Genomic DNA, 114,896 nt, shown 5'->3' on the forward strand with positions numbered 1-114,896 from the left:
TGTCGGCAGCAGTCATGAACTGCTGGCGCTGGCGGGGACACAAACGGAAGTGATCGACCTTGAAAAAAGGGTCGTGCTGCCAGGACTTATCGATAGTCATATGCATCCATTCTGGGGGGGCAAGCAGCTTCGCGGCTGTAATCTGAACTATGCGGCGTTGACTGTAGAAGAGACGCTGGCGCTTCTCCAGCAGCACCTGGATGAGGATCCGCTGAAGGAAGAAGACGACTGGCTATCCGTGCGTGCGTGGCAGCGTCAGGCGATGATCCCGGCGGGTGCCGATATGTGTCGTCAATCGCTGGATACGCTGAACACGCGCCGCCCGGTGGTGCTTTTTTCCAATGACTGCCATACGCTGGCAGCCAACAGCCGTGCGCTGGAGATGCTGGGCATCACCGAAGAGACCCCGGTTCCGGCGGATGGCAAAATCGGCCGGGATGAAGAAGGGCGTTTAAACGGTATTCTGGAAGATGCGCCAGCCATGCGCGCTTTCGACAGCATTCCAACCGGTACGCCGGAACAGTGCGTTCTGATTGCCCGGCACGTTCAAAGGGTACTGAATCAGCAGGGCGTGACCACGGTCATGGATACCCGGGTTTACGAAGAGCAGTTGAAGGCGTTCGCCGTGTTGCGTGATAGCGGCGAGTTGACCCTTCGGATGTGCGGCGCACGTGAAATTACGCCGGACAGCGTTGCCGGTCCGCAGGATGCCGCCCGCGCGCTGGATGAACTGGTTGACTTTAACCAACGCTGGAATGATCCGGTGTGGCAGCCCGCGCCTGGCTTTGGCGTCAGCCATGTGAAGTTCTTTGTTGATGGCGTGCTCCAGCCCCCGACCATGACCGCATCGCTGCTTCAGCCCTACCGTAAAAACAGAGGGACGCACGCACAACCTGACTGGCAGCCGACAGAAGACTACGGCGATCTCTACTTCACCCCCGAGGTATTTAATGCGCTGGTTAAAGAGTGCGGACGTACCGGTGTTCACCCGCATATGCATACGGTGGCGGAAGGGGCGATAGAAATGGCGCTTGATGCGTTGCAGGAGATGCGTCAGGCCTGGCCGCAGAAAGATGTCCGTCCGGGTCTTGCGCACAATGAACTTGCGGCGGCGCATCAGTATGCCCGTTTTGCTGAACTGGATGTCACGGCGGTACTCTCTTATCAGTGGGCGGGATTACCGGCGGTGTTGATTGATGAAGAGCGCGCCATGCTGGGTGAAGAGCGATTCCCGCATCTTGAACCGCAAGGGCGATTCCTTGATGCTGGTGCGCGTCTGGCGTATGGCAGTGACTGGCCAATCGACCGCCTTGATGAGTGGTATAACCTGCAAATTGCCATGACGCGCCGGGCGTGGGATGCCGAAGGTAACCCTGCGGGGCCACGTCTTGATAATGACCGCAATTTAACACTGACCGAAGTGTTGCGCTCCGCCACGATCGATGCGGCCTACATGATTGCCCGTGACGGTGAGGTCGGCTCTCTCGAACCGGGCAAGCTGGCCGATCTGATCGTCCTGAAAGACGATATCTTCAGCAATCCTCCCGAAACCTTATTTAAAACGCGCGTACTGCGTACGGTTGTCGGTGGCAAAGTGGTTTGGCAGGACGCCTGATAGTGTGAAATAAACAGCCTGTTTCTGTTACGGAAACAGGCTTATCTATTTATAGAATTGTATTTAAAAAGAATAAATACCGTCGAATCCATTTTGTTTTCGACGTTCTACAGCTTTACATATGAAATAAATTAATAAAATTAATGTAAATAATTTTATATGAATAGAACGCTTATTATGCTTTTCAAAATCCTACTCATATGTAAAAATTCGCGGTCTTTTTTTTATTATAAATAAACCTTTCAACGGTGCCTTTTAACAGCGCCAGGAGATGATACGGGAATGCCACAAAAACATCAGCTACGAAGAGTGCTTAAAACACCGGCCCTGGTCGCATTTGGTCTGGCGTATATGGTTCCGCTGGGAGTATTTACCACCTACGGACAGGTGACTGTCCTCAGTGAAGGGCATTTGCCTGTCGCTTATCTCGTGACCATTGCGACGATTCTGTTTACTGCGTTGAGTTACTGTCGTATGACCAGCGCGCTGCCGCTGGCAGGTTCTGCTTATTCCTATGTTCAGCGCAGTTTTGGCGGCAGAATGGGATTCTTAGTGGGATGGGCGCAGATTCTGGATTATTTATTCCTGCCAATTCTGAATTATCTTGTTTTAGGCATCTTCCTGCACGAAGCATTCCCGGCGATCCCGGCTCCTGTCTTTGTTCTGGCATCTATTATATCGGTCAGTCTGCTGAATATTCTTGGCGTACGACTGATGACATCCGTTAATTTTACATTAATCGCGGCACAGTTAATTTTTATCGTACTGTTTATCGCGCTTTCTTTTAGCCAGGCTGATTTGAGTCCGGATGCGCTGTTGCGTCCTCTGTTAGTCGACAGCGGGCATCTGGGCGGATTACTGGCCGGTGCGGCGGTGCTTTGCCTGGCATTTTTGGGGTTTGACGCTATCGCAACAATGGCGGAAGAGGCCGATGATGCGAAACGGACGTTACCTCGCGCCATTATCATTACCGTCCTCCTGGCGGGCGTCATCTTTATTGCCGTGTCGTATGCCGCGCATTTGATCTACCCGGACTGGCAATCGCTGATCCCGGTTCAGGATACCGCAAGCCTGGTGGTGTCGGAAAAAGTGGGTGGCAAATGGATGTACAACTTCTTTATGGCGGCCTACCTGACCGGCGTTTATGCCTCTGCCATGACGGCGCAGACCGGCGTATCGCGTATCTTCTATGCCATGGGACGTGAAGGCGTTTTGCCGAGAAAAATCTTTTTCCATCTGCATAAGCGTTTCCATACGCCGTATCGGGCGATTATTTTTGTGGCGCTGGTATCCCTGACGGCGCTGGAGTTGAGTCTGGATCTTGTCGTCTCGATGATCAGTTTCGGGGCGCTCGTCGCGTTTACATTTGTGAATCTCAGCGTCATCAAGCACTTCCTGATCAACGAACAACGCCGTGGCGTCGCCGCGCTGTTTCACTATGGTCTGCTGCCGTTACTGGGCGTAGGGATGTCGGTGTGGCTGTGGACGAACCTGGCGCCGGATGCGTTAAAAGTGGGCCTTGTGTGGCTGGCGGTTGGGTTTGCCTGGCTGCTGTACATGACGCGTGGTTTGCGCCAGTCGCCGCCGTCAGTCGATTATGATGAAATCGCTCACCTGATTGAGTAATTCTCTCTCCCGCGCACGCCGGTGCGCGGGTTGTCATTCACTTTTTTATCACCTGATATGCTGACCTGTAAAAAAGTAACATCAACAGAATCGACGCTCTTTCAGCGTCTGGACGCGCTGTACTCTACGGCTTTCCCCTGGCACGAACAGCGGGAGATGCACGCCAAACAACAGGCGATTGCCAGCCCGCATTACGCCCTGGAAGGGTGGTTTGAAGAAGAGTTGTTTGTTGGTCTGAGCGGATGCTGGACCTTTGACGACTACGTTTACGTTGAACATCTGGCGATTGACGGAACATTGCGCTCGCAGGGGTATGGCAAAGTCATACTCGGGCACATTCTTGCGCGCTCGCCAATGACGATTCTGGAGATTGATCCCCTGACGACGGACATCGCCGAAAAACGGCTGCGGTTTTACGAATCGATGGGATTTTTTGCGAATCCATGGCCGCACACGCATCCGGCGTATCATCCAGGCGTGGCCGGACATGCGTTAATTGTGCTGAGTTATCCGAAGCCGATAGATGCAGTGCACTATGAACGCTTCAATGCGGATTTATGTCACCGCGTCATGGCACCATAAGTAATAATGCCCCAGCGTTGCTGAGGCATCCAGGACGGAATTACGCTTCGTTTTCCGCCAGTTCACGCAGATACTGGAAGATCAAACGGGCCGACTTCGGCGGCTTGTTGCCTTCTTTCTCTTTTTGGGCATTGCGAACCAGAGAGCGAAGTTGCTGACGGTCGGCGTTTGGCCACAGGTTCAGCACTTCCGCTACTGCCTCATCCCCTTCAACGATCAGACGATCGCGCAGTTGCTCAAGCTTGTGAAACAGCACGACCTGTTGGTTGTGGCGATTCTTCAGCTTATCCAGTGCCTGGCGGATCGGATCTACATCGCGCTGACGCAACATTTTACCAATCAACTGCAACTGACGGCGGCGGCCTTCCATTTTAATACGCTGGGCCAGTTCAATGGCTGCACGCAGGTCCGCATCGAGCGGGATTTTATCCAGCGCGTTTTTCCCTAATTCCACCAGTTCCACACCCAGGCGTTTTAACTCCTCGGCGTCACGTTTAATTTCACTTTTACTGACCCAGATAATTTCATCGTCTTCGTCTTCGATGTCATCACCGGGAACGTCGTCGAGCCAGTCTTCGGGCTGCTTAGTCATGTCAGGCTCCTTTAAAAAAAGAGGCTAATGTTACCAGTTAAGATGCGCACTGAAAAACGGTTCTCTGTTAGACTTCAGAGAAACTCTCTCTACATTATGGCATTTGCGATGAAAGTAATCTCTCAAGTTGAAGCGCAGCGTAAGATTCTGGAAGAAGCGGTATCGACAGCGCTGGAGTTAGCGTCAGGCAAATCGGATGGTGCGGAAGTCGCCGTCAGTAAGACTACCGGTATCAGCGTGAGCACCCGTTATGGTGAAGTGGAGAACGTAGAATTCAATAGTGATGGCGCTCTGGGCATCACCGTGTATCACCAGAACCGTAAAGGCAGCGCGTCATCCACCGATTTAAGCCCGCAGGCAATTGCGCGTACCGTTCAGGCGGCGCTGGATATTGCCCGCTATACGTCGCCGGATCCGTGTGCAGGCGTGGCAGACAAAGAACTGCTGGCCTTTGACGCGCCGGACCTCGATCTGTTCCATCCCGCTGACGTCTCCCCGGATGAAGCCATTGAGCTGGCGGCGCGCGCCGAACAGGCTTCCCTGCAGGCGGATAAACGCATCACCAATACCGAAGGCGGCAGCTTTAACAGCCACTACGGCATTAAAGTGTTCGGCAACAGCCACGGTATGTTGCAGGGCTATTGCTCCACCCGTCATTCGCTTTCAAGCTGTGTTATCGCGGAAGAGAATGGCGAAATGGAGCGCGATTATGCCTACACCATTGGCCGCGCGATGAGCGATCTGCAAACGCCGGAATGGGTCGGTGCAGACTGTGCTCGCCGCACCCTGTCTCGCCTGTCGCCGCGCAAACTGTCCACCATGAAAGCGCCAGTGATTTTTGCCAATGAAGTGGCGACCGGGCTGTTTGGCCATCTGGTTGGCGCCATTGCGGGTGGCTCGGTGTATCGCAAGTCCACTTTCCTGCTCGACTCGCTGGGCAAACAGATCCTGCCAGAGTGGTTGACCATCGAAGAGCATCCGCATCTGCTGAAAGGGCTGGCCTCTTCACCGTTCGACGGTGAAGGCGTGCGTACGGAGCGTCGCGATATCGTTAAAGATGGCGTACTGACCCAGTGGCTGCTGACCAACTATTCTGCGCGTAAATTAGGGCTGAAAAGCACCGGGCATGCGGGCGGCATTCACAACTGGCGTATTGCCGGACAGGGCCTGAGTTTTGAGCAGATGCTTAAACAGATGGGTACGGGTCTGGTGGTTACTGAGCTGATGGGGCAAGGCGTGAGCGGCATTACCGGCGACTATTCCCGCGGTGCGGCGGGCTTCTGGGTCGAAAACGGTGAAATCCAGTACCCGGTGAGCGAGATAACCATTGCCGGTAACTTAAAAGAGATGTGGCGCAATATTGTGACCGTCGGTGATGATATTGAAATGCGTAGCAATATACAGTGTGGTTCAGTGCTGTTACCGGAGATGAAAATCGCCGGGCAGTAGTCTCAAATGGCGCGACCTGCCGCGCCATAAACTTCAATAATAAAAAGGAAGTGAGCAATGCGTAAAAACCTGTTAGCGATGCTGGCTGTGTCATCTCTCGTGCTGAGCTCGGCCAATGTGTTTGCGGCCGATCTTGAAGATGACATGGGGATCCTCAACGATAATTTGAAAGTGGTCGAGAAAACGGATAACGCAACGGAATTGAAAGATGCGTTAACTAAAATGCGTGCCGCCGCAGTGGACGCCCAAAAGGCCACTCCACCGAAACTGGAAAACAAATCCCCTGACAGCCCGGAAATGAAAGATTTCCGTCAAGGCTTAGAGACGCTGGTCGGTCAGATCGACGGTGCGCTTAAGCTGGCGAATGAAGGCAAAGTTACAGAGGCGAAAGCGGCGGCAGAAGCGTTAAAAACCACGCGCAACGAGAACCATAAGAAGTTTCGTTAATCGCTTTATCTCGGGCGGGGGATATCTGTTCTCCCGCTGAACGATTATTCCGTTACCTTTTTCTCAAATAACGGTACGAATAGTCGCGATGGGTAAGAGAAAAATCCGCCGTTTACCACGATGTGGATAAACGGCTTTCAGGATTAACGCAGGTGATGCACAACCTGATTACTGCTACCGCGCCAGATCAGCGCCGGGTCTTTTAAATCCTGCACAAACTTACCGTCGACCAACACGTTGATAAGGTCTACAACCTCCCTTTGTGCGGCGTCGAGTTCATCGAGTTTATAGCCGGTCCACACCCAGATATCTTTACCCGGGCACTCCGCGTGGATACGTTTCACCAGCTTGAGAATTTCCGGTACGTTTTGTGGATGCAACGGGTCACCGCCGGAGAGCGAAATACCCTGGCGTTTGACGCGCGTGTCGTTGAGATCGGCGATAATGCGGTCGGCCATTTCTTGGGTGAACGGCATCCCTGAGTTCACGCGCCAGGTACTTTTGTTGTAGCAGCCAGGGCATTCATGGACGCAGCCTGAAACAAACAGGGTGCAGCGGGTGCCGGGGCCATTGACGATATCGACAGGATAATATTGGTGATAATGCATTTTCGCTTCTCAATTGACGCCATTACTGCGGTGGCTGCTCTCACTCACCCGGGTCACTTACTTAATGTAAGCTCCCCGGGATTCATTCGTTTGCCGCCTTGTCCTGGCGCCAATTGATTTGCGAAAAACGTATTAATATGTGAAAGCGTTAAGCCGGGTCGTTGTAGGCCGGATAAGGTGCTTGCACCGCCATCCGGCATCTACGTATTGCAAACGGAAGATTAACCGATCTGCCCGTTACCCAAATGTTTAATGCGGCGCTTCACTTCTTCCTGCTTACCGGCGTTAAACGGACGTGCATCCGGGCTACCTAAATATCCGCATACGCGACGCGTAACCGAGACGCGCGCGGCATCGTGGTTGCCGCATTTCGGGCAGGTAAAGCCTTTGCTGGTGCACTCAAACTCACCGGTAAAGCCGCACTCGTAGCATTCGTCGATTGGCGTGTTGGTTCCGTAATACGGCACGTGCTGATAGCTGTAATCCCAGACGTCTTCCAGCGCCTTCAGGTTGTGCTGAATGTTCGGGTATTCGCCATAGCAAATGAAACCACCGTTCGCCAGCGGCGGGTAAGGCGCTTCAAAATCGATCTTGTCGTACGGGTTGACCTTTTTCTCGACGTCGAGGTGGAAGCTGTTGGTGTAGTAGCCTTTGTCCGTTACGCCAGCAATCACGCCAAACTCGGCGGTATCCAGACGGCAGAAGCGGTCACACAGGTTTTCACTCGGTGTGCTGTACAGACTGAAGCCGTAACCTGTTTCTTCTTTCCACTGATCGACAGCCTGACGCAGGCGTTCCACGATGGCGATACCTTTGGCACGAAGCGCTTCGCTGTCGTACAGATGCTCGTTGCCAAACAGGGCATTGATGGTTTCATGGATACCGATATAGCCCAGTGAAATGGACGCACGGCCATTTTTAAAGATTTCAGAAACGTCATCGTCCGCTTTCAGGCGCACACCGCAGGCACCTTCCATATAGAGGATTGGTGCAACACGTGCTTTAACCCCTTCAAGACGGGCGATGCGGGTCATCAGCGCTTTGCGCGCCAGCGCCAGACGGCTCTCCAGCAGTTTCCAGAAGGTCGCTTCATCACCGTGGGCTTCCAGCGCGATACGCGGCAGGTTCAGGCTAATGACGCCCAGATTGTTACGACCATCGTGGATCTGCTCGCCGTTTTCGTTTTCCCAGACGCCGAGGAAACTGCGGCAACCCATCGGAGTTTTGAACGAGCCGGTGACTTTCACCACCTGATCGTAGTTCAGGATGTCCGGATACATGCGCTTGCTTGCGCACTCTAGTGCCAGCTGTTTGATGTCGTAATTAGGATCGCCAAATTTGTGGTTCAGGCCATCGCGAATCGCGAACACCAGTTTCGGGAATACAGCGGTTTTACGGTTTTTACCCAGACCCGCAATACGATTACGCAGAATAGACTGCTGAATCAGACGAGATTCCCAGCTGGTGCCAAGGCCAAAACCAAAGGTCACGAACGGCGTCTGTCCATTGGCGGTGTGCAGCGTGTTCACTTCGTATTCCAGAGACTGGAATGCGTCATAGCACTCTTTCTCGGTACGGGAATGCGCATAGCCGTCTGCATCCGGGATTTGCCACTCTTCAGCGGTTTTACGGTGCTTATTGAAGCTGGCGGTAACAAACGGGGCCAGTACTTCATCAATACGGTTAATGGTGGTGCCACCATAAATATGGCTGGCAACCTGGGCGATGATCTGCGCGGTGACCGCTGTGGCGGTGGAGATGGATTTTGGCGGTTCGATCTCCGCGTTACCCATCTTAAAGCCCTGTGTCAGCATGCCTTTCAGATCGATCAGCATACAGTTGAACATCGGGAAGAACGGGGAGTAGTCGAGATCGTGATAGTGAATATCACCACGCTCATGTGCCTGCACTACATCGCGCGGCAGCAGATGCTGACGCGCATAGTGTTTAGCCACGATACCGGCCAGCAGATCGCGCTGGGTCGGGATCACTTTACTGTCTTTGTTGGCGTTTTCGTTGAGCAGTGCGGAGTTGGTTTGCTCGACCAGACCGCGGATCTCCTGGTTCAGGCGACCACGCTTCTCGCGCTGAATATCGCGATCGTGGCGATACTCGATATAGGCGCGGGCGAGTTGTTTGTACGGACCCGACATCAGTTGGTTTTCAACCGCGGTCTGGATGTCGTTGATATCGACCTGACTGCGCTCATTCATTTGGTTGCTAACGACTTCTGCGACGGTGGCGCAGTAATCTGCGTCATCGACTCCCGCTGCTTTAGCTGCACGCAGAATGGCTTCCTTGATGCGCTCTGATTTAAACGGCACTTTACAGCCATCACGTTTCATCACATGCGGTGTCATGATCACTCCATATTTATAAGAACAGGTTATCCACAGAGGCTGGGGAAGCATTCCTTGGTTTATTCATCTCTCTATCCAAAGACTTCCCGCAATCCTGACCCATTTTATCCACAACAGCTGCGCTATACGGTCAGTTGTGGTTGATGCAATTGTAGACGACAAATACAACATATTGGGTCGGTGTGTATTTTAAGTTCTATATGTAGTGATTTGCATCAAGGATGTTTACGGTTTTATTGATGTAGGACAAAGTAAAAATCAGAGCGTACAGATGACGGGCACTACAGCCTTTGTAAATTATTTCCAGAAAATTCTGATTAATTATTCAACAAAAACAGTAGGGTAAATCCAGGAAAACACAGCGCTGCCCGGAAAGGTTCCCCCGCAGCGTTAGCCGGATTATTCCCGTTACCGAGGGAGTGTCGGATATTCCTTCCCTCTTGCCACTGTCGCTACGGCCATGTTGTAAGGAAACCGTGATTTTGTCAGTGTGGCGGTTTTACGTTCCAGTGAAATTACGTTTCATCTGTCACTCCATCGCTCGCAGATTCATTTTCAGAGAGGGGGAAAATGGTCCTGGCACTAAGGGGCATAACCCAAAGTAATTAAGTTATGTGTGGCAGATGACATTGTTGATTGTCAGGCAGTCAGTGCCATTTCGATAACGCTGCGCGATATTTTAAGTGGGTTTAAAACATTACAACTGCTTACATAATACCGACTAAAAACAAAATGGGTAGTTGCAGAATTTAATTCTAAGTTTTAGTGTCTGACTTGATTAATATTCTATTGAAAAAACAAAATACAAATATATTAAATTGCCTTTACCTTGGTTTTCCATTTGTTTTGTTCGTTAAACTATTTATTAATACTCAACATTGCATTATTTGCAAGAATGACTGTTTGTTCTATCATGAAAATAGTTTGGTAAATTCAATGATAAAAATAAATTTATTCTTATCATTGAATTATCTTTCATCTCTTTAAATGTAATACCCGCTATCTGTTGGCCTGCTTTTAATTTTGCAAGGTCGGGATAACTGCGTGGTTACAATCAATTGGAATAACGCCATCATGGAAAATAACGAACTATCCACAGTCATTGAAAAAAGACTTGTTGCCAGATTTCTGGATATGTTCATCAAGCTTGGGCTGATCCTGGCGCTGGGCTCCTTCTGCTTTACTGTCATGTCCCCTTTCATGAATATGCTGCTGTGGGCGCTTATTTTGGCGGTCACACTGTATCCATTGCATCAGCGTTTTGCTGCCCGAATGGGTAAGAAGCAGGGCAGGGCGTCAACTGTCATGGTATTACTGGGGGTGCTATTGATCGTCGCGCCGACCGTTGCCATGCTCAGTTCTCTGGGTGATAGCGTAAGCAGACTTGTGGAAAATGTGGGCAACGATAGCCTGGTTATCTCACCTCCGTCTGAGAAGATCGCGTCTATTCCTCTTGTTGGTGAAAAAGTGCACGCCTTGTGGCTCAAGGCGTCGACAGATTTACCCAGCCTTATCAGCAGTTATCGCCCGCAGTTGGGAGATATTGCTAAGCAGGTTGTGGGTGTTCTGGCGAGCATGGGCGGCGGATTAATTGGCTTCGTCTTCTCCTTCATCGTTGCGGGCATCATGATGGCCTGGGGGGCACCCGGCGCGCGCAGCGCCGAGAGTATCGCCATCCGTATTACCGACACACAACGTGGCCTTGCGCTGACCAAACTGTGTACCAGCACCATTCGTGCCGTAGCGATGGGCGTTATCGGGGTTGCCTTCATTCAGGCGCTGCTGGCCGGTATTGTCATGGCGATTGCCGGTATTCCTGCGGTTGGCATCTTCTTCGTCCTGGCGTTGATTCTGGGGATTGCTCAGGTGCCCGTTATCCTGGTGACCGCACCTGCGATTGCCATCATGTGGATGTCTGGCGATCACGGTACGGTTCTCAATATTGTCTACACCGTTCTGCTGCTGGTTGCGGGTATGGCGGATAACGTGCTTAAACCCTTGTTGCTGGGACGTGGTGTTGATGCGCCTATGCCTGTGGTGCTGTTGGGGGCGCTGGGGGGTATGGCGGCCAATGGTATTCTCGGCATGTTCGTTGGGGCGACGTTGCTTTCCATCGGCTATCGCATCTTCATGGCCTGGGTTAACCAGGGGCCAGATGGTGTCGCGGCGAGTGGAAAAGATGTTCAATGACCGTCGCGTTGGGCGTCTCCTGTTGACAGGAGGCGCCTGCCTGCTGTTGAGCGCGTGTACCACCCTGGGGCCAGACTATAAATCGCCGCAAGTCCCGGAACTGGACCAGTGGCAGGCGAAGACCAAAAGTACGGCCGCCAACGCCTCCACACAAAATTATGACCAGTGGTGGACGCAACTCAATGACCCCACGCTAACCGCACTTATCAATGAAGCGCTGCGCAAAAACCCGGACGTTAAGATTGCCGGTCTGCGCTTACTTGAGTCACGCGCACAACTGGGCATTGCCGAAAGTCTGTTAGGGCCGCAGGCGACGGTGGGTACGGGTGAGGTGATAACGGGCGGCACGCGTCGTGATGGCCGTTACAATGACACCACCAGCTATAGCGCCGATTTTAATCTGGGTTGGGAGATCGATTTTTGGGGTAAGTTCCAGCGCGGCGTGGAATCTGCCGATGCGAGTTACTTCGCCACTCTCGCGCAGTATGACGATATTCAGGTGCTGATGGCTGCGCAAGTGGCGCAACTGTATGTGAATATCCGCACCTTAGAAGCGCGACTGCAAATTACCCGCAGCAACGCCGAAATTCAGCAACGCAGCCTGCAAATCACCGAGCGTCTGTTCCTCAGCGGCAACAGTGCTGAGCTTGACGTGCAGCAAGCGAAAACCCAATACCTCTCAACACTCTCCAGTATCCCGCAACTGGAAACCAGCCTGCGTCAGAGTCAAAACGCGCTCAGTGTGTTGCTTGCGCGCAAGCCAGGCCCGTTGCCTGAAATGGCGAGCAATACCGGCGTGCTTCCACAGGGCAATCTGGCATTGGTGTCTGAGTTACCAGCAGATCTGTTGCGCCGTCGACCTGATGTGCGGGTTGCGGAACGGCAACTGGCTGCCCAGTCGGCCCTTATCGGGGTGGCAGAAAGTGAGCTCTATCCTTCTATTTCACTGATTGGCAGTGTGGGAATCAGTGCGCGTAGTGGGACGAGCAGCACACTGTCCTGGGTGGCTGGCCCTACGTTTAGCTGGAATTTGCTCGATCAAGGGCGGCTTGGCAACCAGGTTCTGGTGCAGGATTCCCGCTTCTTGCAACTGCATGAACGCTATCGTGACGTCGTGTTTCAGGCCGCACGTGAAGTCGATGATGCCGCGATCGCCTACGCCAATGGCAAAGACGAGATTGAGCTCCTGACCCAAACAGGAGAAGCGGCTACTCGTTCACTGGAGATTGCGAATACGCAATACCGGGAAGGGATGGCCGATTTCCAGCGGGTACTGGATTCGCAACGCGCCTTGTTCAATCAACAGGAGCGCCTGGTGAACAGCCGTGGTGCCCTGATGCGCGACCTGGTAACGCTGTACAAAGCGCTGGGCGGCGGTTGGGAAAGCGGGCGGCAACGTCCGTTGGTTGATCCACAAACCGATGCGCATTTACGTCAGCGGGAGGACTGGATCCCTCTGTTAGACGCGTCTCTGCCAGCAGCAACTGATCTCAAAGAAGGTAAAAAGCAATGACCGAACCCTCATCCCCGGCGGGACAAGCGAGTCGTCGTGGCGTGATAAGTCTCCTCGCCGTGATCGTGGTGCTGCTGTGCTGGTATTTAGCGGCTGACCGACTCACACCCTATACCTCGCAGGCCAGAATTCAGGCGTTTGTTATTCCTATCTCTTCTGAGGTCGCCGGGCAAATTCAAAAAGTCTATGTGCGCGACAATCAGCAGGTGGCGCCAGGAGATCGGTTATTTGAACTTGATCCCGAGCCTTACGACATCGCCTTGTCACGCGCGCGTTCAGATTATGAAACGGTATTAAGTTCGGTCAAGGCAAACAATGAAGCCATTGCCGCTGCCAAAGCAGGCCTGCAGGCCGCGACCGCCGCTTACCAGAATGCCGCGAAAGACGCGGAACGCCAGGAGCGTTTGTACCGCGAAGATCCCGGCACTATTTCAGTCCGCCGTCTTGAAGTGGCGCAAGCCACGCGTGAAACCGCGCGTAGCCAGATGGCGGCTGCGGCGGCTGATGTACGGCGTGTAACCGAAATGGCGGGGGCGGAGGGCGACAATAATTCACAACTGCTCAGCGCGCGTTCGGCGGTTCGTAAAGCCGAACTTGACCGGAGAAATACCGTGATTGTGGCGACAAACCGTGGCCTGGTGACTGATTTGCGCACCGATGTGGGGCAGTTTCTTGGCGCGGGAGCACCGGTAATGACCCTGGTTGCCATCAACGATGTCTGGATCAGTGCGGACATGACAGAGAACAACCTCGGCAATGTGAATCCTGGCGATGAAGTCGCCATTCTGCTCGATAGCCAACCGGGACATATTTACAAAGGGCAGGTGCGCAGCATTGGCTATGGCGTCAGTGCAACGCAAAGCCAGCCGGCGGGGGTATTGCCGACTATCGACAATAACCGTGACTGGTTACGTCAGGCTCAGCGATTCCCGGTCAAGGTGGCGTTTTCTAAAGATGATTTTCCCCCGGTCGACAGTTTACGGGCGGGCGGACAAGCAGATGTGCTGGTGTACGCGAATGGCAGTGGCTTGATGAGCATTTTAGGTAGCGTCTACATACGGTTGATGAGCGTGTTCTCGTATATCTACTAAGGTGCTGCGCTATGCATAACGGAGATCGTGCGGTACTGAGGATCAGCTGCGGAACCGCGATTGCCGCGCTGGCCTGTTATAGCCTCGCGCTGCCGATGCCCCATCTGGGGTGCATCATGGCCTGGATTGTACTCTGTCAGGGCAAGCCGTTACCCCTCAAGAAAGGGGTAGTGGCGGGCCTTGGGCTGATGGCAACCATGATGGGTGGGGTATTGATAGTGCCTTTGTTAACGCACTATCCGTTGCCCGCACTCCTGCTGACCGCGTTGTTGCTTTACCTGTTGATGCTGATGTGGCTTGCAGGGAAGGGCACGCAGGCGATGTTGCTTACCACGGCGGTCACCATCATTCCCATCGCCGGGCTGATTGAGCAATCCCTTGCCGTCGGCATCGCCCAGATGATGGGACTTGGCATCATCATTGGCACGGTGGTTAACCGGATTGCTCTGGTCGTCTTTCCACCGCAGGCAACACCCGCCTCGGCGGGAAAAGCCTATGTTGCGCCGCAGTCCCCCCATCAACTGGCCCTACGTGCGGTGCTTATTGTGCTGCCAGTCTGGCTGTTGGCGTTGAGTAATCCCGCTTTCTATATTCCGGCGGTGATGAAAACAGTGATGCTTGCACAACAAACCAACACGCTTGCGGCAAAACAGGTGGGGCGTGAGCTGGTGTTGTCGACCCTGATGGGTGCGCTGTTAGCCGTGGTGTTGTGGTTTGGCTTAAGTCTTTGGCCCTCGCTTTTGATGCTGGGGCTGTGGCTTGCGCTGGTCGGCCTTTGGGTGGCACGACGAATGGTACGCCTGGTGGCTAACCGGTTTACTCCCTCCTTTTGGAGCAACGCCTGGGTCACCTGCCTCATCTTGTTTGGCCCAGCCATTCAGGATAGTGCTGCCGGCAAAGATGTCTGGTTGGCGTCTGCGATGCGTTGCTCTTTGTATGTTGCCGTTGCCCTCTATGGTTGGGCATGTGTTGTGATTCTTGAACGCTGGCGCCCGAGTGGTCGGCCTGCGGTAGAAGCCACTCCAGGAGATTAATATGTTGCTGGTTTTAGTCACAGGGATGCCCGTCATCCTGCTGAATATGTTGTTACAGTCGTGGGTTTCGATTGGCTGTATTCGTTTTTACATCAAACGTTTTCACCATCGAGAAGGGATGATAGCCGGGGTGCTGGCGCTGTTTGGCATCATTACCATTGTGCTGATGGGCAATCTGCTGCAAATCATGCTATGGGGAATTTTATTCTTGTGGCTGGGGGAGTTTTCAACGCTCAAAGAGGCGGTTTACCATTCAGGCGTTAACTTTGCCACTCTCGGTTATGGCGATATCGTGATGAGTGCAAAGTGGAAGTTGTTTGGCGTACTCGAGGCCGTGAATGGGGCGATGATGATTGGCCTGTCTGGTGCCAGCATGCTGGCGGTCTTGCAGCATCATATTCGCAAACTGCTCGGGCAAACTAAATAGCGCACCCTCGTCGCGGAACAGGCACCGGTAGCGAGCATTCCCCTTTCTCTGAGGGATGCAGATAACATCAGCTTATCTGCATCCCCTATTTTTATTTCAACAACCACCAGACCGCTTCAAAAGGTCGCAGCGTCATGGGGCCTGGAAGGTGGGCGACCTCATCGTAGTTATGCAGCAAAACCTGCCAGTTTCCGCAAAGTTGCGCAGGTTGCCACTCCTGACATTCAGAGCTCAGATTGGCGATAACCAACAGTTGCTGCCCCTGCCATTCACGACGATAACACCACAAATGTGGGCTGTTCGGTAACAGATCCTGGTAATCGCCCCAGGTCAGAATCGGCTCTTTTTTGCGCAGTGCAATCAGCTGTTGGTAGGTATAAAAGACGGAGTCTTTATCCTCCAGCGCTGCCGCGACGTTAATCTCCGCAGCGTTGTCGCACAGGTTTATCCACGGCGTGCCGTGCGTGAAACCGGCATTTTCACTGCTATCCCACTGCATTGGCGTGCGGCTGTTGTCGCGCGATTTACTGGCGAGAATGGCCAGTAGTTCATCAGCATCCTGATGTTGGGCAAGCCGCTCGGCAAACATGTTGTGGCTTTCTACGTCACGGTAGTCGGTGATGCGGGTGAAATGCGGATTGGTCATCCCGATCTCTTCGCCCTGGTAAATGTAGGGCGTGCCCTGCATGCCGTGTAGCACCATAGCCAGCATTTTCGCGGCCGGAACCCGATATTCGTTTTCATCGCCAAATCGCGAGACGATGCGCGGCTGGTCATGATTACACCAGAACAGCGCATTCCAGGCGACGTTGTGCATCCCCTGTTGCCAGTGGCGGAACAGCGCTTTTAATGCCACAAAATCGGGTTTCGCCAGCGTCCATTTTTCACCGCCGGGGTAATCGACCTTCAAATGATGAAAATTAAAGGTCATCGACAGTTCGCTGCCCTCCAGCGCGGCATAGCGTTGGCAGTGTTCCAGGGTGGTGGAAGACATTTCGCCAACGGTCATTAATCCACGAGGGGTAAACACATCGCGATTCATCTCGTGCAAGAATTCATGCGCACGCGGGCCATCGGTATAAAAACGGCGGCCATCGCCGTCGGGATCGTGCGGGAAATCCTGATTTTTTGAAATCAGGTTCACCACGTCCAGGCGCAGGCCATCGACGCCGCGATCGGCCCAGAATTCGCAAACTTTTTTCAGTTCGGCGCGGACCGCAGGATTCTCCCAGTTCAGGTCGGCCTGCTCTGGTGCAAAGAGGTGCAGATAATATTGCTCACTGTCGGCGTGCCAGTCCCAGGCGTAACCGCCAAACTTTGAGCGCCAGTTGTTGGGCCGCTCATCCGGCGTTCCGTCGCGCCAAATATAGAACTGGCGATACGGACTCTCTTTATTGAGCGCCTCTCGAAACCAGGCGTGCTGCGTCGACGAATGGTTAAACACCATATCCAGAATAATGCGGATGCCGCGTGTTTTTGCCTGCGCGACCAGTTCATCGAAGTCATCCAGCGTACCGTAGGCGGGATCAATCGCCATATAGTCGGCCACGTCGTAGCCGTTATCAATCTGCGGAGAAACGTAAAACGGCGTCAGCCAGATGGCGTCTACCCCCAGTTTTTGCAGATAGTCGAGGCGCTGCATGACGCCGCGTAAATCGCCCGTGCCGCTTCCAGTAGTGTCCTGAAAACTCCGGGGATAGATCTGGTAAATAACGCCGTTTTGCCACCAGTGGGGAAGGGTGTTCATTATTTTTTCCTGGAACAAATGCGATGGGGCGCAACGGCGCCCCACAAAAAATTAGACGATTTGCAACGTGCCCTGACGGTACTTGCGCTGATAGACGACAGAGGTCAGCACCATCGGCATGACGATCGCGACCACCATCGCCATGCCAAACACCTGCCAGTAGCTCGGTTGAATGGAGAGGATTCCCGGCAAGCCGCCGACGCCGATACCGTTCGCCATGACGCCATTCAGGCCACACAGCAATCCGGCGAGACCGGAACCGATCATCGCGCACAGCATCGGGAAACGGTATTTCAGGTTAATGCCGTACATTGCCGGTTCGGTTACCCCAAGATAGGCGGAGATCGCGGCAGGAACGGAGATCTCACGTTCGTTGTGTTTACGGCTGGAAATAATGATGCCGACAACGGCGGACGCCTGAGCGATATTCGACAGCGCAATCAGCGGCCAGACGGGTGTACCGCCCATGCTCTGGATCATCTGCATGTCGATAGCCAGCGTGGTTTGATGGACGCCGGTGATGACCAGTGGGGCATAAAGGAAGCCGAACAGCGCCGCGCCAATCGGTGCAAAACTGCCGGTCATCAGGTGACGCACAGCGAACGCAACGCCGTCGCCAATCATGCGGCCAAACGGACCGATAAATGCATGCGCGAGGAAGACCGCCAGAATCAGCGAACACACAGGCACCACCACCAGATAGAGGTAGTCCGGCACGATGCGCTTCAGGCGCGTTTCAATCAATCCGAGCGCCAGACCTGCCAGTAACGCCGGGATCACCTGCGCCTGATAACCCACTTTCGCAATGCTGAACATGCCAAAGTCCCATACCTCCGGAACCTGTTGTCCCAGCAGATAGGCATTCATCAATTGGGGAGAAACCAGCGTTACGCCGAGGACGATCCCAAGGATTGGCGTTCCGCCCATTTTCTTCACCGCAGACCAGCAGATCCCCACTGGCAGATAGAAGAAGATCGCTTCCCCGATAAGCCACAGGAAGTCGTAAAGGGTTTTCAGCGACGGATGCATTTGCGCCAGCGTCTGACCGTTGCTCATCGGCAGATCGCCAATCACGTTACGGAAACCGAGGATCAAACCCCCGCTGATTAATGCAGGCAGCAGCGGGAAGAAGATCTCGGCGAAGTGGGAGATCAACTGCTCGTGCCATTTCATGTTCTGACGGGCGGCTTTTTTCGCCTGCTCTTTGTCGGCGCTGGCCTGCCCGGTGGTCGCCAGCAGGGCTTTGTAGTAGTCGCCGACGTCGGTGCCAATCACCACCTGGAACTGACCCGCATTGGTGAAGCAGCCTTTAACCATCGGTAATTGTTCAATTTCTTTCGGTTTAGCATTTGCTGGCTGATTGAGGACAAAGCGCAGGCGGGTAATGCAGTGGCTTACGGTGGCGATGTTATCGCGCCCGCCCACCAGCGCTATCAGCTGGTCGATATCAGCTTGTTTAACTTTACTCATCATTTAGCCCCGTGGCAGATGAAGTGATGTTGTGTCGTAACCTGCCGCAAGAGTATATCTTCGTTACATTTTCTAAAATGGGAACGTTCCCGAAACGCAGCGAAGATCACAAATTACCGTGCAAAAAGTGCTCGTGTTGTCTTCAGGAGAGGGCGGAAGGGATCACGATCTGACGGGGATCGCTGCGTCCGTTGATCTGCTCGATCAGCTGCAATGCCGCTTGGCGTCCCGCTTCGGCATAGCCTGGATCGACGGTGACGATCTCCGGGTGGAGAAATTTCATCAGAGGCGTATTGCCGACGCTGGCCAGTTGCAGCGCCTCAATGCGTTGTTCCTGCAAATATTTACTGGCGCCCAACGCCAGCGTATCCGTCGCGCACACCAGCGCGGTGGTGTCCGGGGTAATGACATCCACCGCGTGATCGTAGCCTTGCTTCATGGCAAGACCCGGTAGCGCTGCAACGGGATGCAGTTGATGTTTTTTACAGAAGGCCAGGTAGGCGTCGTGGCGACGTTTACCGGTGGTGATGTCGCTATGCGGAACCCCCAGAAAACTGATATGCCGGTGACCCTGATCGTACAGGCGCTGCATCAGGGTTTTGATGGCTCCGTCATCGTCATAACAGACGGAGGCAAACCCTTTGGCATCACGAGCCAACAGTACCAGCGAAGGCTGCCAGGGGTGGAGCGTCTCTTCATTAATACCGGTAAAACCAAACAGCACGACGCCATCAATGTTCCGCCGTCTGAGCATGCCCAGATGTTCTTCTACCAATGCCGGTGAAAACTGGCTCTCCATCATAATGGGGTCGTAGCCTTGTTCATAAAAGGCGGGGAGCATGGTTTGTACCGCGAGGTTTTCAGACAACGAGTCCAGACGCGTGACGATAATGGCGACCACTTTGTCGCTCTGACCACGCATGGCGCGCGCAGAACGAGAAGGGGAAAATCCGTGCTGATTCATCACTGCTTCGACACGTTCGCGGGTCCGTTCGCTGACGCCGCTTTCGTTGTTGAGCACGCGGGAAACGGTCGATTTCCCGACGCCGCTTAAGCGGGCGATGTCTTTAATGGTCAGCCGATTTTGCATCCTGTTTTCCCGTGGTACGTCTGGTCTTTGAAAAGGAATCACTTTACTCAAGTGAGCGGCAATGGGCAAAGTCTGGTTTACGTCTGGTTTAGTCACCTTCAGTTATCATACCGCCATAATAGACACAAACCTTATGGTTTTCTGCGCATTGCGCATCATTCACTTACCGGAGGCTGTATGGATCCCGATCCCACCCCTCTCTCGCGAGGGCGAAATATTCCTTTCCGGTAAGCCTGCTTTTCACTGTCTTACCGGTGACGTAAGACAGTGACGCTCTGACGTCCCTGTTAGCACATTACATTACCCTCAGGTAAGGCATTGCCGCGCCTGACGGATTTTCTGCGCCTGTGTTATTGGGCGCGGAGGGACTGCCCATGTTTAAAAATATCACCCGTTTACTTTTTGTCCGGCTGAGCCGTCATTTACCTTATCGTCTGGTGCATCGCGATCCGTTGCCCAACGCGCAGACCGTAGCCAGTGCGCCCGTTCCTCCTTCATTAAGCGATCGCTGTCTGAAGGTCGCCGTGATGGAAGAAGAGGCGCTCTGGCAGACGTTTGACGCGCACCCGGAAGGGCTGAACCATGCTGAGGTTGAGCGCGCCCGTGAAAAATATGGCGAGAACCAGCTTCCGGCTCAGCAGCCCGCGCCATGGTGGCGGCATTTATGGATGTGTTATCGCAACCCGTTCAATATTTTGCTCACCATTCTGGGCGGGATCTCCTATGCCACCGAAGATCTGTTCGCTGCTGGCGTAATTGCCCTGATGGTCGTCATTTCCACGCTGTTGAATTTTGTGCAGGAAGCGCGCTCGACGAAAGCGGCGGATGCGCTGAAGGCGATGGTCAGTAATACGGCGACGGTGCTGCGCGTGATAAACGACACCGGAGAGAACGGCTGGATTGAGTTGCCCATCGACCAACTGGTGCCGGGCGATATCATCAAACTGGCGGCGGGCGATATGATCCCGGCCGACCTGCGCGTCTTTCAGGCACGTGATCTGTTTGTTGCACAGGCCTCTCTGACGGGCGAGTCGCTGCCTGTCGAGAAAGTGGCGATGACGCGTGACCCGCAGCAAAGCAATCCGCTTGAGTGCGACACGCTGTGTTTTATGGGCACCAATGTGGTGAGCGGCACGGCGCAGGCGATGGTCATGGCGACGGGTGCCAATACCTGGTTTGGTCAACTGGCGGGAAGCGTCACCGAACAGGAAAGCGAGCAGAACGCTTTTCAAAAAGGCATTAGTCGCGTCAGTATGCTGTTGATTCGCTTCATGTTGGTGATGGCGCCTGTGGTGCTGATCATTAACGGTTATACCAAAGGCGACTGGTGGGAGGCGGCGCTCTTTGCGCTGTCGGTGGCCGTTGGCTTAACGCCGGAAATGCTGCCGATGATTGTCACCTCCACCCTGGCGCGTGGCGCGGTGAAGCTTTCAAAACAGAAGGTGATTGTCAAACATCTCGACGCCATCCAGAACTTTGGTGCGATGGACATTCTCTGCACCGATAAAACCGGCACGCTGACGCAGGATAAAATTGCGCTGGAGAATCACACCGATATTTCAGGAAAACCCAGCGAACGCGTGTTGCATTGCGCCTGGTTGAACAGCCATTACCAGACCGGGCTGAAGAATTTACTCGATACCGCCGTGCTGGAAGGGGTCGATGAAGCGGCTGCGCGCCAGCTTTCCGGTCGCTGGCAGAAAATTGACGAAATCCCGTTTGATTTTGAACGCCGCCGGATGTCGGTGGTGGTGGCAGAAGAGGCCAGTGTGCATCAACTGGTGTGCAAAGGGGCGTTGCAGGAGATCCTCAGTGTCTGCACCCAGGTGCGGCACAACGGCGATATTGTGCCGCTGGATGACAATATGTTGCGGCGGGTTAAGCGTGTGACTGACACCCTGAACCGACAGGGACTGCGCGTGGTGGCGGTGGCGACAAAATACCTGCCCGCGCGGGAAGGGGACTATCAGCGTATTGATGAGTCTGATCTGATCCTTGAGGGCTATATCGCGTTTCTTGATCCCCCGAAAGAGAGCACTGCACCGGCGCTGAACGCGTTGAAAGCCAGCGGGATAGGCGTAAAAATCCTCACCGGAGACAGTGAGCTGGTGGCGGCAAAAGTCTGCCACGACGTCGGGCTGGATGTGGGAGAGGTGGTTGTTGGTAGCGACATCGAACGACTCAGCGATGATGAACTGGCGAATCTGGCGCTGCGCACCACGCTGTTTGCGCGCCTGACGCCGATGCACAAAGAGCGCATCGTCACGTTGCTGAAACGCGAAGGGCATGTGGTCGGGTTTATGGGCGACGGTATCAATGACGCGCCCGCATTGCGTGCTGCCGACATTGGTATTTCCGTTGATGGTGCGGTGGACATTGCCCGTGAAGCCGCTGATATCATTCTGCTGGAAAAAAGCCTGATGGTACTGGAAGAAGGGGTAATAGAGGGGCGGCGTACCTTCTCTAATATGCTGAAGTACATCAAGATGACCGCCAGCTCTAACTTCGGTAATGTCTTCAGCGTGCTGGTGGCGAGCGCCTTCCTGCCGTTCCTGCCCATGTTGCCGCTACACTTACTGATTCAAAACCTGCTGTACGATGTATCCCAGGTGGCGATCCCGTTTGATAACGTTGATGAGGAGCAGATCCAAAAGCCACAGCGCTGGAATCCCGCCGATCTTGGGCGCTTTATGCTGTTCTTTGGGCCGATCAGTTCGATCTTTGACATTCTGACGTTTTGTTTAATGTGGTGGGTATTTCACGCCAATGTGCCGGAAGCGCAAACCTTGTTCCAGTCAGGCTGGTTTGTGGTGGGGTTGCTGTCGCAAACATTGATTGTGCATATGATCCGTACTCGCCGCGTGCCGTTTATTCAGAGCCGCGCCGCATGGCCATTAATGCTGATGACATTGCTGGTGATGGTCGTGGGAATTGCGTTGCCGTTCTCACCGCTGGCAAGTTATCTGCAATTGCAGGCGTTACCGCTGAGCTATTTCCCATGGCTGGTGGCTATTCTGGTGGGGTATATGACGCTGACGCAGTGGGTGAAGGGGTTTTATAGTCGGCGTTACGGTTGGCAGTGATCTGTTTTGCCGGACTGTTAGCGCCATCCGGCAATCGTAATCCGGGCATTAGCGCCCGGATTTTATCGCTTAGCGACGAACGGCAATCGCTTCGATTTCAATTTTCACGTCTTTCGGCAGACGTGCCACTTCGACGCAAGAACGCGCAGGGAAGGTGGCATTGTGCTCAGTGAAGAAAGCTTCGTACGTGGCGTTCACGGTGGCAAAGTCGTTCAGATCTTTGACGAACACGGTGGTTTTAACGATGTCGCCTGCTTTCAGGCCTGCGGCTTCGACGATAGCTTTTACGTTATCCAGCGACTGACGCGCCTGAGCGGACACGTCTTCCGGTACGCTGCCGGTTTTTGGATCAACCGGGATCTGACCGGAAGTGATGATCATGCTGCCCAGGTCTACGCCCTGAACATATGGGCCGATTGCTGCTGGTGCATTTTCCGTCGCGATAGTTTTGCTCATGATATCTCCTGAATTACAGCGGTAATTGAGGCTGCATCAATCCACTTGAGGGATGCAGCCTCATGTCCCGGTCATTATAGGGAGCCGGGAATCCATAACCAACCCCAATTAGTTGGCGAGCACCACATAATGAGAAAACTCTTTTTCACAGTATTTGCATTTGAGTGCAATGTCGTCTACGCGTTTTTTCACTGAAAAACTGGAAGAAACCGGTTCTGCATGGCTGATACAGTTGCTGTTCGGGCAGACCAGCACGCTTTCGATACGCTCCGGCAGGCTGGGGCGGGATTTGCCCACAACGTCGTAATCATCAATGCGATTCACGGTGGCTTGCGGTGCGTACAGAGAGAGTTGGTTTACCTGCTCATCGGTCAGAAACGTGTTCTCAATTTTGATAAGGTCTTTGCGGCCCATTTCGCCCGACGGCAGATTAAGACCGATGGTGATGCGCTGGTCTGTTTCGGTCAGCTTGAACAGGGTCAGTAGCTTAAAACCGACCTGAGCGGGAATGTGGTCAATCACGGTGCCGCGTTTGATTGCTTCAACCTGAAGTTTGTTATCGTGTGTCATCTCTTTTCCCCTTACAGTGCCAGATCGCGATTCAGAACCAGTGCCAGTAACGCCTGGCGAGCGAAAATGCCGTTTCCAGCTTGCTGGAAGTACCAGGCGTGCGGTGTTTTGTCGACGTCGGTGGTGATCTCATCAATACGCGGCAGCGGGTGCAGAACCTTCATGTTTTCACGTGCGCCGTTCAGGTCGCTGGCGCGCAGGACAAACTGCGCTTTGACGTTGGCGTATTCAGAGGGGTCCAGGCGCTCTTTCTGCACGCGGGTCATATACAGAATGTCCACCTCAGCCATCACCTCTTCGAAGTTGCCGTGCAGACTCCAGGCAATGCCTTTCTCATCGAGCATATCAAGAATGTACTGCGGCATGGCCAGCGCATCCGGGGCGATGAAGTAGAAGCGATTACCTTCGAACTTTGCCAGCGCCTGCGTCAGAGAGTGCACGGTACGACCATATTTCAGGTCGCCGACCATCGCGATGTTCAGGTTATCCAGACGGCCTTGTGTCTCCTGAATGGTGAACAAATCCAGCAGCGTTTGGGTCGGATGCTGGTTAGAGCCGTCACCCGCATTCAAGACCGGTACGGTGCCGGAAAACTCGGTGGCCAGACGCGCTGCGCCTTCCTGTGGGTGGCGCATGACGATAGCGTCAACATAGGTGCTGATGACGGAAATGGTGTCCGCCAGCGTCTCGCCCTTTTTACCCAGAGAGGTGTTGCTGCTGTCGGAGAATCCGACCACGCTGGCACCCAGGCGGTGCATTGAGGTTTCGAATGATAAGCGGGTACGGGTTGAAGCCTCAAAGAAACAGCTGGCGATTACTTTGTGTTTAAGCAGCTCCGGCTGCGGGTTGGTTTTTAATTTCGCCGCGGTCGCCAGGACCAGATTGAGGTCATCGCGACTAAGGTCGTTTATGGAAATGATGTGTTTTTGATATAGCGGGTTAGCCATGTTTATCTCCTGACGCCTGGGCAAAAAAAAGCCCCTCAATTGAGGGGCTGGGAATAGGTGATCAACGGAAAGAAAAACGGCAGTCCGGCGTCTGTTTTCAGACGCGGTAAGACAGAATGTCGAACACACTGGACCATACTTCCTCCCGGCAAATTGTCCGCGATTATACTCAGCTCCGTTATGGGATCAAGCGATTAATGCACAAATTCCATAAGGAAAACGATTGAGGTGAGTGGAGTGGCGTTTTTACTGCATTTTTATTCGCTGCCAGAGCGACTGCCAAACGTGGCGAAAAACATGCGCTGTCGCAAAACATGATGAAATAGCGATGGTATGGCCGCTGTTTTTTTCGTATAACCTTTAAAATGAAACGATGTTTTAATTAAGGGGTGTAGGATGATCACAGGCAATATCCACAATCTGCAATCCTGGCTGCCGGAAGAGCTGCGCCAGGCTATTGAATATATCAAAGCAAACGTGACGGATGCGACTGAAAAGGGTAAGCATGATATCGACGGTAACCGCCTGTTCTATCTGATCTCAGAAGATATGACGGAACCGTTTGAGAAGCGCCGTGCCGAATTCCACGCCCGCTACCTCGATATTCAGATTGTCTTAAAAGGTCAGGAAGGGATGACATTCAGTACACAACCTGCGGGTGTGCCGGAGACGGACTGGCTGGCGGACAAAGACATTGCGTTTTTGCCTGAAGGCATTGAGGAAAAAACCGTCGTGCTGAGCGAAGGCGATTTCGTGGTGTTTTATCCAGGCGAAGTGCATAAGCCGCTGTGCGCGGTGGGCGCACCAGCGACAGTGCGTAAGGCTGTCGTGAAGATGCTGGTGCAGTAGAGGCATCTGAGTAAGCTTTTCCACTCACCCTCTCCCCATTGGGGATAGGGTGAGGATCCCAGACCATACCTTCCCCCGTTACATCCCGTTGCTTCCCATTTTGTGATCAAGTCTAAAAAACGCACAGACACCCCATTCCTCTGATTTACCTCTACGCACCGCCTGGATTACAGTGAAGTTAATTTAATGAACGCTGTTCTATAATATAGAACAAAGCCCTGATAAGGAGTTCCCATGGAACCAGCAGTGCAGTTCTCAGGCATTATTCCCCCGGTTTCGACGCTCTTTACGCCTGAAGGGCAATTCGACCCTCAACGCACCAGCGTACTGATTGACGACCTCATCACGGCGGGCGTGGATGGCCTTTTCTTCCTGGGTAGCGGGGGCGAATTCTCCCAGCTCTCGGTTGATGAACGTAAAGCCATCGCTGAGTTTGTTACGGAGCATGTGAATAAACGCGTGCCTGTGCTGATTGGTACCGGTGGCACCAACGCACGCGAGACCATCGCCCTGAGCCAGCATGCAGAACGTTGTGGCGCGGACGGCGTGGTGGTGATTAACCCGTATTACTGGAAAGTCTCGGAAGAGAATGTGATCCACTACTACCAGCAGGTGGCAGACAGCATTGCGCTGCCGATCATTCTCTATAACTTCCCGGCATTGACCGGGCAGGATCTCACTCCTGCCATCGTCAAGCGCCTGGTGGCGTCGCGCAACAATATCGTCGGCATTAAAGACACTATTGATTCTGTCGCCCATATCCGCAGCATGATCAACACCGTTAAGGCCGACTATCCCCACTTCTGCGTACTGTGCGGCTACGACGACCATCTCTTTAATACCTTATTGATGGGCGGCGATGGCGCGATTTCAGCCAGCGTGAATTTTGCGCCGCACTTGTCGGTAAACCTGCATCGCGCTTTCCTTGGCGGCGACCTCGGCACGGCGGCGAAAATTCATCAGAAGTTGGTGCAGGTACCGCAAATTTATCAACTCGATACACCGTTCGTGAATGTGATCAAAGAAGCGATGGTGCTGTGCGGGCGTGAGATGTCGACCTGGACGATGCCGCCTGCTGGCGTGCTGGATGACGGGCGTCGTGAGCAGCTAAAAGCGCTGCTTAAACGCCTTGAACTCTGCTGATCGGGAGCGCGCGAATCATGAGTATTAACGCTATTTTCACGCCGCAGGATGAACCGTTCTATGCGGTAAAAACGCACGCAGCGGGGCCACAGGGCGCGCTGCCGCTGACGCCGCAAATGCTGCTGGAGTCACCCAGCGGCAATCTTTTTGGCATGACACAAAACGCCGGGATGGGTTGGGATGCCAATAAACTCACCGGCAGAGAAGTGCTGTTGATTGGCACACAGGGCGGCATTCGCCACTCTGACGGTCGCCCTATCGCGCTGGGTTACCACACCGGGCATTGGGAGATTGGCCTGCAAATGTCAGCCGCGGCGAAAGAGATTACGCGTCTGAACGGTATCCCGTTTGCCGCGTTTGTCAGCGACCCGTGTGACGGGCGATCGCAGGGCACCCACGGTATGTTCGATTCACTGCCTTATCGCAATGATGCGGCAATTGTCTTTCGTCGCCTGATTCGCTCATTACCGACGCGACGGGCGGTGATCGGCGTCGCCACCTGCGATAAAGGGCTGCCAGCAACCATGATTGCGCTGGCATCAATGCACGATCTGCCGGTGATCCTTGTACCGGGCGGAGCGACGCTGCCGCCAACCTTTGGCGAAGATGCCGGGAAAATTCAGACCATCGGCGCGCGCTACGCGAATGATGAAATCAGCCTGAAAGAGGCCTCCGAGCTGGGTTGTCGCGCCTGCGCATCGCCCGGCGGCGGCTGTCAGTTCCTGGGTACGGCGGGGACGTCTCAGGTGGTCGCGGAGGCATTAGGGCTGGCGCTGCCGCACTCGGCGTTGGCACCATCGGGCCAGGATGTCTGGCTGGAGATCGCCCGCCAGTCGGCACGTGCTGTGATGGCGCTCGATGAAAAAGGCATTACTGCGCGCGACATTCTGACCGACAAAGCGATCGAGAATGCGATGGTGGTGCATGCGGCCTTTGGCGGCTCGACCAACCTGTTGTTGCATATCCCGGCCATCGCTCATGCAGCGAAATGTCGCCTGCCGGATGTAGCGCAGTGGAGTACCATCAATCGCAAGGTGCCACGGTTGGTGAGTGTGCTGCCCAACGGGCCGGATTATCACCCGACGGTGCGGGCGTTCCTTGCGGGGGGCGTACCGGAGGTGATGCTGCATTTGCGCCGACTGGGGCTGCTGCATGAAGATGTGATGACGGTGACTGGGCAGACGCTTGGTGAAAACCTTGACTGGTGGGAACACTCGGAGCGGCGCGAAAGATTCCGCCACTGCCTGCGCGAGCAGGACGGTGTTGAACCGGATGAGGTGATTCTGTCGCCGGAAGGGGCGAAGGCCAAAGGGATGACCTCAACGGTTGCATTCCCGGTAGGCAACATCGCGCCGGAGGGTTCGGTTATTAAAGCGACGGCAATTGATCCTTCTGTCGTGGATGACGACGGTATTTATCGCCACACGGGTGAGGCGCGGGTCTTTGTCTCGGAAGAGGCGGCGATCAAAGCCATCAAGCAGGGGCAGATACGCCAGGGCGATATTATGGTGATTATCGGCGGCGGCCCTTCCGGTACAGGAATGGAGGAGACCTACCAGCTGACTTCGGCACTGAAACATATCTCTTGGGGGAAAACTGTTTCGCTGATTACCGATGCACGCTTCTCGGGTGTGTCGACCGGGGCGTGTCTGGGGCATGTTGCGCCGGAAGCGCTGGCGGGTGGGCCGATCGGTAAATTGCGCGATGGTGATCACATTGAGATCGTGGTTGATCGCTTGTCGCTAAAAGGCAGTGTGAACTTCATTGGTAGCGCGGAGGCACAATTGACGCCGGAGGAAGGTGAAGCGGTGCTGGCAGCACGCGAGCTGCATCCAGGTCTGAAGGCTCACGACTACCTGCCTGATGACACGCGCCTGTGGGCCGCGCTGCAGGCGGTCAGCGGCGGTACCTGGAAAGGATGCATCTACGATACGGATAAAATTATTGAGGTTATTAATGCCGGGAAAAAAGCACTTGGTATTTAAATAATATTAATTTTTTTAATTAACCACCGGGTAAATATATCCGGTGGTTAATCACGTCTGATATAAAATTAATATCTCACAAATTCTTTTTGTTGAATAAAGTGAACCGTTATCACAGAAGTTAAAATACATAATCACTAAATCAAAAATGATAATTGCTGATACTAAAAATAAATTTCTACAATGGCACTCTGCAAGAATCATCTAATAAACATACGAATAAAGGGTGTATTCCTTACAAAGTGCGCGTTATGCATTTTATTTTGTAGGTCCCGACCATTCGGAATGTATTCCTCTCTTATGACCTGGAGGTAGACATGCATTTAACCATGAAAGATAAAATCGGTTACGGACTGGGAGACACTGCTTGTGGTTTTGTCTGGCAAGCCACGATGTTTTTACTGGCCTATTTTTATACCGATGTTTTTGGACTTTCTGCGGGCGTTATGGGAACACTGTTCCTGGTGTCCCGAGTACTGGATGCCGTGACCGATCCCTTGATGGGCCTGGTGGTGGATCGTACCCGCACGCGTTACGGGCAGTTCCGTCCTTACCTGTTATGGGGGGCGATCCCATTTGGTATTGTTTGTGTATTAACGTTCTATACGCCCGATTTTTCCGCCAACGGGAAAATTATCTACGCGAGCGTCACCTATATTTTGCTGACCCTGGTTTATACCTTCGTGAATGTGCCTTATTGCGCGATGCCGGGGGTGATTACCGCAGACCCTAAAGAACGTCATGCATTGCAGTCGTGGCGTTTTTTCCTTGCGGCGGCGGGTTCATTAGCCATTAGCGGCATAGCGCTTCCATTGGTGAATATCATTGGCAAAGGAAATGAACAGGCGGGTTATTTTGGCGCGATGTGCGTGCTTGGTGTTTGTGGTGTCGTGCTGCTGTTTATCTGTTTCTCGCTGACGAAAGAGCGTTACACTTTTGATATTCAACCAAGCGCTTCAGTTAAGAAAGACCTTAAGTTATTAATGGGTAATAGCCAGTGGCGAATTATGTGCGCCTTTAAGATGATGGCAACGGGCTCAAACGTAGTACGCGGTGGGGCGACGCTCTATTTCGTGAAATACGTCATGGATCACCCGGAGCTGGCGACGCAATTTCTGCTCTATGGCAGCCTCGCAACCATGTTCGGCTCGCTCTGTTCCTCACGCCTGTTGGGGCGTTTTGATCGTGTTACCTCGTTTAAGTGGATCATCGTGATCTACTCGCTGATTAGCCTGAGTATTTTCCTTGTCCCGGCCAACAATATCGCCCTTATCTTTGCGCTTAATATCCTGTTCCTGTTTGTCTTTAATACCACCACGCCGCTGCAATGGTTGATGGCGTCTGATGTGGTGGACTACGAAGAGAGCCGCAGCGGGCGTCGTCTTGATGGCCTGGTCTTCTCGACCTATCTCTTCAGCCTGAAAATCGGACTGGCGATTGGTGGGGCACTGGTGGGGTGGCTCCTCGCATTCTCCAGCTACTCTGCGGGAAGCGCGGTACAGTCGGATAACGTGCTGACCATGATAAAAGTCTTGTTCTGCATAGTGCCGGTTGTGCTCTATGTCGGCATGTTTACGCTGCTGTCGTTCTACAAACTGACCAGCCAGCGCGTCGAAGAGATTAGCCAGCAACTGCAACGCCAGCGCACCGCGCAGCCTGAAACGCAACCCGCTGATGCCGCCGCTGCGGTGAACTGAGGAGAGAATAATGTATCAGATTGAAAACCCTATCCTGACCGGTTTTAACCCAGACCCCTCCCTGTGCCGCGTGGGGGAGGATTACTACATCGCCACCTCCACCTTCGAGTGGTTCCCCGGCGTGCGTATTTATCACTCCCGCGATCTGAAAAACTGGTCGCTGGTCAGTACGCCGCTGGACAGCGTTACTCTGCTGGATATGAAAGGTAACCCGGATTCCGGTGGTATCTGGGCTCCTTGCCTGAGCTATGCCGACGGGCGCTTCTGGCTGCTGTACACCGATGTCAAAATTGTTGATTCGCCTTGGAAAAATGGCCGCAACTTTCTGGTGACTGCGCCATCAATTGAAGGGCCGTGGAGTGCACCCGTGCCGATGGGTAACGGGGGCTTTGACCCTTCACTGTTCCATGATACGGATGGCCGCAAATATTATATTTATCGCCCTTGGGGGCCGCGCCACCACAGTAACCCGCATAACACCATCGTGATGCAGGAATTCTTCGCCGATACGCAAACTCTCTCGCCGCTGCGTAAAACCCTGTTTACTGGCACGCCGTTGGGTTACACCGAAGGGGCGCATATTTATCGCCGCGAGGGCTATTACTATCTGCTGGTGGCGGAGGGGGGAACCAGCTACGAACATGCTGTGGTGGTGTTGCGCTCAACAAATATTGATGGGCCGTATGAGCTGCACCCGGACGTGACCATGATGACTAGCTGGCATCTGCCGGAAAATCCGCTGCAAAAGAGCGGCCACGGTTCGCTGCTGGAGACGCACACCGGCGAGTGGTATATGGCTTACCTGACAAGTCGCCCGCTGCATTTGCCGGGTATCCCGCGTCTGGCGGCCGGGGGGCGAGGATACTGCCCATTAGGACGCGAGACAGGCATTACGCGTATTGAGTGGCGCGATAGCTGGCCGTATGTCGAAGGTGGAAAACATGCCGCGTTGTCGGTGCCGGGGCCGCGTATGAGGGAGCAATCTGCCGTTAGTGCGGGAGTGTGGCATGCGAATTTCGACAGCGCGCGTCTCGACCCGGAACTGCAAACTCTGCGTATTCCCTTTGATGAACAGCTTGGGTCGCTAACTGCCCGACCCGGCTTTTTGCGTCTGTTTGGTAATGACTCGTTGAATTCCACCTTTACCCAATCGACTGTCGCCCGCCGCTGGCAGCATTTCCGCTTCCGTGCTGAGACGCAGATGGCCTTCTCACCTCGCCACTTTCAGCAGAGCGCCGGGTTAACCTGTTATTACAACAGCAAAAACTGGACGTACTGTTTTATGGATTGGGAAGAGGAGCGCGGACGAACGCTGAAAATTATTCAGCTCGACCATAACGTAGCGCACTGGCATCTTTACGATAACCCCATTTTGGTACCGGAAGCGGCGGAGAATGTTTGGCTGCGCGTGGATGTTGATACGCTTGAATATCGCTACAGTTATTCATTCGATGGGCAACACTGGCAGACGATCCCGCTCACGTTTGAAGCCTGGAAACTCTCTGATGACTATATCGGTGGAAGAGGTTTCTTTACCGGCGCGTTTGTTGGCCTGCACTGTGAAGATATCAGCGGCGACGGTTGCTACGCTGATTTTGCTTCGTTCTCGTATCAGCCTGAAGCATAACGGCGAGCTGGGTTATCGCGCGCGATAGCCCAGCGTTTTTGATAGCCCCAGCCCGGCGTCCATCAACATCTGGCGATAGGTCGCCAGCTCGCTATCGCTTACGCGTGAGGTGAGGGTGGAAAGGCTGAGTGCGGCAATGACGCGCGATTCATGATTCCATACCGGTACCGCTATGCAACGCACACCTTGTTCGTTTTCTTCGTTATCACTTGCGTAGAGGTTTTGGCGGGTTTGCGCCAGCGCCGCCAGCATTGCGGCGCGGTCAGTGATGGTGGAGGGTGTAAAGCGTGTGAATGGGTACCCTTCCAGCAACGCGGCGAGTTCTTCGTTGTCCAGCCAGGCCAGTAATACTTTGCCGATAGCGGTGGCATGTACGGGCAGTCGGCGGCCAATTCGTGAATAGGCAATCGCGGCCTGTTTGCCTTCGATTTTCTCGATGTAGATACCTTCGTTACCGTCCAGAATACCCAGATGGGTGGTTTGCCCGGTCTCCTGCGAAAGTACCGTCAGCCAACTTTTCGCCTTCTGACGAATATCCATCGTGCTAACCACAAAATGCCCGCGTTCGACCAGTTTCATCCCGAGGCAGTATTTACCGTTTTCCGGGTTCTGATCGATATAGCCGTGGAGTTGCAGGGTTTTGAGAAGAGAATGGAGGGTGCTTTTGCTCAATCCCATCTGTTTACTGATTTCGGTGATTTTGAGTTCCGTTGACTGCTCATTAAACAAGTCGAGGATCTGCAAAGCACGTTCAACAGACTGAATTATTGGCATAATTTATTACCGTCCACGAAGGGTTCTCCTCGTGTGACCGTACTATTTTCGGGGGGGAAAAGCAATGCCGAATGGCGGCCTTAAACACTGCGCCATCCGGTAACGCAACTTACTGGCTTAACGTCGCCACCATTACCGCTTTGATGGTGTGCATACGGTTTTCTGCCTGATCAAAGACAATGCTTGCCGCAGACTCAAATACCTCATCGGTGACTTCCATACCGCCATGCAAACCATACTCCTGTGCCATTTTCTTACCGAGGGTGGTCTGGTCATCGTGGAACGCGGGCAGACAGTGGAGGAATTTCACCTGCGGGTTACCGGTTAGCGCCATCATCGCGCTATTCACCTGATATTCACGTAGCAGCGCGATACGCTCAGCCCACTTCTCTTTGGCTTCCCCCATCGACACCCACACATCGGTATAGATAAAGTCAGCGCCTTTCACGCCTGCCGAAATCTCTTCGGTCAGTGTGATATTACCGCCGTTTTTCTGCGCCATCGCCTTGCATTCCGCCACAAGGGACGCGTCCGGCCAGCAGGAGGTTGGCGCAACCAAACGTAAATTCAGCCCCGTTAATGCCGCCGCTTCCAGCATCGAATTGCCCATGTTGTTACGCGCATCGCCTGCATACACCAGCGTCATTTCATTGAACGCTTTGCCCGGCAGATGCTCCTGCATGGTCAGCAGATCAGCCAGTAATTGCGTCGGGTGAAATTCATTGGTCAGGCCGTTCCACACCGGCACACCGGCATACGCCGCCAGCGTTTCGACAATCTCCTGGCCGTAGCCGCGATACTGTATGCCGTCGTAGATGCGGCCCAGCACGCGCGCGGTATCTTTGATAGATTCTTTATGGCCAATCTGGCTGCCGCTGGGGCCGAGGTATGTCACGCGGGCGCCTTGATCGTATGCGGCAACTTCGAAAGAGCATCGGGTACGGGTCGAGTCTTTTTCGAAGATGAGCGCGATATTTTTACCGGTCAGTTTTGGTGTTTCGTTACCGTTTTTCTTATCGGTTTTCAGCTGCGCGGCGAGTTGCAGCAGAGTGGTAAGTTCAGCAGAGGTGAAATCAAGCAATTTCAAGAAATGCTTCTGATAAAACGCAGACATGGTTCCCTCACATGGTTAAGACCACTTGTTGAATTAAAATTCAATTTATATGGATGATTATTCATTTGCAACCCTGTTTAACAAATCTTTGCTGGAAAGGTGGAGGCAATGTCAGCGGTATGTGACAATAAGAGTATCGGCAGGACATTATGAGGAATCAGCCATGGCAAACCCGGAACTACTGGAAGAGCAGCGTGAAGAGACGCGCTTGATTATTGAAGAATTACTCGAGGATGGCAGCGATCCCGACGCGCTGTACACCATTGAGCATCACCTTTCCGCAGATGACTTCGAAACGCTGGAGAAAGCTGCAGTAGAAGCGTTCAAACTCGGCTATGAAGTGACCGAGCCGGAAGAGCTGGAAGTGGAAGAGGGCGACACGGTCATTTGCTGCGACATCCTCAGCGAATGCGCGCTGAACGCTGAGATCATCGACGCTCAGGTTGAACAATTGATGAATCTGGCAGAGAAGTTTGAAGTGGAATACGACGGCTGGGGAACGTACTTTGAAGACCCTAACGGCGAAGACGGCGACGATGAAGATTTCGTCGACGAAGACGACGACGGTGTGCGCCACTAAGTTCCAGATGCTATACGGTACGACAGCGCCTGCTGTCGTACCTTAATGACAGGTTACCAATGGATTACCCGCAAATACTCTCTCCGGTTCTCTCTTTTCTGCAATGCCCAACGCCAAAGGCGTGGCTCGATAAAGCCCGCGATCCGGCGAATCTCCCGCTGCTGTTAACTGACCACCTGGTGTGTGAGCTGAAAGCCGCGCAAACGGCGATGCTGCTGGTGCGTAAATATGTTGCGGATAAACAGGGGGCTGATGCGTTGCTCGCCTGGCTACAACCCTACGAAGCGTTTGCCTTCCGTGAAGGGCCGGAGCCTGATTTCGTCGCCCTGCATAAGCAGATCGGCAAAAGCGCGATGCCGCAGACCGACGACCCGTGGGGGCAGGCGTTGATCGACAGCATGGTGCTGCTGATCAAAGAGGAGTTGCATCACTTCTGGCAGGTGCGCGAGGCCATGACCGCGCGCCAGATCCCGTATGTGAAGATCACTGCCAGCCGCTATGCCAAAGGGATGCTGAAAGAGGTGCGTACCCACGAGCCGCTGACGCTGATTGATAAGCTGATTTGCGGGGCGTATATCGAGGCGCGTTCCTGCGAGCGTTTTGCCGCGCTGGCACCGTATCTTGATGAGCCGTTGCAGAAGTTTTATCTCTCGTTGCTGCGTTCAGAAGCGCGTCACTATCAGGATTACCTGGCGCTGGCGCAGCAGGTGTCGAAAGTGGATATCACGCCGCGCGTTCGCTTCTTTGGTGAAGTGGAGGCGGCGTTAATCACCTCGCCGGACGATGAGTTTCGTTTTCACAGCGGTGTGCCGATGTGATTGTCTGCCCGATAGGCGTACTGCGTCGGGCAAACTTACAGACCTTTCAGCATCCGCACTTCGCAATCCACATGTCCGGTGCAGCCCAGCGGTTCGCTGATGTGCTCAAAGCCTAAATGTTCATACAGGCCGATGGCTTCACGCAGAAACGCGGTGGTTTCCAGATAGCAGCGTTTGAAGCCCTGTTCGCGGGCGTGATCGAGCGCCATTAGCGCCAGTTTCTTCGCCAGCCCCTGGCCGCGTACCGTCGACAGAAAATACATCTTCTGCAATTCACAAATATCCGGTTCGCTACAGGAAAGTGGCGCAATACCGCCGCCGCCCACCACGCGACCATTTTGCTCTACCACCCAATACGCGTGGCCAGGCTGGCTGTAAAGCTGGTACAGCTCATCCAGATTCGGATCGGCAACGGTATAGCCTTTGTCGGCGGTCAGGCCGTATTCGGCAGAGACCTGACGGATGACGCTGGCCACCGCGGGATTATCGTCAGCGGTGATCAGGCGCAGGGTCGCCGCGACCGGAGATATAACACTCATAGCGAAACTCGAAATAAATAGTGACAGATATACGCAGTTAATAACACCGCAGGGCAGGGGAGTGCAAGAGAGGATAATTCAGGAACGAATGTATTGTGCGCCTGATAAAGCGCACAATACATTGATATTGCAACGGACTGTAGGCCGGGTAAGCGTAGCGCCACCCGGCATTTGATTACAGCGCGGCGATAACCGCCTGCTGCTCAACCAGTTTCGCTTTCGCTTCCGCGTAACCGTCCAGCTTCTCACGCTCTTTGGCGATCACCGCTTCCGGTGCGCGCGCCACAAAGCCTTCGTTAGACAGTTTGTTTTCGATGCGGCTGATTTCGCCTTCGATTTTCGCCACTTCTTTCGCCAGGCGCGCCAGCTCATCTTCTTTGTTGATGAGGCCAGCCATCGGGATCAGCAGCTCAGCGCCGTCGATGATTTTGGTCACGGATACCGGACCTTTGTCATCGGCTGGCAGCACGGTGATGCTCTCCAGACGCGCCAGGTTCAGCAGGAAGCTACGGTTGTCGTTCACACGACGCTCCGCGTCCTGGCTGCAACCGCGCAGCAGCAGTTCCAGCGGTTTACCCGGTGCGATGTTCATTTCCGCACGGACGTTACGTACCGCAATGATCGCCTGTTTCAGCCACTCGGTGTCAGACGCCGCCGCTTCATCAACCTGAGACGCATCGTACTGTGGGAACGGCTGCAGCATGATGGTGTCGGCGGTGATGCCGCAAATCACTTTCACGCGCTGCCAGATGGTTTCCGTGATGAACGGGATGATCGGGTGCGCGAGGCGCAGCAGACCTTCCAGCACGGTCACCAGAGTATGGCGAGTGCCGCGCAGTTCAGACTCAGAACCACCGTTCATCACCGGCTTGGTCAACTCCAGATACCAGTCGCAGAACTGGTTCCAGGTGAACTCGTACAGGATGCCTGCAGCGATATCGAAGCGGTAGTTATCCAGCGCTTCGCGGTAGGCTTTGATGGTCTGGTTGAATTCCGCCAGGATCCAGCGATCTGCCAGCGACAGGGTCATTTCGCCGCCGTTGAAGCCGCAATCCTGCTCTTCGGTGTTCATCAGCACAAAGCGGCTGGCGTTCCACAGTTTGTTACAGAAGTTACGGTAACCCTCCAGGCGCTTCATATCCCAGTTGATATCGCGACCGGTAGAGGCAAGTGCGGCCAGGGTGAAGCGCAGGGCGTCGGTGCCGTGTGGCTCAATGCCGTCCGGGAACTGCTTCTCGGTGCGCTTACGGATTTTCTCCGCCAGCTGCGGCTGCATCATGTTGCCGGTACGTTTCTCCAGCAGGTCTGCCAGGGAAATGCCGTCGACCATATCCAGCGGGTCAATAACGTTGCCCTTGGATTTGGACATCTTCTGGCCTTCGTCGTCACGAATCAGACCGGTCATGTAGACGGTATGGAACGGAACCTGCGGCTTGCCGTTTTCATCTTTGATGAAGTGCATGGTCATCATGATCATGCGGGCAATCCAGAAGAAGATGATGTCGAAGCCGGAGACCATTACGCTGGATGGGTGGAACTGACGCAAGGCGTCGGTGTTTTCCGGCCAGCCGAGAGTGGAGAAGGTCCACAGCGCGGAGGAGAACCAGGTATCGAGAACGTCTTCGTCCTGACGAAGCGCAATGTCGGCACTCAGGTTGTTTTCCTTCCGCACTTCGTCTTCGGTGCGACCCACGTAGACGTTGCCTTCGTTGTCGTACCATGCAGGGATACGGTGACCCCACCACAGCTGACGGGAGATACACCAGTCCTGAATATCACGCATCCAGGAGAAATACATGTTTTCGTACTGCTTCGGCACGAACTGAATGTCGCCGTTCTCAACCGCTTCAACCGCCGGTTTCGCCAGCACGTCAGCACGCACGTACCACTGGTCGGTCAGCATCGGTTCGATAACCACGCCGCCACGGTCGCCGTAAGGAACGGTCAGGTCGTGCGGTTTAATCTCTTCCAGCAGGCCGAGCGCGTCAACGGCAGCCACCACCGCTTTACGGGCGGCAAAGCGCTCCAGATTCTGGAACTCCGCCGGGATGTCGCTGGCGTAGACGTCAGATTCTTCACCTTTGGTATCAAAGACCTGGGCGCTTTCACGGATGTCACCGTCAAACGTCAGGATGTTGATCATTGGCAGGGCGTGACGTTTACCGACTTCATAGTCGTTAAAGTCGTGCGCCGGGGTGATTTTCACGCAGCCGGTGCCTTTTTCCATATCGGCGTGGTCATCGCCCACAATCGGAATGCAGCGGTTTACCAGCGGCAGCACCACGAATTTGCCAATCAGATCTTTATAACGCGGATCTTCCGGGTTTACGGCCACGCCGGTATCGCCCAGCAGGGTTTCCGGACGCGTGGTAGCGACAACCAGGTAATCTTTACCGTCTGCGGTTTTCGCGCCGTCGGCCAGCGGATAGCGGATGTGCCACATCGAGCCTTTAGACTCGCGGTTTTCCACTTCCAGGTCAGAGATGGCGGTGCGCAGTTTCGGGTCCCAGTTGACCAGGCGTTTGCCACGGTAAATCAGGTCTTCTTTGTAGAGGCGTACGAAGACTTCTTTCACGGCATTGGAAAGACCTTCGTCCATGGTGAAGCGCTCGCGCTCCCAGTCCACGGAGTTACCGAGACGGCGCATCTGACGGGTAATGGTGCCGCCGGATTCCGCTTTCCACTGCCAGATTTTGTCGATGAACGCGTCGCGTCCGTAATCGTGACGGGTTTTACCTTCTTCAGCGGCAATCTTGCGCTCAACCACCATCTGGGTGGCGATACCGGCATGGTCGGTCCCCGCCTGCCAGAGGGTGTTTTTACCCTGCATGCGCTGGTAGCGGATCATGGTATCCATGATGGTTTGCTGGAAGGCGTGACCCATATGCAAACTGCCGGTGACGTTCGGCGGCGGGATCATGATGCAGAAGGATTCTTTACTTTCATCACCGTTTGGCTTGAAGTAGCCCTGCTGTTCCCAGTGCTCGTAAAGCGGCTGTTCGATATCTTGTGGGTTGTATGTCTTTTCCATTATTTCCAGGTTGCCGTATTCAGGTTAAAACCAGCCACGCGGTAGGCTTTGTAGCGTTCACGCGCCAGTTGTTTCAGAGAATCTTCGTAAGGAACGAAGTCTATCACTTCTGTGAAAGCGGTGGCAAAATCTGCAAAGTTTGTTCGCAGGCTGATCAAGATATCCCGCGGGCTGCTGTTGCGTTTTTGCGGCCAGGCAATTTCAACCGGCGCGCCGCCTCTTGGGCCTTCACCCGCCAGATTATGTGGAACAAAACGGTCAGCCGGTCTTGCCCACAGCGCTTCATCCAGACGAATGGCCTGCTGCTCATCTTCACAGGCAATCAGCACGCGCTTGCCACTGCGCCAACGTTCTGCGGCAACGTCGCACACCAGTTGTTCGACAGCGCTTAAGCCATCGACGGTGGTGTCGTTGTCCAGAATGTAGAACGTTGCATTCTTCATATATGGGGTTTCTTGTTGTGGATTTAAACGTATTGCCCGGTGGCGCTGCGCTTACCGGGCCTACGGTATCGTCACGTTGTAGGCCGGGTAAGGCGAAGCCGCCACCCGGCATTTAACATCACTCTTCGCCGTTAAACCCGGCGCGGTTGAGCAGGAACTGCGACAGCAACGCGACCGGACGACCGGTTGCACCTTTCGCTTTGCCGGAACGCCATGCGGTACCGGCGATATCCAGGTGCGCCCAGTTGTATTTACGGGTAAAGCGCGACAGGAAGCAGCCTGCGGTGATTGCCCCGCCAGGACGCCCGCCGATGTTGGCCATATCCGCAAAGTTAGACTCCAGTTGCTCCTGGAACTCATCGCCCAGCGGCAGACGCCATGCGCGGTCACCCGCTTGCTCGGACGCGCTAATGAGCTCGTGCGCCAGCGGATTATGGTTCGACATCAAACCGGTGATGTGATGGCCCAGCGCAATCACGCAAGCCCCGGTCAGGGTCGCCACGTCAATCACCGCTTCTGGCTCAAAACGCTCAACGTAGGTTAATACGTCGCACAGCACCAGACGGCCTTCGGCATCGGTGTTCAGCACTTCAACGGTCTGACCGGACATGGTGGTCAACACGTCGCCCGGACGATAAGCTCGCCCGCCCGGCATGTTTTCACAGCCCGCCAGCACACCGATGACGTTAATCGGCAACTGCAGTTCCGCCACCATGCGCATCACGCCGTACACTGCCGCCGCGCCGCACATGTCGTACTTCATCTCGTCCATACCTTCGGCAGGCTTGATGGAGATACCACCGGAGTCAAAGGTCAGCCCTTTACCAACCAGTACGATCGGGCGTACGTCTTCGGACGGATTGCCTTTGTATTCGATAACCGACATCAGCGATTCGTTTTGCGAACCGTTGCCCACCGCAAGGTAGGAGTGCATGCCCAGCTCTTTCATCTGCTGTTCGCCGATGACGCGGGTAATGACGTTTTTGCTGTAGGAATCTGCCAGCTGACGCGCCTGCGAAGCCAGATAACCGGCGTTGCAGATGTTTGGCGGCATATTGCCAAGATCTTTTGCTGCCTTGATACCGGCGGCAATCGCCAGACCGTGCTGGATCGCGCGTTCGCCGCTGGTTAGCTCACGGCGGGTTGGCACGTTGAAGACCATTTTACGCAGCGGACGACGCGGTTCGCTTTTGTTGGTTTTCAGTTGATCAAAACTGTACAGCGTCTCTTTGGCTGTCTCGACCGCCTGGCGCACTTTCCAGTAGTTATTACGGCCTTTGACGTGCAGTTCGGTCAGGAAGCAAACGGCTTCCATTGAGCCAGTATCATTCAGTGTATTGATGGTTTTCTGAATGACCTGCTTGTACTGACGCTCATCAAGTTCGCGCTCTTTGCCACAACCAATAAGGAGAATTCGCTCGGACAAAACGTTCGGCACATGGTGCAACAATAGCGTCTGCCCCGGTTTTCCTTCCAGTTCGCCACGGCGCAGCAGTGCGCTAATGTACCCGTCGCTGATCTTATCGAGCTGTTCTGCAATCGGAGAGAGGCGACGCGGTTCAAAGACGCCCACGACGATGCAGGCACTCCGCTGTTTCTCCGGGCTACCGCTTTTTACACTGAACTCCATGCACTACACTCCTGATTCTTAAAGACAACGGCGGTGGCTACGGATAGAATTGCAAGCTTTCGTAACTCATGTCCGCTGTTGCGGTGACTTCGTGTTAATCTTAACGTTATTACGGTATTGGCACGTCAGAACAATTTTCTGAGAGGTGAATCCGTTGAGTATAATAGTCTTAGCGACGATTTCGACGACTCAAGAGAATAAATGACGTTTAAGCCATGAAACAAGCTAAAATCCTGCAAAAGACGAGTTTTTACGGGCGTATTTAAAGTGATAATCATAAGATATCTGGTACGGGAGACGCTCAAAAGCCAACTTGCGATCCTTTTCATCTTGCTTTTGATCTTCTTTTGTCAAAAGTTAGTGAGGATCCTCGGTGCGGCGGTTGACGGTGATATTCCGGCAAATCTGGTGTTCTCTCTACTGGGGCTGGGCGTGCCTGAAATGGCGCAGCTCATTCTGCCTCTCAGCCTGTTCCTCGGGCTGCTGATGACGCTGGGCAAACTGTATACTGAAAGTGAAATTACGGTCATGCACGCCTGCGGGTTGAGCAAAGCCGTCCTGGTAAAAGCCGCCATGGTACTGGCGTTGTTTACTGGTATTGTCGCTGCGGTCAACGTCATGTGGGCGGGACCTTTATCATCTAAACATCAGGATGAAGTGCTGGCGGAGGCGAAAGCTAACCCCGGTATGGCTGCGCTTGCGCAGGGGCAATTCCAGCAGGCAACCAATGGCAGCTCGGTCCTGTTTATCGAAAGTGTCGATGGCAGCGACTTCAAAGACGTGTTTCTCGCGCAAATACGTCCGAAAGGCAACGCCCGTCCTTCCGTGGTGGTGGCTGATTCCGGACATTTGACGCAGCTTCGCGACGGCTCTCAGGTGGTCACCCTGAATCAGGGGACACGCTTTGAAGGGACCGCGTTGTTACGTGATTTCCGCATTACCGATTTCCAGAACTATCAGGCGATTATCGGGCATCAGGCGGTTGCGCTGGATCCCAATGATTCCGAGCAGATGGATATGCGCTCGCTGTTGTCGGCCAAAACCGATCGTGCCCGGGCGGAACTACACTGGCGCCTGACGCTGGTGTTTACCGTATTTATGATGGCGCTGATGGTCGTGCCGCTGAGCGTGGTGAACCCACGTCAGGGGCGCATCCTGTCAATGCTCCCGGCGATGTTGCTGTATCTGCTGTTCTTCCTTGTGCAGACCTCCCTGAAATCCAATGGCGGCAAAGGCAAACTGGACCCGGCTCTCTGGATGTGGGCGGTGAACCTGGCGTATCTGGCGTTGGCGATTGGCCTGAACTTGTGGGATACGGTGCCGGTACGCCGTCTGCGTGCCCGTTTTCTGCGTAGAGGAGCGGTGTAATGCAGCCATTTGGTGTACTTGACCGCTATATCGGTAAAACCATTTTCACCACCATCATGATGACGCTGTTCATGCTGGTGTCGCTCTCCGGCATCATCAAGTTCGTCGACCAGCTGAAAAAAGCCGGGCAGGGGAGCTACGATGCGCTGGGTGCTGGGATGTATACCCTGCTCAGCGCGCCAAAAGATGTGCAGATCTTCTTCCCGATGGCGGCTTTGTTGGGCGCGTTGCTGGGGCTGGGGATGCTGGCGCAGCGCAGCGAACTGGTGGTGATGCAGGCTTCTGGCTTCACCCGCATGCAGGTGGCGCTGTCGGTCATGAAAACGGCCATTCCACTGGTGCTGTTGACGATGGCAATTGGCGAGTGGGTTGCGCCGCAGGGCGAGCAGATGGCGCGTAACTATCGTGCTCAGCAAATGTATGGCGGCTCGTTGCTCTCTACCCAGCAAGGGTTGTGGGCAAAAGACGGCAACAACTTTGTGTATATCGAACGGGTTAAAGGCGATACGGAGCTGGGCGGGATCAGTATCTACGGTTTCAACGAGCAGCGCCGTTTGCAGTCGGTGCGTTACGCCGCTTCTGCGAAATTCGATGCTGAGCACAAAGTATGGCGTCTGTCGCAGGTCGATGAGTCCAACCTGACCAATCCGAAGCAAATCACCGGTTCGCAGACGGTGAGCGGTACCTGGAAAACCAACCTGACGCCGGACAAACTCGGTGTGGTCGCGTTAGATCCAGATGCGCTCTCCATCAGCGGCCTGCACAGCTACGTGAAGTATCTGAAGTCGAGTGGTCAGGACGCCGGACGCTACCAGCTCAATATGTGGAGTAAAGTGTTCCAGCCGCTCTCTGTGGCCGTCATGATGCTGATGGCGCTGTCGTTCATTTTCGGCCCGCTGCGTAGCGTTCCGATGGGGGCGCGTGTTGTCACCGGTATCAGCTTTGGTTTTGTCTTCTACGTGCTTGACCAGATCTTTGGTCCACTGACGCTGGTTTATGGCATTCCGCCGATTATTGGCGCGCTGTTGCCGAGCGCCTCGTTCTTCCTGATTAGCCTCTGGTTGATGCTGCGGAGATCGTAATCCTGCTACCCTCCCGTGTTACGGGAGGGTGCATGTCTCACCTTAGCGTTTTCTCCCGCCCAGTAAGCTGCCCAACATCCCGCGTATAATTTGATTGGTGACCTGACGGGCTGCGCTTTTGGCAACACTCTGTACGACACCATCACGTTTACCGCCGCGTGGCCCGGTACTGCCAAACAGAATGTCTTTCAACCCACCGAGAATACCATCGTCAACCGCGACCTCTTTGCCTTTCACCGTCGGGTTGTTCTGCTGTTCTGTGCTGGCCTGCACACCCTTTTGCAGCCTCTCGTAAGCGGATTCGCTATCCACCTCTTCCTCATACTTACCGTACAGGGCTGAGTGATTAATTAACCCATTGCGTTCATCGTCGGTGAGTGGTCCCATCCGCGAGCAGGGCGCAATGACCATTGCGCGCTCCACCACCGACGGACTGCCTTTAGCATCAAGAAACGAGATTAGTGCTTCACCAGTGCCTAACTCCTGAATGGCTTTTTCGGTATCAAATGCCGGATTCGCTCGCATTGTCTGCGCTGCGGTTTTCACCGCTTTCTGATCTTTCGGTGTGAAGGCGCGCAGGGCATGCTGTACACGGTTACCCAACTGCCCGAGCACGTTGTCGGGTATGTCGGACGGGTTCTGTGAGACGAACCAGACGCCAACGCCTTTTGAACGGATCAGGCGAATAACCTGCTCGATTTTATCCAACAACACCTGTGGCGCGTCGTTGAACAACAGATGCGCCTCGTCGAAGAAGAAAACCAGCTTCGGCTTCTCCAGATCACCCGCTTCCGGCAGTTGCTCGTAAAGTTCGGAGAGCATCCAGAGCAGGCTGGCGGCATACAGTTTTGGCATCTGGTAAAGTTTTTCTGCGCTGAGGATGTTGATAATCCCTTTACCGTTTGCGTCGACGCGCATCCAGTCGGTGATCTCCAGCATCGGCTCGCCAAAGAAGTGGGTCGCGCCCTGTTGCTCGAGGGTCAGCAGGCCACGCTGTATCGCCCCCACCGATGCGCTACTGATATTGCCGTACTGATTCTGGAAGGATTTGGCATTATCGCCAATGTATTGCGTAATGGCCCGCAGGTCTTTGAAATCCAGCAGCAACAGCCCCTGGTCATCGGCAATACGAAAGATAATATCAAGGACGCCGGACTGGACCTCGTTCAGGTTCAGCAGACGCGCGAGCAGTAGCGGCCCGAGATCGGAGATGGTCGCCCGCACCGGATGGCCTTTTTCGCCGAAAATATCCCACACCACCACTGGATTGGCGTGGGGCTGCCAGTCGGCGATACCGATGTTTTTTAGCCGGGTAAGCAGTTTTTCCGAGGCTACGCCCTCTTCAGCCACGCCCGTCAGATCGCCTTTCACATCCGCCATAAACACCGGAATGCCGATTTCCGACAGCGATTCGGCCAGCTTTTGCAACGTGACTGTTTTACCCGTCCCCGTCGCGCCGGTAATCAGCCCGTGACGGTTCGCCATGCCTGGCAGTAAGAACAGCTCGGTTTCTGGCGTGCGGGCAATTAACAAGGGTGCGCTCATGAGATTTCCTCCATTTATCCTGCCTGGAGTATAGGCAATGTGAATGAAAGAGAATATGCGAAGGGGAGAGAAAATAACTTATAGCGTATTGCCGTGGTAAATCTGATACCCCAAATCCACGGTATTGTGGTTATGGTCGTTGTTCTTGATTTTGCTCAGCAACATTTGCGCCGCCGTACGGCCAATGTCAAATCGTGGGGTGATCACGCTGGCGAGGCTTGGGATCATCTGCCTGCCCATTTCCAGCCCGTGGAACCCGGCAATGGAGATCTGTTCCGGGACGACAAGTTCACGTTCGCGGCACAGCAGCAGTGCGCCCATCGCAATATCGTCGTTGGTGCAGAATACGCCGTCTAAATCCGGGTGTGCAGCGAGCGCGTCACGCATCATTTGTGTGCCCAGATGAATGGATGAGATAGCGCGAGGGTTAACACGCAGTGGCTCCAGACCACGGCGCGTCATGGCGTCGCAGTAACCGCGATAGCGCTGCTCATCACGGACATCATCTTTCGAACCCAGGTAGAGAATTTTGTGCCGCTGGCGTTTATCTAACATGGTGCTGACCATATCAAACGCCGCCTGGCGGTTATCGAATCCCACCTCCATGTCCAGACGATCGCCCTGAATATCCATCAGCTCCACCACCGGAATGTTGGCAGAACGCATAAATTTAACAGTGCGCAGGGTGTGGTATTTCTCGGAAAGAATAATGCCGTCGATATTATACGAGAGCAGGTTGATCACCGACTCTTCCTCGGATTCCCGATCGTAATTGTAGTTGGCGATCAGCGTCTGATAGTTATGGTCTGAGGTCACCGACTCTATACCGGCGAGAATATCGGCGAACAACTGGTTTTGAAAAGAGGGGATCAGCACGCCAAGCGTATAGCTTTGCGCATTCAGCAGCATCGCGGGTGCCCGGTTGGGGATGTAATTGATCTCCTCCATAATCTGCGCGATACGTTCACCGGTTTCCTTTGCGACCTTTTTCGGCGAGCGGATGTAGCGGCTCACCGTCATTTTAGTCACGCCCGCCAGGGTGGCGATATCTTGCAAAGAAATTCTGTGGTTCCTCATCTTTTCTCCTGAGCCGGGGAACGCAGACTTTCGTTCCCCGGTGATGCCGAATTAATGCAGGACGGCGTTCAGCGTCAGAACCCCGAGGAGTCCCATAATGGAAATCAGCGTTTCCATTACCGTCCAGGTACGCAACGTTTCTCCAACGCTGAGATTAAAATAACCTTTAAACAGCCAGAAGCCAGGATCGTTAACGTGTGAAGCAATCACGCTGCCCGCACCGGTTGCCAGCACCATCAGTGCCGGGTCGGCATGAGTGACGTTAATTATCGGCAATACCACGCCTGCGGTGGTAATGGCTGCGACGGTCGCTGAACCGAGCGCGATGCGTAGCAACGCCGCTACTGTCCAGCACATCAGCAGCGGAGAGAGCGAAGTGCCGGTCATCAAGTGCGAGATATATTGACCCACGCCGCTGTCCACCAGAACCTGCTTAAACGCACCGCCGCCGGCGATGATAAACACAATCATCGCAATCGCGCCGATAGAGTTGCCAATGATATCCATAATTTGCTCTATCGTACGTCCGTTACGTCGACCGAGAGTAAAAATGGCGAGCACGATGGCGATAAACAACGCGACCGCAGGGTTACCAATAAACTCAAAGAACACCCGCACGCTGTTGGTCTTAGGCAGCGTAATTTCGCACACCGCCGCTACCGCCATCAGTATTACCGGGATAACGGCCGCAAAGATACTGTTCCAGAACGACGGCATCTCTGCTTCGGTGAATAAATGCGGGTTGAATAAACCTTCAGGCGGCGCTTTTTCAAAGCGGGTCAATAGTTTGGAAAACAGCGGCCCGGCGACAATCACCGTCGGGATAGTAATGATAAAGCCGTACAGCAGGGTGGTGCCGAGATTAGCCTCGAAGATGGTGGCAATCGCGGTTGGCCCCGGATGCGGCGGCAAAAAACAGTGGGTAACGGATAGTGCCGCAACCATCGGCACGCCGACATACAGCAGCGGCAGACCGGAGGAGGCCACCACCGTAAACACCAGCGGCAGCAGCAGAACAAAACCGACCTCGAAGAACATTGCCAGGCCGACAACCAGGCCGGTGATGACCAGCGCCCACTGCACACGTTTCTTACCGAATGTACCAATCAGCGTGGTAGCGATGCGCTGGGCGGCGCCGGTATCAGAAATCAGCTTACCGAGCATTGCGCCGAACCCGAGGATCATCGCCAGCCCGCCGAGCGTACCGCCGATCCCATTTTGTATAGAGTGCAGAACGGCCTGTGCATCCATCCCTTCGGCAAAACCGACGACGGCTGCAACCAGTACCAGGGCAATAAAGCCGTTAACTTTAAAGCCAATCATCAGGACCAGAAGCAGCGCGACGCCTGCCGCAATTATGATTAATGGCATAATCGTATCTCTTATAGTTGCCAAAAAAGCAGCGCCAGGGCGCTGCGTGGTGTTGCGTTGCGTCAGACGGCGACCAGCATGCCGCCATCGACAAACAACAGGTGCCCGTTAACAAAATCAGAAGCTTTAGAAGAGAGGAATACCGCGGCGCCAATCAGCTCCTGCGGATCGCCCCAGCGTGCGGCTGGCGTACGTTTGCACAGCCAGGAGGTGAAGGCTTCATCTTCAACCAGCGCTTTGGTCATTTCGGTTTTGAAGTAGCCTGGTGCGATACCGTTCACCTGGATATTGTGACGTGCCAGCTCAACGCACATTCCGCGGGTGAGCATTTTCACCGCGCCTTTCGAAGCGGCATACGGCGTAATGGTGTCTCGTCCCAGCTCGCTCTGCATGGAGCAGATGTTGATGACTTTTCCGGTCTGACGCTCCACCATCCGGCGGGTCACTGTCTGTGATACCAGGAACACTGCGGTTTGGTTTACCGCGATCACGTCGTTCCAGTCCTGTTCCGGGAACTCGGTGAAAGGATGGCGGCGTTGAATACCCGCGTTATTTACCAGCACATCAATCGGGCCAATATCCTTTTCGATATGCTCGATGGCGGCATCAATATCCTGTTTATGCGTAACATTGAAAGGCGCGGCAACGGCGCGAACACCTTCCTGCTGCAGCCTGACGACAGCGGCTTCCGCGCGTTCTGGCGTAATATCATTGACGATAATCTGCGCGCCATATTTACCCAGCCCGGTCGCCAGTAAATAACCAATACCCTGAGCAGAACCGGTGATAAGAATGTTTTTGCCGTCCAGTGAAAAAAGATCGTTCATCGTATTATTCCTTATTTTGTTTCGTCAAAAACGAGCTGGACTTTCGCCGCCTGGGTTTTATCTCCGGCGAAGATCAGTGCCTGTTCGAGGTCGGTAAACGGATATTCGGCGCTCAGTAACGGCAGCGGGTCGATAACGTTATTTGCCAGCCACGACACCGCAGTGTTGAACTCGGTGGTAAAGCGGAATGAGCCTTTGAGCGAGATTTCTTTGCCGATCAGCATCATCATCGGGAAGTCCGGCACTGCGCCGCCCATGCCGACCTGCACCATCACGCCTTTCGCGCGGGTCACTTCCAGACAGGTGGTGATCGAAGAAGGGTGCCCCGAGACTTCGAAGCTGACATCGAAATAGCCTTTCTCTTTTTTCCACTCGTCGAGCGAGTCCTGTTGCGGGTTAATGAGTGTATCGGCGCCCATCTGCTGAGCCAGTGTGAGCGAACGTGGGCTGATGTCTGCGCAGACGACTTCTGCCGCGCCGAGCGTTTTCACCGCGCTGACAATCAGGCAACCGATTGGACCTACGCCGGAGATAAACACGCGCTTGCCCTGCAGATCGCCCGCTTCATGTGCTGCATGGATCGCCACGGCCAGCGGTTCGGCAAAGGCCATTACTTTCTCGTCGGCCTGCTGCGGGTAGGGAATGCACTGCGCGGTATCGACGATTTTAAACTGAGTAAAGCCGCCGTCGACGTGGGGAAAATACATGGCGCTGCCAAAAAAACGCATTTCCGTGCACTGGTTTTCTTCATGCTGCAAACAGTATTTACAGTGACCGCAAGGTTTAGACGGGTTAATAGCAACCGACTGACCCTCATGTAATTCTTCTGAATCGCTATGAACTACTTTGCCAATAACTTCATGGCCTAAAATCATTGGTGCTTTGACGGTGAAATTACCAACTTTCCCTTCCTGATAATAATGTAAATCGGAACCGCAAATTCCCCCTCGGGTAATTTTAACCAACGTTCCTTTATTATTATCCCATTCAATATTTTGGTCTGTAATGGCAACGGTTTTCTTTCCCGCGACAACGCAGGATTGTGTTTTGACTTGCATAAATGCCTCACTGGTCAGGTAGTAACCTCGGCAGCATTTAAACGGTTTTGTCTGTGATTATTTGTGACGCAAGTCACGCTGGAAAATTGTTACGCTACAATGTTACGCATAACGTGATGCGCCTTGTAATTCTCATCAGCGGTGCTAAAAAAGCGTGAAATCTCCAAAGTAGAGGGCGTAGTATCGCGCCATGGAATATGAATCTGGAGTTTTTTGATGGCCGGGGAAAGTTATATTTTGATGGGTGTTTCGGGTAGCGGTAAATCATTAATTGGCAGTAAAGTTTCCGCGGTATTATCGGCTAAATTCATTGATGGTGACGATCTCCATCCGGCCAAAAACATTGATAAAATGTCTGAAGGTATTCCGTTAACCGATGAGGACCGACTCCCCTGGTTAGCACGATTAAATGATGCCAGCTACAGTCTGTATAAAAAGAATGAAACCGGATTTATCGTCTGTTCTTCATTAAAAAAACAGTATCGCGATATATTACGTCAGGGTAGTCCTAATGTGCATTTCCTGTGGCTGGACGGTGATTACGAGACTATTCTGGCGCGCATGCAGCGTCGGGCCGGGCATTTTATGCCGATGGGGTTGCTGAAAAGCCAGTTCGACGCACTGGAGTGCCCGCAGGAAGATGAACACGATATTGCCCGCATCGATGTGAACCATGATATTGAGCATGTGACAGAACAGTGCCGCCAGGCGGTACTTGCGTTTCGCAATGGACAATAGGCTCAGCCCCTGTCCAGACTGAGCCACATCATCAGAAGTCGGCTTTCAGTACCACGCGGTAACGCGCTTTGCCGTCGCGAACGTGCTGGATGGCTTCGTTGATTTGCGACATTGGGAACAACTCTGTCGTCGGCGAGACCTTGCTGCGCCCGGCAAACTTCATCAGCTTGCGCAGTTCATAGGGCGTACCGGTTGCTGAACCGGAGATGCTGCGATCGCCAGCAATCAATGTAAACGCCGGAACCGGCAGCGGCTTCATCACTGCGCCGACGGTGTGAAAATGGCCGCCGTAGGCCAGAGCTTCAAAGTAGGGCTGCCAGTCGAGATCGACATTAACGGTGTTGATAATGAGATCAAACTGACCTGCCAGCGCATTTAACGCGTCTGGATCGCGACTGTTCACGACTTTATCAGCTCCCATCGCCAGCACTTCCTGCTGTTTTGACGGATTCGAGCTAAATGCGGTCACTTCACAGCCCATCGCGTGCAGTAGCTTAATGGCGATGTGCCCAAGACCGCCGATGCCGATCACCCCCACGCGACTGGTCGCGGTGATGTGGTGTATCAGCAGAGGTTTAAAGACCGTAATACCGCCGCATAACAGAGGACCTGCCGACTCAATATCGATGCTCTCCGGAAGCGGGATCACCCACTGCCAGTCTGCCCGCAGTTTCTCGGCAAAACCGCCACGGTTGAGAATGGTGGCTACGGCTCCTTCCAGGCAGTTAATCTGATTACCGCTGATACATGCATCGCAATGCCCACAGCTGCGCGCCGTCCAGCCAACGCCCACGCGCTGTCCGACCTTCAACCCTTTTTCCTGCGCTGCGCTGCCGAGCGCCGCCACGCGACCAATCACTTCATGCCCGGCAACCAGCGGATACTGAGAGAATCCCCATTCGTTGTCGATCATGGAAAGATCGGAATGGCAGATACCGCAGTAGTCGACCTGCACCTCGACATCTTCCGGCCTGAGTTCACCGGCATCATATTCGTAAAGTTCGAGTTCGCTGCCCGCCTCTTTTGCGGCATAGCTTTTTATAATGGACATCGTGTTTCCCTCGGTGGGTGTTGAACTGGAAGTGTAGAGCATGGGGGAATGGGACGCTTCAAAGAAGGGGGGGTTAAGTCGCGAGAGGAGGGGGAGAAATGTGATGAATACTGCTTTTAAACTGCGTAATGCTGAAAATTTCGACACTTAACGAGTGAGGCACACGCTGCCGCTTGCATGGTGGCGCGTGACAGGTATAATCCACAACGTTTTCCGCATACCTCTTCAGTGCCGAAGTGGCGAAATCGGTAGACGCAGTTGATTCAAAATCAACCGTAGAAATACGTGCCGGTTCGAGTCCGGCCTTCGGCACCAAAAACGATTGTGATAATCGGAAAATCTACAACAATCAGTACGTTGTACAATGAAGCTGGACGTTGACGGCAACTACAAAATGGCCGCATCTCCGGCTTTTTTTGTTTATAAAGCCTCGGGCCGGATCTTTTCACTCACTCCCTGTTTTGTCAATCTCTCTCCACGCAACTTCTGAGCATCTCGACATTGTGTTCAATATAGCTGAGCGTCACCTTAATATCGCGGTGGCCGAGTAGTTTCTGCGTGACATACAAATTTTGCTCCGGTTTTTGCATTAATTCTGTGGCAACAGTATGACGGTAACGATGTGATGAGAAACGGCTGTGGCAGGCATCGCTGAGCTTGGCAAAGAAATAACTCACCTGATTTTCCGTCATTGCTTTGCCCTGCCGTAGCGTTCGCCTACTGAAACGATTGATGTTGAACAACTGATCGTCAGCCCGTATTCCCTTCGTTTTAGCTTCTTCAAGCAGATGCTCCAGATAGGGCCGCAGCCGGGAGGCGATGGGAACAATATGTTCATCATGGTTTTTACTGCCTTCGCTCTGAATAAACAGCGTGTCGTGGACCAGATCGATATCCCTGACGCGCAGGTGAATAAGCTGATTCAGTCGGATAGCGGTGTAGTTGAAGGTTTCGACCACGGTGAGCCAAAACCATGCCGGATATAAAGGCGAACGATAGCTGCGCTGCATTTTCTCCCGTTCGATAAATTGGTTCAGCACTTTGCGGGATGCGAGGATTTGCTCGCGGGTCAGGGTTTTCTTTTTCTTACGAGATTCCCGCAGCGATGTTTTCTGGAATGGGTTGATGAACTGCTCCAGTAGCCCTTGTTCAATGGCGAAGTTATACAAGGCCCGCATATGGCGCATATAGTGATTCCAGCTTACTGGTTTGATACATCGCACATTTAACAAGTAATGACGCCACTCCAGCACCATATGCGGTGTGACTTCGGCGGGTAGTACGTTACGCCAGTGGGTAAACTGATTTACCGCCGTGCAATAGCAGCTCTGGGTATCAGGGCGCAGCAGACGGGCAAAAAAATACTCTTCCAGGAGCTGTTCAAAAGTCATGGGTGTCTTCTCCTTCACTGAGCAAGAGATGAGGGTTATTAAAGGGAACGTCATCTCCAAAAAGCGGCGTGGGATCGTCAAGCAGATATCCCTTCAGACGTGAACAACGGCGCGGGCCGACAACGGCGCAGTGCCAGATGTTGAGGCCGTTTTTTTGTTTTCGGTGAAGATTCAGGTTCTGGAACTTTTTCTGTACCTCCCGCCAGTATTCTTCTGGGACATTCTGACCGCAGGTGCTAAGCCAGAGTTTGAAAATTCCGGGTGTCACCAGAAACACCGACCCGGCAACGGTATGGATTCGGGCGTTAGGTTCATTGACTTCCAGATGTTGAGCCTGAACATTACGAACCAGCCACTGCCAGAAGGCTTCGCCTGAAAGTGGGGTATCGTCGTGTTCGGGTTGAGGGGATGGTTGTTCTACTACCGCATCCGTTGCAATCACTGCTTCTGTCTCATTCTGGACTACCGCTATTGGCGTGACGGTTCCACTGAATGTTGCGGGCCGCTGTTGTGGATCTTCCCAAATCAGCGAAGGAGAAAAGCGCAGTAACGTAAGTTCACTGCTCCAGCCACCGCTGGCCTCAATCCGGCAATGCCAGATGGCTTTATCCTCACAGGGAATGAGCAACTGGTGTGCCTGCATCTCATCGAACAGCCGCACGTTATGTTGCGGTACGGCGTCAATCCCTTGGTGCAGCAGCCAGCCGCGCACGGCATCGGCAGCGTTTTTACTGACTAGCCACAGCGTCTCTTCTGTTAGCCAGCCGTCAGAGCCACCATTCGGGTTGTTGAGCCGGAACTCATGCGTTAGCAGGTCGCGCAGAGCAGCAATGATTTGCTGCGGCAGCGAGGTTTGCGGACGATGGATAGCCTTGACCGGATCGCCGCCGAGATTAAATGCCACCGACGCCCGGTCGGCTTTTTGCACCAATTCACCTGCCAGCCCAGCATACTGATACTGCCCGTTCAGGCAGTGAAGCACGGTGGATAAGGCAGTTGAATCAGCAGCGAGCCAGTCTAGGCTTTCCGGTGGGAGCAGTTGGGTGAGGAGAAGGGCTGCCGCAGCTGGATGGCGCAGATAATCACGTTGCGGCAGATAACGGAATCGGTAAGGCTGGGTTAGTGGGCCATGCCATGGAAACCAGCGTTGCCCACTGACATCTTCCACCTCAATATCGGTGATGAGTTTGCCCAGATCGTGCAGCAGTGCGGCGTAGATGATGACCGTTGTCCAGCGTTCGGACTGAGCAGCCTGATCTTCCGGCGCTGCATCAGGCGGAAAAAGATAACTCTGCCGCAGTCGTGCGGCATAGCAGGCGGCTTCGAGACTATGATCGAGCAGGCCACCTGCGTGGGAATGGTGGTGGTTTTCCGAGGCTGGGAACAACTGCGCCAGTTCTGCGAAGCGGTGGATTGGTATCAGCCAGAAGCGTTCAAACAGTGAGGCAGGGAGGGCGGTGCTCTGGCGAATAAACCGGATAAGCTGTTGGCGGGTCGTTTCAGCCAGTAGCGTTTGCGCGGATTCAGGATGCAGCCATCCCTCCGTGGCGCTCGGCTTGCCGTCGGATGGTGTGATTTCTGGTTTTTTGCGCGTCAGCCATATCCGCATAATGGCCCTTTCCCCTTTTTCGGGTAAGCCCGTTACCCCTTCACTCTCTTCCCCTTCACCCTTTGGATTTTGCCTTTTGGTGCCGTCAGATTTGGGGCGAAATTGTTTATTGGGTTGCGCAAATTTATTGGAGTGGAGAAAAACGGCAGAGCAGGATGCTCCGCCGTTGATATGAAGGTCATGCGCTCAGCGCTAACGGTTGCTGCGCCCGTTCAAGCAGGTATTCACAGGCATTACGCGCTAAACCGCTGGCGCGGAAAATTGCTTTTTTGTCCTGCTGCAACACCTTCAGCCACGATGCGATGTAACTGTCATGCTGTAGCTTCGACTGGATGCCAACGTGAGCACACAGGAAAGCCGCTCCCATTTCGGCGACCAGCTCTTCAAAACTGTACGTCGGATCGCCAAAGGTATGCTTTCCGGCAGTGATGCCGTCCCGGTTCAATCGTGAAGCGTGTCCGGTAGCGTGGGTCAGTTCATGCAGCAGCGTGGCGTAATAATCCTCACGCGAAGCGAACTGCTCAGGATGCGGCATGATGATGCAGTCGCGCCCCGGCGAGTAATACGCCCGGTTCTGGCGTCGATGAGTGATCACCACCGCGCTTTGCCGGGCAACCTGCTCAGCGGCGGCGATAGGGTCATCGACCATCACGACAGGCTGTGAAAATGCCTCCGGCAGTCCTTCACATTGCTGCGTGTTGAACAGCCGGAACTCACGCACTACGGCATAAGACGTCACTTTAGGGTTGCCGTCAGCATCAAGAACCGAGTTCCCGTTGCTGTCCACTACCTCGCGCTGATGGGGCAGATAAAACACGGCCAGTGTAGATTTTTCGCCTTTGCTGATATTACCGCCCGCATTACGAATTTGAGTGAAGGTCAGCCAGCGATCGCTTTCGTATCCCTGTCGTTCTGCGCTGTTCCAGAGCAGAGGAATATTGATGCCGTGATAGAACCGCCCGGATAAGGCATTCATCGGCACCACTGGTTCCCCTTCCCGCCATGGGCGAACCCAGGGGATCACGCCTTTCTCCAGCGCGGCGATAATTTCATCGGTGACTTTCTGGTAAAGATCGTTGCTTCTGTTCATAAGCTTAACCTCATGATAAAGAAGCCGGGTACAGCGCTCCCGGTCGGGAGTCGCCCGGCACGGGGAGTGAAGGATGCTGAGGTAATCAGCTGGTGTGAAGGGCAGTAACCAGCAGGTGGTTATCTTCAAGGGTTAAGCGCAGCGGTGTCATCAGCGGTACATTGCTGCTGCCGTCAGAAGGCAAACAGTACAGACCGAAATTAATACTCTTACGGTCCGGGCCAGCGCTTTTGAATGTCAGCATGGTGGCGACAATCAGGTTTTCGAGACGGTCGTCTTCCTGAGAGGGATCGGGTGGAAAACTAACTACCTTTTCCCAGGCCTCAGTTGAGACAGACAACGATAAGGATTTTGCTTCAGGGCAAGATGAAGTTGGCATCGTGTTTCTCCAGTGATGAAAGCAGAGAAACACCGCCCGACAGGGAGGGATTCCCTGCATGGTGGGGTAGAGGATGTATCAGGCGCTAAGCGCTGTCCGCGAGGGTGATACGGAGCGGACTAAAAGGCGAGCCTCACCGGGAAGGTGGCAACCTGAAGGCTCTGGTTACAGATCAAACTTCTTACAGATTAATACGGTATCAATAATAATCAAGCGGCTGGTTTCTCAGGGCGAGAGTTTGGACTCGTTATTCTGAAGTCCAAACTGGTGTGCTGGATTTATCCGCTATAGGGGTTAAAGGCAATTTATCCTCTAAGGGGGATAAAGCATATTGAGCAATCCAATCGATAGTACCTGCGAAGCACATCAGGACGTTTATATTAAATATCACCAATTACGCAATGATCGTGTTTTAGTGTTGGCGCCTAAGCAGATTTTGAATCGGGATCAACCGGGAGTAGTAGGGCTAATGAGAGTTGGCCTTGATGCTTTCGGCTGCTTGAACGAGGCTCTTGAGCTCATCCTCGGTAAAGCAGGCCTCCTTGACATAGCGGAGTAAAGTCATGACCTCGGGTTGGTCATGAAGGTAGTCGACAACTTCCGGGTCTGTGGAGGAAGACAAGCGGAACAGCACGTCAGGGTCGGCCGCTAGTATCTTGGCCAGCTCCTTAATTACCTCTGGTCTTGGCGGACGCTCCTTGCCACGCTCAATGCGGCTTAGATAGGCGGGGGAAATGCCTACCTTGATCGCAGTCTCGCGCAACCCAAGGTCTTGGGCGACTCGAAGGTCGCGGATGGTTTCACCAAAGTTTTTCATAGCGTTTAATATACTTCGGTGTTTAGTGTTTTGCAACACGAAACCTCTCTGGCAATCTTTGGCATAATTCGGTATATTCTGGTTTATTTTCACTCAGAGGCAGGAAAGCCACCTCTGTTCTGGTACTGTGCTTTGACGGCCAACAGCCCTTCAGGAGAGGCGGCATGAGCAATGACGAGGTTCTGAAACTAAAGGATGTCGCCACCCTACTTAAGGTCGGTGAGAAGACAGTCTATTCCATGGCCCAGACCGGGGAACTACCTGCTTTTAAGGTCCGAGGCCAGTGGCGATTTTCCCGAAAGGATATCGACGCATGGATAGAACAACAGAAACATACAACAAAAGATTTCGGTGAGGGTAATACAAAATGCCCCTGACCTCGGAGCGCGGAGTTTTTAAATGAGCAAAAAGAACAGCACACAAGCCGAAAACACGATACCGGCTGGGTATACGCTCGACTACGTTTCCGGCAAACAGATCAAGGAAACGAAGAAAGAGCTAGTACGGCAGCGGATCGTTCGCGCCCTAATCCACGAATACGGATTCTCGCCGGAAGATATGGAGCTAGATTTTTCCATTGGCGGCCGCAAGAAGGTGGACGTAGCCATCTTCCATCATGGCAAGGAACACATCATCGAGAATCTGGGGCGCGCTGTGCTCTGCCGTCAGGAACCGAACGTCGGCAAAAATGCCGTACGCATCCGCGATTTTGAACAGGCCGCTCAAGATCTTGATGAAATTGAAGCTATTATGCGCGAAGTTGAAGCCGTTAAGTATGGTTTGTGGACTAATGGCTTGGAGTTCTTCTTTGTTGAAAAAGAGCAACAGCGATTCGAAACAAAGTGCAACCCAATTGGCGACTGGCCTATGGCGGAAGAGTCTGTTGGCACCAAAGAGATTATCTCTGATGCTCACACGCGCGTCGCTGACAATGAGATGCTTAAAATCACATTCCGTCGTTGCCATAACTTCATCCATGGCAACGAAGGCATGCCAAAGGACGCCGCCTTCTGGCAGTTCCTCTATCTGATTTTTTGCAAAATGCATGACGAAAACCTTCGGGGGATCCAACGTCAGTCATGGAAGCGGCAGTTCTGGGCTGGCCCTAAAGAGCAGTTTGAAGTTGAGGGCCGAAAGGCCATTCGTGCTCGTATTGAGACGCTCTTTACCGAGGTTAAAAAGCAGTATAAGAACATCTTCCGGGGCAATGAGGAAATCACCCTCTCCAACCGGGCGTTAGCCTTTATTGTTTCTGAGTTAGCCAAATACGATTTTACCCGCACGGACGTTGATGCCAAGGGCGTGGCCTACCAAGAGTTAGTGGGCGTCAATCTGCGCGGCGACCGTGGTCAGTATTTCACTCCCCGGGGCGTAGTCAAGCTAGTCGTGGAAATGCTCGATCCCAAGGAAAGTGAGATGGTGCTAGACCCTGCTTGCGGGACTGGCGGCTTCTTGGTCGCCACTTTGGGACACATGCTGAAGAAATTCCGTGAGGAGCAGAACACCCAGAGCGGAAATGAGGACACCAGCGAATTTCTGAACGTCCACGATCGGCTGAAAGAGTATGCTGCAGCCAATGTGTTCGGAGCCGACTTTGACCCGTTCCTGATTCGCGCTGCTCAGATGAACATGGTGCTGGCGGGTGACGGTCGGGGTCACATTTACAACATCAACTCTCTGGAGTTCCCGCTGGGACATTTGACCGATCTGTCCTCCGCTAAAAGGGAGATTCCATTGGGGTCAGTGGATATCATCGCCACCAATCCTCCATTCGGCTCCGACATCCCGATCACCGACAAGCATATTCTGGAACAATACGAGTTAGCACATAGCTGGGAATCAGATGGCGAAGGTGGTTTCCGCAATACGGGGTCATTGAAAGGCAGTGTGGCACCGGAGATTCTCTTTATTGAGCGATGCATCAAATGGCTCAAGCCAGGTACAGGTCGTATGGGTATCGTTCTGCCCGATGGTGTTCTCGGTAACCCAGCTGCAGAATACATCCGTTGGTGGATCATGCGCGAAACCCAAGTGCTCGCCTCCGTAGACCTGCCGGTGGAAGCTTTCATCGCCGAGGCCAACGTTAACATCCTTACCAGCCTGCTATTCCTGCGTCGCAAGAGCGACGAAGAAAAGCGCGCCGAGGCTTTGGGCGGCATCGATGAGTATCCTGTGTTCATGGCTGTGGCTGACAAGGTTGGCTTCGACCGCCGTGGCAACAAGCTTTACAAGCGTTCCCCGGATGGAGAAGAAATCGTCGAGCCCAAGCAGCATATCGAGCGTATCCGCATCGGCGGGCGTTTCGTGGAACGGACCTTGACCCGCAATGAAAAGATCGAAGACAACGATCTGCCGGTCATTGCTGAGAAGTACCGCGCATTTCTCATGGAGCATGATTGATGAACGATCAAGATGACATTCTTGAAACCGCGCAGGATGCTGCCGAAGATATTGGCTCGAATAACTTTTTCATCGATATCCTGACCGGCAACAAAGAGAGTGCCTCCGTCAAGAAGCTATTGGTACAGAAAGTTTTACGCCAGTTTATTGAAAGCTACGGATTCGACCGGGATGATCTGGAGGTGAACTATAACCCCCAGATCCCCGGCCAAGGGCGCAAGCGTATCGACATCGCTGTTTTCCGTCCCGATGCTGAGCACAACAACGATAATTTGCAACGGATTATCGTCTGCAAAAATCAGAAGAAACGTGACAGGCTCCGTTCCATTACCGAGGCCGAGGCAGACCTTCGCGATCTCAAGGAGCTGCTAGAACTGCTCCCTAGCGCGACGCTAGGTATGTGGACCAACGGTCAGGAGGAGTTCTTTTTCCAAGTCGAACGCACCCGATTCGAGGTCCGCTCCAAGCCGCTAGGTGTCTGGCCGGTGCCGGGAGAACGCACTGCCGATCTTGACCGTACCGGAGGTGTCATTCAGGTCAGTGCCGAAGCGGAAGACCTGGAAGATGCTCTGCTGCGTTGCCGCCAGTATCTGAACCGTAACCTGGGGCTCGATCACAAAGATGCCTTTAAGCAGTTGGCCGTACTGATGCTGGCCAAGATCTTTGATGAGACCCTGCCCGCCAGCGAACGCAAATTCTGGATCAGAGGTGACGAGCCTTTCACGGAGGTGGGTCAACAGGCTATTACCCTGCGTATCAATGAATCCATTGCAGCCGCCAGGGCTTGGCAGCCGAATCTGCTGACCCGTGGCTGGGATCTGACCCTGGCCCCTCACGAAACTGCTCGCGTGGTGATGGAGTTAGCTCGCTATAACTTAAGCGAAACCCAGCCCCGTTACCGCACTGGAGCCTTTCGAGCGGTCGCCCGCAACGTGATGGACGGTCGCGAGGGCCGCTATCCCACCCCCCTAAACGTGGCCGAAATGATGGTGGAGATGCTCGATCCGAAACCCGGCGAAAGAGTCATGGACTGTTCCAGTGGTACCGGCACTTTCCTGGCCATGACCGCGGCGCACATCTTCAAGAAGAAACTGGCTGCCATGAGCACTACGCCTGAAGAGGCCACAAACGAACAGAACCGTCAGGCTCAAAACGAAACCGCCGCTTGGGCGGCCAGCAATGCCCTAGGCTGCGACATCGATCCCTTTCTGGCCGTAGCAAGTCGCATGAATCTGCTGTTCACAACCGGTAATCCTGGCCGCGTGTTCCGCATCGATGCCCGTACGTTCCCGGACGGCGATCTGGATGGCATTGAAACCGCCCGCCCGGCTATGCAGCTAGGCAGTATGGATATGGTTCTGCTCAACCCTTGGTTCTCAACCCAAGACGTGGTGCACGATCCCTCCATATTGGAGCGCTATGACTTGGGCAACAACTGGGAACGAGACGAAGAAGGGGGATTCCGCAACACCGGCAATCTGCGCGCCGGTGGCGTCCCTCCCGAAGTGCTATTTATCGAACGCGCCCTACAGTGGGTAAAACCCGGAACTGGCCGTGTGGGCATCCTGTTGCCTGATGGCTTGTTGGGCAATCCTGGCGATGAATATGTGCGCTGGTGGATTCTACACCACTGCGAGGTGTTGGCCTCGGTTGATCTGCCGGTGGAGCCTTTCAAGGTCACGGTGAAGGAGTATGGTCTATCACCTGCACTACCGAGTTTATTAATCCTCTGCCGCCGCTCTCAGGAGGAACTAATCAATACTGAGCATCCCGAGTACAAAGTTTTCATGGCTGTAGTGGATAGAGCCGGAGTTGATGCCCGGGGCAATCTCCTATTCCAGCGTGCCCCCAATGGTGAAGAGCTGGTATTCGATGAAGAAATGATCGAGCGGGTTCGCAAAGGCGATGAAGTGGAGATCCGCAGGGTCATGCGTCACAACCGCCGCATTCATGACGAGCTGCCGCTGGTGGCAGAGAAATACAAGGAATTACGCGCAACCGGTGAGGTGACATTATGAGCAGAAAATTTCAGGTAAAGGCGGTTCCAAGCTCTTGGTTGGAAAATAATGGTCGGAGACTAGATTGTGGGCCGTATCTCTCTGGTGCTATGGAAGCAAAGGAAAAACTCCGCGCGTTAAAAGTGAAAAAAGAGCCTCTCGAAAGTTTGATGCAAGGTATTTTTCATGCCGGTAGGGAAAGTAGACTTTGGGTTGATACTAAAGAATATGGAGTAGAATTTTTATCTAGTTCTGAGATTCAGCTGGCTGATCTTTCTTTTTTACCTTTAATTTCCAAGAAACAAGTAGCTGCAAACCCAAATTTTACAATTCGACAGAACTGGACTCTTATTACACGATCAGGAACCATCGGAAGGATGGCGTATGCTGGACCAAATCTTGACGGCTTAGCTTGTTCTGAGCATGTCATGAGAGTTGCACCAGACCAAGAAAAAGTTTTACCCGGATATATTTTTGCCTATCTTTCAAGCAAATTCGGGGTGCCTTTGATTGTGTCAGGAACATACGGTTCGATAATCCAGAGCATTGAGCCCAATCACATAGCTGAGCTCCCAGTTCCTCGTCTGGGAGATGTTGAGAAAGTAGCACATGATTTAATTCAGCTTTCAGCAAACTTGCGTGTTGAGGCGAGAGCTCAACTGAAGAATGCTTCTTTGAATTATCTGTCGTACGCAGGCATAAGCGACATCACAGCAGAATATTGGCGATCAAATGCGCGCCAGATTGGGTTCACTTCATCAGTTAATATGACCTCACTGCGCGCAATAAATTACCTTCCAATAAACCAACAAATAGAGTCTTTCGTAAGAGAAAAATGTGTCAGTTGGAAACCTCTAATCGATTTGGTCGAAACAGGAACCTTAAGAAGTGGCCCCCGGTTTAAACGTATAGATTCAGATCCAGAGTTTGGCGTTGAACTTATTGGCCAAGGGGAGTGCTTTAATCTACGCCCATCTGGGCGTTGGATCGCGAAAAAGTATCTTCCAAATGATCGACTGCTTTTCCCCCCTGACGGGGCAGTTATGATCGCTGCACAGGGGTGTGCCGGTGAGCATGATTTATTTGGTCGCGCCCAATTCATAACTGGGAAAAGATTGAACTATGCCTATTCTCAGCATTTTTTGAGAGTGATTGCAGATGAGAATGAAATACCCAGAGGAGCACTATTTGCGTATCTTAACTCTCAAATAGCATATCGCATCAGAAAGGGATATCAGATAGGAAGCATGCAGCAGGACTTCCACCCTGACATGATTAAGCAAATGCCTGTGCCAATTATTGAACGAGCAGAGGCAGAAAAAATTGATGCAGCGGTCCGGTCTGCCTACAAAAAATTTGATGATGCTATAGATGCAGAGGACGAAGCAGTTGCCCTGGTCGAGCGCACAATTGAGGAGGGCGGTCGCTAATGGCGAAGGTCATACCCATCGGGCAACCTGCAAACGAATCTGAACGCCAGGCCATCGGTTTCCTTCGGGATCATCTTCCCGATGGCTGGTTGATCTTCCACAACTTCGAGATGCGTCAAGGGGAGGAGGTGTTCGAAATCGATATCGCCATCCTCGCGCCTCATGCGATTTATTTGGTGGATGTCAAAGGAACGCGTGGCAACATCGATGTGTATGGCTCAAAGTGGTATCCCGAGGGGAGGCAAAAATTTCACTCCCCTCTGGCAAAGCTGCGCAACCACGCCAAGGTGATGAGCACCTTATTGGCTGACAGCAATAAAGGAATAATCGAGTTACGTAAAGTGCATGTACATGCGGTTGTATTGCTTACAGCAGATGATGCCCAGCTATATGATCCTGTTGGCATCGATAGCCCGGATGTGACTGACTACAAGCGCTGCTTAAAACTCTTTACTGATAAGGGGAAAATCCCAAGCCACCGTCTTTCTGATATTCGTTCTTATCACTCACATATTGACAAAGCCATTCAAGGTAGAGCCAAGCCAAAATCAGCCCCACCTGTGTTTGGAAGTTGGCAGGTTATAGAAAAACTTGGTGGCACAGACCGTTACACCGAGTACCGGGCAAAGCACAATTTATTGGGTGCGAAGGCGGGTCAGGTTCGCCTAAGAGTTTATCGCGCAGACCCCTATTTAGAGGAAGCCGCCCGCAAAGACGAACTAAAAAAAATCAGTAACGCTTTTGTGGCTGTTCAGCACATGAGTGCTCATTCGAATGTATTGGCTGTGCGTGACCTGATTCAATCTGACGATGGTAATGAAATTACTTTGGTGGCCGATGATATTTCAGGTCAAGCACTGCGTCAGCATTTAAAAAAGCCTACTTTTGCGCTCACAACAGATCAAAAATACCAGGTGATCAAAGGTGTACTTTCTGCATTGGATCACGCACATCAACATCAGGTCATTCATCGAAACCTCACACCAGATGCGATTCTCATCACTAAAGGGGGTATAGCTCGCATCACCGATTTCGACTTTGCTCGAGTAGGTAAAAACCGATCGATTTCAGAAACTATTGCTAATCAAATTACCGAAGATCTCGATTCGGCTTATCGCGCTCCCGAATTAGTGATATCCGAGCAAAAGTCTGAGCCGAAAGAGGCCTCCATTGCTTCTGATTTATTCTCTGCAGGCTTAGTATTTTACGAGTTGCTAACTGGTGAGTTGCCCTACGAAAATATTGATCAAATGATCGAAGCCGATGGTAAATTCCCTATCAAACCCTCGGAGCACAAACCTGATTTCCCCAAAGGCATTGACGTGTGGTTGCAAACCTTTTGTGAGTTCGATCCTGAAGATCGTTTTGCCAGTGCTGCTATAGCTAAAAAGCAATTTGAAGATCTGATATTACCCGAAGGCAAAAGTGAAAAAAAACCTTCTGCACCAGCTTTTAACATTCCTGATGACCTAACCAACCTGCCTGCCGATTTTGTATTAGCTGAGCGTTTCAGTGTGCAAAAGAAACTCGGCAGCGGTGGCTTTGGGGTGGTCTATAAAGTATTTGATGCTTTAGGCGATGTAGTTCGCGTTATCAAACTTGTGACCAAAGACCGGCGTAGCGTTTATGAGCGTCTGCGCCGCGAATATAAGACACTCACCAGCCTGCCAGATCATCCACATGTCGTTAAGGTTATCTGGGCCGATCGAATGGCTGATGCAAATCAAACTCCTTATATCGTCTTTGAGTATGTGGAAGGCCTGGACGTGTCCGATCTGATCGATACTGAAGCCTTGGCGTTGGATGATGCTGTTCGCATTGTTCGCGAAGCAGCCGAGGGCTTAGCGCATCTCCATAAACATGGTATTTATCATCAGGACGTTAAACCCTCTAATTTGCTATGGACTGATAAAGGTGTTCGTATCATTGATTTCAATGTCGCGGTATCTGAAAGTGACGAGGCTCAGGGAAGTGGTGGCACTCGTCGCTACCTGCCGCCGGATTACGATTACAATTTCGAGCCGGATGCTTCTGATCGGGTAGACCGCGACATCTATGCTTTGGGTATCACCTTCTACGAGTGTCTGACCAGCAAGTATCCGTTCGACGATCCCACGCCGCCGATCAAGACTCAACCCAAGGACCCCAAGCAGTTCAAAGGCTGTGCCGACCTCAGCTCGTCACTGGTCAACATTCTGGTGAAGATGATCGCGCCGGAGCGTAAGGAGCGCTTCACGTCAGTCGATGAGTTCTTGACTGCCATGGCTGAGGTCAAGCGTCTGCGCTCGGTGCTGACCACCGGCGAGATTGGAGCCGGCCCCAAGGTGGTATCCAGGCTGGGCTTCGAACCGACCAAGCCCAATAGCAACCCCTTTGTCACCCATCTGCTGACCCTCTACAGCCAGAGCCAAGTATCCAACGCGGGAACCCGTGGCCTCGACGAAGTTGGTAAGGCCACCTATGTGCCGACATATCTGGACGAAAAGCTTAAGCCCGCCTTGCTCAAAGGCGAGTTTAAGCTCGTGATCATTAGCGGTAACGCAGGTGATGGCAAGACCGCCTTTATTCAGCAGGTTGAGTCCTTTGCCGAGAGCAAGGGCGCGCAGATGCAACGTGGCGCGAATGGAGCAGTGTTCCAGATCAAGGGGCATACCTACCTGAGTAACTATGACGGCAGCCAGGATGAAGGCGATGAGCGAAACGATGCGGTGTTGCGGAAATTCTTTGCTCCTTTCGCGGGTAAGGATGCCTCTAGCTGGCCCGAAAATCAGACTCACCTAATAGCCATTAACGAGGGACGGCTAGTCGATTTTTTCCTGGAGCATGAAGAGGAGTACCCGCTGCTCGCCAGGCAGATCCAACAGGGTTTGGCCGGGGCCGTTCCGGAAGGCGGTATAGCGATCATCAATCTCAATTTGCGCTCGGTAGTTGCTGACCCCGAAGAAAGTCAGCCTTCGATTTTTGAGAGGCTGATTGCCCGCATGACACAACAGGAATACTGGCAAGCCTGCGAGAAGTGTGACATCAAGGGCAAGTGTTTCGCCTACCATAATGCCCGGACTTTCCAGGATCCGGTTGCCGGTCCCAAGGTGATCGAGCGTCTGAAGATGCTCTACACCATTACCCACCTTCGCGGGAAATTGCATATCACTATGCGCGACCTACGGTCGGCGTTGGCCTTCATGTTAGTGGGCACCCAAGATTGTGACGGTATTCACCAGCTTTATCAGACCGGTGGTGAAGAGGTCCAAAACCGCATCTTGGACGGATTCTATTTCAACTCGTGGCTTGGTGGGGAAAAAGGCTCCAATGACCGACTTATTGCTTTGCTGCGCGAGATCGACATTGCTGAAGTCAGCAACCCTGATCTGGACCGCGAGTTAGGCTTTATCCATCCCAGGGCTAAGGCTATGAGTCGTTTCTCGTTTGCAGAACGAGCCGGATATGACAATGAATTGGTTGAAGCGCTGTTTGACAGTCTGCCTCGCGATTACTCATCGAAAAATCGTGCCCGATTGATTTCCAGACATCGGAATTACATTTCACATATGCGACGTCGCCATTTCTTCGAACGAAGGGACATGGGGTGGAAGGAGATGCTGCCATATGAAAGCATCGATCCCTTCTTGGTCTCCACGCAGCGGACAGGTACAAAAAGCAACGATGAGGTGACCGCAATTCTCCGCGCCATCAACCGAGGCGAAGGTTTAAGCGACCCTGCGAGGTTAGGTAACCAGTTGGCACTGCGTGTTCGCCAAGTGGATAAAGGTACCATTCGCAGTTACCGGCTTTTCGACGGTGACTATTTTTCGCTTCGTACCGAACAGGAGACCGCGTCTCATCCTTTCCTCGAGTGCCTGTCTCAGGCGTTGGTCCTGCTTTATGACTCCGGCGAAGGGCACAAGGCCAGCCTACGAATCAATCTCGATATATATGAAATGCTGATGCACCTTAACGACGGCTACCGACCAAGCGTAGAAGAGCAAGAAGGCTTTTTGTTGAGCTTGTCCGTCTTTAAGAACTTGTTGGCCTCTGTACCTTACAACGAAGTATTGTTAACCAAGGCTGGCCACAAATTTTACGAAATCCGTCGAGAACAAGATGGACGGCTAGTAATGGAAGCATCTGAAAAGGGGGCCGAATACAATGTCAATTAAAGGCCGTGACAAAGAGTTTCGAATCCCGAAAGTTTCTTATCTCGATTTTAAACATATTGAGATGGATCGCGTACTCACCATGTTGTTTCCACGATTGAAATACGATGGTTATGGTAGTCGCAGACCTCCTCGCGGTGGTGATCTTTCAGTTGAGGAGTTTCTCGAAGATTTCCTTGAACATCCCGAGTGGTTTGCTGGTTTCGATCAAAACCCTGAAATTGTTCGAGCCTGGATTGAAACAGATCTTATGGATCTAGTGAATAGAGGTAAAAGCAACCAAGCTCTAGCTGCACCACGTCCTTTGCATGGCAATACCTATAAGTTTCGTAACGCGAAGCATACCCGAGATTACGGCGCTGCAGAGCAAATCTACTGGATGCTTTTCTATGCGCGCAAAGGTAAGGGCCAAGCGGCGCGAGATGCCTTGAAGCGTTTCTTCTTCCCGGGGATCGACCTGGTGACGGACCGTTACGATCCCAACGCTTCCGTGGATGTGGAAACGCAGGCCATCTTGCGCTTAGACCAACAGGTTACGCAGGATATGAAGGATTCCAAAGAGCCCGCACGTTTCCAACCTCTGTGTATCGGGCAGGCCGATATTTTGGCAGACGATATTCTGCGTTTACTCGCCTATGAGCCTTATATCCCGCGCTCGGTGTTGGTTGACTATCTCAAAACTCTGATGGCTTTCCATCTGGCACTATATCACCTCAAACTACTGCAAATGCTGCCCAAGCTGGTGAAACAGCGCTCAGGTAACGATCTCTGCACCGCCAGGGAATGCCCGATCAACCCGGGTCTCGACAATGCTCTGGAAGGTTGCCCTTACCGCTTGGCGTTGATAGTAGATATGGGGGACGTCAACAATCCGCACATGGTCGAGTTAGCTCGAAAATCCACTGACCGGCTCTATCGTCAGATACCTGCTTTTGTGCAGGCCAATTTTGTCGTCAAGAAACTCGATGAAATGGCGGAATACCTGAGCAAAAAAACTGGTAAATTGGCTCCTCCCGGAGGCGGTGTGTTCACTGTTAGTGATCTGATATCCCTGCTGAAGCCCGAACACGACACCGAGCGTCAAGCCTACTTCAAATTCCGCTTGGCGAGCCTAATTGAAGAATCGGCCTCCAGGAATGAGGATTTAGACCCAGAGATCAGGGACGTCACCGCCATGGGCTTGGGTGAATTCGATTCCTTCATTGAAATACTGATGGCCTATCGAGGTAAATATCACCGCCAATACATCACTGAGTGCTTGGATTCTCTTCTGCTGAAGAATAAAGAAAGCGGGCTTTTGGCTCAAGCCCGGACTAAGGGAAGCCCACGTCGATTTGTGTTAGGAAGCAAGCTGCTCGAAGTGCTCCTCCAGGTAGCTGTACTCACCCAAGACGGCGGGCGTTTCGTGACCCACGAGGTTCGCATCGAAGAATTGTTAGCCTTTTTAAGGAACCGCTACGGTCTTTACATCGACCAGTTACCAGAAGGAACCATAGCTAACAGCAGCATCCTAGACAAACGCGCCCTGCGTCTTAATCTCGAAGCCTTCAAGCGCCGTCTTCGTGAAATTGGGTTCTACCAGGACTTGTCGGATGCTTATGTAACCCAAAAAGTATCGCCCCGATATGCAATTGAAAGATTTGATAGAACTGATAAGAATGGGAGACACACATGAGTAGCGCGTTCATAAAGCTTCCACAGGATAAATTGAATGCGGCGTTGGCTGGAGTGCTGTGTCCTCGTATCGAAGCGATCCTGAGTGATCGTGGCCCAGGCCACTGTGTGCGGGTCACTGACCTTGATGACGAAGTTATGGAGTCAGCATGCCGGGAACTTAGGCAAATCTGGCCTGACGGGAACATATTTATACTCGGCAGTCATGACCAAGAAGGCATGCCTTTCCGAGTAACTTCCACCAAGTTGGTGGAACTGCGTAATCCTGACGCGAACGGCGAGCTGCGCCAGCCTTTGCTAGTGTTCATACCGACCTCGCTCCGTACTAGCGCCGAGGATTCTTTTGGCGTGGCGACCTTCGAGGAACTTACCTTCACCGATATCTACGAGGATCTGATCGAATCGCTGTTTGACCGGCTCCCGGCAACGCTGGCTAGCTATGTTCGCGATCTTTTGGGTATTCTCACCGAGGAGGAATGGCTGTTTGCCGACGATGTTTCTCGCGTGCGGTATCTACTTACCGCGCTCGAAAACGGGATTGATGGCGAAACGCTTGGGGCCAGTCTGTATGAATTGGCGTTGATACCGGACTTCAAGCTCTTTGCCGAGCCGGGCATGGTCATTGGAAAAATTCGCCGTAATCTTGTCAGCGTCCGCAGTTTGATAACCTCGCACAAGTCGGTTCGTGGTCGTATTGCTGATCTTGGGCTCAGTGATAAGGCATTGGAGTCGCGTCTATTCACTTACTTTGAAAAACACGATGTCCATGAGTCAGAATCCTGGACGCCACCCATTGCGACAGACAAGAGTTGGTGGAGCATTTCTTTCGATAAATGGACGTTCAAAGAAGAGCTATCACTGGACAAGGTTCTTCTGACTGTGTTGGAAACCGACTTGCCGGTCGTTGCGGACGATGAAACCGACGATCAACTCACTGGCCTCATCGGGCAACAGGTTCTGGTACCGAACGACCGTCGTAAAATGAACGTGGTGTTTGAGGTTAATCCTCACCCCGGCAAGGTCAGTGGGCTTGACCATTTTATGGTGCAAATCATTTCGCAGAATGACGGCCCGGTAGGGAAATCTAAAAAGGTAAAGGCCTGGACCCCGAACCGCCTGCAATGTACTGCCAGCCTTGCTAAACTCAATAAAATCGAATTCGATGAAGGATGGCATTTCATCCGTGTAATGCCCTGGACTGCCGATGGCGACCCGATTCCGCTGGAAGCGGATTCCACCTCCGAGGGCGCTAAGCGCTCTTACGAGAGCGAGCCTTTCTACGTCCTGCCCGGTGGCAACATTGAAGAAGAGCCCCCTCAACGTGCCGTTCCTATTGAGCAGAGCCTGGAGCATGCACGTTTCCGACTGCAATTGACAGCACTTGGTGATGAACGTGATCCCGATGATATCGCCATCAGTGGTGTCTCCTGGTCCGAGGGCGGTCGTACCAAAAAGACCTCCCGCCTTGAAACCTTGCACGCAAAATTCGGTCGTGAGGGGGCTGTTCAGATTCCGCTACCACGTACGCTCAAAATTATCGAGCAACGCATCTTAGCAAAGCCTAAACACCCGTCAGGCTGGCGAATGCAGATCAACCTGGATACCGCTGAGCCGCCCTCCGAGGTCGGACTCATGCTGCCCTCTTCTGCTGCGATGGCATCTTTCCTGGCTGCCCGTGAAGAGTTTTTTGCAGCGGTGCGCAAAGACACTGCCGAACTGATCATGCAGGGGCTGTTGTTCCAGGACTCTGAAAAGGAATGCCTCACGTATGCTGAAAGCTATCTTGACTTGGTCAAGAATCTCATCCGCCAGGCCGAGATGACTTCTGGTGTCGAGCGCCAGCAACACCTGCAATCGCTAAGAAACATACTGGCCGTTGATTCAATCCATGTCATCCTGACCGACTTCCGTGGAAGGCATCGCGAGGCTGTTTTGGTCTCCCCAACCCATCCGCTCCGAGCCTTGTGGCTGAACAGTTGGGTTACTCTGGGCAAGGATTGGATCGGGAAGATCAAGTCAGGTGGGAAAGAATACATTCCTCACGTCCGTTCCGCCCTATTGGATAGCCTTGTGCCCTCAGCCTATCCCGTCGGCATTCCCGTAGAGGATGGTCGTATCTTCACGCCGGTGGACAATCTAAATACATTTTGGGCTCTATACGCTCCAACAACCGAGGATAATTCTCGTGGTCTGATGGCGGAGATCTGTTCGGCACTTGGCTTGGCCGAGCCCTCTGCAGCGGGAACTGATATTTCCGGAAAGGTCATTGCGGATAAGATTGAGCGCTATCTCTCCCAGCATCCTTATGTGAGAGAGCTATCGCTGAATATCTTTAACCCCGGAGCTGGTTCGTTAATAGCAGATGCTCTGATAACGCTTCAGCAGAAAGGTGAGTATGCCAATTTACGCTATGATATACGGCTCTTTACCTCCGAGCCTGACTCGCCAGTTTTGGGTGAGGCGCTTGAATCCATAGTCCGTCCCGGAGCGACGGTGAATGAGGCTGCAGACGCGTTTGCGGCATCAACTGGCAGTCATCTGTTTTCCAAGCTGAACTTGGCCAAGCACGCGCTGAATGAATTCCATGCAAATCCCAGGGATTTTCCAGCGCACATCAGCGTTCTTTTGGATGTGTTCCCCGCCGAGGAGCTTTCCATTTCCGATAGGCCGATGGGAGTGACTCCGTTGTATGGGTTGATACAGGGTTTTGACACCGAATTCGTTGACGACGATTCGGGTACCTTCTGGAATAAGCGACCTATTATTGGGCGCTCCTTCGGTGCGAATAACCACGCTGCGTGTTTCGATTTGCTGTCATCGCTGAGCCGTCACCTCTGTTTTGCAACCTCAGCGGTTGCTACTTCTGGTGCTAGTTTCAAGGCCGTACCCGTTGTAACCCTTGGCCTCGATGTGGCCCAACGAGAACTGATTTACGAGGTTCACCAGATCAGCGATTGGGTGTTCACTATCGATCGAAATATGGGGATTGAATTTTTCGACCATGGCGGTCGGAAGAACAGACCGGATTATCTGATTGACTATGTGCCAGGAGCCAGCTCCCAGGCGACCCATAATCTGATAATCTCCTCGCGCTCGAACGATGAGTTGGAGGCCATGCTGAAGCCGGTGCTGCTTGAGCACGGTTTGTCCGCCGACGGAGAGCAGTCGGTTCAGATACTCGCGAACCTACGCTCGCTTTCTGGTCAGCTTGCCCTGAAACTGATTTCCGCACGTACGCAACAGGCGGAGGCTCTTGGCCTGGCTCTGGCGAGGCTCTATCTCGAATATCAAGGCGCGTTAAGCAATCAGATCATTGTGCCATTAGACGCACACACGGACCTCTACCGCTCAAGCGGTGAGTCAGACGATGTTAACGATGCTATCAGTCTACAACGTACCGACTTGGGTTTGTTTGATTTAGATTTAAACACTAGGACGATCACCTGTAATCTGGTTGAGGTGAAGTGTTATTCGCAGGTTGGTGCCTTTGCGGCTTTCAACCAACTGAAGGAACGGATCTCCGCCCAGATAAATCAGAGTGAGCGCATCCTCCAGCGTCACTTTGATCCGGCCCTGAAAAAACCGGATCGGCCGGATAGGTTGCTCAAGAGCCGGGAGTTGGCTCAGATTCTTAGGTTCTATCTGGAACGCTCACTGCGTTATGGGATCTTTGAAGAGACTGCCGCGCACGAAGCGAGAGGACTACTTGAATCCATTGAGCAGGGCTACTCGCTTCAATTCAGGCGGTGCGCTTTGGTTTTCGACTTTGACAAGTCTGGAACAGAATCTCCAGACAACGAGGTTGGCATCGAATTCCATCGTATCGGCAAGGATCTCATTCAGGCCTTGCTGGAGAACTGCCGCAAGCCTGTGTCTGTCGAGAGTGAGGAAGTACCGACCGCTCCTACTCTGAGCGAACAGTTCATTTCGAACGTACCGAAGCTCGAGACTGCCGCTTTCATTGCCCCTAATAGGGTCCGCTCGACATCCTGGACGGTGGACGAGCTCTGGGACGATGAGCTGGAGACACCAGTCACCCTGCCAACATCTTCTGTCTCAGAGGAAACCATCGCACCTGTTCAAAAGGAAGCACAGGCGAAACCCGTCGAGCAAGCACCTGAACCTACCACCATTGTGCCCAAACAAGAAAAAGATGACGAACAACCCGCCACCGTTGATGTGGAACCGGAAGAAGCTGTTCAACCAGAGCTTGAAGTGCAGGAGCATCTGACATCCGAGCCTCAAGCCGAAATCAGCTACGACATCATGCTGGGCGTTAATGGTAGTTCACCGCAGTACGGATTGCTCGGAGAGGTTTCCGGACGGAAAATCGCGCTGGACCTCAATCATACCCACACGATCAGTCTCTTCGGGGTTCAAGGCGGTGGAAAGAGCTACACCCTTGGAACAGCAATTGAGATGGCCTCAATGCCGATTCAGCACATCAATGTGCTGCCAAGCCCGCTCGCCACAGTTATTTTCCATTATAGCCCGACGCAGGATTATGCGCCGGAGTTTACCTCGATGATTAATGCCAACTCGGTAGAGGATGAGATCCGTATCCTTCGTGAGCGTTACAAGGCCAACCCGGAAGCATTGAAGGATGTCTTGATTCTTACCCCTGCCAACAAGGTAGATGATCGTAGGGCCGAGTACCCGGATATTGAGGTTAAGCCGATTGCTTTTTCTGCCGCTGAACTTAAGGCAGCACACTGGAAATTCCTAATGGGAGCGATTGGTAGCCAGAGCATGTATATGCGCCAAATCAATCTCATCATGAGGGGACTGCGGGATAACTTGACCTTGGATTCTCTGCGAGCAGGCATCGATAACTCTGGTTTGTCCGATCATCTAAAGGAGCTGGCCCAGACGCGCTTACTGTTTGCAAGCGAATATATCGATGATAACCAGCGTCTCCAGGATCTGATTCGTCCCGGCCGGTTGATTATCGTGGATCTGCGAGATGAATACATCGAGAAGGACGAAGCTCTCGGTTTGTTCGTGGTGATGCTACAGGTTTTCTCAGAAGCAACCTACCAGGGAAGCGCCTTCAATAAGCTGGTGGTTTTCGATGAAGCTCACAAATATATCGAGAACGATGATCTGGTTTCCGGCTTGGTCGAGGTTGTCCGTGAGATGCGCCACAAGGGAACCAGCATTATGGTCGCCTCTCAGGACCCGCCATCAGTCCCGATCTCTCTTATCGAGTTGTCTTCACAGATCATTATGCACAAGTTCAACTCGCCCGCATGGTTGAAACACATCCAGAAGGCGAATGCCGCTCTTGGTGAGTTGACCTCCGATAAGATGAGCCGTCTCGGTACCGGCGAAGCCTATGTATGGTCGAGCAAGGCCTCGGACGACTCATTCACCCGGGGAGCGGTGAAGATCAAGTGCCGTCCTCGCATTACCCAGCATGGTGGCAGTACCAAAACGGCCGTGGGTCGGTAGGAGATCTTTAAAGGGACTGCTTGGAAAACGGAGAATATCCTACACTAAGCCTGTTTTTTAAGCAGATATGATAGGCTGCTTTGAGTGAAGCGGACATTATAGCCAAGCTGAACGCTCTCAAAAAAAAACATCAGTGGCTTTTTTAATTATCAGTCCCACCTCCGATGGAGGTGGTGATTGTTCATGTGGGTTTTACCTATAGCATGTCCATGCTAAATACTGCCTCGGTTTATTACTAGCAAATCAAGGAGTAAATAGTATGGGCAGATATAAATCCGCTACCCACGTATTCTATCGCTATCAGTATCATCTTGTATGGACACCGAAGTACAGATACAAAATCCTCAAAGGTAATCTCGATAAAGAGCTTTATTGCAGTATCGCATTACTGCAATATGAAGAAATGCACGGTGACTGAATTAAAAGCAAATCTACCTCACCCAATCTTTGTACCAGCCTTCCCCCCACTATCCTGCGCCACCTTAATCCCACCCGCCAGCGCCCCATTCATCGCCACGCCAACCCTCACTCCCGCCCATGCCATCGCCCCCAGCCAGAACGTCGGCAACACCAGAAACATCGACCCCATCACCAGATTGATGATCACGTCATCCTGCGTATTCTGGAGCCCGGTCAGATTCCAGCTACTGTGGGTATCGCTGTTGTAGAGCACATCCAACAGCCAGCTATCTAGCCACCGGGCCAGCTCCCACCAGAAGGTGAGGAAAAACAGCGCAAACTGCACAAACGTCAGCGTCATCACCACCTTCACGTCCCATGCCGAACAGAGCGTTATCAGCGGAATACAGATCACCAGCGCCATTTGCAGCAGCGCCTGTACCATCGGTAGCGCCTGACGCACGCTGTCGAATGCCGGGAACGCCGCTATGCTGCCGAGGATATTTCCGGCGCTGGATGCCAGTCGGGTGGCGGCATTGGTTATGGTGCCATCGATATTGCCGCCATAGCCGGGATAAACGCGCCCGTTCTGCGACACCTGCATGTTGCGTTCACTGACCAGCGAGCGCAGCACGGCCTCTTCATACACCGTCTGAGGCTGGCCGACTTTTTTAAATGCCGTCCAGATATCCGGGGTCGGGAGTTGCAGGAGCCGGGCTTTCAGCCCAACGGTGTCGTCGGCCCACCACTGTTTACAGGTGGGGTAGCCGCCCACGCCAGTATCGGCCAGCCCGGCGTCTCGTGATGCACTGTACGGCCAGGCGCTGTGTGGTGAAAGCGCATGGTCGGTATCGTAGTAACCCGCCGTGTTGAGAAAGTATGCTGATCCCAGCCAGGCCGTATCGTCACTGGTGTCATCATCCAGCTCTCCGGCGCGGAATTTCAGGCGGGCGCGGGAAGGGGCGTAACACTCCTCAACGAAATCCCGCAATTCCTGAGCCAGAGACGGATCCTTAATGCGGGTGTGCTGTACCTCAAAGCGGATCTGACGCAGATCCGGCTGGCAGGGAAGGGTGGCAACCGTTGCGCTGGTGATACCTTTGCTGATCACATGAATAAAATACCACCAGACCGGGACGGCGGCGGTTTTACCGCCCAACGAGTTTATAATCGGTTGATAGCCGGTATCGGCGGGCTGAGGCACCGACATGCCGCACTGCTTTGAGCGCGTGGTGTCATATTTGATGGTATCGAGGTCGATGTTCAACATTGGCACGCAGGTGAACATAATGACCAGCAACGAGGTGTACATCAGGTGCTCGGTCCATATCAGGGACAGCGCAGCTTTGTTGCCTTCATCCGCACCCTGACTTCTGGCCTGTAACCACAGCGCCAGCAGCTTAATCAGTAGCGGCAGGGCGAATAATCCGGTGGCGCTGATCGCGTTCCACAGCCCGTTATTGACCACCCAGCCGAGCAGCGTCAGAAAGTATTCCAGATAGCTGTTGGTCGTCACCGGAACACCTCCGGCACGATTTCGTTGAGCACAATCAGTACGATAAATATCAGCGCGATACGGCGGATTGCCGGACGATGTGGCGGTAAGCGGTCATACAGATGCCAGCCCACACCACAAATCACACCGTATAGCATTATGCGCCAGGGCAGCAGGTCGCTGCGGTTAATCTGCGGTGTATTGTCAGTAGCCAGATAAAACATCACTGCCATGCAGACCAGAATCAGGGTGCCGGAGAGCATCAGCCGTTTCATTGCATATCCCCGCCAGTGGGTTTGCTGAGATCGTCCACCCGTTTGTCGGTGTCGTCCTCCACGCCGACAGCCTGACCTTTGGTCTTCGCACGCGTTGTCTGACGCTCAAGGATGGTGAGGGCCGCGTTATCCGCCAGCGCTTGGCGCATATCCAGTTCCAGCTTAAGCTGCGACAGTTCCTGGTCGAGCTGGGCGGTGGTCTGGGTCAGCGCGGTTTGTGCCTCTTTTTCACCGGATACATTGGGTTCGCGCATTCCGGCCAGCAGCGTGCGCCGGGCCATCAGCGCCTGCTCCATCACGCGAGAAAGCGCCAGTTCGCCGGAGAGCCGCTGGATCAGTACCGCAGCATCAGGATCGTCGCGCAGCGCCTCGATAACGCCGCGCGTCAGATGCAGCTCGCCACCGCTGGCCTGTGCCAGTGTGTCATCGTTAACAGGCTGGCTGCGGTTCACCATATCGATAATCAACGGCTGGATCTTATCCTGTTCTTCCTGAATCAGCGGCGTCAGTCCTACGCCGGATTGTGCGCCGCTTTGCTGGCTCGTATCGCCGGACTGATCGTTATCCGGGGCGACGTTAATGGTCTGCTCGCCAACCACCCGAGTCAGCCATTGCGCAGCGTCGTCGGGTTTGCTCCATACCTGGCAAAGTTCACCCTGACAGTCGTTGCCGGATACCGAGCTGGTGCTGGTTGCGCTGCGATTATTGAGGATGTTGTAGCCTGCAACCGTCGTATCGCGTATCAGTTTGATGGGCGGCTGGCCTTTACCGCCGCGATGTTCGCCGCCCACCCAGCGTTTGCCTTTCTCTGCCGCTTCTTCAGCAGCTCTCTGGTCGGCGCGAACGGCGTCTTTTTCGCTGGCCGCAATTCCCTGATAGTTCTCCGCCTGGGCGCTCTGCGTCCATGCCGGACCGAGTGCGTAATCGGTCATTTTGCCCGCCATTTTCTGACAGCTTAGCAGCGATTTATCGAAGTCGAGCCGTCCCTGAAGCACACCGTTGGTCAGCAGATCGTAGAGCTGGGGATTGGCACGTTGGATAACCATCGCGGGCAGGCTGGCGACCGCACTGGTAGCACTTTCGATGACTTCTCCCATCAGTTGCTGGAAACCGTCCGTCACGCCGTTGAGCTGGTTGCGCACCGTGGTGTCGATATCGAAATTGCCGCACATCATATCGCTGTTCCAGCTTATGCCCGCCGTCAGCGGAAAGGTGTTGCGCCGGGTTGGCGGTGGGGAGATGGCCGCGCCACCACCGATGCGGTAATACATCCAGTCGCTGATTGCCCCCTGTTGCTGATACTGATATTTATCAGCCGCCGGGGCGAAAAAGGCGACGAACAGAAGACACCAGGCTGAGCGCATAGTTAACCTCCGCTGCTGCCAAGAAAGGTCTGCCCACGGCGTGGGCAGCATTTATAGGGTCGCCACAGCGTCCAGGCATATGCGCCATCCTCCGCCAGTTTATCGGCGTAAGAGTCGGTGGCGGAGCCATCCGGGAAGATGGTGCAGGAGGCGGATTTTTTAGGAACCAGCATCTGCCACTGGTGGTTATTGCTGTCGCCTTCCGTGACCGGATCCGGAGGCCAGTAGCCATCGTGTGAAGAGGCAGTCAGAGGAACATAAACATGCGGCTGACCATTGCGCGTTACCAGATCGGCTGCGCGTTGGGCGATGACTGCCCCGGCCTTGTAGTCATGCGTCTGGCTGAGCGCCCCAGCTCGCGGGTAGATATTGCCCCACATATCGCCGTCTTTGCTGACTTCGCGCAGTCCTGGCGTTAACGCCTCCGGGTAGAACATTTCCGGTACTCCGCTACGCCAGGCGAGCGCATCCAGCGTGCTGAGAAAGTAGGGGAGAAAAGGCTGTGACGATGGGGCGCAGACGTAGCCAAATTGGGAGAAAAAATTTGCCAGCGCATCACCAGCAGGGAAGCCAATTGCATCGGCATTTTTAAACCGGACTTTACTGTGCTGGCCGACGGCGCGAGGGTTGGTATCGCCACCGGCTTCGGCGATACCGGGCAACGGCGAGCTTAACGGCGACATCTCAATCCACGGGTTTTGCCCGGTCACGCTGTAGGCCGACACCACCAGGTCCGGGCGAAAATGTCTTACTTTCAACGAAGTACGCACCGAGCAGCCAAACGGTGAACAAAAAAGCCAGTAGCAGACGCCCACGATCTGGTAATGCACACATTCCGGTGATAGCGCGGAAGCGGCGATTTCTGGCGTGGTGATGGCCTGTGCGAGGCTGGACAGACACAGTATTGGTATGAAGAACAATCTACGCCTGAACATGTTTCCTCCGCGACACGATGAATACAAAATGGTGTACGCGGAGGAAGCATTTAGCGCAGTAAGAAATTCAATACTGCCTGGTAAAATATACTGCTGTAGTTATCGCCGGGAGCTACTTTCCGGCTCCAGTGCGCCGATAGTCGGTGGTGTTCCGATAGCCTGATTTAAAGCATCGTGTGCAGGTGCGCCAGTGACTGCGATCCCCGCATTAATGGCCGGTGAGCCTGGTTGCGGCAAATAGTCTTGCCAGCGAACGTTTTCTGGTCCGGGATTCGCCAGCATAGGGTCATTGATTAACGCATAACTGTCAGATGGCATTACCGGAACATTGTAATAGAGATTGTGATCGCCAGTAATGACGGAGTCGTTGTAATCCCAGACGGGAGGAACGCCTGAGCCATCACCCATCAGGATGTTGTTAGTCAGCTTAAGCTCAACTGCGCCATCGTTGGTTGCTCCTTCTGTCAGAATGAGATGGGCGCTGGTTGTGTCTGGCGGCAGCAAAATAGTGTTGTTGTAGATCTGGCCGTTAATCACGCCGCCGCTGCATACCTGGAAGGTGCGGGTTCTGTCCGCCACGGACAGGTTATAGCGGATTACGAAGTTGCGCGATTTGCCGGGTACATCGTACCCATAGGGACAAAGCAGGAAAAAGCCGCCTTCATTACCCGAGGAAATATTGTACTGATAGACAATGCCATTCGTTGAGTGATCGACATCGTAAGACATACCGTCCTGTGTGGTATGTCCTCCTGAAGCGAAATTGTACTGGTAAACGATATTGTCGCTGTTGGCCGACCACATTCCGGCATTTGGTGAGCCGGAGCGCATATTAAAACCATTCAGCACGTTGTATTCCACCGTGCTGTCCGTACTGGTCATGGGCGCGATGCCATCGCCACCAATGTCAGAAAGCATATTGTGGCTGATATGGGTATTGTTGAATGGCTGCCACTTCGCAGTACATAAACTGTACCAGAACTCGACCAGTTCCGGGCGCTGACACCAATTGGACCAGGTGTAGATACCCTCGCGATCGACGGCGTGAATAATATTATCGCTGATATCCAGCCCGCTAAACCAGGTGGGCTTGGTGTTACCGAGCGCCTCCACCACAATGCCGCCGGAAGCATGGGCATATTTGCCTATGCTGCTGTCCGAAGGATTTTTTGTGGCTGGCATTTCTCCACGGACGTCATGAATATTCAGGTGCTGAAGGCGGATCCCCTGGTGTTCTCCACTATCGGTGGCACTAACCCATAATCCCCGGCGGGGGGATTTTCCATCACCGCTGGCCGAAAGTTCCAGATTCTGTACCGTTACCCAACTGACATCTGTCATGTGGAAAGCCGCTTCGTTGCCGTTTGCTTCTATGCGAGGTAACACCGTTCCTTCGCCCCAGGCATCATAGATAACTGGGGCATTCTCTGAGCCGGAAGTTGCGGCGACCACTTCGCCATTACAGGTAGTGCCACGGCGAAACAGTATGCTGTCTCCCGGATGCAACTCATGGTTGTTAAGCGTACTGATCGAATTAATGGGATTGCTGGCGGTGCCATCACCGTTAACGGTAGCGGAGCAATCTATATAAATTGACTGTGCGTGGAGGGAAAACGAAAATAACAGCGTGAGTGCCGTAAAGAATAACCTGTACCGCAGATTACTCCCCTTATACCGGCTGATATTCTTTGATAGATAAGTTGTCATGATATTAGCCTCATTTCTGAATGAATCGGGGTAATAAAACTGGCTGTTAATCATTAACAAAATTAAGAAAGGGATATTGCCAGACAGACCACACGGTGCCATTTGCTTACTGTTTGATACAGATGGTAAATTTCGGGTATGAAACGACGTTTCTGCTCACGAATGTGGTAAGAGTCACAAAATTATCAATTTTGATATGACAGTTGTTATAAGCATTTTGGTCCTTTGTTTTTTACCATTCCCGCACACTGTTCTGCGTCGTTGTCGTCGGAAAACAGTGCCTCTGTTTGATGATGCTTATTAAGGTGGCGGCAATGATTAAAACACATGACACCCGATGGAATGTGATCCTCTGGGGATTCTTTTTCCTGTTCTATTACTACAACTGGTCTTCCTGCTTTTTGTTTTTACCCATGTGGCTAACCCGAATGGTAGGGCTGGATAAAACGCATATTGGTATGGTGTTTTCTTCCTTCGCCGTGGCAGCGATTTGCTTGCAACCGCTACTGGGCTGGGTAACGGATAAGCTGGGGCCGAAAAAACACCTGCTATGGCTGATCGTTACCCTGATGGTGCTCTTCGCGCCGTTCTTTATCTACGTGTATAACCCGCTGCTGCAAAGCCATTTTGCGATTGGGCTGGTGGTGGGCGGTCTGTATCTGGGATTTATCTTCCACGCGGGTTATGGCGCGGTGGAGGCCTTTGTCGAGAAGGTCAGTCGTAATCGGGGATTTGAGTATGGCCGTCCCCGGCTGTTTGGCTGCTTTGGATCGGCGGCCTGCGCCACTATCTCCGGCATTCTGTATGGCTTCGATCCGACATGGATTTACTGGATCGGGTCGGCGCTGGCTTTGCTGCTGGTGGTGATACTGCTGGTTGCCCGTTCTGAGCCATTGCCGGGCATTGCAGCGGAGCAGGTCCGTCAGCAAAAGGTGAGCGTGCTGGAGCTATTTAAACTCCGTCGGTTCTGGTATTTCACATTATATGTATTAGGCGTGGCCTGTATTTATGATGTTTTCGACCAGCAGTTTATTAATTTCTTCACTCGTTTCTTTGACCATCAGGAACAGGCGGCAAGAGCATTCGGCTATATTACGACTGCCGGGAATCTCGGCGATGCCGCCGTAATGTTTTTTATTCCGCTGCTGATTAATAAATATATTGGCAGCAAGAATGCATTATTAATTACTGGTACCATTATGACGATTAGGATCGTTGGTTCCTCCTTTGCCACCGGACCGATTGAAGTGCTCTTCTTACGGATGCTGCATAATTTTGAAGTACCTTTCCTGCTGATTGGTATTTTCAAATATATTACTGACGTTTTTGATACTCGCCTGTCAGGGACTATCTATCTGGTGGGCGTGATGTTTATCAAGCAGTCCGCCGCCATTGTTTTATCTACCGTTGCAGGCCACCTGTACGACACCATCGGCTTCCATAGCACCTATCTGATCCTCGGCAGTATCACTGCCGCGTTCACTCTGCTGTCCGCTTTCCTGCTGACTTCGACCCCACGCCAGAAAACGGCGGGCGCCTGCGCACCTGCCACACTCTAAAGGAGAGAACATGATGCAACCGAATATTCTGGTCTTTTTCACCGATCAACAGCGCTGGGATACGGTGGGCTGCTACAACCCTGCCGTCAGTACTACCCCTGTGCTGGACCAGCTTGCCCGCGAGGGCGTGAAGTTCGAAAACGCCTTTACCGTCCAGCCGGTCTGCGGCCCGGCACGTTCCTGCCTGCAAACCGGGCGTTACCCGACGCAGAACGGCTGTTACCGCAATAATATCGCCATGCGACAGGATGAGGTGACGCTGGCGAAGCTGTTCAATCAGGCAGGGTATGACACTGCCTACATCGGTAAATGGCACCTGGCGGATCTGGATGAAAAACCGGTGCCGGAAGAACTGCGCGGTGGCTGGAAATACTGGCTGGCGGCAGATGCGCTGGAACATACATCGCACCCTTACGGCGGTCACTTTTTTGATAACGATAACCAGCCGGTGTATTTCGATGGCTACCGGGTGGATGACCAGACCACATTTGCCCTCGATTACCTGAAACAACGCCCACGGGATAACCCGTTCCTGCTATTCCTCTCTTACCTGGAGCCGCACTTCCAGAACGATATGGCGCGTTTTGTCGCCCCGGATGGCTACGCCGAACGTTTCCAGAGCGCAGCGGTGCCGCCGGATCTGATTAACCGCCCCGGCGACTGGCCGCAGAACCTTCCTGACTATTACGGCATGTGCCAGAACCTTGATGAGAACCTCGGGCGTATTGTCGATTACCTGAAGGCCAGCGGTGAATACGACAACACGATTATCCTGTTTTTCAGCGATCACGGTTGCCACTTCCGCACCCGCAACGATGAATACAAACGCTCATGCCATGAGTCCAGTATTCGTATTCCCTGCGTGGCGCGAGGCGGGCCATTCAGCGGCGGCAGGACGGTGGAGCATCTGGTGACGTTGCTGGATATCCCGCCCACAATGTTAAGCGCCGCCAGCATTACGGTGCCGGATGTCATGATGGGGCGTGATCTGCAAACCGCCCTGGATGCTGAGCACTGGGACGAAGAGGTGCTGATCCAGATTAGCGAATCGGAAGTCGGGCGGGCGCTGCGCACGCCGCGCTGGAAATATGAAATTGTCGCACCCGGCAGCGATCCGTGGAATGAGGCAGCCGCAGAGATCTATGTAGAGAGCCAGCTTTATGACCTGCTGAACGACCCGTGGGAGCGCCAGAACCTGATTGCCAGCCCGGAACATGCGCGGATCCGCGATAAATTACGTCAGGATATTGGCCGCAAAATGACAGAGATTGGTGAAGACCTATCCGTCATTGTTCCGGTGGAGTAAGTGATGACAGCATGGATGATTGCCGCACTCTGCGGCTGTGGTATGGCAACCAGCCTGCTCTCGGCGCTGTTTGGCGTCGGGGGCAGTATCCTGCTCGTGCCGGTGCTGCATCTGCTGTTTCCGCAATGTGCTGTGCAGGTGCTGGCTGCGACGTCCCTGACGGTGGTGATGCTGAGTGCGTTGATCAACATCTGCGCCTTCTGGCGGCAGGGTATCCGCCTGAATACGCGGCTGCTGGTGCTCTGGTCGCTGGGGATGGCTACGGGAATGCAGGCGGGCGTGTACGCCAGTTTTTTGTTGTCGGATAAGGTGCTGCTGATGTTGTTTGCGCTGGTTCTCGTGGGGCTGGCATTACGCTCTGGATTTTCGCCCCCGACAACTCAGCAAAACGTACAACCGGATAACCGGACGCGCAGCGCCGGGATGTTGTTGTGTACCGCCGGTGGTGCCGTGGCCGGGTTAACCGGGCTGGGCGGCGGTTCCGTGCTTGCTCCGCTGATGTCGCAGATCTCCGGGATCCCGCGCCAGCATATCGCTGTGTACTGTAACTGGATGATGGTGTTCGGCAGCGCCGGAACGGTGGTCAGCTATCTGTATCGCACGGCACCGGATACCGGTGCATTGCCACTATCGATGCAGTTTGGTTACGTCAATATGGCTATTGTGGCCGTGATCTTTCTCTGCACGCTGGCGTTCCAGCCTGTCAGCATGAGACTGCGTACTCTGCTGCCGGAATGCTGGCTACACCGCGTTTTCTCCGGAGTATTGCTGATGATTGCCACGTTGATTCTGGTGACGCTATGAAACACGTTTTCCATCTGATGGCAAAACCTGCGGGTTGGCGCTGCAATCTGGCCTGTGATTACTGTTTTTACCTGGCAAAAGGGCAGGGGGTGTTGCGGGATACCTGCGGACAGCGGCATATGTCCGATAAGGTGCTGGAAACGTATATTCGCCAGTACATCGCGGCATCGCCCGGCACGGAGGTGAACTTTACCTGGCAGGGCGGCGAGCCCACGCTGGCCGGGCTTGATTTTTATCGCCGGGCCGTAGCGCTCCAGCAACGCTTTGCCGGGGATAAGCGTATTACCAACAGCCTTCAGACCAACGGGGTGCTGATTAACGACGAATGGGCGGCATTTCTGGCTCAGCATCGGTTTCTTGTGGGGATATCGCTGGATGGCCCGGCGCATCTGCATAATCATTACCGTAAGACGGGCAGCGGTAAGCCCGTGTTCGATCAGGTGATGGCGGCGCTGGATACGCTGAAGCGTCATCGTGTGGAGGTGAATATCCTGACCGTGGTGAACAACGTGACGGCACAGGCTCCGCTGGAAATTTACCGCTTTCTGACGCGTGAGGTGGGGGCTGAGTTTCTCCAGTTCATTCCGGTAGTGGAGCATGATGCGCAACGTGGGCTGTTGCCCTGGTCCGTGACGGGGGAATATTACGGGCGGTTTATGATCGCCATCTTTGATGAGTGGGTGCGTCATGATGTCGGGCGGGTATTCGTTCAGCTTTTTGATAACACGCTGGCGGCGTGGCTGGGCGAACGTCCGGCGATATGCGTAATGCAGCCCACCTGCGGACGTGGGCTGGTGGTTGAGCAGAACGGTGATATCTACAGTTGCGACCACTATGTGGATGCGGAGCATCGGTTAGGCAATTTGCTACAGCAGCCACTGGAAAAGCTGGTTGCGGGTAAAGCACAACGGCGATTCGGCCAGCAGAAAGCGCAGCTCCCGGATGATTGCCATCGCTGCCCGTGGCGCTTTGCCTGCCAGGGCGGTTGCCCGAAGCATCGACTACACGAGCGGCTGAATCATCTTTGTGCCGGATATCGCATGATGTTCAGCCATATGGATCCGTATATGACCTATATGGCGCAGCAGATTCGTTTGCAGCAGTCTCCGGCAGGGGTGATGACGGTGGTGGATGATATTGTGGCTTATGCCAGTAATGCTGCCAGTCGCTCCGGATGACATACATGCAGACGGCGCTGCGAATCGTCCAGTATCCCGGCCAGTCTTAATTCCTTGCTGAACCGTAACGCTGTCTCTGTCTCACACCCCGCAAATTCCGCCACTTCACGCCACGTCCAGTCATAACCGGGAAAATAACTCGTCAGATACCAGAGGCTGCTCAGTACCCGGTGACGGGTGCGGTAACGGGCTATCCAGGTCATGCGATGCTCTGCATCGGACAGACTTGCCACCACCTGATTTAACAGAAACTGGACGAACTGCGGATGATGGCGCAGGAAATCGCTGTTGGAGTGAGGAATGACGTGGCACAGCGATGCTGTCTGCAAAACGCAGGCGTGGCAGTGGTAGAACTCAGAGCCAAACAACCCCAGATAGCCAAACCAGTCCCCCTGTTGGCAGGCGCGAACCAGCATCTCTTTGCCGTTTTCCAGCGTGTGGTGTAAACCGACGACGCCATGGTTGAGATACCAGAAACCACATATGGGTTCTTCTTGTAGATAGATTTTGCTTCCTGCTTCACGAGCGATAGGGCGTAGCAGGGCATGACGGGAAAAGTGGGTAGAGTGGAAAGAGGTATGATTGCGCACCGGAGCTGTGAGAAACGGCATTTCTGCTGGCGGTGGAATGGCAGCCTGCTGAACCTGGACAGCAGAGGGTGTGTCATGGAAGCTGACGTCTGAAATGATCATAACCGACACCTGGCGGGGAGCGGATTTTTCGGTTGCCGTAGTTCGCCTTTTTCCTCATAGCGGCTAGGCCAGATTTTTGCTGGGTGAACGTTGAGTGCGCGAGCAATCAGCCATTCGCCTTTCGGCCAGGGACGTGAAAGCGCATTCGCCAGAGTGGAGGAGGCCAGCCCCGCTTCCCGCGAGACCGCTGCCATACTGGTGCCGCGCTTGTGCAGTGCGGCGATGATGTCGGCTGGGTGCCAGTCTTGTTTAGTCATTCCTGTTACCTCATTTGTGGGCTATGAGTCACATTAGAGTATGCTAGCACGCTTTTTATGTGACTTATAGTCCGTGGAACAATAGGCAACAAAGATTGATGCTGGTCTTATGGAAAAGACCGGATCAATCAAAAAACTGCTAGGCAACCGAATCAGGCAACTTCGTCGGGAGACGGGGCTGTCTCAGGAAGACTTTGCCGACAAATGCGGTATTGATCGCTCATACATGAGTGGAATTGAGCGCGGAGTACGGAACCCTACACTTGAAATTTTGTGGGCAATCTCTGGTGGTCTGGATTTAGATCTTAGTCATTTGTTTATGTTCGAAACAAATACTAAAGAAGAAATAGAAACCACGCTTTGTGACTCATAGTCCGTGGTCTGATAGACGTCAACACGTCATCTTTCTTGGATGAAAAATTCATCCAGTATTCAGGCTCTTTTTGGCGCACACCTTAAAAAGCTCAGGTTACAATCAGGCTTATCTCAGGAAGCATTTGCTGACAAGTGTGGCCTAGATCGCACGTATGTGAGTGGGATTGAAAGAGGGGTCAGAAATCCTACCCTTGAAGTGATCAGTGTCCTTGCGGCAGGGCTAGAGATTGAAATTAGTAAGCTTTTTGAGTTTAGTTAACTAATGTTATAGGTCATTTAATGATTCCTTTTCTTAGGAAACATACTGCCAAAAAGTGACTTGATTCAATCAATTGCCTGTTAGATTCTCTGATAATGTCTCCTGCAAAGGGAGAATGCTATGTCAGAAAGTCTGCACACTAATGCCCCTCAAACGTTACCTGACGACAGGGAAGAACTTTATCATCTTGTCTGGCGCGAGCCTGCTGAGCTAATCACTTCCCTCTATAACATCAGCCAAGAACAACTAACAAAACGATGCGCTGAATTACGAATACCGAGACCGCTCGCCGGATTCTGGAAGGCGCTAGCGAAAGGAACTGCACCGGCGGTACCTGCTTTGCCTGATTTGAAGAGTGGCAAGGTAGAAAAATCCCCCAAAAAAACTAACCAGTCCATTCCTCCTTCCACAAAAATATCATCGAAAGTAGCAGCGCCAGCACCGCGAAAGCGAGCAAGGACAGCGGGTAGTGGCTATGCACTGATCGATGATCTCAAAACTTACCTTCCCGTCTCTTCCGTCACAAAAGACGGCTACTACAAACCAACGAAAAAGAAGCTACTCGATCTGAATGTTTCAGAAACGGGCTTCAACAGTGCTATCGATTTTCTGAGTCAGTTCTTTGCTACACTGGGAAAGCAAGGTTATTGGGTAAGGTTAGCTGAAGGAAATGAAGGGCTTCATTGTCAGGGCATAGATATCAAAGAAGACCCAAAAGAGGGCGGTTTACGTTATGACAGTTTATGGCGCCCTTATTCAGCCAGCATCATTTGCGTTGGGGATATGTTGTTTGCCTTTAGCCTGGCTGAAATGACGGAATATGTTCCGGCAAAAGAGGTTAATGGCCGATACATTCGCGATGAAACGATAATCCACTGGATGAGGGGGAAGGATGACAAGCCATTTCGCTTTGTCGTTAAACATACCTTACCGACCGGACGATTTCTGCTACAGCTTTACTCGCCATATTCATCAACAAACTGGCAGGTGCAATTTCGACAGGCAAACCAATGTGGGCTTGTAAGCCAGATCCCGAAGATTATTTCTGCGATGCGTGATGCTGTTCCGCTGATTAAGAATCAGTTGGAAGAGGCGAGAGTCAAAGCTGAAGCCCGGCGGATCCAGTGGGAACTGGATGAGAAGAGATATCGGGAAAAGGAGCGAATCAGAAGGGAAAAAGAGGCATACAACGCCAGCTTAGCCGAACTGGAAGCTATTATAGTGCAGTGGGCAGAAGATAAGCGTATAGAACAGTTTTTTCGTGAAGCAGAAAAGGATGTGGCGAGTCTTAATGAGCAGCAGAAGGTACAGATTATGGAACGCCTACAACTGGCCCGCCAATTTTTGTCGGAGCATAGGGCCGTTGAGCGGTTGCTGAAATGGAAAACACCGATGGAGTTGTTAACAGAAAGATAGCTATATAGATGCTGTTCTTGTTGAATTACGGTGTTTTCCTTTGTCTTTTGTGATTTCTGTGAAAGATTTTGTGAGTGAAGGCTATGGAAATTAATTTTTAGCCACATATTATGCGTGCTTGATTACTCATGGGAGATTTTTAGATTGATACCATAGCTAAAAGTTCTTTGTTCTGAGATGGGAATAACTTGTATTTTTCTGAGAAAAATAGCATGAACAACTTATTTATCTTAAGCACTATTTTTGTAAATCCAGACTTCCAGGCTCCAAAGTTGGCTGCGTTAAAACTGCTTGCTGGTGATGGTTGTTTTTGTGTTTGAAAATACTTAATAGATTCTGCATGAATATGTTTTGAATAATTTTTCCATTCTTTTGATATTTGTTCTATTAGAGTCTCAATTTCTCCTTTCAACGGTTGTTGACTAAAGTCCGGGTAGTCTTTAATATATTCTTTTAACTTGTCGTGTTTAATTACAAAGTCACCAGTTCTCCATTTTTTTAGCTCAATTGGATGTTCGTAGAAGTAGAGTAATTGTAATGATAACTCTATCATACTACGCAAATGCATATTAGCTGTTCGATATAATCCCATTGATGCCAAATAATAAGATGAGTTAACATCTTGGTGCAATTCGTCAAATATTTCATCTAGTTCATTAATGCCAATATGATTCACGCCATCCTTCCAATTTTTGAAAATAAGAGTGCTCCAATATATATTAAATATGTCGATTGTTTTTAAATGTGTCAGTGTTGAATCAGAAAAGACACTAAAATCTTTCTTGTATAAATCATAGTCAGAGTACGCATTGATTACTACTTTTTCTCTGCTCATTCTATATATCCTTAAGCATTTTTGCCCACTCTTCTAAATCATTATAATTAACTGATTTAGAATGTGTGGAGGTTATTTTATATTCTTTGTAATGTCCTGTTGAAATTAAATCCCTTAATTTTTCTTTTAGAATATTTTTGAAAGCTTCATCTTTTTCTGCCCTCTTTATAATTCTATTAATTGTAACTTCACGAGAGGCATTTTGTGATTTAAACTCAACACCAAGATTAAAATTGGAGAAATATATAATATCTGAGATTTTTGGAAATAACTGTCTATTGTTAAGTATTTCTTCTAAGATTTTAAATCTCTGGTTATCAGAATATTCAGGCTTTATATTGTTTAACTCAAGGAAGAACTTATAATTCTTAATAAAAAGTTTAAGGTAAGATGTGTCCAACCCCAGCTTCTCATATTTTCTTATGCTTTTTAAGACATCTTCTAGCGTAGCTAAGTTAATATCCATTAAACACTCTCCAATTGTTTTAGCATTTCATTAACAACAGTTTTATATGCCGTTACTCCTGTGGCATTAGGGAATATTAGCCTTGCTGGAGAACTTGCACTGCTTGCCTCGCTTAGTTTAATGTTTTTAGGCACAATGGTTTTAAAATCATATATACTAAAATCTGTACATATTTTCCTTATTTTAGGCATGAATTCATTGTGAAGATTAACTGAGTTCTCTACCCGTGTGAATAAACAACCTAAAAATGAAACATCAATGTTTAGGTCTCTCTTCAAACGATCTACCCGATTCTTAAGTAATGGTAGTCCAAGAAATGAGTAAAAATCAGGTATTATCGGAACTATGATGTAATCAGATGCAACCAGTGCATTTTGAGGTGCCAAAGTTAAATTTGGCGGGCAATCAATTAATATATAATCATATTCGCTCTCTAAACGTGAAATCTGACGAGATAGAATCAATTCTCTGCCCGGTTTAGCGCTAAGATCCAAATCTAGAAACGTCAGCCCCAAATGCGAAGATATGAGGTCTAATCCTTGAATTTCTGAAACATTTTTTATTACTGCATTGTTGATATCATATTCGGCGTCTCTACTTGAAAGATGCTTATTCATACCTAAAACATCTGCAATAGTGTTAGCCTCTATTTGATCTTGCCAAACGTCATATTTGATAAATGAAAACGTGGCATTTGTTTGAGGATCTATATCTATAATTAAAACTCTTTTCCCATGGTCCTTAACTAATATAGTTGCAAACTCAACTACGGATGTTGTTTTACCAACACCACCTTTCATATTTATGAATGATATAGTCTTCATCGCATTCCTTCTGTTAACAATTAGTTAAACACTACTACGAACATGATTTGTATGTTTTTTGTGCTTGCTTTTATGATTTTAATCGCAGTTAAATTAGCTGCTATATATCAGTTTTTCAATGATTTTTTGTGAAGTTATCAAAATAAAGTCTGGAGGAATTTTAATTGAATATGCGATAGTGAGCCACAACTACTTCGGGTAGGTACTGTTTTTTTAACCAGTTCCTGAGGCGTTTTGTGTATTTAAAGGAGAGATAAACAGCGCTTAAATTTACTGTCAGTGTTACTTGCTGTCCCAAAGCTAGCTGCTCAACTTGATTGAACTGGAGTGTTAAAGCGAGCAGGTACAAATCAACTTATGACAAAACACCTTGCTGCCACCCTCATCGCCGCCTCCAGCTCACTGCACCCAAACTCCCGCATAATTCGCATTCGCTCTGCCTTCTCGTGTTTTTCCGTCATTCCCAATGCCAGCCACAGGGAAGGGGAGACCACGCGAAACAGCGCCTCCACACGCGGTGAAAGCACCACACCTTCGGTATATTTCCCCGGTGCTTTGGTAGTGCTGAGCAGGAGCTGGCGCTGTTCCGGTGTCAGAGATTTGAAGCGGCTGACCTGCTCCACTTCCTCGGGCGGCATCACCAGCAATTCCCACCACTCGATCATATTGAGCAGCTTTTTCGCATCGTCCGGGAAATCACTCAGGTTCTGCGTTGCCAGCCACAGCCAGATCCCCAGCTTGCGCCACATTTTTGAGCCTTTGGTCAGAAACCGCGCTAGTAGCGGGTTGACGGTGATGATATGCGCCTCGTCGGTGATATTAACGATGGGCCGGGCCAGATGCTGGTCGCGTTCACCAAGGTTGTTGATATGGTTAATCAGCGAGATATAGGCGATCGCCAGCTGCGCTTCGTACCCTTCGCGGGCAAACATCGCCAGATCTACCAGGGTGATATCCGCCTCCGGCCACGCCTCACCCTCTCGGTTAAACAGCTCCCCTTCAAACCCGGAACAGAACATATTCATCGCTTCACCCATCTCCCACAGCCGGTTACGGCGGGATTCCGGTAGCGTCGCATCCTGTGCCAGCGTAAACAGGGCATCGCGGATATCCTGCGTCAGCGTCTGTCTTTGCTCGAGGGCGGTAAGCCGGGCGGCATGGAGAATCGCTTCGCGGATCAGCGCCCGGTCGGAGCGAGTCAGACGGGCATCCTCTTTCAGCTCGCCGCCGGTGATCATCAGGCGGGCCGTGATCTCCATTTCGCCCAGCAGATCGCGCAGTTCGTTATCGGCGTCTTCAGGGGCGTCATCATCCGGTTCTGCTGAAGGTACATCGCTTTCCGCCAGTTTCCATGCGTCGGCAAACAGCGGCAGCGTGATGCCGGAGCCGGGCTTCAGGCTGATTTTATTCACCGTCAGGCCATGCTCGCGGGCGTAATCGGCCATCAGCCCGAACGAGTTGCCTGCCTCGACGATAAACAGGCGTGGGCGGTGCAGCGCCATCAGTTGTGCGATTTTGGCGTTCAGGGTGGCGGATTTACCTGCGCCGGTCGGGCCGAGCAGCAGCAGGTGACCGTTCTGGGCGCGATCCTCGCGGTTGAGCGGATCCCAGCACAGCATCCCGCCGCCCCGGTTGAAATAGCTGACGCCCGGATGCCCGGTGCCGCTCTCGCGACCAAACAGCGGCAGCAGGTTGGCGAGATGCTGTACGAAGCTGAAACGAGTGTAGAGCTGGCGTTTGTCCCGCGCCGGGTCGAAGCACATTGGTAGCCAGCGTAGCCACGAACTGAGCGGGGAGAGTTCGTCATTTTCCTGTACCGGAACCATACCCGCATTCAGCAGCAGGCTGTTCAGACTGCGCACGCGTCGGGTCAGTTCGCCGTTATCCGGGGCGGAAAGATAAAACGCCAGCGCGCTGCGGTAGAGTTTGTGGCCGTCCTTCAGCCAGTGGCGTACCTCCTGACAGTCTTTTTTGGTGTACTCCGATTCGACGTTCTCGCCGATGGCGCGGTCGCTGAGGCGGCTTAAGTGTTCTTCCAGCCGGTCCTGCGGCCAGACAACGATGGTCAGCGCCATAATCACCCCTTCCGGCAGCAGATCGAACAGCGCGTTAATGCCGTCGCCGCGTGCCGACTCTCCGGTCATATGGCCGACGGTGGGCGGTTTACGCAGCCTGTCCAGCACAATGACCTTATGCGGACGCTGGTCGAACAGCCATGTTCCCTGCGTGGCCTGCGAGCGAGGTTCGCTGCACAGCAGGCTCTCGGCAAAGTCGTGCAGCTCCGGCGTGTCATCCTGCTGCGCCATCTGCTGCCAGAACTCCCGGGGTGAGTCGGCTATTTGCGGGGCGGGGTTAAACCAGCGCAGCAGCCAGTGGCGAATGGCTTCACATTCCAGCCTGCGGACGTGAATGCCCGCGCCCGCCAGCGCAGAGATCACCCGTTCGCAAACGGTGTTCAGCGCCTCTTCCTGCGAGTCTTCCAGCGGATCGCGGGATTTGGCGGGTAGCCAGCGGTAGATCACCATCCGGGTGTGGCGTTGCTGAACACGCCAGCGGGTATGGCTGACCGCATCGTCCTGGAAGTAGCCCTCCGGGCGGGAAACCGCGTGCAGATGGTGCTCCATCTCGTTCAGCCAGGCGCGGGTAAAATCAGAGTTCCGTGCTTCCGGTGTGGCGTAGTCATGCAGTGCGGCCAGCCAGCTTGCGGTGTCGTCTTCGTCCTGGCAGTAAAACTGCACCACCCACGGATGGCGGTCGTATTCCGTGAAGCTGTCCTGAATCGCGTCCTTCAGGATATCGCGCAACTCTTCCAGCCTTGCCGGGGAACGACCTTCGGTACCGAATGGTGTGATGTCATACACCGCGCCGACCGAGCGCCCGTCATCCAGCAGCAATGTTTTGCTTTCCGGCTGATACTCAACCCACGGCAGAAAATCGACGAACGACGCGCCTTTCTGGTACAGGCTGTCCACCATCCGTTCGGTCAGGGTGCCGCTACGCATCATCACAGCGGATCGGTCCGCTCGCCGGGCAGGGCGTACTGCACCCGGTTATAGAAGGGGAAGACGGTGGTGTAGCCCGGCACCGGGACGCCTTCGCTGCCTGCCAGATGGGGAAAGATATACATCTCCAGATCCGGATTCGGTAGCCGCCGGAACAGCGCTTGCGTGGCATTGCTGTCGCTGTGTGCGGCCTGCTGCTGCGCGGTCATCGTGGCGTCATCAAGTGGGCGACGCAACACCGAACGTGCGTCGTACAGCGCCTGCGCATCGTTATTCTGTCGGCCCCAGATATTCAACATGGTGGTGTTTTCATTTACCGGCAGCAGCGTTTTCTGGTCGGTGCTACAGGCGGTTAACAGTAGCGATAACAGCAAAATCAGGATACGCATCAGTCCAGGTCTCCAGTGCGATCACCCGACTTGCGGTAGTTCACCCGCCGTCCGTCAGGCTCGTAGTCGATGGCTAACTGGCGGGTGATATGGATGGCAACGGCCTGGCCGGGCGGCACATAAATGGCGTCGAACATCTGGCCGTAGCGTTGTTTAAACCAGTCGGCGCTTTCCTTCAGTCCACCGCCCAGCGCCTGTCCGAGCACGTACTGCCCGCTGTCGCCCGTCAGCGCGGTGGTGACGGAGCCGTCTTCCACGGTGGAAGTGGTCTGGTTGTTCGCCAGCGCTTGCGCGGCGGCGGACGATCCGGCCAGCAGGAACTGTGAGCCGATATATTCAGCGGCGTTGGATTTGCGTTCGCCGGGGATGCAGGGCAGGCCGTGAGGATCGGACAGCCAGCCGATATTGCCTTCGGTGCCATTTCCGGTTTTGTCGCCTTCGGCGGGTAGCGTGCGCACTGTACCGTCGCGAAAGACAAAGGTGATTGACGTTAAGCTGCCGCGCACGCAGGAGAGGGTCCAGTCGCCGGTGGCGCTGCCGGAGATCACCGCGCCTTCAATATCGGGCAATTCGATGCCGTTGGCGGTGAGGTTATCGCGGCCAATCAGTACCTTGAACGGATAGGGGTCGGTGACGCTGCCGTTAAGCGGAATGCGTCCCAGCAGCGCGGTCATCGCCACCGAGCCGATTAAGGTGCTGTTCTGCGGCAGGGTATAGACCGGTTTGACGGCGGCGGGCGGTGGTGTTTCTGGTTGCGGTGCAGTGTTCTGCATGGAGGAAGGAAAGGCCAGAGCAGGTTGCAGTGGACGACCATTTTTATCGGTTGGCAGAGCATCGGCGGGGGCTATCCAGCGCAGCGGTTCGCCGGAGGCTGCTTCCGGTTCCTCAATGCCCAGCCCGGCCAGCGAGTCGTCCGTTGTTCTGTTGCCCTTAAGCTGCTGGATCTGCGTTTGTAGCGAGTTGAGCAATTCGTTTTGCTGCTGTGAGGTGCTGGTTTGCTGGCGGTTTATGGCCTCGTTGATGCGGCTATCGGTATTCTGCTCGCGCTCACGCAGGCGCTGATTTTCCTGCACCAGTGCGGCGTTGCTGGCCTTTACCGTTTCCAGCTCCTTGCGCCAGAGTTTCATCTGGCCGACCAGCGTGGCGACGGTATCGGCGGGCGTGTCGCCTTCAATCCCCAGCGCTTTCAGCTCGTCGTGGCTGAGGGGCGTTGCAGGTGCAGAGGATGTTGACGGTGTGGTTTTGCGATCCTGACAGGCATGAAACAGCAGGACGCTGCCCGCCAGCAGGATGAGCGGCGTCAGAACCCGCAGCAGGATATTGGCCTGAAGCTTCATTTTTTCTTCTCCGGCGCTGGCTCTGGCAGAATCGCCTGTTCAGGACGATGATTGTGGGTGATGAGATAGAGCACGGTAGTGTCTTCGGCGCTGCCCGCAGGCCCCAGCCAGCGATGCTGGAAGGAGGCGGCGTAAAACCGCCCCTGAAGCTGGCGCGGATCGAGTTCCAGCCGGGTGGTGCTCTTATTCTGAAGCCGGATCGCCGCCAGATGATAAGGATCCAGCCGCCAGCCGCCGATCGGTATGGCGCTGACGGGGAGCGCGGGTAGCAAAGTGGTGATGGTTTTTGCCAGCCGCACGCCTTCGGGCTGAACGCCCGGCAAAGGCTCCACGGTGCGTAGCGGGGCATATAACATCTGCGCGGCATAGCGGGTAAGCGCGACCGGAAGCGGCGTGGAGGGTTCTGGAACTGCATCGGGCTTCGCATCAGGCGTTTTCTTCTCTTCGCGGACAATGCGTATCGGTTCCCTGATGTGCTCGCCCTTGCTGGCGGAGACGTCCAGCAAAATCAGCTCACCGTTCTCTGTGTCCTGAAGTTGCAGTCGGGTAGCGGCAAACGGCTGGCTGGCAAGCAGGTACAGCGTGCCGTTGCTGCTCTGAATGCGCAGCTTGCCTTCCAGCGCGGCGGGATAACCCACCCGGACATTGCGATCCACAAAGATGATCCGTTCCTGCCCGGTGTTCAGCGCCACCGGCAGCGGGATGCGCTCCCATTTCACCAGTTCGACGGCGTGCAGGGGCAGGGCAACCAGCAGGATTAGCAGTGGGCGGACATTCATGGTTTAGCCGCCTCCAGCTTCTGCGGTGGCGAGGAGAAGCAATCTAGCGCCAGCCCCCACGGATTTTTCTGCTGATCGATGTTGTAGCGCAGTACTTTGATGGGATAACGGACCATCGCCCGCTTAACGGGTTCAGAGTGGAAATACTCATCGACGGTCAGATCCAGCGTCACAATCCAGTTATCGCGGTCGAGGATCTGCACCTGATTATCGCTGAATCCCCGACCGGGGATTTCATACACCCCGCGCACCCGGTCGCGTAGCTCGCCGTTTTGCAGGCGCTGGTGAAATTCGCGGTCAATCTGGCTGTAGCAGCCGGGGGTAAGATAGGCCCGTAGCGCACTGAGGTTGCGGGGATAATCGGCCTCGCCGTTGGTCGGCCAGCGGTTAATCTGCTGAAACACGGAAAACGCGAAGGCGTACACCGTGGCAGGCGGCACTTCCCACCACGGACGCTGGCTGGCGGCGCGGAGATCCGGCGGCAAATAAACGGTGAGCTGGTGCGGGGCGCTGTACCAGCCGAATCCCATACCTGATGCCAGCAGGAATAACGCGATCAGCGCAATATGCAGGGTGCGGATATGCGCATCCCGCGCCGCCAGCGCGTGCTTAAAGGCGCTCATCGTCGGCTCCGGCGAATAGCCCAGACGCCATCGTGCAGGACAAAACGCTGAGCGCCGATACCAAAGCGGGCTAGTTTCAGCTCCAGCGCCCGGTACAACCAGCTCTCCGGGCGTCCGCGTTTTAGTCGTGCCAGCCAGCGCCCGCCGCAGAGGATCGCCAGCGTAGCGCCGGGCAGGGCGCTGCCGGGGATAAGGCTCCAGTTTCGCGACAGTATTGCCGGAATGGTTCCAGTGATTGCGCCGGTAGTCAGCCCGACAAGCAGCGCTATCAGCAGCTCGCTGACCGTCAGGCCGCGAAACACCGCAGGCTCGCGGTTTAACCGTTCCGGGAGAAAGGGGATAGTGCTCATGGCTTACAGGATGTCCGAGGCCTGGTTGAGCAACCAGATGGTGATCACCAGCAGAACCGCACCGACGCCCGCCATTGCACCCAAATCTTTCCACTGCTTACGCCCGCCCTGAATTTCGGAGTAGGTGGCGATGCAGTTGTTGGCGACCACCAGAAAGCCCACGGCACATATGCCCAGCGTCATCAGGATCACGATGTCATAGCCGTAGTTCTGCAACGTCTCCATGATGCCGTCGCCCTGACCGCGTGAAGGATCTTCCATCTCTGGCAGATCGGCATATGCAGGCAGAGCCGGGAACCACGGCAGCCATCTGAAGATGCGTTTTTTCATTTTGCCTCCTGAAATCCGCTAACTCAGTACCAGCCAGAAGCTGACCAGCAGCAGTAAAATTGTTCGCCCGCCGATGCTGCCCAGCATTCGCCAACTTACCCGTGCGGTTGCCACACCCCGGTAGGCATCATTCAGCACCCAGACCACCCACAGCAGCAGGAAGGCGCTGAACAGGCCGAGCGTCACCAGGCTGACAGCATCGGGCTTCACCAGACTGGCAGCCTGGAAAGCGCTGATTTGTTCAGGGGTCATGGCGTGGCTTTTTCCTCACGATATTGTCCGAACAGCGTCGCTGTATCTCGCGGCTGAGCGCGGGCAGGGGTGAGGTAATGTTCAATCCCGCTACGCAGAGTTGTGATATCGCCGCGGATGCGCGGATAGTCGAAGTAGTAACGCTCGTTGATGCTGGTTCTGGCGCTTTGCTGGGCGCGGTGGAGCGAGGCTTCGATTTGGTTAAGCTGGTTGAGGGACAGGGTTAGCTCTTCGCGCTCGGTGAGGGGGGAAGCAAGGGCAGAACATATACCTGATAATATAATAAAGAACGAAATAAAAAATCTATTCATATCTGCATCCTGAAACAGTTGCTTTTCAGGATGCAAATTTTGCTGGTTGGCAGAAAGGGGGAATTGATTATTGCGTGACTAAAATTTTTATGGATGTCTGCTATGAATATCCGCTATCACTGATAGGTAAAATGCTTCCTCCTTCACTTTGGATTGTGTGAAATCACTACCAAAATTCGAATTGATATGTACGCCAACGCTTTCGAGGAGTTCTACCTTGACAAGGAGGCGTTTGATATTTTCCTCTGGGCATTGAGATGAGTCGAGAAAACAGGAAGGTAAGTAATAAGTGATGTTATTATTTATGCTTATTTCTGATTTTTTTAGAAATCTATTTCTTTCTCTGGATGTTAACAACCACCAAAGATCTATTTCCATAAAATCCAAAGTTAACCCGATGATATAGATATCTCTGAGGAAAAAATTATCTATCCAGCTGTATTCCGTTGTGATGGTTTTTTTCTTGAGTCTGCTGGTTAATGGCTTTTGGTCATAATCTTCCTTCTTATAATGGCTCCCGGTGATTGTATAGTTCCTCATACCTTGTAGGTGGCCACTGTAGTGCTCATAACCAAGAGTGATTGAGTTAGGGACAGTAATGTCACCGTGGATATGCCAGATTTTTTTGCTACCTAATATATGATGCCTGAATACGTTGTAGCGCTGCTCCTTGATGATTCCTGCATTGCGAAGCTGCGTTGACCCTGTTTTCTGAATTATGGAATCCTCAAATGCAAGATCGTAATTTGTTGTCATTATATTCTGGCACTCGAGGTTGGTGATTGCCTGATGAATAGCATTAGGTTTTATTTTTGCAATCTTTTCAGCAATAAATTCTTTAACTCTACTTTCTGTATTGTTTTTACCGTTACCTTTGAGAAGGTTAAAGTAAATTTCTTCATATGCTAGAGGAAAAGGTTTGTTTTGTGTATTAACATTTATCGAAAATTTATCATTGAGACTCTCTAGTACATCATTCCAAGAGTACCCGTGGGAGAGATTATTGATGCCGTTACCAATAAGCAGTGAATAGTCGTTCATCTAACTTCCTTTTTATAAAGAGATTTTAAATTAAAACTCGTTCACAATCTGGTGAAACTCCGGACATTCATCACCAAGATACATAAATAAATCACAGTATAAATCTATTAGCAAGTGTAGCGAGTCTATGAACTTTGCATAATTATAAAACTTGGGTCCACAATTGTTTTCTAACTCAACCTTTGTGTTGTTGATTTCAATTGAATAATCATTGCCGGATTTATTTATACCTATGTTGTGGATTGTGTTTCTAAGTGAAAATAAGAAGTGAACAAGTTCTGTAGCTTTACTTCTTTGGGTTTTATCTGAAAGGCCCGTATAAGTTATTTTGGATAGAATGAAATCAATTTTTTCTCTTGATGATACATAGGAATTTGTCTTTGTGAAAATTTCCATCTTTAACTCGTTAAGAGCATCTGTGTTTCCAGTTTGCGTTAATTCTACATATCTCAAAAGTCGTTCTTCTAGTTTTTTTAGTTTTGTATTCTTGCTTGCATGTTTGTTCTTTATTGCATCATATGCTTTGCATGTCCAGTATTCAAATACGGAGAAAATATTTATAAAAAATCTTGTTAGGAGCATATGAATTAATTTGTCAGCTTGCCAGACGTATATGTCATTTAAATCTTTCTCAATTAATGCTGTGCTGTTATCACCATGTTTCAATTCTAAGTAGTGGTAGTATTTATTATTTTTTACGCAGCTGTTTATGAGTTCGGTTATGCCAATCCTGTGATTTGAATTAGTAAGCTCATCATTCATAATGAATAACAATGGTAAGTCGATTTCATCGCTAAAATCAGAAAAAAAAGTACCAATGGTATGATATTTAGACATTTCCTCCCAATATAAGCATCTTCTTTTAAGGCTAATTAATGCTTGTAGTCGGTCAATATTGTTTGGATCAAGATTGTTCATTTTTACCTCTAATTTGTATTGCATATTATACGTAAAGTTATAAATGCTTTTTAAACGCCCCTAGAGTCGCTGATAACGCCAGCCCAATTCCCAAAGCTCCTGGTATCAGCACATACTCCGGCTCAAGGAAAATTGGTACCGCTAACCACACCAGTCCCGTCGCTATCAAGCTGGATGAAATCATACGCCTGGCGTGGTGATAAACAAATCCGGACTCGTGGCCTGCGCCAAATCGCCGTAAGTCGCGTCTTACCAGCCCGTCGATAAGACCAGTGGTAATGATGAGCGCAAACAGCGGCAGCGCCTGCAACAGAATCGCCAGCCGTAGCAGAAAGGTGAGGGTAACATTACCCGTAGACAGTAACGTACAGCGGATCACCATAGTGACGGTTTCCGTCCAGAACAACCCGCTTTGCTCGTTGAGCGAGGCAATTAGCGCTGCGCTCCCTTGCTGCAACTTACCCCTGACAAGTGTCAGACCTTCTACTAACCACACCGGTGCGCCAGCGGAACTCTGCCACCACTGCCATGTTGCCTGCAATACCTGTTCACTGTGGCTGGCGCAGGTATTCCGCCAGAAAAACGCATCGCCCAGCCACTCCAGCGCTATTGCCAGCATCCATGCGCCGAGGCAAAAGCCAGCCAGCACGCCGGGAAGTAATGCTATCCAGCCGAGCAGTCCGGGGCGACGTGCAGGTCCTGGTGGCGCATGGTCGGGCATCAGTGCAGCGGCAGCATGACGTAGCGGCAGAGGAATCGCGCCTCGTGAGCATCATCCAGTCGTACCTGAAAAATATCGTGTTCATCCTGCGGTGATGTAGCTTCGCGCCATGCCTGAAAGCCCTGCAAATTCATGCGAGCGATAATCTGGTCGGGCGTTTCTCCCTGCGTCAACGCATCTACCGCCTGTTGCAGGGGAAGTGGCAAGGTTTGCGCGGGCCATATAACTTCAACGCTTACGAGATGGCGATGTGTCCGGGGTGTCATCGGTCAGTTTCTCCGTGGTTTCGCTGTCGTTCAGCCATAAAATAGGGTCGTTTTTCGCCGTTACAACTGTCTCCGGGCGGTTCCACCAGACGGGAGCGCTGGCGTACTGTTTTTCCATATAACGTGCGATTTGCGCGATGTTCTCCGGCATCAGCGGATCGTGTGCTGCGTCCGGTAACGGGATACGTAATTTCCAGAGCTGGCCGCCTTCCAGCAGAGCAAATGCCTGACCTTTGGGGAGCTGGACCAGCGAGGCTGGTTCCAGTAACGGCACCTGTACGCTACTCACCCGATCCTGGGTGTTGCTGGAAAAACCGATATTGCCCTGAGCGTCGGCGCTGTCGGTGACTCCGGAACTGACACTGTTGCTGAGCACGTCTACCTGCGGCAGTTGTCTGGTCAGCAGTTCGGCGGTGGCGGTCTCACGCACCCGCATCATGATCAGACTGTTGAAGTTGCCGACCACCTGGCTCGTTTTGGCGCGATCGCCGATGCGGGCCTCGATATCAGAGAGTGTCTGGGTGTAGGCCGTGACCTGTACGCCCGCGCCGCCGCCTTTGTTGATCAGCGGAATAAATTCATCACCCATCAGTTCGCTAAACTCATCACAGTGCAGGTTGATGGCCGCTTTCTCTTCCGCCTGCGGCAGGCCGTCCATCACGCCGTGCTTGTAGATATGTCCGGCGACGCTGACCAGATCGGCAAACATCGAGTTGCCGACGGCGGCGGCAATCTCGGCATCGGAAAGCGCATCCAGCCCGACATAGACAATCGCCCGCTGGCGAATGGCCTGCTGCCAGTCGAACACCGGACGCGGGTCGTTAAGGTCGCCGTAGTCCGGGGCCAGCAGTTGAGCGATTTTCCCGGTGGTGAGTTTTTCCAGCAGTGGCAGCAGCGAGGCGACGATCTTATCGAAATAAGTTTTGTCGTAGCGGACGGCGGAACGCAGGCCATCGAGGATCGGGTCATGCAGCCGGGTGGTGGAAAGATACTGCTCCAGTGCGACGACGTAGCTGTCCCGTCCCTGAAGGTTACGCGGCGTGTTTTTCTCGGTGATGCCACCGGCAATCCGTACCACGTTATCCCATGCCTGACGGTCGTGACCGGGCAGGAAGACGCGGGCGTAGTCGATAAACAGTTCGTCGATATTGATAACGTGGCGGGCGATGCGGGCATAATCTGGGCGCTGGCCCAGTGCCACCAGGGCGCGGGTGATGATGTTGACGAAGCGCCACGCGAACTCGCGGAAGGCGGCGGAGTTGCCCTCGGTGGAGAGCTGTCCGGCGATGCGGCTGGCAACCTCCGAGATACGGCCAAAGCGTCCGACTGCGTTGTAGCGCGCGGAAATTTCCGGCCAGCCGAGATGGAACAGCCAGAAGACGCTTTCCCGCCCGGCGCGGTGCGCCTCCGCCCACACGCGGCGCAGCAGGTCTGCGTCACCCTTGGGATCAAAAACAATCACCGTATCACCACGGCGAATATCCTGGGCAATCAGCAGTTCCGCCAGCCGGGTTTTGCCGACGCGGGTGGTACCGAGTACCAGCGTATGTCCCGGTCTGTCGCGTAGCGGCAGCGTGACGTGGCCTTCGCGCAGCTCCACGCCGTGCAGCAGCGGATCGCCGCCGCTGGCAGAAGGACGGTCCGTGCGCAACCAGTGTTCACATTGCGGCAGGCGACACAGATACAGCCGCTGGGTATGCGTGGGCAGCCAGCGAAAGCCACGCCCGAGAAACAGCGAGTCGGATAACTGCGGGATACGGCTGGCAGAGAGCGTCCAGAGCGGCAGATGACGTACGCGGCGGCGAAAGCGCAGGGTGCGCACTCCCTGTTTTAGACGCAGGGCAGATAGTGCAAGCAATGCCAGCGCCAATAGCCAGCCTGAAAGGGGAGTAAGCAGAAACGTCTGCGGTGCGATAACGCACCATACTGCCGCCAGCAGGGCCGCGCTGGCGCTGTAAAGCTCCACCGCCGGGCGCAGTATAAAATCGAGCCTCACTGTTCCAGTCCCTTGTCGGTGATCAGCACCGGATAGGCGCTGATGGGCAGGTGTTTTGCCATAGCGTCGGCGCTGACGGGCACCAGCGTTAACGCTGGTGCGATGGCCCGCAGGGCATTTAACCGCGCCAGCGTAACGACGTTCACGACCAGCCCAGTGGCGTGCAGGGTTTTTAATGCGGCCCGGTGCTGGCGCAGCCATTCTGTAGACTGTGGATCGTCGCCGATTAAAAACAGCGGCGTCATTCCCGGCAGGTTGAGTGCCAGACGAGGTTGCTGACCAGGATGCAGATTGTGGGTGATGACTGGCAGTAACCGGGCCTCATCCAGCGCCTGCATGGGAACGACAGACCCGGCAATCGCGGCGACAGTAAACAGCAGCATGGCTGGAATAAGGTGTTTCATGGTGACGTCCCTGATGCGGAGATCAGCCGGATTTGCTGGCTGATTTTGTGGCGGTAGATGGCGGCGTGCTTGCCTCCGGCTGGGTGGTGGTAGCGGGCGGCGGCGTCCAGCCAGCTTCCGGGGGAGGCGTCGTAGTGCTGGCGCAGCAGCAGAGCGGTAACGGTGAGATTGTCCTCTGGATCGAAGCTGGCGCACAGCGAGGGAAACCACTGACCGTTCCAGCCGAGATTAATCTGTCCCAGCCCGGCGTCGATACGCTTCAGGCTGCGGGTACGGGCGAAGGCCAGCAATGCCCGGCAGGCTGAAGAACGGCTGGGGTAACGGTAGCCGGTTCCGGCAATATTCAGCGTCCACGGCCACGGATGCAGCCCCTGCGTGAGTCGGGTGCCGCTTTCCGCGCGGGCCACCGCGTAGAGCAGTTCAGCCGGAACCTGCTGCTGGCGGGCGATTTGCGCATACAGCGGCGGCACGGCGCAGACGTGAGCGCTGATAAGCAGGCCGACTATCAGGGTGTAGAGACGGGACGCCATTGCTCCCCCTGTTGTTCCAGCAATAACGGTAACTTTCCTCCACTGAGGCGTTGCCAGCGCCCGTTATCGTGATTAAGGGTGATCTGCCCGCGTTCGACCTTGCGCATATCAATATGCTGGCGCTGCGCCCAGCGTTGCAGGCTGGCATCGTCGTTACGACTGTTGACCAGCCAGATGTCCAGCGGGCGGTCGTCGTTGATGAGCTTCTGCGCCAGCGTCTCGCAGGCTGGGCATTTTTCGCTGACGAACAGCGCCAGACGTGGCTGGACGACGTTGCGGATAGGCGTCAGCGTCGGGTAAAGCCGCTTCCATGCCTGGTCGTAGGCACGCTGGAACGCCAGCTCTTTCTCCACCCGTTGATGCTCTTTACGGGCCAGCAGCTCGGCATAGCGCTGGCGTTCGGCGTCGCTGTTGGCTTCCACGCCAAGGGAGGTGAGGGGATCGAGTCCCGGCGACCAGATGCCGCGCTCGCCCTGACGCAGTTGCTGGTAGCGCTGCCATTCACTGTCAGTTAATCCCCACTGTTGTGCCTGCGTGTGGGTGATGGCTTGTTCTTCAATACGGGTTTGCTGCGGGCTGGCAAACAGCGGCAATAGCAGAAGGCACAGCAACAGGTATCTGCGCATTGGTTTTACTCTCCGGCGTTCAGCGTCAGCCGCTGCCCACCTTTACGGAAGGTTGCGCGGTCGCCGTCCAGTTGCAGCAGTTGCCAGCCCTGCACGCTGTCGCCGGAGGCCACAAGCTGAAGCTGTGAGAGCGAGTGATAACCGGATGGCGCGATGACGGCGAACTGCCGTCCGGCGCGAAACTCGCTGCCAATAAGAGAAAAAGGGGCCTTTGCGGCCCAAAGCGGAGATGGGATGGGGCTTTTTGCCTTTGCGCGGCTGCGCGTGGCGGTCTGTTGTTGCAGGTGTTGATAACTGACGCTTAGGGTCTGGATTTGTCCCTTCAGTTCTTTGAGCTGTTCGTTGATGGGGTTAAGTCGTTCGGCTTGCACGCTGGCGGCATCGTTAAGCTGTCTGGCAAGGGCTTCCGTGCGATCGGTGATGTTTTTTACGGCAACCTTCAGCTCGTGATAATCGCTGTCCGGCTGCGGCTGGTCGAGCCACTGTGTTATCTGGCGTTGTGTTTGTTGCTGCGTCAGCGCCAGGGTGTTCAGGCGGTTGAAACACCATAACACCGCCGCCGCCAGCAGCAGGAGAGCAGCGCCGGTAGTCAGGTAGGCCAGACGTTTAAGCATGATAGTCTCCCGTTCCCGGCGTGTTCAGGTGAAAACAGACTTCGCGGTTCAGTACATCGGTCTGCATCAGCCAGCCGGGCCCGGCCAGCGTTTTCAGCGCCTCTTCCAGTCGCATCGGGCCGAGTCGGTATTGTGAAAGCGGCAGCGGTTTCCCAGCCAGAAACTGCGTCGGATGGTCATCGGCGCACAGGCTGTAGCCGCTCTGCTTCAGCAGCCAGGCAAAGGCGTCGCCAACGGTGAGCTTCAGGTTCAACGGCAGATTGATATTGACGATTTGGTGCAGCGGGTTGCGCTGGGCTTCGTCGGGGCGGGTATTAATCAGCAGATAGCGGTCATAGCGCACCGCTTCAGGTGCGGGTGGTGGTGTTGCGGGTTTTGGTGCAGGCGCAATGGGCTGTTGCGGCGCGGTGCAGCCGCCCAGCATCAGCAGTGTGATAACCCATCCCGTTGTTCGCGCCATTGTCTCTCTGAATCTGGTGAGGAATAGCCAGAGGGTGCGTAATGATGAAAGGGCAAACAACGCGAAATTGTTTTTTGGTTATGAATAAAAACGCTTGGTCTGCATTCTTAACCTGACCACCCCGTGGCAGATTAAATTTCTTGCCGGTCATGGAAATAGAAATTGTGGACGTTTTGAGCTGAGAGGCATGTTTATTATGGACGGCCCAATATGGCTATTGAGCCGGTATAAAGTCAGAAAATATTTTCCAGAAGTGGCGATTTCATCGTGGCATCAAAAGGAATAATTTCAGTTTTAGCAATGTTCAATTTGTTAAATGGATCCTGACTAAGGCGCTCTTCCAGCGATTCAATAGTGTCGCATTTTGCGAGGATGACACCGCCATTTCGGGGAATTCTCCTTCCGGACGCAAGAAACACACCATCTGCGTAACCTTTTTTGAGCCATTCAACATGCTCGGGGATCTTAGAGTCAACCTCTTCTAGTGGTTTTATATAAGTTAAAACAACTACATAAATCACGCTCATTTTAAAGTCCTTATAGAAAGAAAGTCTTAAAAGACTACCACCACAGGAAATGAACATTAAGTCATGGGATGCTTTCCCGCTCTGATGGGGGGATTAAAAAGACGCCCAGAGTGGGCGTCACGATAAAGATTCAGGCTGCATCAGCTTCTGCCTCTGTTTCCTGATTTCCGGCCTGCCAGACGACTTCACCGTCAATTTTGACAAGACCAATATAGAGCAGCCGGGCTTTCAGGCTGACGCCTGTTTCGCCTTTACGCTCGCCTTTGCTGTAGGTGAACATATCGACGTATAAGTCGCCCAACCGGAAGTGGATCAGTACCTTGCGCTTTTCATTGACCGCCTGCTCGCAGCGGGCAATCAGCTTACGCGCTTCGCTGCCGGTGACTTTGCAGTCAAAACGGACATAGTCCACGTCATCGGCAGCCCCGCTTAATGCGGCAATGTCACAGCATAAAAAGGGTTCGCCGCGTTTTGGGGTGACGGTGCGGACACGGTTAACGTAACCCAGACCGCTGGTGTACAGATTGAAGTAAGTTTTCTCGTTCATAGCATCCTCCCGCGTGGTTGAACGCGGCGCTTAGTGATATGCAGAGTGCATCGGGTGAAAGGGATGCGCCAGGGTGATGCTGCGCAATTAAAAGGATTTGGAACCACGCCAGACGGCGGGTAGCGTGCAGGTTCCGGCTACCGGATAAGCAAGGGGATTTAAACGTGGAGGAAGGGAAATTGCGAGGCGATATTCTGTTGCTGCACCTTAAATATCGTGTTCCGCACGGAGGCTGTTAAGGTGCAGCGGGCTGAAGGGGTCACTGCCCGCGTAGGGTTACGCGCGATTTCTGTCAGCAGTGTAAATCGCAATAACTGGCGCTTGCGCACAAACGGATCCCGTTGTTATCCGGTGGGCGCCGGAAAAATGCAGGAGGTCCGGGCGGATAGCGAGACGGCTGTCGTCTGGCTATCCGCCCGGAATGAGGCTGAACGGGGGCGTAAAGGGTGTTTTGCGCGACGGGAGCGTCACGAGCGCGAACAGGCAAAACAAGCCGCGCAGTCAGGTATGGTGTGAGGGTAATCGCGCAGCCGCCTGGTGTCGCGCTGCAACTCATGTCCTGCGTCAGCTATTTTGTTGCCCCCGATACAGTTTCTCCGCCTGTTCCATCTTATCCTGACACTCCCGCGCCTGGCGGATAATGAAGGTCAGTACCGACATCTGCATATTGAATACGATGCGGTCCCGCTCGATTTCCAGTAAGGCATCTCTGGCACGTTGCGGGATTTTGGGATCGCCAATCAGATTGCAGAATGCCGGGGTGCCGGATTTGTTGTTCTGCTGGTTGCGCCAGCGCAGGAAGTTCGCGCCGGAGGGGGCCGGGCCGATGGTGAATATCAGCGGAAGCTGGCGCACGGGGTAGCGTCTGGCGCTTTGAATCAGGCGCTGCATCAATGGCTCCATCATCTCACGCACGCTTCGCGCGTTGCTCTCCAGCAGTTCCAGCTCCCCCTTACTCTTAAAAGGCTTTAAAAGGCCTTTTAGCGAGGAGACATAAGCCAGCATTTTATAGTCTTCATCAGCCAGTGACTGATAGCCGGTTATGGGGTTATTCATCATCAGTGACTCCGGTGTTTTCGGTCTTGCCAGGCAACGATGATGAAAACGATGAGCGCAGCTTGCCGCTCAGAATCGCTTCCGGCAGCGGGCCTAAACGTTCAATGGCGGCTCTGGCTTGCGGTGTATCGTCGATAAAATCCTGACGGGTCAGTCCGGAGCCGTGATATTTCTGTGCCAGACTGAAGGCGCTGCGAATAACCGTTGCGCCGTTATTCAACCGGTTGTGCATTTCCCTGCGGGAGATGACGGCGATATGCGAGGCCAGCAGAAGCTGGCGTGCGAGCTGGTCGAAGTCGGTCAGCAGATAAACACCCTGATAGGCCAGCGGGGCGTTGATAAACAGCGGAAAGCGGGCAGGCTGAACATTGAAGCAGTTTTCGATATCGATGCCTTCCGGCAATTCGCTGAACATGGCTTTTGCCTGATCCAGCATCACTTGCATCAACTTACGCGACTGCACCAGTTTTTCTTCCATACGCAGCATCCACAGATCGGCGTAAGGATCGTTATGTTCTGCGGCAATACGCATCTGATTAAGGATTTCGATAAAGCGCGGCATTCCAATGATTGGCGCAGGGCCGTTCTCGGTCGCCCGTCGCCCGGTCCACAGCCGGGTGGCGTTGTGAGTATGAAGCTGAATATGGATCGCACTACGCAGGGGACCCATGTTGAAGGTGTAGTCCGACATATGTGTTTCCTGTTGCGGGTGGGTGTCAGCGCAGAGTGATGGCGTGAGGGGTTGTGAGCAATGGGAAAACGGAAACACAGGTGGGAAGATTGTTTTCTGGAAATTTTGATGCTACTGGCATCACCCTTTTGCCTATTGGTTGGCGGACATTAATAGGTGGCGATGACAGTAGCAGTAATATAGAAACAGGCATTAATGACCTGATGATGTTCTTTCTGCATTGTAAGATTTTACAAAATGCTCAGCCTTTTCAAACGCAAAAAACTCCATTGTTATTGCATGAATAAAGAATGCAAAGCACATGATAAAAATCGCACCTGCTATTATCGATGAAATATTTATAGCCATTAATGTGACATCATGATGATGCATTATCAGAGACATTACAGAGGATATCATCCAGGCAATTAATATGAAGAACATGATCAGGAATGATATGAACAAAAAGAGGAATGTATGCTTTTTCGTCTCTTTATATCTATCGGATAGTTTACATTCTCCACTATCAATAAACTCCACTGTACGGGCAATGTAATTAATGCCTTTAGCCATATACAATATTTTAGATGGGTCGGATGAGGTCATGATAAAACCAATATCCCGGTACTTTGCGTAACGCCATCCTGTGAACTGACAAAACCAATATTCTACCAAGCGATGGTTGCAGTTTGCTTTTGTATATTCATTTAAGAAATTGTTATGTGCTTCCTCCTGACCTTTACGTTTCCCTAAAAATGCTTCAAGCAATATAATTAATACTTTCCCAAATGATTCTAGCAATGACATGGCTGTCTTCTCACTTCATCTCTATTGTTAAGATAATGAATGGTGTTCTCATTTTATTGTAAAAGCAATGGGTATATGGGAATAGATATAAACATGAAATGCCATATTAGAAACTATAATTAAAGCCAATGTTTCCAGTCCACGGCGATTCCATCCCATCACCTTTCTCGTAATTGATACTGGCGTAAATATGCGTGTGCGGCGTGAGAGTGGTGCTGATGCCAGCCTGGTAGCTTCCTCGTGTTCCGGCGATATCGTTATTGAAATTATCATCATTAACCCTGACCGGGTTGTTATGCACAAACTCCTGCTCCAGTGCGACCTTCAGCCACTGAATGAACTGCATACCACTGCGAGTAGTAATATTCTGGCTCAGCCGGAACCCGACTTGTCCCAGTGCGGATTTAGCCGTTCCAGGATGCGCCTGCATTCCGTTCGACATCCTATAATCATCGCTTTGGGAGATGAAGCCAGTGAAACCAATAAAGGGAGAAAGGGTGGTCCTGGCGAATCTGGCGTCATACCCGGCAACCAGGCTGCCACCCATACCGGGGATGGTGTAACTGCCGTCAGCATGGCCGCCGGAACTCATGCGGGCATTAAGGTGCTGGTTAAACAGATTGCCTTTCAGCATCCCGTCCAGCCAGAAACGGCTTTGATCATAATAGCTGGCGTATAATGCGGCGCTGTAGCTGTCTACTGAACCGTCGCTGTTGTTGGCGAGATCAAGATCGGAACGGCTGTAGCCGCCAGCAATACCGAGTGTAAATAGGCCAGTCTGACGAGGAAGACTTTTGTCAAAGCCCATCATCAATCCTCCGAGCCGCTGGCGATATGCTGCATTACCTGTGCGGTTAACGTCAAAGCGATTACTCAGCACCTGCATCCATAGCTCTCCCTGATGCGGACGGGAGCGAGTGACGTCCAGACGGGTTTGCAACGTACTGGCTTCGGCCTGAAAAATGGTGGGTGTGACGTTTGCCATCGCCAGTACGGCTTCAGTCGATGGTGTGGGGGTTGCCTGCGGCGTCAATGACCAGTTGCCCTGACCGTCGGGGGTGAGGCCATATTCCCAGGTGCCGATATCGACCTGCTGGTTTGGGTTCAATAGCGTAAACTGCGCATCGCCGCCGCCGGTCTGCACGACCTGTAGCGACTGCGGATCAGTGGGAGATTCGCCAGTGTCGTTTATCCAGATCCCAAAATCGCCATTGGCTTCCCCGGAGACATTAATCATGTCGCCCTGCTGTGCGGCGATATTGGTATTCATCCAGAAATTGCCGTTGCCAGAGAGCGTTTCCATATTCAATGTGGCGAAGGAAGTCGGGTCAAACAGTACCGTACTCCCATCCATCTCCAGACCTGCAATCTGATAATTATGCGGACCACCATCGCTGCTGTTTTGCAGGGAGAGTACGCCATCCAGCGCTAAGGTCAGGTCGGAGGTTTTTGCGCCCTCGTTAAGTACCAGTTCGCCGCTGCTACTCACTGTGCCAGTACCTGTCAGCGTTGCCTGGCTGCTGATGTTCATCAGCCCATAGAGCCAGAAGCTATCCAGGACACCATCATTGATTTGGGCGCTGCCGCCCTGTGCTACGGTGAGCTGGTGGGAGAGGCCATAACCGCTCAGTGTGTATTGCCCACCGGACTGAACTGTGGTGTTTTCATCGAGTCCGCCCTGATTTTGCATCACGCCGTAAACCACTGTGTCATTAGCGGTGCCGCGATACCAGGCTGAAGGCTGGCTGTCGGTGACAATATTGTAGTGCCATGTGCCGGTGACGATTAATGTGCCGCCATCTTTGATCTGGCTACCTTCACTTGTGCCGCCGTTGCTGACCTGCTGAATGCCGCCGTTTTGTATAACGGCATTTTGGGAAATCGCTGTGTTGCGGGTTTCATAAGCGTAATTCCAACCGGTATCCAGTTCGCCGCCAGCTCCAACGACCGTATTTGTGTCGATGCCATATCGATTAACGACCAGGCCGCCAGCGCCGACGGTGGTATTAACAATCTGGCCGCCTTGGTCTGGGTCTTCGACGCCATTGTTTCCCGCGTTAACGTAAACCTGTCCACCACTATCCACATAGGTATTTTCAGCATAACCGTTCACCTGTAGATCACCATCGGCGGTTACCTGTGTGCCATAAGCGCTGCCGCCCGGTTCCAGAAACAGCTCACCGTGATCGGTAACCGTGATGTGATTGGTTTGTCCGCCATTGCCAACGTAGCTATAAGCGTAGGGGCCAGTGATGGTGGAGTCAGTCAGCGTGCCATAGACATGCTGGTTACCCTTTGAGCCATCAACGACATCGCCAGAAACAGTATTTCCGGCGTTAATCTGGGTGTGGTAATCCGCTGTGGCAGATAAAGAGATAAACAGCAGCGTCAGTGTTATCAGGTAAGGGGTGAGTTTCATTGGACCTCCCGGTAGCGATTGTGCTGGAGTCTGGGGAAATCCCGGAGGAGCGAACAGGTTGTTTTGTATATGGACCGGGGAAGTTTTAGCTGAATGCAGTGGGACGTTGATGCCAGTTTTATCGCTCAACTCCTATTGATTGATGGCGGATTGATAGACGTTTATGTGATGCCAGTGGCATCACCCTTTTGCCTATTGATTGGTATTGGATTGATAGGGAGCTACGTGATGTCAGTAACATCAAAGCGTACTTGTTTGTTGTTATGTCTACACAAAAGGCATTTATAGGTGCCTTTTGTGTAGACATAACTAAACCCCTTCAAGCATTTCTTCTTAAGCAGAGTAGTGGTTCGTCAGCAATTTATTCAAGTTTTTCGCGCGAAAAACTTGAATGAAACGATGTGTGAGAGGTAAAATTTTGTACAGGAGGTGACTCATGAGCATTCAGAAACAAGTCGTAAGAGATATTGACAGGATTGAACCTGGTAAAATGTTTACCTACCAGGCATTGCCTGCCTGGCGGTCGTCGCCGGAGAGTACTGCGAAGGCCATGAGTCTCCTGGTGAGCCGTGGTCAGGTTCGCCGTTTTTCAAAAGGTGTTTTTTATCGTCCTAAGCAGGGAGTTTTGGGTGAGGTTCGTCCTTCGGACAATGAAAAAATCCGCCTTTATCTCTTTGAGGGTGAAGAACGAATCGGCTATATAACAGGCCTCAGCCTGTATAACCGCATGGGGCTGACAACTCAGGTGCCGAAAACGGTCACTATTGCTACTGAAAAAGCGCGGCAGAAAAAGAGTTTGGGTAATATCGATATTCGCCTGGTCCCCAGTAAAGCGCCTGTTAATGAACAAAACAAGGAATACCTTGAAGTCCTGGATGCTCTGACGGATATTAAAAATATTCCTGACAGTCAGCCGTTTGAAGTGCTTGATGTGTTGAGTCAGAAAATAAAAAACATGGATGAAGGTGCGTTAAAATCACTGGTACAACTGGCAAAAGGATATTATCCACCTGCGACCAAAGCGTTGCTGGGGCTCGTTCTGGATACCAATGGTTATGCTATCAGCCGCCTTCTGGCAGAAGATCTTAACCCAACAACACGCTATAACATTGGGTTGAAAGGGTACTGGTCTCAGGCTAAAAAATGGAAAATCATATGAATCTTCATGAGAATGCCGATAGCTTTATCGAGATTATTCAGGCCACGGCAGACCATCTTTCTATACCGGCGGTATACGTTGAGAAAGATTATTGGGTGACATATATTTTAAAAAATCTCAGCCGCTCTGATTATAAAGAGCGGCTTATTTTTAAAGGTGGGACGGCGCTTTCTAAAGCCTATAAATTGATTCGTCGTTTTTCTGAAGATATCGATCTTGCCGCTCATTTGCCTGATTTTTCTGGAAATCAGATCAAAAATTATATCAGAGACGCCGAAGCTCGGCTTACCGAGGGGCTGAGGTATCTACCGGGACATCCCGGTGAGTCAAAACATGGTTCATTTCGTAAAACATGGTTTGAGTATCCCAGACAAGTTGACGGTGATTTTGCTCAGGCATCTCCGTTCCTTTTACTGGAAATAAACGCATTTACCACGCCTGAGCCTTATTCTTTAATGCCAGTATATACATTGATTGCAGAATCTCTGAATATGATGGGGAGGTCTGATTTAGTTCAGGAATTTGGTTTGGCGGCATTTGAAGTCAATGTCCTGAATATTGAGCGAACCGTTGCTGAAAAAATAATGGGGCTGGTTCGGGCTTCCCGTGAAGAAAATGCCGAGGAGCAGTTGAAGGCTAAAATCCGGCATATCTATGATTTATGCCTTATCCGGCGAGATGCTAAATATGCCGGGTTGTTTACTGATGATGCGCTGCTTTCTATGCTGAAGGTGGTCGAGGATGCTGACAGGCAACAGTTCAGACACGCCGGAAGCTGGCTTGATTCTCCTTTAAACGAGGCTGTCATTTTTTCTGATGCGGCATCTGTCTGGCAGAGGATACGACTGGAGTTTCATACCCGTTTTGCTCCTCTTGTCTATGATAGTGATATTCCCGGAGACGACGAAGTGATTAGTATGCTGGATGCTATCCATGCTCAACTTAGGAATTATGTAAGGTAGAGGCATTTTGGCTTACTGATTTTTCGTTTGCCCTATGCCAGAAAACTCGCAGGATAAATGCAGGTATAATAATGACTCAGAGATATACCCGTGAACAGGCTGAGCGCATGAAAAAACGTCGCTATTGGTTTTATGTTGATGGACAGCGATTTAGTAGTGCCAAAGCAGTAAATGATTATCTTGGCGAGAGTTTATGTCACGCAGCATGGCGAGCTGATCTTATAGCAGCTTCTGGTGGCGAGAATATGCAGATTGGGGATCGTACAGTACCAGTAAAACGCGGAGGGCACACAATTGTTCTGGAGCGCCGTGAAGACTTAATTGATAAGTCTGTTCGTGACTATAACGCAGCTCGGAAAAAGCTTCTCAGCGTAGGCTGGAGTGCAGAAGAGATCGATAACTTAGGTAATGGACAGTTGTATTCAGAGTATAAGGCTGAGCTTGCACGTCAACGCCTGGATATACCTCATTTTGAAAAACAGGAAATAAAATATACCCGAGTGAAAATTCGTCCGGCTCAAGGGGTCTTTCGCGCTCGAGTTATGACTAACTGGGACAATCGTTGTGCTATTACAGGGACAGGGTTAGCGTTAGAAGCGGCACACATTATCAGCCATGCAAGTGGAGGAGCACCGACCGTTGAAAACGGCTTGTGCCTGGCTGCTGATTTACACACTCTGATGGACCGGGGTCATTTATTGATTGATGGAAATGTAGTGCGATTGTCCGACGAAGCAAAAGAAGAACCGCGTTATTCAGGCCTTAATGGCACAGTGTTGCGTAAGCCTCGCCGACCGGTAGTTTTTCCGGATTCACAGTGATTTTGTCATCCGGATATCGGGTGGTACTTCTGGAATTACCCGGTATATCTGGAAATTTTGATGCCACTGGCATCAACGCGGTTTCCTCGTCTCAGCATAAGGTCAACAACCAGCCTGCTTTCGTCTGGCATCCTGGCGGTTCCAGTCATCAGTAATGAGCTGTCATATTTTCAGAGATTTCATTGGTTGATTATTCAACTGCCGAGGCGGAAAATCCCTCTAAAATAGAAGGATAAGGATTCCGCATGTTTCGACTCTACCGGTCACATGATTTAACACGGCAATTAGACCCTGAAGATTTTCAATATATTCTCACGCCAGCAGGCTCGCTGAGAGAAGCGTGTATACATTACGACCTGTCTTATGAAGCGAACGGCCATAGTCTCTCTTTTGGTCTTCCCAAAGAAAAATACAGCATATCCCCACATCAACGACCTTATGAGCGAAGGCATCGCAGCTACGCAGATCCCATTTATGATGAGGTAGAGCACGAGCTGCAAATTGGTTGGCTTGTTGGTGTGGATACCTCCAGGCGCTGGAGCAGCGAAAGGAATCCATTTTACATCGACGACAACGGCGATCTGATTTTTACCCCTACAGCCTCATCGTGGCATGCATGGTACAAGGACGAAATAACGAGTGCCTACCAGCACGCTATTGCCGATCGGCAAGGCAGGAAGCCTGCCCCCACTCAACGTATACACCACGATTATTACGGGCCAACAACTGCACCATCGGGGAAAACGCTAAACAGTAAAGCTGTTGGCCGACTGCTGGCCGCTGGCGGTGTGTATAATGGTAATATTGAAGGATTTCATGAAACCGCGCAGCAGCTTGGTGGGGATGCTCCAGCGGGTTACGATCAAGTCATGAATAACAAAGGTCTAATCATTGCGGGTGCCTCCGTTGCGGCAGGATTGACAATGGGCAGGTTAAACCCTCTCAGCGAACTAGATGAAATATCGAGTCTCAGTAAAATACCAACTTTTGAAAGCCCATATGTAAAGGGTTTCACATCTGAGAGCGGTACGTTAGTGAACGCCGAACACGCCGTTATCGACCCGAAAAAACTCGCGGCTTATGCTTTAGATTCAACACATCCTACAGGGGGGCACAAAGCCCGGGTGTTTGAGTCAGCGCTGGGATACAACCCAACTAATGCGGATGTTTTAGCAGGAAGAATTCAGGAAGGCGTAT

105 protein-coding genes, 1 tRNA gene and 2 pseudogenes (2 of these 108 cut by a window edge) are annotated in these 114,896 nt (G+C 52.8%); 45 read left to right on the forward strand and 63 right to left on the reverse strand.

What is annotated here, in order from left to right; translation table 11 throughout:
- The 3 genes from AC07UY_RS13970 to AC07UY_RS13980 all read left to right on the forward strand — a co-directional run.
- Positions 1-1,615 carry the 3' portion of an amidohydrolase gene (locus AC07UY_RS13970; protein ID WP_494701424.1) on the forward strand. Its footprint begins 116 nt before the window's first position, so only the last 1,615 of its 1,731 coding nucleotides appear in the window; the start codon falls outside the window, past its left edge; its stop codon occupies positions 1,613-1,615.
- 282 nt (positions 1,616-1,897) lie between these two features.
- Complete coding sequence (locus AC07UY_RS13975; RefSeq protein WP_203359142.1) at positions 1,898-3,241, forward strand: APC family permease; 1,344 nt, start codon at positions 1,898-1,900, stop codon at positions 3,239-3,241.
- 57 nt (positions 3,242-3,298) lie between these two features.
- Entirely contained in the window at positions 3,299-3,823 is a 525-nt protein-coding gene (locus tag AC07UY_RS13980; protein WP_494661247.1) for a GNAT family N-acetyltransferase, read from the forward strand.
- Positions 3,824-3,863: 40 nt separating this feature from the next.
- Here AC07UY_RS13980 and yjgA read toward each other — a convergent pair whose 3' ends face one another.
- Positions 3,864-4,415: a ribosome biogenesis factor YjgA gene (gene yjgA, locus AC07UY_RS13985; protein ID WP_203359141.1), complete on the reverse strand. Its 552-nt coding sequence runs from the start codon at positions 4,413-4,415 to the stop codon at positions 3,864-3,866.
- A gap of 96 nt (positions 4,416-4,511) precedes the next feature.
- Here yjgA and pmbA point away from each other — a divergent pair, with 96 nt between their 5' ends.
- Entirely contained in the window at positions 4,512-5,864 is a 1,353-nt protein-coding gene (gene pmbA, locus AC07UY_RS13990; RefSeq protein ID WP_203359140.1) for a metalloprotease PmbA, read from the forward strand.
- A gap of 57 nt (positions 5,865-5,921) precedes the next feature.
- The gene (gene cybC / locus AC07UY_RS13995) at positions 5,922-6,311 is read left to right on the forward strand and encodes a cytochrome b562 (RefSeq protein WP_203359139.1); all 390 of its coding nucleotides are present in this window, start codon (positions 5,922-5,924) and stop codon (positions 6,309-6,311) included.
- Between the two features lie 143 nt (positions 6,312-6,454).
- On the opposite strand, the gene nrdG is transcribed toward cybC, so the two are convergent.
- Complete coding sequence (nrdG, locus tag AC07UY_RS14000) at positions 6,455-6,919, reverse strand: anaerobic ribonucleoside-triphosphate reductase-activating protein (RefSeq protein WP_494701423.1); 465 nt, start codon at positions 6,917-6,919, stop codon at positions 6,455-6,457.
- Between the two features lie 221 nt (positions 6,920-7,140).
- Positions 7,141-9,279, reverse strand: coding sequence for an anaerobic ribonucleoside-triphosphate reductase (gene nrdD, locus AC07UY_RS14005; RefSeq protein WP_203359137.1), 2,139 nt, complete (start codon positions 9,277-9,279; stop codon positions 7,141-7,143).
- A gap of 1,074 nt (positions 9,280-10,353) precedes the next feature.
- Here nrdD and AC07UY_RS14010 point away from each other — a divergent pair.
- Genes AC07UY_RS14010 through AC07UY_RS14030 form a run of 5 tightly spaced genes read left to right on the forward strand, consistent with a single transcriptional unit; the run spans position 10,354 to position 15,534 of the window.
- The gene (locus AC07UY_RS14010; protein ID WP_494661246.1) at positions 10,354-11,469 is read left to right on the forward strand and encodes an AI-2E family transporter; all 1,116 of its coding nucleotides are present in this window, start codon (positions 10,354-10,356) and stop codon (positions 11,467-11,469) included.
- Positions 11,459-12,982 (forward strand): efflux transporter outer membrane subunit, encoded by a 1,524-nt coding sequence (locus AC07UY_RS14015; protein ID WP_494661245.1) that lies wholly within the window; start codon positions 11,459-11,461, stop codon positions 12,980-12,982. The genes AC07UY_RS14010 and AC07UY_RS14015 overlap by 11 nt, the downstream gene beginning before the upstream one ends.
- Positions 12,979-14,073 (forward strand): HlyD family secretion protein, encoded by a 1,095-nt coding sequence (locus AC07UY_RS14020; RefSeq protein WP_494661212.1) that lies wholly within the window; start codon positions 12,979-12,981, stop codon positions 14,071-14,073. Before AC07UY_RS14015 ends, AC07UY_RS14020 begins: the two co-directional genes overlap by 4 nt.
- 11 nt (positions 14,074-14,084) lie before the next feature.
- Positions 14,085-15,107, forward strand: coding sequence for a DUF2955 domain-containing protein (locus AC07UY_RS14025; protein ID WP_494701422.1), 1,023 nt, complete (start codon positions 14,085-14,087; stop codon positions 15,105-15,107).
- 1 nt (position 15,108) lies between these two features.
- On the forward strand, positions 15,109-15,534 hold the full coding sequence (locus AC07UY_RS14030; protein ID WP_494661210.1) for an ion channel: 426 nt from the start codon (positions 15,109-15,111) through the stop codon (positions 15,532-15,534).
- A gap of 91 nt (positions 15,535-15,625) precedes the next feature.
- Here AC07UY_RS14030 and treC read toward each other — a convergent pair whose 3' ends face one another.
- From treC to treR, 3 genes are all read right to left on the reverse strand, one after another.
- Entirely contained in the window at positions 15,626-17,281 is a 1,656-nt protein-coding gene (treC, locus tag AC07UY_RS14035) for an alpha,alpha-phosphotrehalase (RefSeq protein WP_494701421.1), read from the reverse strand.
- A gap of 51 nt (positions 17,282-17,332) precedes the next feature.
- Positions 17,333-18,751, reverse strand: a complete 1,419-nt coding sequence (gene treB, locus AC07UY_RS14040) for a PTS trehalose transporter subunit IIBC (protein WP_494701444.1) — start codon at positions 18,749-18,751, stop codon at positions 17,333-17,335.
- A 142-nt stretch (positions 18,752-18,893) separates the two neighbouring features.
- The gene (treR, locus tag AC07UY_RS14045) at positions 18,894-19,841 is read right to left on the reverse strand and encodes a trehalose operon repressor TreR (RefSeq protein ID WP_203359131.1); all 948 of its coding nucleotides are present in this window, start codon (positions 19,839-19,841) and stop codon (positions 18,894-18,896) included.
- A gap of 177 nt (positions 19,842-20,018) precedes the next feature.
- Between treR and mgtL the strand changes: the two genes are divergently transcribed.
- Both mgtL and mgtA read left to right on the forward strand, forming a co-directional pair.
- A complete protein-coding gene (mgtL, locus tag AC07UY_RS14050; protein WP_494661243.1) occupies positions 20,019-20,072 on the forward strand; it encodes a mgtA regulatory leader peptide MgtL in 54 nt (17 codons plus the stop codon).
- A 143-nt stretch (positions 20,073-20,215) separates the two neighbouring features.
- A complete protein-coding gene (gene mgtA / locus AC07UY_RS14055; protein ID WP_494701420.1) occupies positions 20,216-22,924 on the forward strand; it encodes a magnesium-translocating P-type ATPase in 2,709 nt (902 codons plus the stop codon).
- 69 nt (positions 22,925-22,993) lie between these two features.
- Here mgtA and ridA read toward each other — a convergent pair whose 3' ends face one another.
- The 4 genes from ridA to pyrL all read right to left on the reverse strand — a co-directional run bounded on the left by ridA (position 22,994) and on the right by pyrL (position 25,034).
- Positions 22,994-23,380 carry a 2-iminobutanoate/2-iminopropanoate deaminase gene (gene ridA, locus AC07UY_RS14060; RefSeq protein WP_494701419.1) on the reverse strand — a complete coding sequence of 129 codons (387 nt, stop codon included), beginning with the start codon at positions 23,378-23,380 and terminating at the stop codon, positions 22,994-22,996.
- A 108-nt stretch (positions 23,381-23,488) separates the two neighbouring features.
- A complete protein-coding gene (gene pyrI / locus AC07UY_RS14065; protein WP_192610888.1) occupies positions 23,489-23,950 on the reverse strand; it encodes an aspartate carbamoyltransferase regulatory subunit in 462 nt (153 codons plus the stop codon).
- A gap of 11 nt (positions 23,951-23,961) precedes the next feature.
- Positions 23,962-24,897, reverse strand: a complete 936-nt coding sequence (gene pyrB / locus AC07UY_RS14070) for an aspartate carbamoyltransferase (RefSeq protein WP_192610889.1) — start codon at positions 24,895-24,897, stop codon at positions 23,962-23,964.
- A 35-nt stretch (positions 24,898-24,932) separates the two neighbouring features.
- On the reverse strand, positions 24,933-25,034 hold the full coding sequence (pyrL, locus tag AC07UY_RS14075) for a pyr operon leader peptide (protein WP_192610890.1): 102 nt from the start codon (positions 25,032-25,034) through the stop codon (positions 24,933-24,935).
- On the opposite strand from pyrL, the pseudogene AC07UY_RS14080 reads away from it, so the two are divergent.
- The 6 genes and pseudogenes from AC07UY_RS14080 to AC07UY_RS14105 form a co-directional block, all read left to right on the forward strand.
- Positions 25,014-25,100: pseudogene (locus AC07UY_RS14080) on the forward strand (hypothetical protein); the annotation flags it as partial. The gene pyrL and the pseudogene AC07UY_RS14080 overlap by 21 nt on opposite strands.
- 193 nt (positions 25,101-25,293) lie before the next feature.
- A complete protein-coding gene (locus tag AC07UY_RS14085; RefSeq protein ID WP_494661206.1) occupies positions 25,294-25,746 on the forward strand; it encodes a YhcH/YjgK/YiaL family protein in 453 nt (150 codons plus the stop codon).
- A 234-nt stretch (positions 25,747-25,980) separates the two neighbouring features.
- Positions 25,981-26,889: a dihydrodipicolinate synthase family protein gene (locus tag AC07UY_RS14090; RefSeq protein WP_494701418.1), complete on the forward strand. Its 909-nt coding sequence runs from the start codon at positions 25,981-25,983 to the stop codon at positions 26,887-26,889.
- Between the two features lie 17 nt (positions 26,890-26,906).
- The gene (locus AC07UY_RS14095) at positions 26,907-28,874 is read left to right on the forward strand and encodes a YjhG/YagF family D-xylonate dehydratase (protein ID WP_494661204.1); all 1,968 of its coding nucleotides are present in this window, start codon (positions 26,907-26,909) and stop codon (positions 28,872-28,874) included.
- A 317-nt stretch (positions 28,875-29,191) separates the two neighbouring features.
- Positions 29,192-30,571, forward strand: a complete 1,380-nt coding sequence (locus tag AC07UY_RS14100) for a glycoside-pentoside-hexuronide (GPH):cation symporter (protein WP_203359126.1) — start codon at positions 29,192-29,194, stop codon at positions 30,569-30,571.
- Positions 30,572-30,581: 10 nt separating this feature from the next.
- The gene (locus AC07UY_RS14105) at positions 30,582-32,198 is read left to right on the forward strand and encodes a glycoside hydrolase family 43 protein (RefSeq protein ID WP_494661203.1); all 1,617 of its coding nucleotides are present in this window, start codon (positions 30,582-30,584) and stop codon (positions 32,196-32,198) included.
- A gap of 12 nt (positions 32,199-32,210) precedes the next feature.
- On the opposite strand, the gene AC07UY_RS14110 is transcribed toward AC07UY_RS14105, so the two are convergent.
- From AC07UY_RS14110 to argL, 3 genes are all read right to left on the reverse strand, one after another.
- Positions 32,211-32,972 (reverse strand): IclR family transcriptional regulator, encoded by a 762-nt coding sequence (locus AC07UY_RS14110; protein WP_494701417.1) that lies wholly within the window; start codon positions 32,970-32,972, stop codon positions 32,211-32,213.
- A gap of 109 nt (positions 32,973-33,081) precedes the next feature.
- Complete coding sequence (gene argF, locus AC07UY_RS14115; protein WP_494661201.1) at positions 33,082-34,086, reverse strand: ornithine carbamoyltransferase; 1,005 nt, start codon at positions 34,084-34,086, stop codon at positions 33,082-33,084.
- A complete protein-coding gene (gene argL, locus AC07UY_RS14120) occupies positions 34,056-34,151 on the reverse strand; it encodes a putative translational regulatory protein ArgL (protein WP_494661200.1) in 96 nt (31 codons plus the stop codon). Before argL ends, argF begins: the two co-directional genes overlap by 31 nt.
- Before the next feature lie 98 nt (positions 34,152-34,249).
- Here argL and rraB point away from each other — a divergent pair, with 98 nt between their 5' ends.
- Positions 34,250-34,666, forward strand: a complete 417-nt coding sequence (rraB, locus tag AC07UY_RS14125) for a ribonuclease E inhibitor RraB (RefSeq protein ID WP_192610893.1) — start codon at positions 34,250-34,252, stop codon at positions 34,664-34,666.
- A 59-nt stretch (positions 34,667-34,725) separates the two neighbouring features.
- The gene (gene miaE, locus AC07UY_RS14130; RefSeq protein ID WP_494661199.1) at positions 34,726-35,484 is read left to right on the forward strand and encodes a tRNA isopentenyl-2-thiomethyl-A-37 hydroxylase MiaE; all 759 of its coding nucleotides are present in this window, start codon (positions 34,726-34,728) and stop codon (positions 35,482-35,484) included.
- Positions 35,485-35,519: 35 nt separating this feature from the next.
- Here miaE and AC07UY_RS14135 read toward each other — a convergent pair whose 3' ends face one another.
- The 4 genes from AC07UY_RS14135 to pepA form a co-directional block, all read right to left on the reverse strand.
- The gene (locus tag AC07UY_RS14135; RefSeq protein ID WP_203359121.1) at positions 35,520-36,023 is read right to left on the reverse strand and encodes a GNAT family N-acetyltransferase; all 504 of its coding nucleotides are present in this window, start codon (positions 36,021-36,023) and stop codon (positions 35,520-35,522) included.
- 175 nt (positions 36,024-36,198) lie between these two features.
- The gene (locus AC07UY_RS14140; RefSeq protein ID WP_494701416.1) at positions 36,199-39,054 is read right to left on the reverse strand and encodes a valine--tRNA ligase; all 2,856 of its coding nucleotides are present in this window, start codon (positions 39,052-39,054) and stop codon (positions 36,199-36,201) included.
- Positions 39,054-39,497: a DNA polymerase III subunit chi gene (holC, locus tag AC07UY_RS14145; RefSeq protein ID WP_494661197.1), complete on the reverse strand. Its 444-nt coding sequence runs from the start codon at positions 39,495-39,497 to the stop codon at positions 39,054-39,056. Before holC ends, AC07UY_RS14140 begins: the two co-directional genes overlap by 1 nt.
- 118 nt (positions 39,498-39,615) lie before the next feature.
- A complete protein-coding gene (pepA, locus tag AC07UY_RS14150; RefSeq protein WP_192610898.1) occupies positions 39,616-41,127 on the reverse strand; it encodes a leucyl aminopeptidase in 1,512 nt (503 codons plus the stop codon).
- Between the two features lie 154 nt (positions 41,128-41,281).
- Between pepA and AC07UY_RS14155 the strand changes: the two genes are divergently transcribed.
- From AC07UY_RS14155 to lptG, 3 genes are all read left to right on the forward strand, one after another.
- Positions 41,282-41,332 carry a hypothetical protein gene (locus AC07UY_RS14155; protein ID WP_223307023.1) on the forward strand — a complete coding sequence of 17 codons (51 nt, stop codon included), beginning with the start codon at positions 41,282-41,284 and terminating at the stop codon, positions 41,330-41,332.
- A gap of 62 nt (positions 41,333-41,394) precedes the next feature.
- Positions 41,395-42,495 carry an LPS export ABC transporter permease LptF gene (gene lptF, locus AC07UY_RS14160; protein ID WP_203359117.1) on the forward strand — a complete coding sequence of 367 codons (1,101 nt, stop codon included), beginning with the start codon at positions 41,395-41,397 and terminating at the stop codon, positions 42,493-42,495.
- Positions 42,495-43,577, forward strand: a complete 1,083-nt coding sequence (gene lptG, locus AC07UY_RS14165) for an LPS export ABC transporter permease LptG (protein WP_203359116.1) — start codon at positions 42,495-42,497, stop codon at positions 43,575-43,577. The genes lptF and lptG overlap by 1 nt, the downstream gene beginning before the upstream one ends.
- Positions 43,578-43,619: 42 nt before the next feature.
- Here the strand turns inward: lptG and AC07UY_RS14170 are convergent, their stop codons facing one another.
- The 5 genes from AC07UY_RS14170 to idnD form a co-directional block, all read right to left on the reverse strand.
- Positions 43,620-45,122: a helicase HerA-like C-terminal domain-containing protein gene (locus AC07UY_RS14170; protein WP_494701415.1), complete on the reverse strand. Its 1,503-nt coding sequence runs from the start codon at positions 45,120-45,122 to the stop codon at positions 43,620-43,622.
- Positions 45,123-45,200: 78 nt separating this feature from the next.
- Positions 45,201-46,199: a DNA-binding transcriptional regulator IdnR gene (gene idnR / locus AC07UY_RS14175; RefSeq protein ID WP_494701414.1), complete on the reverse strand. Its 999-nt coding sequence runs from the start codon at positions 46,197-46,199 to the stop codon at positions 45,201-45,203.
- 51 nt (positions 46,200-46,250) lie between these two features.
- Entirely contained in the window at positions 46,251-47,570 is a 1,320-nt protein-coding gene (idnT, locus tag AC07UY_RS14180; RefSeq protein ID WP_494701413.1) for a gnt-II system L-idonate transporter, read from the reverse strand.
- Positions 47,571-47,632: 62 nt separating this feature from the next.
- Positions 47,633-48,397, reverse strand: coding sequence for a gluconate 5-dehydrogenase (idnO, locus tag AC07UY_RS14185; RefSeq protein WP_494701412.1), 765 nt, complete (start codon positions 48,395-48,397; stop codon positions 47,633-47,635).
- 11 nt (positions 48,398-48,408) lie between these two features.
- Entirely contained in the window at positions 48,409-49,455 is a 1,047-nt protein-coding gene (gene idnD, locus AC07UY_RS14190) for an L-idonate 5-dehydrogenase (protein ID WP_494701411.1), read from the reverse strand.
- Between the two features lie 216 nt (positions 49,456-49,671).
- On the opposite strand from idnD, the gene idnK reads away from it, so the two are divergent.
- Positions 49,672-50,193, forward strand: coding sequence for a gluconokinase (gene idnK, locus AC07UY_RS14195; protein WP_407649618.1), 522 nt, complete (start codon positions 49,672-49,674; stop codon positions 50,191-50,193).
- Between the two features lie 31 nt (positions 50,194-50,224).
- Here the strand turns inward: idnK and ahr are convergent, their stop codons facing one another.
- Positions 50,225-51,244, reverse strand: a complete 1,020-nt coding sequence (gene ahr / locus AC07UY_RS14200) for an NADPH-dependent aldehyde reductase Ahr (protein ID WP_494701410.1) — start codon at positions 51,242-51,244, stop codon at positions 50,225-50,227.
- Positions 51,245-51,474: 230 nt separating this feature from the next.
- Here ahr and AC07UY_RS14205 point away from each other — a divergent pair.
- Positions 51,475-51,559 (forward strand) — tRNA-Leu (locus AC07UY_RS14205).
- Positions 51,560-51,708: 149 nt separating this feature from the next.
- Here the strand turns inward: AC07UY_RS14205 and AC07UY_RS14210 are convergent.
- The 5 genes from AC07UY_RS14210 to AC07UY_RS14230 all read right to left on the reverse strand — a co-directional run bounded on the left by AC07UY_RS14210 (position 51,709) and on the right by AC07UY_RS14230 (position 56,530).
- Positions 51,709-52,635 carry a tyrosine-type recombinase/integrase gene (locus AC07UY_RS14210; RefSeq protein WP_494701409.1) on the reverse strand — a complete coding sequence of 309 codons (927 nt, stop codon included), beginning with the start codon at positions 52,633-52,635 and terminating at the stop codon, positions 51,709-51,711.
- Positions 52,625-54,244, reverse strand: coding sequence for a MobH family relaxase (gene mobH / locus AC07UY_RS14215; protein ID WP_494701408.1), 1,620 nt, complete (start codon positions 54,242-54,244; stop codon positions 52,625-52,627). Before mobH ends, AC07UY_RS14210 begins: the two co-directional genes overlap by 11 nt.
- A gap of 178 nt (positions 54,245-54,422) precedes the next feature.
- Positions 54,423-55,334, reverse strand: coding sequence for an ArdC family protein (locus tag AC07UY_RS14220; RefSeq protein ID WP_494701407.1), 912 nt, complete (start codon positions 55,332-55,334; stop codon positions 54,423-54,425).
- An 85-nt stretch (positions 55,335-55,419) separates the two neighbouring features.
- On the reverse strand, positions 55,420-55,713 hold the full coding sequence (locus AC07UY_RS14225) for a hypothetical protein (protein ID WP_024273650.1): 294 nt from the start codon (positions 55,711-55,713) through the stop codon (positions 55,420-55,422).
- Positions 55,714-56,179: 466 nt separating this feature from the next.
- The gene (locus tag AC07UY_RS14230) at positions 56,180-56,530 is read right to left on the reverse strand and encodes a helix-turn-helix domain-containing protein (RefSeq protein WP_045631092.1); all 351 of its coding nucleotides are present in this window, start codon (positions 56,528-56,530) and stop codon (positions 56,180-56,182) included.
- A gap of 164 nt (positions 56,531-56,694) precedes the next feature.
- On the opposite strand from AC07UY_RS14230, the gene mads1 reads away from it, so the two are divergent.
- The 8 genes and pseudogenes from mads1 to AC07UY_RS14270 all read left to right on the forward strand — a co-directional run.
- Entirely contained in the window at positions 56,695-56,907 is a 213-nt protein-coding gene (gene mads1, locus AC07UY_RS14235; RefSeq protein ID WP_000063804.1) for a methylation-associated defense system helix-turn-helix domain-containing protein MAD1, read from the forward strand.
- A 22-nt stretch (positions 56,908-56,929) separates the two neighbouring features.
- Positions 56,930-58,930: a methylation-associated defense system DNA methyltransferase MAD2 gene (gene mads2, locus AC07UY_RS14240; RefSeq protein ID WP_494701406.1), complete on the forward strand. Its 2,001-nt coding sequence runs from the start codon at positions 56,930-56,932 to the stop codon at positions 58,928-58,930.
- Positions 58,930-60,948: a methylation-associated defense system DNA methyltransferase MAD2 gene (gene mads2 / locus AC07UY_RS14245; RefSeq protein ID WP_494701405.1), complete on the forward strand. Its 2,019-nt coding sequence runs from the start codon at positions 58,930-58,932 to the stop codon at positions 60,946-60,948. Before mads2 (AC07UY_RS14240) ends, mads2 (AC07UY_RS14245) begins: the two co-directional genes overlap by 1 nt.
- Positions 60,945-62,357, forward strand: coding sequence for a methylation-associated defense system restriction endonuclease subunit S MAD5 (gene mads5 / locus AC07UY_RS14250; protein WP_000087446.1), 1,413 nt, complete (start codon positions 60,945-60,947; stop codon positions 62,355-62,357). Before mads2 (AC07UY_RS14245) ends, mads5 begins: the two co-directional genes overlap by 4 nt.
- Positions 62,357-66,514, forward strand: coding sequence for a methylation-associated defense system protein kinase MAD6 (gene mads6, locus AC07UY_RS14255; RefSeq protein ID WP_494701404.1), 4,158 nt, complete (start codon positions 62,357-62,359; stop codon positions 66,512-66,514). The genes mads5 and mads6 overlap by 1 nt, the downstream gene beginning before the upstream one ends.
- Positions 66,504-68,186, forward strand: coding sequence for a methylation-associated defense system protein MAD7 (mads7, locus tag AC07UY_RS14260; RefSeq protein WP_110820343.1), 1,683 nt, complete (start codon positions 66,504-66,506; stop codon positions 68,184-68,186). Before mads6 ends, mads7 begins: the two co-directional genes overlap by 11 nt.
- Positions 68,183-73,636 (forward strand): methylation-associated defense system ATP-binding protein MAD8, encoded by a 5,454-nt coding sequence (gene mads8, locus AC07UY_RS14265; protein ID WP_494701403.1) that lies wholly within the window; start codon positions 68,183-68,185, stop codon positions 73,634-73,636. The genes mads7 and mads8 overlap by 4 nt, the downstream gene beginning before the upstream one ends.
- A 259-nt stretch (positions 73,637-73,895) precedes the next feature.
- Positions 73,896-74,103 (forward strand): annotated as a pseudogene (locus AC07UY_RS14270) (transposase); the annotation flags it as partial.
- Here the strand turns inward: AC07UY_RS14270 and AC07UY_RS14275 are convergent.
- The 5 genes from AC07UY_RS14275 to AC07UY_RS14295 form a co-directional block, all read right to left on the reverse strand.
- Positions 74,073-75,551, reverse strand: a complete 1,479-nt coding sequence (locus tag AC07UY_RS14275) for a conjugal transfer protein TraG N-terminal domain-containing protein (RefSeq protein WP_494701402.1) — start codon at positions 75,549-75,551, stop codon at positions 74,073-74,075. The pseudogene AC07UY_RS14270 and the gene AC07UY_RS14275 sit on opposite strands and share 31 nt — an antisense overlap.
- On the reverse strand, positions 75,548-75,805 hold the full coding sequence (locus AC07UY_RS14280; RefSeq protein WP_494701401.1) for a hypothetical protein: 258 nt from the start codon (positions 75,803-75,805) through the stop codon (positions 75,548-75,550). Before AC07UY_RS14280 ends, AC07UY_RS14275 begins: the two co-directional genes overlap by 4 nt.
- Positions 75,802-77,169 carry an integrating conjugative element protein gene (locus tag AC07UY_RS14285; protein ID WP_494701400.1) on the reverse strand — a complete coding sequence of 456 codons (1,368 nt, stop codon included), beginning with the start codon at positions 77,167-77,169 and terminating at the stop codon, positions 75,802-75,804. The genes AC07UY_RS14280 and AC07UY_RS14285 overlap by 4 nt, the downstream gene beginning before the upstream one ends.
- 2 nt (positions 77,170-77,171) lie before the next feature.
- A complete protein-coding gene (locus tag AC07UY_RS14290; RefSeq protein ID WP_494701399.1) occupies positions 77,172-78,104 on the reverse strand; it encodes a TIGR03756 family integrating conjugative element protein in 933 nt (310 codons plus the stop codon).
- A 99-nt stretch (positions 78,105-78,203) separates the two neighbouring features.
- Positions 78,204-79,811, reverse strand: coding sequence for a pectate lyase (locus AC07UY_RS14295; protein ID WP_494701398.1), 1,608 nt, complete (start codon positions 79,809-79,811; stop codon positions 78,204-78,206).
- 314 nt (positions 79,812-80,125) lie between these two features.
- On the opposite strand from AC07UY_RS14295, the gene AC07UY_RS14300 reads away from it, so the two are divergent.
- Genes AC07UY_RS14300 through AC07UY_RS14315 form a run of 4 tightly spaced genes read left to right on the forward strand, consistent with a single transcriptional unit; the run spans position 80,126 to position 84,658 of the window.
- Positions 80,126-81,370 (forward strand): oligosaccharide MFS transporter, encoded by a 1,245-nt coding sequence (locus AC07UY_RS14300; RefSeq protein WP_494701397.1) that lies wholly within the window; start codon positions 80,126-80,128, stop codon positions 81,368-81,370.
- A gap of 13 nt (positions 81,371-81,383) precedes the next feature.
- Positions 81,384-82,676, forward strand: a complete 1,293-nt coding sequence (locus AC07UY_RS14305) for a sulfatase family protein (protein ID WP_494701443.1) — start codon at positions 81,384-81,386, stop codon at positions 82,674-82,676.
- Between the two features lie 3 nt (positions 82,677-82,679).
- Positions 82,680-83,480 (forward strand): sulfite exporter TauE/SafE family protein, encoded by an 801-nt coding sequence (locus tag AC07UY_RS14310; RefSeq protein WP_494701396.1) that lies wholly within the window; start codon positions 82,680-82,682, stop codon positions 83,478-83,480.
- Positions 83,477-84,658, forward strand: coding sequence for an anaerobic sulfatase maturase (locus tag AC07UY_RS14315; protein WP_494701395.1), 1,182 nt, complete (start codon positions 83,477-83,479; stop codon positions 84,656-84,658). Before AC07UY_RS14310 ends, AC07UY_RS14315 begins: the two co-directional genes overlap by 4 nt.
- Here AC07UY_RS14315 and AC07UY_RS14320 read toward each other — a convergent pair.
- Positions 84,625-85,350, reverse strand: coding sequence for a Crp/Fnr family transcriptional regulator (locus AC07UY_RS14320; RefSeq protein ID WP_494701394.1), 726 nt, complete (start codon positions 85,348-85,350; stop codon positions 84,625-84,627). The genes AC07UY_RS14315 and AC07UY_RS14320 overlap by 34 nt on opposite strands.
- Complete coding sequence (locus tag AC07UY_RS14325) at positions 85,347-85,607, reverse strand: helix-turn-helix domain-containing protein (RefSeq protein ID WP_494701393.1); 261 nt, start codon at positions 85,605-85,607, stop codon at positions 85,347-85,349. The genes AC07UY_RS14320 and AC07UY_RS14325 overlap by 4 nt, the downstream gene beginning before the upstream one ends.
- 109 nt (positions 85,608-85,716) lie before the next feature.
- On the opposite strand from AC07UY_RS14325, the gene AC07UY_RS14330 reads away from it, so the two are divergent.
- From AC07UY_RS14330 to AC07UY_RS14340, 3 genes are all read left to right on the forward strand, one after another.
- On the forward strand, positions 85,717-85,980 hold the full coding sequence (locus AC07UY_RS14330) for a helix-turn-helix domain-containing protein (protein ID WP_032170344.1): 264 nt from the start codon (positions 85,717-85,719) through the stop codon (positions 85,978-85,980).
- Between the two features lie 39 nt (positions 85,981-86,019).
- A complete protein-coding gene (locus tag AC07UY_RS14335) occupies positions 86,020-86,241 on the forward strand; it encodes a helix-turn-helix domain-containing protein (protein WP_001805387.1) in 222 nt (73 codons plus the stop codon).
- A gap of 120 nt (positions 86,242-86,361) precedes the next feature.
- On the forward strand, positions 86,362-87,657 hold the full coding sequence (locus AC07UY_RS14340; RefSeq protein WP_494701392.1) for a hypothetical protein: 1,296 nt from the start codon (positions 86,362-86,364) through the stop codon (positions 87,655-87,657).
- A gap of 139 nt (positions 87,658-87,796) precedes the next feature.
- Here the strand turns inward: AC07UY_RS14340 and AC07UY_RS14345 are convergent, their stop codons facing one another.
- The 24 genes from AC07UY_RS14345 to AC07UY_RS14460 all read right to left on the reverse strand — a co-directional run bounded on the left by AC07UY_RS14345 (position 87,797) and on the right by AC07UY_RS14460 (position 105,805).
- A complete protein-coding gene (locus AC07UY_RS14345) occupies positions 87,797-88,492 on the reverse strand; it encodes a DUF5677 domain-containing protein (RefSeq protein WP_494701391.1) in 696 nt (231 codons plus the stop codon).
- A gap of 1 nt (position 88,493) precedes the next feature.
- Positions 88,494-88,958, reverse strand: a complete 465-nt coding sequence (locus tag AC07UY_RS14350; RefSeq protein ID WP_494701390.1) for a hypothetical protein — start codon at positions 88,956-88,958, stop codon at positions 88,494-88,496.
- Entirely contained in the window at positions 88,958-89,782 is an 825-nt protein-coding gene (locus AC07UY_RS14355) for a ParA family protein (protein ID WP_494701389.1), read from the reverse strand. The genes AC07UY_RS14350 and AC07UY_RS14355 overlap by 1 nt, the downstream gene beginning before the upstream one ends.
- Positions 89,783-90,132: 350 nt before the next feature.
- A complete protein-coding gene (locus AC07UY_RS14360) occupies positions 90,133-92,787 on the reverse strand; it encodes a conjugative transfer ATPase (RefSeq protein WP_494701442.1) in 2,655 nt (884 codons plus the stop codon).
- Positions 92,787-93,173, reverse strand: a complete 387-nt coding sequence (locus AC07UY_RS14365) for a TIGR03751 family conjugal transfer lipoprotein (protein WP_494701388.1) — start codon at positions 93,171-93,173, stop codon at positions 92,787-92,789. The genes AC07UY_RS14360 and AC07UY_RS14365 overlap by 1 nt, the downstream gene beginning before the upstream one ends.
- On the reverse strand, positions 93,173-94,510 hold the full coding sequence (locus AC07UY_RS14370; protein ID WP_494701387.1) for a TIGR03752 family integrating conjugative element protein: 1,338 nt from the start codon (positions 94,508-94,510) through the stop codon (positions 93,173-93,175). The genes AC07UY_RS14365 and AC07UY_RS14370 overlap by 1 nt, the downstream gene beginning before the upstream one ends.
- A complete protein-coding gene (locus AC07UY_RS14375) occupies positions 94,507-95,289 on the reverse strand; it encodes a TIGR03749 family integrating conjugative element protein (protein WP_494701386.1) in 783 nt (260 codons plus the stop codon). Before AC07UY_RS14375 ends, AC07UY_RS14370 begins: the two co-directional genes overlap by 4 nt.
- Positions 95,286-95,912, reverse strand: a complete 627-nt coding sequence (locus AC07UY_RS14380; RefSeq protein ID WP_494701385.1) for a PFL_4703 family integrating conjugative element protein — start codon at positions 95,910-95,912, stop codon at positions 95,286-95,288. The genes AC07UY_RS14375 and AC07UY_RS14380 overlap by 4 nt, the downstream gene beginning before the upstream one ends.
- Positions 95,909-96,262: a TIGR03750 family conjugal transfer protein gene (locus AC07UY_RS14385; RefSeq protein ID WP_494701384.1), complete on the reverse strand. Its 354-nt coding sequence runs from the start codon at positions 96,260-96,262 to the stop codon at positions 95,909-95,911. The genes AC07UY_RS14380 and AC07UY_RS14385 overlap by 4 nt, the downstream gene beginning before the upstream one ends.
- A gap of 3 nt (positions 96,263-96,265) precedes the next feature.
- Positions 96,266-96,592, reverse strand: coding sequence for a TIGR03745 family integrating conjugative element membrane protein (locus AC07UY_RS14390; protein WP_032650030.1), 327 nt, complete (start codon positions 96,590-96,592; stop codon positions 96,266-96,268).
- Between the two features lie 18 nt (positions 96,593-96,610).
- Entirely contained in the window at positions 96,611-96,844 is a 234-nt protein-coding gene (locus tag AC07UY_RS14395) for a TIGR03758 family integrating conjugative element protein (RefSeq protein ID WP_032650028.1), read from the reverse strand.
- Positions 96,841-97,155: an integrative conjugative element protein, RAQPRD family gene (locus AC07UY_RS14400; RefSeq protein WP_494701383.1), complete on the reverse strand. Its 315-nt coding sequence runs from the start codon at positions 97,153-97,155 to the stop codon at positions 96,841-96,843. The genes AC07UY_RS14395 and AC07UY_RS14400 overlap by 4 nt, the downstream gene beginning before the upstream one ends.
- Positions 97,156-97,242: 87 nt before the next feature.
- Positions 97,243-98,196 carry an SIR2 family protein gene (locus AC07UY_RS14405; RefSeq protein ID WP_494701382.1) on the reverse strand — a complete coding sequence of 318 codons (954 nt, stop codon included), beginning with the start codon at positions 98,194-98,196 and terminating at the stop codon, positions 97,243-97,245.
- 30 nt (positions 98,197-98,226) lie between these two features.
- Entirely contained in the window at positions 98,227-99,114 is an 888-nt protein-coding gene (locus tag AC07UY_RS14410; RefSeq protein WP_494701381.1) for a hypothetical protein, read from the reverse strand.
- A gap of 37 nt (positions 99,115-99,151) precedes the next feature.
- Complete coding sequence (locus AC07UY_RS14415; protein WP_494701380.1) at positions 99,152-99,835, reverse strand: TIGR03747 family integrating conjugative element membrane protein; 684 nt, start codon at positions 99,833-99,835, stop codon at positions 99,152-99,154.
- A complete protein-coding gene (locus AC07UY_RS14420; protein WP_494701379.1) occupies positions 99,835-100,101 on the reverse strand; it encodes a hypothetical protein in 267 nt (88 codons plus the stop codon). Before AC07UY_RS14420 ends, AC07UY_RS14415 begins: the two co-directional genes overlap by 1 nt.
- The gene (gene traD, locus AC07UY_RS14425) at positions 100,064-102,097 is read right to left on the reverse strand and encodes a type IV conjugative transfer system coupling protein TraD (RefSeq protein WP_494701378.1); all 2,034 of its coding nucleotides are present in this window, start codon (positions 102,095-102,097) and stop codon (positions 100,064-100,066) included. The genes AC07UY_RS14420 and traD overlap by 38 nt, the downstream gene beginning before the upstream one ends.
- Positions 102,094-102,501, reverse strand: a complete 408-nt coding sequence (locus tag AC07UY_RS14430) for an integrating conjugative element protein (RefSeq protein ID WP_494701377.1) — start codon at positions 102,499-102,501, stop codon at positions 102,094-102,096. The genes traD and AC07UY_RS14430 overlap by 4 nt, the downstream gene beginning before the upstream one ends.
- Positions 102,498-103,031, reverse strand: coding sequence for a lysozyme family protein (locus AC07UY_RS14435; RefSeq protein ID WP_494701376.1), 534 nt, complete (start codon positions 103,029-103,031; stop codon positions 102,498-102,500). The genes AC07UY_RS14430 and AC07UY_RS14435 overlap by 4 nt, the downstream gene beginning before the upstream one ends.
- The gene (locus AC07UY_RS14440) at positions 103,007-103,657 is read right to left on the reverse strand and encodes a TIGR03759 family integrating conjugative element protein (protein ID WP_079799864.1); all 651 of its coding nucleotides are present in this window, start codon (positions 103,655-103,657) and stop codon (positions 103,007-103,009) included. The genes AC07UY_RS14435 and AC07UY_RS14440 overlap by 25 nt, the downstream gene beginning before the upstream one ends.
- A 5-nt stretch (positions 103,658-103,662) precedes the next feature.
- Positions 103,663-104,271, reverse strand: a complete 609-nt coding sequence (locus AC07UY_RS14445) for a hypothetical protein (protein ID WP_494701375.1) — start codon at positions 104,269-104,271, stop codon at positions 103,663-103,665.
- Positions 104,264-104,731, reverse strand: a complete 468-nt coding sequence (pilL2, locus tag AC07UY_RS14450; protein WP_494701374.1) for a PFGI-1 class ICE element type IV pilus protein PilL2 — start codon at positions 104,729-104,731, stop codon at positions 104,264-104,266. The genes AC07UY_RS14445 and pilL2 overlap by 8 nt, the downstream gene beginning before the upstream one ends.
- Before the next feature lie 233 nt (positions 104,732-104,964).
- The gene (locus AC07UY_RS14455) at positions 104,965-105,258 is read right to left on the reverse strand and encodes a YciI family protein (RefSeq protein WP_494701373.1); all 294 of its coding nucleotides are present in this window, start codon (positions 105,256-105,258) and stop codon (positions 104,965-104,967) included.
- A gap of 130 nt (positions 105,259-105,388) precedes the next feature.
- Positions 105,389-105,805: an STY4534 family ICE replication protein gene (locus AC07UY_RS14460; protein ID WP_001003406.1), complete on the reverse strand. Its 417-nt coding sequence runs from the start codon at positions 105,803-105,805 to the stop codon at positions 105,389-105,391.
- Positions 105,806-106,045: 240 nt separating this feature from the next.
- Here AC07UY_RS14460 and AC07UY_RS14465 point away from each other — a divergent pair, with 240 nt between their 5' ends.
- A complete protein-coding gene (locus tag AC07UY_RS14465; RefSeq protein ID WP_494724433.1) occupies positions 106,046-106,321 on the forward strand; it encodes a hypothetical protein in 276 nt (91 codons plus the stop codon).
- A gap of 48 nt (positions 106,322-106,369) precedes the next feature.
- Here the strand turns inward: AC07UY_RS14465 and AC07UY_RS14470 are convergent, their stop codons facing one another.
- The 4 genes from AC07UY_RS14470 to AC07UY_RS14485 all read right to left on the reverse strand — a co-directional run bounded on the left by AC07UY_RS14470 (position 106,370) and on the right by AC07UY_RS14485 (position 110,757).
- Positions 106,370-106,864, reverse strand: a complete 495-nt coding sequence (locus tag AC07UY_RS14470; RefSeq protein WP_494701371.1) for a DUF3158 family protein — start codon at positions 106,862-106,864, stop codon at positions 106,370-106,372.
- The gene (locus tag AC07UY_RS14475) at positions 106,854-107,552 is read right to left on the reverse strand and encodes a PFL_4669 family integrating conjugative element protein (RefSeq protein WP_494701370.1); all 699 of its coding nucleotides are present in this window, start codon (positions 107,550-107,552) and stop codon (positions 106,854-106,856) included. Before AC07UY_RS14475 ends, AC07UY_RS14470 begins: the two co-directional genes overlap by 11 nt.
- 192 nt (positions 107,553-107,744) lie before the next feature.
- Entirely contained in the window at positions 107,745-108,338 is a 594-nt protein-coding gene (locus AC07UY_RS14480) for a hypothetical protein (RefSeq protein ID WP_494701369.1), read from the reverse strand.
- 106 nt (positions 108,339-108,444) lie between these two features.
- The gene (locus AC07UY_RS14485) at positions 108,445-110,757 is read right to left on the reverse strand and encodes an autotransporter outer membrane beta-barrel domain-containing protein (RefSeq protein WP_494701368.1); all 2,313 of its coding nucleotides are present in this window, start codon (positions 110,755-110,757) and stop codon (positions 108,445-108,447) included.
- A gap of 436 nt (positions 110,758-111,193) precedes the next feature.
- Between AC07UY_RS14485 and AC07UY_RS14490 the strand changes: the two genes are divergently transcribed.
- From AC07UY_RS14490 to AC07UY_RS14505, 4 genes are all read left to right on the forward strand, one after another.
- The gene (locus AC07UY_RS14490) at positions 111,194-111,916 is read left to right on the forward strand and encodes a DUF6088 family protein (RefSeq protein ID WP_206160096.1); all 723 of its coding nucleotides are present in this window, start codon (positions 111,194-111,196) and stop codon (positions 111,914-111,916) included.
- Positions 111,901-112,878 carry a nucleotidyl transferase AbiEii/AbiGii toxin family protein gene (locus tag AC07UY_RS14495; RefSeq protein WP_494724434.1) on the forward strand — a complete coding sequence of 326 codons (978 nt, stop codon included), beginning with the start codon at positions 111,901-111,903 and terminating at the stop codon, positions 112,876-112,878. Before AC07UY_RS14490 ends, AC07UY_RS14495 begins: the two co-directional genes overlap by 16 nt.
- Before the next feature lie 107 nt (positions 112,879-112,985).
- A complete protein-coding gene (locus tag AC07UY_RS14500; RefSeq protein ID WP_223168601.1) occupies positions 112,986-113,699 on the forward strand; it encodes an HNH endonuclease in 714 nt (237 codons plus the stop codon).
- 245 nt (positions 113,700-113,944) lie between these two features.
- A protein-coding gene (locus AC07UY_RS14505; RefSeq protein ID WP_206160099.1) for a DUF8093 domain-containing protein crosses the window boundary here: on the forward strand, positions 113,945-114,896 show its 5' portion. The gene runs 164 nt beyond the window's last position; 952 of the gene's 1,116 nt are visible here — the first part of the coding sequence; its start codon is at positions 113,945-113,947; the stop codon falls past the right edge of the window.

This window comes from Citrobacter sp. GW821-FHT02E08 (genome assembly GCF_059421685.1).

What these genes read in the sequence shown, in the direction of transcription:
- holC (WP_494661197.1), bottom strand. Translation starts at nt 39,497, where the DNA reads ATGAAGAATGCAACGTTCTACATTCTGGACAACGACACCACCGTCGAT.
- AC07UY_RS14445 (WP_494701375.1), bottom strand. Translation starts at nt 104,271, where the DNA reads ATGCTTAAACGTCTGGCCTACCTGACTACCGGCGCTGCTCTCCTGCTG.
- AC07UY_RS14030 (WP_494661210.1), top strand. Translation starts at nt 15,109, where the DNA reads ATGTTGCTGGTTTTAGTCACAGGGATGCCCGTCATCCTGCTGAATATG.
- AC07UY_RS14085 (WP_494661206.1), top strand. Translation starts at nt 25,294, where the DNA reads ATGATCACAGGCAATATCCACAATCTGCAATCCTGGCTGCCGGAAGAG.
- treC (WP_494701421.1), bottom strand. Translation starts at nt 17,281, where the DNA reads ATGAACACCCTTCCCCACTGGTGGCAAAACGGCGTTATTTACCAGATC.
- AC07UY_RS14325 (WP_494701393.1), bottom strand. Translation starts at nt 85,607, where the DNA reads ATGACTAAACAAGACTGGCACCCAGCCGACATCATCGCCGCACTGCAC.
- AC07UY_RS14475 (WP_494701370.1), bottom strand. Translation starts at nt 107,552, where the DNA reads ATGTCGGACTACACCTTCAACATGGGTCCCCTGCGTAGTGCGATCCAT.
- idnT (WP_494701413.1), bottom strand. Translation starts at nt 47,570, where the DNA reads ATGCCATTAATCATAATTGCGGCAGGCGTCGCGCTGCTTCTGGTCCTG.
- mads5 (WP_000087446.1), top strand. Translation starts at nt 60,945, where the DNA reads ATGAGCAGAAAATTTCAGGTAAAGGCGGTTCCAAGCTCTTGGTTGGAA.
- AC07UY_RS14420 (WP_494701379.1), bottom strand. Translation starts at nt 100,101, where the DNA reads ATGACACCCCGGACACATCGCCATCTCGTAAGCGTTGAAGTTATATGG.
- AC07UY_RS14355 (WP_494701389.1), bottom strand. Translation starts at nt 89,782, where the DNA reads ATGAAGACTATATCATTCATAAATATGAAAGGTGGTGTTGGTAAAACA.
- nrdG (WP_494701423.1), bottom strand. Translation starts at nt 6,919, where the DNA reads ATGCATTATCACCAATATTATCCTGTCGATATCGTCAATGGCCCCGGC.
- idnK (WP_407649618.1), top strand. Translation starts at nt 49,672, where the DNA reads ATGGCCGGGGAAAGTTATATTTTGATGGGTGTTTCGGGTAGCGGTAAA.
- treB (WP_494701444.1), bottom strand. Translation starts at nt 18,751, where the DNA reads ATGAGTAAAGTTAAACAAGCTGATATCGACCAGCTGATAGCGCTGGTG.
- AC07UY_RS14315 (WP_494701395.1), top strand. Translation starts at nt 83,477, where the DNA reads ATGAAACACGTTTTCCATCTGATGGCAAAACCTGCGGGTTGGCGCTGC.
- AC07UY_RS14370 (WP_494701387.1), bottom strand. Translation starts at nt 94,510, where the DNA reads ATGAAGCTTCAGGCCAATATCCTGCTGCGGGTTCTGACGCCGCTCATC.
- AC07UY_RS14460 (WP_001003406.1), bottom strand. Translation starts at nt 105,805, where the DNA reads ATGAACGAGAAAACTTACTTCAATCTGTACACCAGCGGTCTGGGTTAC.
- ahr (WP_494701410.1), bottom strand. Translation starts at nt 51,244, where the DNA reads ATGTCCATTATAAAAAGCTATGCCGCAAAAGAGGCGGGCAGCGAACTC.
- mads7 (WP_110820343.1), top strand. Translation starts at nt 66,504, where the DNA reads ATGTCAATTAAAGGCCGTGACAAAGAGTTTCGAATCCCGAAAGTTTCT.
- pyrL (WP_192610890.1), bottom strand. Translation starts at nt 25,034, where the DNA reads ATGGTCCAGTGTGTTCGACATTCTGTCTTACCGCGTCTGAAAACAGAC.
- AC07UY_RS14290 (WP_494701399.1), bottom strand. Translation starts at nt 78,104, where the DNA reads ATGTTCAGGCGTAGATTGTTCTTCATACCAATACTGTGTCTGTCCAGC.
- rraB (WP_192610893.1), top strand. Translation starts at nt 34,250, where the DNA reads ATGGCAAACCCGGAACTACTGGAAGAGCAGCGTGAAGAGACGCGCTTG.
- AC07UY_RS14090 (WP_494701418.1), top strand. Translation starts at nt 25,981, where the DNA reads ATGGAACCAGCAGTGCAGTTCTCAGGCATTATTCCCCCGGTTTCGACG.
- mobH (WP_494701408.1), bottom strand. Translation starts at nt 54,244, where the DNA reads ATGCGGATATGGCTGACGCGCAAAAAACCAGAAATCACACCATCCGAC.
- AC07UY_RS14305 (WP_494701443.1), top strand. Translation starts at nt 81,384, where the DNA reads ATGCAACCGAATATTCTGGTCTTTTTCACCGATCAACAGCGCTGGGAT.
- AC07UY_RS14380 (WP_494701385.1), bottom strand. Translation starts at nt 95,912, where the DNA reads ATGAGCGCCTTTAAGCACGCGCTGGCGGCGCGGGATGCGCATATCCGC.
- nrdD (WP_203359137.1), bottom strand. Translation starts at nt 9,279, where the DNA reads ATGACACCGCATGTGATGAAACGTGATGGCTGTAAAGTGCCGTTTAAA.
- AC07UY_RS14095 (WP_494661204.1), top strand. Translation starts at nt 26,907, where the DNA reads ATGAGTATTAACGCTATTTTCACGCCGCAGGATGAACCGTTCTATGCG.
- AC07UY_RS14210 (WP_494701409.1), bottom strand. Translation starts at nt 52,635, where the DNA reads ATGACTTTTGAACAGCTCCTGGAAGAGTATTTTTTTGCCCGTCTGCTG.
- AC07UY_RS14320 (WP_494701394.1), bottom strand. Translation starts at nt 85,350, where the DNA reads ATGATCATTTCAGACGTCAGCTTCCATGACACACCCTCTGCTGTCCAG.
- AC07UY_RS14470 (WP_494701371.1), bottom strand. Translation starts at nt 106,864, where the DNA reads ATGATGAATAACCCCATAACCGGCTATCAGTCACTGGCTGATGAAGAC.
- AC07UY_RS14010 (WP_494661246.1), top strand. Translation starts at nt 10,354, where the DNA reads ATGGAAAATAACGAACTATCCACAGTCATTGAAAAAAGACTTGTTGCC.
- AC07UY_RS14020 (WP_494661212.1), top strand. Translation starts at nt 12,979, where the DNA reads ATGACCGAACCCTCATCCCCGGCGGGACAAGCGAGTCGTCGTGGCGTG.
- argL (WP_494661200.1), bottom strand. Translation starts at nt 34,151, where the DNA reads ATGAATAATCATCCATATAAATTGAATTTTAATTCAACAAGTGGTCTT.
- AC07UY_RS14310 (WP_494701396.1), top strand. Translation starts at nt 82,680, where the DNA reads ATGACAGCATGGATGATTGCCGCACTCTGCGGCTGTGGTATGGCAACC.
- AC07UY_RS14385 (WP_494701384.1), bottom strand. Translation starts at nt 96,262, where the DNA reads ATGAGCACTATCCCCTTTCTCCCGGAACGGTTAAACCGCGAGCCTGCG.
- AC07UY_RS14375 (WP_494701386.1), bottom strand. Translation starts at nt 95,289, where the DNA reads ATGAATGTCCGCCCACTGCTAATCCTGCTGGTTGCCCTGCCCCTGCAC.
- AC07UY_RS14430 (WP_494701377.1), bottom strand. Translation starts at nt 102,501, where the DNA reads ATGAAACACCTTATTCCAGCCATGCTGCTGTTTACTGTCGCCGCGATT.
- mads1 (WP_000063804.1), top strand. Translation starts at nt 56,695, where the DNA reads ATGAGCAATGACGAGGTTCTGAAACTAAAGGATGTCGCCACCCTACTT.
- AC07UY_RS14415 (WP_494701380.1), bottom strand. Translation starts at nt 99,835, where the DNA reads ATGCCCGACCATGCGCCACCAGGACCTGCACGTCGCCCCGGACTGCTC.
- AC07UY_RS14140 (WP_494701416.1), bottom strand. Translation starts at nt 39,054, where the DNA reads ATGGAAAAGACATACAACCCACAAGATATCGAACAGCCGCTTTACGAG.
- AC07UY_RS14330 (WP_032170344.1), top strand. Translation starts at nt 85,717, where the DNA reads ATGGAAAAGACCGGATCAATCAAAAAACTGCTAGGCAACCGAATCAGG.
- argF (WP_494661201.1), bottom strand. Translation starts at nt 34,086, where the DNA reads ATGTCTGCGTTTTATCAGAAGCATTTCTTGAAATTGCTTGATTTCACC.
- AC07UY_RS14295 (WP_494701398.1), bottom strand. Translation starts at nt 79,811, where the DNA reads ATGACAACTTATCTATCAAAGAATATCAGCCGGTATAAGGGGAGTAAT.
- AC07UY_RS14015 (WP_494661245.1), top strand. Translation starts at nt 11,459, where the DNA reads ATGTTCAATGACCGTCGCGTTGGGCGTCTCCTGTTGACAGGAGGCGCC.
- pilL2 (WP_494701374.1), bottom strand. Translation starts at nt 104,731, where the DNA reads ATGGCGCGAACAACGGGATGGGTTATCACACTGCTGATGCTGGGCGGC.
- AC07UY_RS13980 (WP_494661247.1), top strand. Translation starts at nt 3,299, where the DNA reads ATGCTGACCTGTAAAAAAGTAACATCAACAGAATCGACGCTCTTTCAG.
- AC07UY_RS14335 (WP_001805387.1), top strand. Translation starts at nt 86,020, where the DNA reads ATGAAAAATTCATCCAGTATTCAGGCTCTTTTTGGCGCACACCTTAAA.
- AC07UY_RS14280 (WP_494701401.1), bottom strand. Translation starts at nt 75,805, where the DNA reads ATGAAACGGCTGATGCTCTCCGGCACCCTGATTCTGGTCTGCATGGCA.
- yjgA (WP_203359141.1), bottom strand. Translation starts at nt 4,415, where the DNA reads ATGACTAAGCAGCCCGAAGACTGGCTCGACGACGTTCCCGGTGATGAC.
- AC07UY_RS14285 (WP_494701400.1), bottom strand. Translation starts at nt 77,169, where the DNA reads ATGCGCTCAGCCTGGTGTCTTCTGTTCGTCGCCTTTTTCGCCCCGGCG.
- AC07UY_RS14495 (WP_494724434.1), top strand. Translation starts at nt 111,901, where the DNA reads ATGGAAAATCATATGAATCTTCATGAGAATGCCGATAGCTTTATCGAG.
- treR (WP_203359131.1), bottom strand. Translation starts at nt 19,841, where the DNA reads ATGCAAAATCGGCTGACCATTAAAGACATCGCCCGCTTAAGCGGCGTC.
- pyrB (WP_192610889.1), bottom strand. Translation starts at nt 24,897, where the DNA reads ATGGCTAACCCGCTATATCAAAAACACATCATTTCCATAAACGACCTT.
- AC07UY_RS14110 (WP_494701417.1), bottom strand. Translation starts at nt 32,972, where the DNA reads ATGCCAATAATTCAGTCTGTTGAACGTGCTTTGCAGATCCTCGACTTG.
- AC07UY_RS14230 (WP_045631092.1), bottom strand. Translation starts at nt 56,530, where the DNA reads ATGAAAAACTTTGGTGAAACCATCCGCGACCTTCGAGTCGCCCAAGAC.
- pyrI (WP_192610888.1), bottom strand. Translation starts at nt 23,950, where the DNA reads ATGACACACGATAACAAACTTCAGGTTGAAGCAATCAAACGCGGCACC.
- idnD (WP_494701411.1), bottom strand. Translation starts at nt 49,455, where the DNA reads ATGCAAGTCAAAACACAATCCTGCGTTGTCGCGGGAAAGAAAACCGTT.
- AC07UY_RS14485 (WP_494701368.1), bottom strand. Translation starts at nt 110,757, where the DNA reads ATGAAACTCACCCCTTACCTGATAACACTGACGCTGCTGTTTATCTCT.
- AC07UY_RS13975 (WP_203359142.1), top strand. Translation starts at nt 1,898, where the DNA reads ATGCCACAAAAACATCAGCTACGAAGAGTGCTTAAAACACCGGCCCTG.
- AC07UY_RS14435 (WP_494701376.1), bottom strand. Translation starts at nt 103,031, where the DNA reads ATGGCGTCCCGTCTCTACACCCTGATAGTCGGCCTGCTTATCAGCGCT.
- pmbA (WP_203359140.1), top strand. Translation starts at nt 4,512, where the DNA reads ATGGCATTTGCGATGAAAGTAATCTCTCAAGTTGAAGCGCAGCGTAAG.
- idnO (WP_494701412.1), bottom strand. Translation starts at nt 48,397, where the DNA reads ATGAACGATCTTTTTTCACTGGACGGCAAAAACATTCTTATCACCGGT.
- AC07UY_RS14405 (WP_494701382.1), bottom strand. Translation starts at nt 98,196, where the DNA reads ATGAACGACTATTCACTGCTTATTGGTAACGGCATCAATAATCTCTCC.
- AC07UY_RS14100 (WP_203359126.1), top strand. Translation starts at nt 29,192, where the DNA reads ATGCATTTAACCATGAAAGATAAAATCGGTTACGGACTGGGAGACACT.
- AC07UY_RS14490 (WP_206160096.1), top strand. Translation starts at nt 111,194, where the DNA reads ATGAGCATTCAGAAACAAGTCGTAAGAGATATTGACAGGATTGAACCT.
- cybC (WP_203359139.1), top strand. Translation starts at nt 5,922, where the DNA reads ATGCGTAAAAACCTGTTAGCGATGCTGGCTGTGTCATCTCTCGTGCTG.
- AC07UY_RS14410 (WP_494701381.1), bottom strand. Translation starts at nt 99,114, where the DNA reads ATGAACAATCTTGATCCAAACAATATTGACCGACTACAAGCATTAATT.
- AC07UY_RS14440 (WP_079799864.1), bottom strand. Translation starts at nt 103,657, where the DNA reads ATGCGCAGATACCTGTTGCTGTGCCTTCTGCTATTGCCGCTGTTTGCC.
- AC07UY_RS14225 (WP_024273650.1), bottom strand. Translation starts at nt 55,713, where the DNA reads ATGCCAACTTCATCTTGCCCTGAAGCAAAATCCTTATCGTTGTCTGTC.
- idnR (WP_494701414.1), bottom strand. Translation starts at nt 46,199, where the DNA reads ATGAGGAACCACAGAATTTCTTTGCAAGATATCGCCACCCTGGCGGGC.
- AC07UY_RS14135 (WP_203359121.1), bottom strand. Translation starts at nt 36,023, where the DNA reads ATGAGTGTTATATCTCCGGTCGCGGCGACCCTGCGCCTGATCACCGCT.
- ridA (WP_494701419.1), bottom strand. Translation starts at nt 23,380, where the DNA reads ATGAGCAAAACTATCGCGACGGAAAATGCACCAGCAGCAATCGGCCCA.
- AC07UY_RS14395 (WP_032650028.1), bottom strand. Translation starts at nt 96,844, where the DNA reads ATGACCCCTGAACAAATCAGCGCTTTCCAGGCTGCCAGTCTGGTGAAG.
- AC07UY_RS14025 (WP_494701422.1), top strand. Translation starts at nt 14,085, where the DNA reads ATGCATAACGGAGATCGTGCGGTACTGAGGATCAGCTGCGGAACCGCG.
- mads2 (WP_494701406.1), top strand. Translation starts at nt 56,930, where the DNA reads ATGAGCAAAAAGAACAGCACACAAGCCGAAAACACGATACCGGCTGGG.
- AC07UY_RS14220 (WP_494701407.1), bottom strand. Translation starts at nt 55,334, where the DNA reads ATGAACAGAAGCAACGATCTTTACCAGAAAGTCACCGATGAAATTATC.
- AC07UY_RS14350 (WP_494701390.1), bottom strand. Translation starts at nt 88,958, where the DNA reads ATGGATATTAACTTAGCTACGCTAGAAGATGTCTTAAAAAGCATAAGA.
- lptG (WP_203359116.1), top strand. Translation starts at nt 42,495, where the DNA reads ATGCAGCCATTTGGTGTACTTGACCGCTATATCGGTAAAACCATTTTC.
- AC07UY_RS14500 (WP_223168601.1), top strand. Translation starts at nt 112,986, where the DNA reads ATGAAAAAACGTCGCTATTGGTTTTATGTTGATGGACAGCGATTTAGT.
- mgtA (WP_494701420.1), top strand. Translation starts at nt 20,216, where the DNA reads ATGTTTAAAAATATCACCCGTTTACTTTTTGTCCGGCTGAGCCGTCAT.
- AC07UY_RS14455 (WP_494701373.1), bottom strand. Translation starts at nt 105,258, where the DNA reads ATGAGCGTGATTTATGTAGTTGTTTTAACTTATATAAAACCACTAGAA.
- AC07UY_RS14390 (WP_032650030.1), bottom strand. Translation starts at nt 96,592, where the DNA reads ATGAAAAAACGCATCTTCAGATGGCTGCCGTGGTTCCCGGCTCTGCCT.
- AC07UY_RS14105 (WP_494661203.1), top strand. Translation starts at nt 30,582, where the DNA reads ATGTATCAGATTGAAAACCCTATCCTGACCGGTTTTAACCCAGACCCC.
- AC07UY_RS14480 (WP_494701369.1), bottom strand. Translation starts at nt 108,338, where the DNA reads ATGTCATTGCTAGAATCATTTGGGAAAGTATTAATTATATTGCTTGAA.
- AC07UY_RS14340 (WP_494701392.1), top strand. Translation starts at nt 86,362, where the DNA reads ATGTCAGAAAGTCTGCACACTAATGCCCCTCAAACGTTACCTGACGAC.
- mads8 (WP_494701403.1), top strand. Translation starts at nt 68,183, where the DNA reads ATGAGTAGCGCGTTCATAAAGCTTCCACAGGATAAATTGAATGCGGCG.
- AC07UY_RS14345 (WP_494701391.1), bottom strand. Translation starts at nt 88,492, where the DNA reads ATGAGCAGAGAAAAAGTAGTAATCAATGCGTACTCTGACTATGATTTA.
- AC07UY_RS14365 (WP_494701388.1), bottom strand. Translation starts at nt 93,173, where the DNA reads ATGCGTATCCTGATTTTGCTGTTATCGCTACTGTTAACCGCCTGTAGC.
- miaE (WP_494661199.1), top strand. Translation starts at nt 34,726, where the DNA reads ATGGATTACCCGCAAATACTCTCTCCGGTTCTCTCTTTTCTGCAATGC.
- AC07UY_RS14170 (WP_494701415.1), bottom strand. Translation starts at nt 45,122, where the DNA reads ATGAGCGCACCCTTGTTAATTGCCCGCACGCCAGAAACCGAGCTGTTC.
- mads6 (WP_494701404.1), top strand. Translation starts at nt 62,357, where the DNA reads ATGGCGAAGGTCATACCCATCGGGCAACCTGCAAACGAATCTGAACGC.
- AC07UY_RS14300 (WP_494701397.1), top strand. Translation starts at nt 80,126, where the DNA reads ATGATTAAAACACATGACACCCGATGGAATGTGATCCTCTGGGGATTC.
- pepA (WP_192610898.1), bottom strand. Translation starts at nt 41,127, where the DNA reads ATGGAGTTCAGTGTAAAAAGCGGTAGCCCGGAGAAACAGCGGAGTGCC.
- AC07UY_RS14400 (WP_494701383.1), bottom strand. Translation starts at nt 97,155, where the DNA reads ATGAATAGATTTTTTATTTCGTTCTTTATTATATTATCAGGTATATGT.
- mads2 (WP_494701405.1), top strand. Translation starts at nt 58,930, where the DNA reads ATGAACGATCAAGATGACATTCTTGAAACCGCGCAGGATGCTGCCGAA.
- AC07UY_RS14360 (WP_494701442.1), bottom strand. Translation starts at nt 92,787, where the DNA reads ATGATGCGTAGCGGCACCCTGACCGAACGGATGGTGGACAGCCTGTAC.